The sequence below is a fragment of the Pyxidicoccus caerfyrddinensis genome, assembly GCF_010894405.1.
In the GTDB taxonomy this organism is placed as follows: domain Bacteria; phylum Myxococcota; class Myxococcia; order Myxococcales; family Myxococcaceae; genus Myxococcus; species Myxococcus caerfyrddinensis.
This window is the reverse complement of sequence record NZ_JAAIYA010000013.1, coordinates 1-115343: the sequence shown is the minus strand read 5'-3', so window position 1 is coordinate 115343 and position 115343 is coordinate 1. Positions and strand designations below refer to the sequence as shown.

Here is a 115343-nt window from a genome sequence, read left to right as displayed (position 1 = left end):
AGTAGGGCGCGAGCGCGTCGCGGTAGATGGCCACGTAGCTGTCGAGCAGCTCCCGGTGGAAGGCCTCCATCTCCTCATCGCCTCGCATCGCCGCCGCGATGGCGTGCCACTCCGGACCGGCCGCCGTGTAGCAGTGCATATAGGCGGTGCTCATCACCCGGGCGACGTCCTCCAGCTTCCGCCGCGTGCGCTCGAGCGCCTCCAGCAGCGCGCTGACCTGCCGGGCGTCGATCTGCGCGTAGAGCGCGATCAACAACCCCGACCGCGTCTTGAAGTGCTCGTAGGCAATGGGCTTGCTCACGCCGGCACGCTCGGCCAGGTAGCCGAGCGTCAGCGCGTCGGTCCCCTCTTCCCGGACGATGGTCTGCGCGATGTCGAGCAACTGCTCGCGTCGCTGCGCCTTCGGCAGCTTCCTGGCTTGGGGCTCACTCATGGCTCGTGGCGTTTCGTAATGCCCCTTCGCGGCCTCCTCCAAGAAAACGTGGCGAACCTACCATTGGTAACTTACCAATTGTAGGGAATTTCGAATCCACATCCGCCCTGCCCCACCCGGCAGAGGAGCGCAGCCGTCATGTCCGCGAACACGCAGAGACCCGTCCTCATCGTTGGAGGCTCCGGCATCGTTGGTTCCCAGGCCGCGAAGATGATTCGCCGGCTCCATCCCACGCTGCCCATCACGATTGGCGGGCGAGACCTGACCCGGGCGGATGCCGTCGCGAAGGAGGTCGGCGGCGCGGATTCGGTGCGGGTCGACCTGGAGCGACGTGACCTGGGCCAGTCCGAAGGGAGGGCCTACGGCGCCGTCGTCATGTTCCTGAAGGACGACACGCTCAACTCCATGAAGTACGCGCAGGACAAGGGGCTGCCCTACGTGAGCATCTCCACGGGCGTGTTCGAGGTGGGCCCCGAGGTGGGGCACTACGTCCACAGGCCCACGAGCGCGCCCATCCTCATGGACAGCAACTGGCTGGCGGGAGCGGCGACGCTGCCGGCGCTCCACTTCGCTCGTGAGTTCCAGACCCTGGACTCCATCGAGCTCGCGGCCGTCCTCGACGAGCAGGACCTGGGCGGCCCGGCGGCGTATGCCGACTTCGAGCGCCTGACGAAGGCGGCGCCCAGCGTGCTGCTCCTCCAGGACGGGAAGTGGCGCTGGGTCAGCGGTGAGGAAGCAACGCGCACCTTCATCGGCGTGGACGGAAGCAAGCTCCAGGGCCAGGCCTACTCGCCGCTCGACGTGCTGAGCCTCTCGGCCGCGACCGATGCGCGCTCCATCCGGTTCGACCTCGTGGTCGGTGAGTCGGCGGCACGCCGGCGTGGTGAGCCGTTCTCGACGGAAATCATCATCGAGCTGAGCGGACGGAAGCACGACGGGACGCAGGGGCGCGTCCGTCACGAAATCGTCCATCCCTCGGGCCAGGCACCGGTGACGGCGCTGGGCGTCGCCGTCGCCGTCGAGCGGCTGCTCGGCCTCGCGGGCGGCCCACCCGTGGCGCCGGGGCTGTACCTGCCTCACGTCCTCATCGATCCGGCGTACATGGTCCGGCGCCTGGAGGAGTTCGGCGCCCGGATTCGCCGCGCGTAGCCCGCGGCAGGCGGCATCGACGTCTGTCATTGCCGCCGCCCTGACTTCCTACCGTCACCTCCCCACCGCAGAGACAACCCTGGTCCAGGGGACCAGAGGAGCGTAACCGTCATGTCCTCGAACACGCAGAAACCCGTCCTCATCATTGGAGGCTCCGGCGTCGTCGGCAGCCGGGCCGCGAAGACGCTTCGCCGACTCCAACCGGAGCTGCCCATCACCCTGGGCGTGCGAGACGTGGGCAAGGCCCAGTCCCTCGCCAGGGAGTTGGGTGGCGCGGAGGCGATGACCATCAACCTGGAGCGCCAGGACCTGGGCCTCCCCGAGTCGGCGGCCTTCAGCGCGGTGGTCGTGCTGCTGAAGGACGACTCGCTCAACTCCATGAAGTATGCGCAGGCGAAGGGCGTGCCCTACGTCTCCTTCTCGGACTTCGTGTTCGACATCGGGCCGGCGGTGGCGCGCTACATCCAGCACCCCACCCGCTCGCCCGTGCTCCTGCTGGGCCACTTCCTGGGCGGGACGGTGACGCTGGCGACGCTTCACTTCGCCAGGGAGTTCCGCCGCGTCGAGGCCATTGAAATCAGCGCGGTCTTCGACGAGGACGACGTGGGCGGACCGGCGGCGCGTGGCGACACGGAGCGCGTGACGAAGGCCGTGCCGAATCCCCTGCTGCTCCAGGATGGGAAGTTCCGCTGGGCGCAGGGAGACGACGCGACACGTGAATTCGTGGGCGTGGACGGGACGAAGTGGCGGGGTCGGGCCTATCCGCTGCTCGACGTGGTGAGCCTCGCCGCGGCGACGGACGCGCGGACGGTCCGGCTCGACTTCGCGGTGCGGGAAGCGGCGAGCAGCCCCAGCGGCCAGGGCGTGTCCCACGAGGTCATCATCGAGCTCACGGGCGAGCGTGAGGACGGGACGACGGGGCGCGTGCGCCACGAAATCACTGACGCGGACGTGCACTCGGGCCTGAGCGCGCGGGGCGTGGCGCTCGCGGTGGAGCGACTGCTCGGCCTCGCGGGCGGCCCTCCCGTGGCGCCGGGACTCCATCACCCCGAGGGGCTGCTCAGTCCCGCCTACGTGGTCGAGCGCCTGAAGGACTTCGGCGCCCGGATTCGCCGCGCGTCACCTCAACTGGAGGGGTGAGCGTCCATCACCGGCATGGGAATGCAGTCGTCGATGCGCGGGTCACCGGGCCCGCGCATCATGACGGCCGAAACGCTACAGGACGCCGGAGTAGACCAGGAGCAGCGGCATGCCGTTCTGGTTGAAGGGGTTGAAGCTGTTGAGGGGAGCGACCCAGCCGCAGCCGCCGTAGGCCGACAGGCCCACCACCTGGTTCCCCGCGCCGTATGCGTGCGACGAGCCGCCGGTCGAGAGGCCGCCAATCATGAACTGGCCGGCGGCCACCGCGAACGGCGTGCCCCGCAGGTCCACATTGCCCACGCCCCACTTGCTGCAACCCATGGCCGCGGCATACGGCATGGAGGTCACCGGCTCATCGCCGCCGTGCTGGAGCGCCCCGGTAGAGGTGGAGAACGTCTGGTCCGCCGTGTTCACCCGCAGGGTGACGGGGTCGAGGCGCAGCCGCGTATACGTGGTCCGCACGTCGGTGCCCGGGGAGTTCCCGCCCGCCGTGTACTGGGAGTAGTTGGACGTGCCCGTTTGGACCAGCAGGAGGTACTCGGAGGGCGTGCCGGCCATGTTCTGGCACCACGCGCTCCAGGGCTTGAGGGGGTCCTGGTCGACGTGGAGCGTGTACTCGCCATCCACCGCCTGCGGGTTGGCGGCCTTGATGTCCTGGCAGGTCGCGGGCCGATTGGCGGCGCGGTACTGGAGCTGGAGCTGCGCGCCGCTCTGGTTGAAGGGGTTGAAGCTGCCCGTGGGAGCCTCCCAGCCGCAGGAGCCGCCTCCAGACAGGCTGACCACCTGGTTGGATGCGGAGTACACGGCGCTGCCCCTGGCGCTCGAGCCACCGACGGAGAACTGGCCGGGGGCCACCGCGAACGGCGTGCCCCGCAGGTCGAGGTTCGCCGGCGCCAGCCCGGTGTTGCTGCACATCATGGCCACGCCATAGGGCATGGCCGTCACCCGCGTGGACCCGTGATTGACGGCGCCGACGGAGGTGGAGAACGCCTGGTCCGCCGTGTTCACCCGCAGCGTGGTGGGGTCGATGCGCAGCCGCGTATACGTGGTCCGCGCGGTGGTGCCCGACGAGTAGCCTCCCGCGGTGTACTGGGCGAAGTTGGTATCGGAGCCGGTCCGCGCCAGTGCGAGGTACTCGGAGGGCGTGCCGGCCATGTTCTGGCACCACGCGGTCCACGGCATGGCGACATCCCCGCCCACGTACAGCGTGGCGAAGCCATCCGGAGTCTGCGGGTTGGCCGCCTTGACGTCCTGGCACGTCGCGGGCAGTGAGCTGAGCGACTGTGACGCACCCTTCACGGGCGACTCCGCGGCGTCACCTGCTCCACAAGCGGTGGCAAGCGCGGCGAGGCTCAACGCCAGCGCACGGTGGCGAATCGCGAAGGGAAGAACAGCAAGGGAGACACGCGGACGCTTCAGGTTGCTCATGGGATGGGGCTCCTTGGGTGATGGACGCCTCCCATCGCAAGCAAGGTGCCACACCCTCCCGGAGCCCACCGCGGCCCGGGTTTCACGCCTTTACGCGCCAGCGCGCTCCCCGAAGCCCCGGAGCCTGAAGCCGAACGTGCCAGTCCTGGCACGCACGAACGCCCCGCCCTGGAGACAGGCATGTCAGGGCACCTCGGGCCCGCTGCTCCCACTCCCGCGCATCATGCAGGGCGCGGTTTCCGGACGCGTCGACCTCGAGCTCCATGAGGGGCTGGCGCGTGGCCCACGCACGCAGGTTCTCCATCCACTGTTCATCCTCGATGACGCAGACCAGGAGCTGCAGCTGGTGGAGCGTGCCCGCGTCGTCCAGGTTTTCCTTCAGGACCGCGGTGAGGCTGGTTCTGTCGTTCCGAGTGCGTTCGAGCGATTGTTCAAGGTCGGTGGCCTTGCGGATCCCGAACTCGCGCAGGCTTTCGAGCAGCCGGGACGACATCTGGGATTTCGGACGCCTCGCACCACGCCGGCTGGAACGGGGTGGACAGGCCCGGCACAACCTACCCTTGGCGCCCTGCAGCCGGTCGACGTTGGCATGGAGGTGGAGAATGGCCTGGTCGACCCAGTCCAGGAGCCGGGGGGCCGGAATGCGGGTCTGCAACAGCAGCTCGATCACATCATGGTGTGCGAGCCCCTCGACGTTGGTGACGCCTTCGTCTTCCAGGCGGGCGCGGTCATAGAGGTCAATCCCCTCCAGGTTGGTGAGCGGCTCATGCGGATCAACGACCTTGCTGCTCGAGCCGGGAAGGAGTCGCTTCGCCTTCCGGAATGTGGTGCGCATGAGCTCGGTGATGAAGACCAGTCCCGTCTCGGGGATGATGCCCGTCACGAAGGCGAGCGTGTGCAGAGCTGCCCGCGGGTGGAGCCGCGTCTCTTGGGGGAGCATCTCTGGAGGGATCATCGCCCAGCTCTCATCGAGTACCCAGGCCAGGACCATGACAGTGAGGACGCGGGTCGCGATGTGGCTGTACGTCTTGGGTTGGAGGTCCCGGCGCGCGTAGCTTCGGAAGAGCGTGAGCAGCGTATAGAAGTACGCGCCCAGGAAGCCGAAGGCGAACGTGGTGTGCTGGGGCTGGATGAGTGACAGCACATCAGGCAGTCCCTGGGGATGGGGAGGGTTGTCGAGATTGAGCAGCGTGAGCGTCCAGCCGAGGCTGAGCACCAGCGAGGCCACGATCAGCGGTGAGCGCCGCGCAGGGAGGATGCCCGCGGAGCTCAGGTGTCGCTCGGGCCCGAAGGCCTCGTCCATGCGGGTGCCATACCGCGCCATCACGTCCTGCCGGGTCTGGACCGACGGGTCGAACCGGAGGATGTGGAAGATGAAACGGTCCCGAAGCGTTGCCTGGTGCTCCCGGTCGAAGGCGTAGAAGAGCATCGCGGGCAGCAGTGACAGCACGGCGACGAAGATGAGCTGCAGGGTGCGACCTGCCACGACGGACAGGTCAGGGCCAGGCTCATTGAAGGCCTTGGGCACGTCGCGTAGATGGGTCATGAAGTCCGTCGACGCGAAGATGACGAGGAGCGGTATTCCGAGCCCGACCGCGAAGAGCAGACACGTGTCGCGTTTCTGCCGGATCCAATTTCGTTGCTCCTGCCCAGCGCTCTTTTCTCGCAACAAGAGCGACAGCACCAGCACCACCACCAGCACCGCCGGGGCGATGTACAACAGCTTTATCGAGGAGATGACGGACTGCGGCACCAGCTTGAACCCCAAGATCAAGATGGGGACCCCGACGAGCAGGAGCGTAGCCATCAGGATCGTAGCCATCCGCAGCGCGAGTGTTCGGAGGAAGAGGCGCCAGCACATCCACCGGCCTGGCTCGGCTTGGAGGAGGACCAGACCCGCCTGCGCATGCTTCTCCAGCTCCAAATGCTCCAGCCTCGCGAGATCGACGGGCTTGTCCCGCTCCAGGGGGGAGAGGAGCAGCAGGGCTCCGTCGTGGCCGTGGATCTTCAAGCGGTGATGCGTCTGGTTCGTGACCCGCCAGCATTCGGCTTTGTGTGCGTCGGGCGCATCGCTGCGGCGCGAACCATTCATGTCACTCCCCCTTCGGCGGGCCCCGTAGCGAGGTGCCTTCAGAAGAGGGAGTCCGCGAGCGGCGCGTGTGACACGTGCTCGCAAGAGCGCATCCAAGTCGTGTCCGCCTGCCCGTCGTGCGGACGGCCCCGGGGGCATGGGTCTATGTCTGGAACCCCCTGCACGCTCCGCCCCGCGAGCCGCTTTCCGCATTCATTCCCGTGGGCAGTATGGCGGCCGGAGCTCGGCGTCTTCGCGCTCCCAGGAGAAGGTCCATGCGCCCGGTTCACCGGCTCTGCGCCGTCATCGCACTCATCTGTGCGCTCCCGGCCGTCGCTCGCACCCGCGTCGTCCATCCCGGTGAGTCCATCCAGGAGGCGGTGGACCGGTCCAGGCCCGGCGACACCGTGCTCGTGCTTCCCGGCCTCTACCGTGAGCCCGGCCGCCCCTGTCCCACCAACGCGGCCCGGACGTGCGCGGTCGTCATCTCCAAGGACGACATCCGGCTGATAGGGAAGCCCCGGCCGGGCGCGCCGGTCGTGCTGGAGAACGCGGGCGGACAGCACACCGGCATCGCCGTGGCCCGCGTCGGCGCTACGGGTGCCGAGTGCTTGAGCCAGCGCCGCCAGCGCATCGACGGGTCGCTCGTGGAGGGCTTCACCATCAGGGGCTTCGACAGGAACGGCATCTTCATGTTGTGCGTGGACCACTGGCTCATTGACTCGGTCGCCGCGCACGACAACGCGGCCTATGGCCTCTTTCCCTCGCATTGTGGCACCGGCCGGGTGGTCCGGAGCGTGGCGACCGGCGCGAACGACACCGGCATCTACGTGGGCCAGTCCCATGACGTGCGGATGGACCACAACCTGGCCTACGACAACGTCAATGGCTTCGAGGTGGAGAGCAGCATCCGCGTGCAGGTCGAGCACAACGTCGCGTTCCAGAACACCGCCGGGCTGGTGATGTTCATCGAGCCGGGCGCGGACATCCTCGTCAGCCAGGACAACCGCATCGCGCACAACGTGATGTATGACAACAACCGGCCCAACACGTGCGAGCCCGGTGACGAGGTCTGCATCATTCCTCCCGGCGTCGGCATCCTTTCCGTGGGCGGGGAGCGCAACCGCATCGAGAACAACTGGGTCTGGAACAATGACACCGTGGGCATCGCGCTCGTGGACTCGTGCAGCGCCATCGGGCTGGAGCCCGGTTCACCCGAGTGTGACGCGCTCGGCTTCAATCCCTTCCCGAGGGACACGCGCATCCAGCGCAACGTGGCCCTGGGCAACGGCACCGCGCCCGCGCAGCCGCCCGGCGCCGACCTGCTGTGGAATGGCACCGGCACCGGGAACTGCTGGCGGGACAACCTGGCCGTGCTGCTCGTGCCGCCAGTGCTTCCCCGCTGTGACTGAGCCTACCACCACGCTTCCAGCTGGGAGCCCACCGTCCAGCCCCAGGTGCCATTGCCATACGGAGCACCATCCGGCGTGACGCCGATGAGCCCGCGGAACGCGCTGCTCCACCAGGCGCCCGTCGCGAACAGCCGCAGCACCGGCCGGGTGAAGTAGCCCCGGCCCCGGGAGAGCTGGAGCAGCGCGGTGGCCTTGGTGAGTCCACCGCTCCTGGCGAGCGGTTCGTTGTCCACGTGGTCGTAGCCAAGCTCGAAGCCCACGTGCACGAAGTCAGTCACGTAGTACAGCGGCCGCACGCCCGTGCTGAACCAGCGCACCGTGTCGTCCTCGCCCAGCCCGCGGTCCTCCCAGCGCAGCACCAGCCCCCATTGAAGGGACCACGAGGTCCGCGGCTCCAGCAGAAGGCTGTTGTTGATTTCCCAGGCGCGCGCTCGCTCCAGGCCATAGCCCTGGTCCTCCCGGACGGGGCGGGCGTTGGTGGGGCCCTGGGTCAGCGCGGCGCCGTGCCGGTACAGCACTGCCACCGTGTCCTTGACCTTGTCGAGTCCGAACACCCGGTCCTGGTCATGCCAGAACCCGAGGCCAAAGCCGTTGCGCTCCGGGAATGACGCAGAGGTATTCCGGTGCCGGAGGGCGTACTGCCCCCAGAGAGTGAGGACGCCACTCGAGTTCGTTCGGAGCCCCGCGAGGCGCAGGTCCAGCGTGGTGCTGTTGAGCACTCCGCCCTCCGGCGCCTCCGAGTCCTCCAGCCGGAACACCACGGCCTTCAGCTCGCTGCCTCCCTTCAGACGCCTGTCCAGCCCGAGGCCGGCGTGCGCGCCCTGTCCGGGGTTGAGCCAGAAGTAGTCATTCAGGTGGATGTCCTTGCGTTCGTAGTAGCGCCGCCCGAGCCACACCCGGAACCCCGGCCAGAAGTTGTCGAACGCGAAGTACGCCTGAACGATGTCATTTATCCCCAGCTCGAAGCTCCGCCCCATGGGCGCGTAGCCTGCGGTCAGGAAGTAGCCCTGGATGGTGGGTGTGTCCGGGGTGTCACCGAGGCGGTAGCGCCCATCCGCGCCCAGCTCGAAGTACGTCTCCGGCTCGTTGCCGAGCCGGTACTTGGCCCGGGCCCCTGGCGCCGCGAAGGCGGCCTGCGTCGCCCCGCTCCGGCTGGTGCCGAGCCCGGCGCGGATGTAGCCGTCCAGGCGAAGCTCGAACCGCCTCCACTGGAGGTCGGGCACGTCCTCGTCCGCGCCGGCCGGCCCCGCCAGCAGGACCGTGAGCAATGCGAGCCCAACGAGTTGGTTCGCGCCCATGACCGTCCTCCCCTCCAGCACCGAGAGGATGCGCTGCCGGCCCGTTCCCAGGTGAGAGGTCCGTGTGCGTCATGGACGGATTCGCTCACCCAATGACATACGCTGCGCGCATGACCGCCAGCGCCACCCGCTTCGACATGGACGCGCCCGACTTCGAGGGGGCTTCGCGCTACTTCGAGCGTCGCGCCGTGCAGGGGCTCATGGACGGCTACACCTGGACGGGCGCCGTCACGCCCCTCACCGATGAGCACGGCGCGACCTGGGGCGCCCGCACGACCACCCGTGACTCCGAGGGGACCCTCCGCCAGTCCGTCTACGTGCTGGCTCCCCACCGGGGTCGGGGGCACCTTTCCCGCTACCTCGCGGCGACCGACCTCCCCTTCGTCACGGCCCCCGACTGCAACCTGGAGGCGTACTTCACCAAGCGAGGAGTGCCCTACGTCGTCTCGGGACGCTTCACGACGACGCGGGAGTACCGCGCCATCGAGCGCCACTACGGCTCCCGCAGGGCGGCGCGCAGCGGCGTCGACTACATGAGCCACATCGACGAGGGGCTCGGCGTGCTGCGGCACTTCGAGGCCAGCGACGCCGCGAGACGCGCGTGGTGCCTCCACCCGCTCGTGCAGAGCGACGAGGACCTCGCGGAGAGCTTCCCCCGCCTCCACGAGGTCACCGACTCGCCCCAGGTGCTCGCGCTCGCCATGGAGTACCGCAACATCGCCAACGCGTATCTGTCCCACCGCGAGGTGGCTTCGACCGACGAAATCGCGCTCGGACCGCTGCCGGACGTGGCCGACATGCTGCGCGCGGACAAGGTGCAGAACTACAAGGACTTCCTGCTGCACCACGAGCGGACGCATCCCCGGCGCGAGGCGCTCGACCGGTACTTCCGCCTCTGGCTCGAACGCCTGAATGTCTCCCGTGAGACCTTCGCCAAGCTCTTCGAGCGGCTCCAGGTATGGCCCGAGAAGGTCCGCCTCGGCGGTTGAGCCCCACACGCGCCACCGGGTCTCCGCGATAGGACCCGCGGTCCGAGACACCCGTCAGGTTGCTGGCAGAAGCCAGACACGAAGCCGCCACGCCGCTCCGCCGTGCGCTTGCAAAGCTAGACTGGCTTCATGGCCACAAGGCACCGCGTCTACCTTGTCCCCGGCTTCTTCGGCTTCACCCAGTTGGGCGACGCGGAAGCGGAGCGAATCGCCTACTTCCAGCACGTCCCCGAGTTGCTCCAGCAGCGGTTCAAGGCCCGCAACCTCGACGCGGAGGTCCATGCGCTGGCCTCGTCGCCCACTTCCGGGCTCGAAGCGCGTGCCCGCACCGTGCTCCAGGAGATGGCGAAGACGGAGACGGAGGACGGCGCGGACATCCACCTCGTGGGGCACTCCACGGGCGGGCTGGACGCGAGAGGCGTCGTCTCGCTCCGCATGGCCTCGGAGGCGCCTGCCTTCGTGAAGCGCGTGCGCTCGGTGCTGACGATTTCCACCCCGCATCACGGCACCCCGCTGGCGAGCTTCTTCCACCAGGGCGACGTGGGGAAGACGCTGCTGCGCTACCTGTGGCTCTTCACCTTCCTCGCCCTGCACCGCAAGGCGATGCCCCTCAGGACCGCCGTGCTCCAGGCGCTCTACCGGCTCGTCCGTCTGGGCGAACAGGCCGGCGTCCCGCCCAACCTCTTCAATGAGATTGCCAGGCTGCTGGCGGACCTCTCCGAGGGTGAGCGCGAAGGGCTCCTGCGGTACTTCGACCAGATTGGAGAGAACCAGGCGCTCATCTACGACCTCACGCCGGGCCGGGTGCGGACGTTCAACCAGGACACGCCAGACAGGGAGGGCATCCGCTACGGCTCCATCATCACCGGGGCACCGCCGCCTACCCTGCTGCGCCGGCTGTCGCCCCGCATGCTGTTGCCTCCGGACTCGCTCATCTACGGCATCTTCTCCGCCCTGTATCGAATGAGCACGCCACTGTCTCCAGAGCTGCACATTCCCGAGCGCACGGAGGAGCAGACCCGGGCGCTGCGGGAGGCCTTCGGCAGGAAGTTCGAGGCCTGGAGCGACGGCATCGTCCCGAGCCGCTCACAGGTCTGGGGACGGCTCATCCACGTCGTGGCCTCCGACCATCTCGACGTGATGGGCCACTTCGACCAGCCCGAGCAATACATCAGCTGGTTCAAGTCCGGCTCCCACTTCCGGGAGGAGCAGTTCCACGAAGTGTGGGAGCGGGTGCTCGACTTCATGGTGGGCACGCCACATGCCTGACGCCGCACTCCTGGCCGAGGCTCACTCCGTGCCGCGGGGCAGGCGGACGCGGAACGTCGTGCCCACCCCTTCCGTGGACACCACCTCCACGCTGCCTGCGTGGGCGCGGACAATCTGGTCCACGATGTAGAGCCCCAGGCCGATGCTGCGGCGCTCGCCGCCCTCCCGGGAGCCTCGGGTCATCGGCTCGAACAGGCCCGGCAGCACCTGCGCGGGAATGGGCGGGCCCTCGTTGCACACGGAGAGGACGACCTTGCCGCCCTGCCCTTCCGTCTTCACCCGGATGGGCGTCCCGGCAGGGCTGTACTGCAAGGCATTGGTGAGCAGGTTCGTGAGGACCTGGGCGATGCGGTCCGGGTCCCACGTGCCGCGCGCATCACCCTCGCACACCACGTCCAGCCGGCGCCCGGGCGTGGCCAACCCCACCTCGTCCACCACCTGCTGCGTCAGGGCATGGAGGTCCACGGACTGGGGGTTCACGGGAAGCGGCTTGCCCATGCGGGCCTGGGTGAAGTCGAGCAGGTCGCGGATGAGCCGGTTGGCCCGGTCCGCGGACTCCAGGATGCGGCTGAGGCCGCGGCGCGCCCGGTCATCCAGGTCCGTGCGGCGAATCAGCGTGGCGGCAGTCAGGGTGATGGCGTTGAGCGGGTTGCGCAGGTCATGGCTCACGATGCCAATGAGCTGCTCACGAAGCTGCGCGGCCTCGTGCGCGCCGAGGAGCTGGGCATCCCTCCGCCCCAGCTCGTCCTCCTGCTCGAGCTGATGGCCGACCAGGTCCCCGAGGTGACGGAAGACCTCCAGCTTGTCCTCGGACAGGTTGGCCGGGAGCGGGTCCAGCGCGCACAGCACGCCAAAGAATGAACCGTCCTTCCGGTGCAGCGGCACGGCGATATAGCTCTCGACGCCGTAGAGCTTCGGCGCCGGATGGGTCGTGAACCGGGGGTCCGTGCTCGCCTGCCTGATGAGGAGCGGCGCGACCGCGCCGCGAACGGTGCTTCAAAATGTCGTGGCGACTTCCAGCGTGTCACCGGGGTGCAGCCCGAAGTTCACCTCGTCCAGCACCGCGCAGCAGGTCCAGGAGTCGGCCGTGACACGCGCCACCACCCCCAGCCGGAGCCCCGTGGTCTCCAGGAGCAGCCGAAGCACTGTCTTCACCGCGTCGATGCGGCCGATCGCGGCAACGTCCGCCGCGATGGAGGTGTCAAGCGAAGGGCTGCTCGGAGAGGTGGGCTTCCGCGAGTCGGACATGGCAGCCTGAACTCTAACGGCCACCCGCGCTTCTCCAGGGGAAGCCGCATGAAAACCATGCCGGTGGGTCGCATACCGAACGGCCGACCCCGGACGGCGCCCCGTCCCCGCGCGCGGCGTTGCATGACACCGTGAGGCCACGGCGATAGCGTGGCCGGCTTCATGCGCCGCGCCCTCCTCGTCCCGCTGCTGCTGGCCTCCCTCTCGCTCGTCGGGTGCTTCCGCGCGAAGCGTCCGGAGGGGCCCACCTTCCCATCGCTCGCGCAGTCCCTGTTCGGCACCCTGGAGGACGAGGGCGCCCTGGCGAGCGCCTACGTGGTGGACGCGCAGACGGGTGAGCCCCTCTTCCACCACCGCGAGCACATGCGCCTGCTGCCCGCGTCCACCATGAAGGTGGTCTCCACCGCGTCCGTGCTGTCCGCCCTGGGCCCCGACTTCCGCTACCAGACACCCGTGTCCCTGGAGGGCAGCCAGGTGGACGGCCTCTTCCTGGGAGACGTCGTGGTGGAGGCGTCGGGAGACCCATCGCTGGGCTCGTGGCGCTTCCCGGAGACGGCGCTGGCGTGTGAGCAGGTGGCGGACGCCATGCAGGCGCGCGGCATCCGCCAGTGGCGCGGGCAGGTGCGCGTGCGCGGCACCGACGACGCGGACCTCCCCTTCGGCCCGGGCTGGGCCTGGGACGACGCCGCGTACGCGTACAGCGCCGCGCCCACCGCCTTCGTCTTCCGGGAGAACGTGGTGGACCTGTCGCTGTCGCGCGCGGACGGCGCGGACTGCGCGCAGCCGCCCACTGTGCAGCTCACACCCGCCTTCGCGTCGCTGCCCGCTGTCGTCAGCGTGGACATGAACGCCGAGCGCGCCAACCTCTCCTGCGTGCGCCAGCGCGGCGGCCCGGGCGTGCGCTGCGTGTGGCGCTCTCCCGCCAACCAGTGCCCGCGCACCGCCACCGTGAAGCTCGCGGTGGACGAGCCGCAGGTCCTCTTCTCCGCGTGCGTGGAGGAGGCCCTGCTCCAGCGCGGCGTGCCGCGGCTGCCGATGACGCTGGAGGCCCCCGCCCCGCTGCGCCCGCCCGTGCCCGAGCCGCTCGTCACCCTCGTCAGCCCGCCCCTGTCGGAGCTGGTGAAGGCCACCAACAAGGAGTCCCTCAACCTCTACGCGGAGCGGCTGGGCCTGCGCTTCACCCGCGAGCGCACCGGCGCGGAGTCGTATACCGCCCTGCGCTCCGCCATGGCCGACGAGCTCACCCGCCGAGGCATCCCCCTGCGCGACTTGCGCCCGGTGGATGGCAGCGGGCTGTCCCGCTACAACATGGCCACCGCGCGCGGCATGGTGCGCGTCCTCTTCACCAGCCTGCGCGAGCCGTATGGAAGTGCACTGGTGGACAGTCTGCCCGTGGCGGGCCAGGACGGCACGCTCGCCACCCGCCCCGTCACGCCGCGCACCGCCGGCCACATCCGCGCGAAGACGGGCACCCTCTCCGGACAGCGCTGCTTCGTGGGCGTGGTGGACCGCCCCGGTGACTCCCAGCACCCGCGCGTCGTCTTCGCGCTGATGCTGGGCAACATGGACGAGGGCACCGCCCTGCCCTCCAGCGAGGCCTTCGACCGCTTCGCGGCGGCGCTCGTGGAGCTGCCCCTGCACTGAGTCACCCGGACCTCCGGTGCACCGGGATTCACGGGGTGACGCGCCGCATTCCCTTCGCCTGGACGCTCGGGGCGCACCCGAACATCCGGGCGGCGGCGGCATTCCCATGACGGGGAAGGTGCACCCGGGCGTGGAGGACGTGGCAGGCTGCGCGCGACTTCCCCACCCACGAGGTGAACCGTGAAACTGAAGAGCGCATTGACGGCGGCGGCGCTGATGCTGCCACTGGCCGTCTCCGCTGCCCCCAAGGGCGCCGCGAAGACCCCCGCGACGGCGAAGCAGGAGAAGGTGGACACCTACCACGGCACGGAGGTGAAGGACGCCTACCAGTGGCTGGAGGCCTCGTCCGAAGCGAGCGTGAAGCAGTGGACCGACGCGCAGAACGCGTACACGCGCGGCATGCTGGACAAGCTCCCCGGGCGCGAGGGTCTGCGCCAGCGCGTCACCGAGCTGCTCTCCTGGAAGTCCCCGGGCTACGGCGGGCTCCAGGAGGAGGGTGGCACCCTCTTCGCCTTCAAGTCGCAGCCGCCAAAGCAGCAGGGCTTCCTGGTGGTGCTGGGCTCGGTGGATGACACGTCCAAGGAGCGCGTGCTCGTGGACCCCATGGTGGTGGACCCGTCCGGCCACACCACCATCGACTGGTTCGTCCCCACGCGGGACGGCAAGAAGGTGGCCGTCTCCATGTCGAAGGGCGGCACCGAGAGCGGTGACGTCACCATCTACGACGTGGCCACCGGCAAGGCGATGCCCAACGAGCTGGTGCCGCACGTGAATGGCGGCACCGCGGGCGGCAGCCTCGCGTGGAACGCGGACGGCACGGGCTACTTCTACACGCGCTACCCGCGCGGCGAGGAGCGCCCCGCGGCGGACCGCGACTTCTTCCAGCAGGTCTACTTCCACCAGCTCGGCACGCCGACGGAGAAGGACACCTACGCGCTGGGCAAGGACTTCCCGCGCATCGCGATGACGGAGCTGGAGACGTCCGAGGACGGCAAGCACACGGTCGCCGTGGTCGCCAACGGCGACGGTGGCGAGTTCATGGTGTACCTGCGCGGCCCGTCCGGTCAGTGGGCGCAGGTGTCGAAGTTCGAGGACAAGGTCATCCGCGCCGTCTTCGGCCATGACGACGCGCTGTACCTCGTCAGCCGCAAGGACGCGCCGCGCGGCAAGGTGCTGCGGCTGCCGCTGGCCACGCCCACGCTGGACAAGGCGACGGTGCTCGTCCCCGAGGGCGAGGCCAGCATCCAGGGCATCTTCCCGGCGAAGTCCCGGCTGTATGTGAATGAGCAGCTCGGCGGCCCCTCGCAGGTGCGCATGGTGGACCTGAAGGGCCAGTCGCTGGGCCTGGTGCCCACGCTGCCGGTGTCGTCGGTGGGCGGGCTGGTGGCCGCGGGCGACGGGGACGACGTGCTGTTCGTCAACGTCAGCTTCGTGCAGCCCATGGCCTGGTACCGGTACTCGGCCAAGGACAACAAGGTGACGAAGACGGCGCTGGCGCGCACCTCGCCCATGGACCTGAGCGACGTGGAGGTGGTGCGCACCGAGGCCACGTCCAAGGACGGCACCAAGGTGCCGCTCACCATCCTGAAGAAGAAGGGCACGAAGCTGACCGGGAAGAACCCGGCGCTGCTCACGGGCTACGGCGGCTTCAACATCTCCATCAGCCCGGGCTACAGCGTGCTGACGGGCCTGTGGCTGGAGCAGGGCGGCGTGTATGCGATTGCGAACCTGCGCGGCGGCTCGGAGTTCGGCGAGAAGTGGCACGCGGAAGGCTCGCTGACGCACAAGCAGAACGTCTTCGACGACTTCTATGCCTGCGCGAAGCTGCTGGTGGACCAGAAGTACACGCAGCCGAAGAAGCTGGCCATCCAGGGCGGCAGCAACGGCGGCCTGCTGATGGGCGCGGCCGTGACGCAGCACCCGGAGATGTACGGCGCCGTCGTGGCCCGCGTGGGCATCTACGACATGCTGCGGGTGGAGCTCACGCCCAACGGCCAGTTCAACATCACCGAGTACGGCACGGTGAAGGACCCGGAGCAGTTCAAGGCGCTGCGCGCGTACTCGCCGCTGCACAACGTGAAGGACGGGACGAAGTACCCGTCGGTGATCTTCACCTCCGGCGCCAATGACCCGCGCGTGGACCCGTTCCACTCGCGGAAGATGGTGGCCCGGATGCAGGAGGCCAATGGCGCCAAGACGCCCATCCTCCTGCGCGCCAACGCGGAGACGGGCCACGGCTCCGGCACCCCGCTCAACGCCCGCATCGAGGAGGAGGTGGACGTCTACTCCTTCGTCTTCAACGAGCTGGGCATGAAGTACCAGCCGCCCGCGAAGAAGGTGTCCGCCCCCGCGCCGCAGTGACGCGCGACTGAGCTGACGCGGGCCCAGGGCCCGCCGTGGACACGGCCCTCTTCCGTGTTCGCGGCGGGCCTTCGTATTGAACGGACCCCGCCGCGCCAGGTCGCACGGCCTCCAGAAATCGTTGCGCTGCGGGGTGTATCTCCGCACCCGTTACAACACGGTTGCATATATGTTTGAGCATCGGGTTATGTTGCTGCCCCAGCGGAAGCCGTGAGCACGCAGGGCCGGCCGGCACCGCCAGGTGAGCATCCCGACAATGAAGTCTGGAACGCAGTGGCTGAAGTGGGGCCTCGTGGCCCTCTCGGTGTCGCCCTCCGCCTGGGCGAAGAACCCGTACGAGGAACAGGACACCACCCCCGGGCCGGTGGCCCTCACCCGCCGGGGCGAGTCGGACGACGTGCCCCACGCGCAGGGTGAGCGGCAGCGGCAGCTGCGGGCAGAGGCCCTCAAGGACAAGGTGGAGGGCCGCGCGAAGGGCCGCGTCCACGAGGTGTCGAAGGGCCGCTACGTGGAGCTGGAGCTGGAGCGCACGGACCGCATCTTCGTCGTCCTCGCCGAGTTCGGTGACCAGGTCCACCCCGTCTACGGCAACCCGCAGACCAACCCCGGCGGTGACGTTCCGGGGCCGCTCCACAACCAGCTGGTGCAGCCGGACCGCGCCGTCGACAACACCACCATCTGGCAGGCGGACTACGACCGCGCGCACTACGAGCAGCTCTACTTCGCCACGGGCCCGGGCGTGGACTCGGTGGCCACCTACTACCGGACCCAGTCTTCCGGCCGGTACACGGTGAACGGCACCGTGCACGACTGGGTGCGCGTCCCGTACAACAGCGCGCGCTACGGCCACAACCTGTGCGGCCGCAACATCTGCACCAGCACCGGCCTCTGGTACCTCGTCAGTGACGCCGTCAACGCCTGGACGGACAGCCAGCTCGCCGCGGGGAAGACGCCGGAGCAGATCAAGGCGTACCTGGACACCTTCGACACGTGGGACCGGTACGACTACGACCACGACGGCAACTTCGACGAGCCGGATGGGTACATCGACCACTTCCAGATCGTCCACGCCGGCGAGGGCGAGGAGACGGGCGGCGGCGCGCAGGGGCAGAACGCCGTCTGGAGCCACCGCGCCTTCGCCTTCTCCACGGGCGACGGCACGGGTGGCAGCGGCCCCGCGTACAACCCCAACGGCGGCACCCGCTTCGGCCCCGTGGACAAGTGGGTGGGCGACTACACGATGCAGCCGGAGAATGGCGGGCTGGGCGTGTTCGCCCACGAGTTCGGCCATGACCTCGGGCTGCCGGACCACTACGACACCGCCTCGGGCTACGGGACGGATGCGGCCTTCTGGAGCATCATGGCCCACGGCTCGTATCTGGGACGGGGAACGGAGGACACCGGCACGCGCCCGGGTGACTTGTGGGCGTGGGACAAGCTGCAGCTCGGCTGGCTGAACTATGACGACGCGAAGGCCGGCGAGCGCTCCAGCCACAAGCTGGGCCCCGCGGAGTTCAACACCCAGGACGCGCAGGCGCTGCTCGTCACCCTGCCGCCCCAGGTGGACGACCACCCGACGACGCCGCCGTACGCGGGCCAGCACACCTGGTACAGCGGCGACGGTGACAACCTGGACCGCTCCATGGTGCGCACGGTGCGCCTGCCGTCCGCCCGCACCATCTCGCTCCAGTTCCAGACGTGGTTCGACATCGAGCAGGACTGGGACTACGCCTACGTCTCCGTCTCCACGGACGGCGAGCGCTTCGAGAACCTCCCCAGCACCATCACCACCAACACCGACCCCAACGCCCAGAACTTCGGCAACGGCATCACCGGCGCGTCCGGCGGCTGGATTCCCGTCACCTTCGACCTGACGCCGTACGCGGGCCGCACCATCCAGCTCCGCCTGCGCTACTGGACGGACGGCGCCGAAATCCGCCCGGGCTTCCAGGTGGACGCGCTGACCATCACCGCGAATGGGCGCACGGTGTTCTCCGACGGCGCGGAGAAGACGCCCAACGGCTGGACGCTCTCCGGCTTCCAGCAGCACGACGGCCAGCACATCTACATCGACCACTACTACCTGGCCGAGTACCGGCAGTACCGCCTCTACGACGAGGGCCTGGAGACGGGCCCCTACCAGTACCCGTATGGGGACCTCGGGCTCTACAACTACGTCGAGCACTACCCCTACGAGCCGGGCCTGCTCATCACGTACTGGAACACCCGGTTCAAGAACAACCAGACCAGCGTGCACCCGGGCCAGGGCCGCATCCTGCCGGTGGACGCGCGTCCGGTGCCGCGGCTCGACGGTGACGGCTGGTACTGGGACACCTTCATCCAGGTGCGCGACGCGACGTTCGGCCTGAGCCCCACGCAGCCCCTGTCGCTCAAGACGCCGTGGGGCCCGCGCGTGGACGTACCGTCGCTGCCGGCCGAGCCCGTCTTCAATGACCTGAACCCGTACTGGTTCGAAGAGACGTACTGGCTGGGCGTGCAGGTGCCGCCCACGGGCACCATCATCGAGGTCGTCAAGGAGAAGGAAGACGGCCGCTACATGCGCGTGAAGGTCCGCAAGGCGCGCTGACGCCGTGAAGGCCGTGCGAGGTGGCGGGCAATCCGTGCCGCCACCTCGCTGCGCCTGGCTACAGCTCCACCTGGGCGCCCAGTTCCACCACGCGGTTGGGCGGAATGCGGAAGAAGGCGGTGGCCGAGCGGGCGTTGCGGCTCATCCAGACGAAGACCGCCTCGCGCCAGCGCGCCATGCCCGGGTTCCTGCTGACGATGAGCGTCTCGCGGCCGAGGAAGAAGCTGGTGCTCATCACGTTGAAGGGCAGGCCCGCCTCGCGGCAGCGCTTGAGGATGTCTGGAATGGACGGGTCATCCATGAAGCCGTAGCGCGCGGTGATGCGGCGCATCCCCATGGGCAGGTTCTCCACCGTCACCCGCTCCGCGGACGGGACGTGCGGCACGTCCTCGGTGGAGATGGTGAGCAGCAGCGTCTGCTCGTGAAGCACCTTGTTGTGCTTCAGGTTGTGCAGCATCGCGCTGGGGGCAATCTCCGGGTTGCCCGTCATGAAGATGGCCGTGCCCGGCACCCGGTGGGGCGCGTTGTCGCCGAAGCTCTCCAGCAAGTCCCTCAGCCCGAGCGACGACGCGCGCAGCTTCTGCCCCAGCAGCTCGCGGCCGCGCTTCCACGTCGTCATCAGGGTGAAGAGGATGACGCCCATCGTCAGCGGCAGCCAGCCACCGTGGGCCACCTTGATGAAGTTGGCGCCGAAGAAGGCCAGGTCCACCGCGAGGAAGACGCTCGCCAGCGGCACCAGGACGGAGCGCCGCATGCCCCAGCGCTCGCGCGCGACGACGTAGGCGAGACACGTGGTGACGGCCATGGTGGCCGTCACGGCGATACCGTACGCGGCCGTGAGGGCGGTGGAGGAGCGGAAGCCCAGCACCACCAGCATCACGCCCAGCAGCAGCGCGATGTTCACGCCCGGCAGGTAGATCTGCCCCTGCTCCTCGGCGGAGGTGTGCACCACCTCGAGCCGGGGCCAGTAGCCGAGCTGGATGGCCTGCCGCGTGAGGCTGAAGACGCCGGAGATGAGCGCCTGGGAGGCGATGACGGTGGCGGCCGTGGCCAGCGCCACCAGCGGGTAGAGGGCCCAGTCCGGGGCCAGGTGGAAGAAGGGGTTGGTCGCGGCGGACGGGTCCCTGAGCAGCAGCGCGCCCTGTCCGAAGTAGTTGAGCAGCAGCGCCGGCAGCACCAGCGCGAACCACGCCAGGCGGATGGGCCGGTAGCCGAAGTGGCCCATGTCCGCGTACAGCGCCTCGCCACCGGTGACGACGAGGAACACCGCGCCCAGCACCAGGAAGCCGTGCCAGCCGTTGTGCACGAAGAAGCGAACCGCGTGCGTGGGCAGCACGGCCTGCAGCACCGAGAGGTTGCCCGACATCTCGTGGAGGCCCAGCACCGCGATGATGGTGAACCACACCACCATCAGCGGGCCGAACACGCGGCCGATGCCGCCCGTGCCCTTGCGCTGCACGAGGAAGAGCGCGAGCAGGATGACCAGGGCGATGGGCACCACGTACGGCGTGAAGAGCGGCGTGGCCACGCTCAGTCCCTCCACGGCGGAGAGCACGGAGACGGCCGGGGTGATGACGCCGTCGCCGTAGAGCAGCGCGGCGCCGAAGAGGCCGAGCGTCAGCAGCACCATGCGCCGGGCTCCGCTGCCCTCGCGCCCTCCGCGCTGCACCACCAGCGCCAGCAGGGCGAGGATGCCGCCCTCGCCGCGGTTGTCGGCCCGCATCACGAAGCCGAGGTACTTCACGGAGATGACGATGATGAGGCTCCAGAAGACCAGGCTGAGCACGCCCAGCACGTTCGCCGGAGTCGGAGTGATGCCGTGCTCGCCGCTGAAGCAGTCGCGTAGCGCGTACAGCGGGCTGGTGCCGATATCGCCGTAGACGATGCCGAGCGCGCCCAGGGCCAGTGGGGCCAACCGGGCGAGCGGCTCGGGGCCCGCGCCATGAGCACGGTGTCCAGGGGAAGACGGAGGAGAAACTGGAGCGGCCGAGCCCGCGGACGTTGGCGAGCCCGGCCCGTGACTGCTGGGGTCGGAAGACATCGTGTTCACCTCGACGCCTGCGGGGTTAGCTGACGGACTCGGGCTGAGGAACCTGCCCTACGCTCGCTTGCGAGCGACTCGCCCCAACGAACCTGGGTCCCCCGCTCCCGCTGACGGCGGGACTCGGCGTTTCGCGGCATAACTAGCCCCGACCCTGACAGGCCGCAATGGTCTCGAGGGAATGCTCAACAATCCCGGACACATGGCCCGAGGCCCGCCGGCCAGTCAGGCGAAACGGACCTCGAACGCCCGGGCCTCTGGTTCGACGAAGCGGAGCAGTCCCTCCCCCTCCCCGGTCAGCGCGTCTCGCGTCTTCTTCGTCAGCGGCTCGAAGGGCTCGACGAGGAGGGCCGCGGTGGTCTTCTTGCGCTCCACCTTCCACGTGCCGGTGACGAAGCCGTCCACCAGGAACGTGGCGGGAATGCGCAGGTTCTTCGTGATGAGCCGCGGGCGATGCGCATCCGCCACCAGTCGCGCGCGGTCGTCATGGCCGAGCACGAGGCTGTCGAACTCGGGAAGGAAGCGCGGGGGCGCGGGGGTGTCCTCCGGCGGGCGGGGCGCCTTGGGCAGGTCGAACAGCTCGCGGCCCTTCTCGTCGCGGAAGGTGCGCAGCTTCGGCTTCAGCGACGCCAGCACGTCCTTCAGCCCCTTGAGGCCCGTCCACGTCTGCACGTCGCCCACGGTGGCGGGGCCGAAGGCAGACAGGTAGCGCAGCACGAGCGTGTCCAGCGCCGCGCCGTTGCCCAGCGGCTCGCCCAGCCAGGACTCCGCGAGCGCGAAGTCCGTCGCGGGCGGGAAGCCCCACTCCGCATCCGTGGGGACCTGGACGAGTGGCAGGTACATGCGCACGAGGAAGCCCATGGCCCGCTCGTCTGCCTTCGGGTAGCGCTCCAGCAGGTGGTCTCTCACCTCCTCGAAGGTGCGGGGCTCCTCCTCCAGGTACTCGCGCGCGGCGAGGACGAGGGGCTCGATGTCCAGGCCCTTCGCGCGCTCGCGGAGCACCGAGTGCACCGAGGCCTCCAGCAGCGGGCTGAAGGCGACACGCAGCTTCAGGTAGTCCTTCGCGCTCGCGAGGTGCAGCGTGCCGCGCATCAGCGTGGCGCGGACGACGTCGCGCTTCTGGAGGAGCCGCGTCAGGTCGTCTCGCCGGAAGCCCTCGACGCGGGACCAGAGGCCGACGAAGGGCGGCTTCGCCTGCTGGGCCTGGAGCGCCACCAGTCGCTCCACAGCGCGAAGGACGGGAAGCTGCTCCCGCTCCAACAGCAACTGGCGCGCGAGCGTGGCGCGGTTGAGCTCTCGGGTCGTCAGCGTCGGGGAGGCGGTCGCGGTGGGCATGGGACCTCGGGGCCGGGAAGCCCGTGTGTAGCACTCCGCTGCATAGCAGGGCGCGCCCACCGCCCCCCTGGAGCCGAGTCGTGCGGGATGCCACCATGCGGTGCATGGACGCCAACTCGCTGGACTCGCTCGTCACCCCCGCCGCCCTCGTGGACCTGGACCGCGTGGAGGCCAACCTGAAGCGTGTGGCCGCGTACGCGCGCGAGCACGGCCTGCGCTGGCGTCCCCACACGAAGACGCACAAGACGGCGGAGCTCACCGCCCTCCAGCTGCGGGCCGGTGCGATTGGCGCCACCGTGGCCACGCCCCGCGAGGCCGAGGTCATGGCCAACGTCGCGGCCGACGTGCTGCTGGCCTACCCGCCCGTGGGCGCCGGACGGCTCGCGCGCCTCATGGCCCTGCCCCAGTACGTGAAGCTGTCGGTGGCGCTCGACTCGCGCGAGGTCCTGGAGGGACTCGGCCGCGCCGCCGACGCGGCGGGCCGCACCGTGGGCGTGCTGGTGGAGCTGGACATGGGCATGCGCCGCGTGGGTGTGCAGACGCCCGAGGACGCCGTCACCCTCGCGCGCGCCGTGGCGTCCACGCGCGGCGTGGAGTACCGCGGCGTCATCTTCTATCCGGGCCATGTGCGCGCGCCGCAGGCCGAGCTGGGCCCCGTGCTGCACGAGCAGTCCTCGCGCCTGGGCGGCTTCGTGGACGCGCTGTCCGCCGCGGGGTTGAAGCCTGGCATCGTCAGTGGCGGCTCCACGCCCACCCTCTGGCGCTCGCACGAGGTGGCCGGGCTCACGGAGATACGCCCCGGCATCAACGTGCTCAATGACCGCAACTCCGCCACCGTGGGCGCGTGTGACTGGAGCGAGTGCGCGTACTTCGTGCTCGCCACCGTGGTGAGCACCGCCGTGCCCGGCCAGGCCGTCATCGACGCGGGCTCCAAGGCGCTGGCGAAGGAGGAGGGCTTCGCGCCCCAGGGCGGCTACGGCGCCCTGCTGGACAGGCCGGAGGTGCTGGTGCGCGGGCTGTCCGAGGAGCACGGCCTGCTGGACCTGTCCGGAACCCCGTGGCGCCCGCGCGTGGGAGAGCGCGTGCGCGTGGTGCCCAACCACGTCTGCGCCTCCGTCAACCTGCACGAGCGGCTGCATGTGCTGCGCGGTGGCGTGCCGCACGCCACGTGGGCCGTCGCGGCGCGCGGCTGGTAGACGCGGCCTTCAGCCGAGCCGCTCCAGCTCGCGCGCCAGCAACGTCTCCAGCTCGCGGATGCTGCGGTAGATGATGCAGCGGTACGAGGCGACGTCGAACCGCAGCTCCTTCAAGTCGCGCACCAGCATGATGGTGGGCCGCCCCTTCCCCCACGCGTAGCCGACCTCCAGGTACACGTTGGGGTTGGCCATGGACAGGTCGGCGATGACGACCTTCGCCGTGTCGATGCGCTCCTTGATGCGCTGGATGATGGGGCCGTCGAACACCGCCTGGTCCACGCGCTCGCACAGCAGGCCCGCGGCCTTCACCGGCCCCTGGATGCCGTAGTGGTAGGTGTCCTCCAGTTCCGGCGCGAAGGGCATGGCCACGAAGGCGTGCGGCTTCGCCATGGACACCGTGCCCGCCGAGGCCATGGGCGGCGCCTGGACGAAGGCGCTCATCCGCTCCACACGGAAGCCTCCGCCCGGCAGCGCCGTCACGCCCTGCGTGCCGCTCAGGCCCCGCTCCATCGCCTTGCGCAGCCGGTTCGCCCGTCGCGCGTCCACCTCCACCACCGTGAAGCGCTCCAGCCCCTGCGGCCCGGTGCCGCGCTGGAAGGCCTCGACGAGGCCACCGACGAAGGCGAGCACCGCCTCGTCCTCGTCCAGCCCGTAGTTGGGCCCGTGCACCGTGCCCGCCACGTGCTTCAGCCCCGAGTGCGCCTCCAGCGCCTTCAGCGCGCGCGCCGTGAACTGGCGGATTTCGTGGTAGCCGAAGTCCCCCAGCCGCACCGTGCCCACGAAGAGCGCCAGCGGCGAGGCCAGGCTCCCGCGCGTCTCCACGAAGCGGTACTCCCCCGGCTTCACCTCCAGCTGGGACGGTGGCACGCCGGCAAGCTCCAGCCGCTGCGCAGCCGCGCCCGCCGCGCCGTAGAGCCGCTGTGCGTACTTGAAGACCACCGCGTCCGCGGACGTGTCCGCGAGGTCGCCCACTTCCAGCACCACGTCGAGGAACACGCTCATCACCCCCGACTGTAGGCGCTCCCGCCACGTCTCCCCAACCCGGCTCCAGCACGTCCGCACGGGAGGAAATTCGAAGCACTCCGCGAATTCTCAACGAATGAGTGCGACCAATTTGTAAGTCTCCATTCGTATTGTGCTAACTAGCCCGCGTTCCCGGGAAGCCGGGTACCCCATGTCCCCTGGGGGGGGTCCATCCCGACATAGCCACGACGGCATGCGGGACGCGGAGGAGAGACATATGGCGAGCATCGGCATCGTTGGCGCCGGCACGGCCGGTTTGCACCTCGGACTGAAGCTGCTGTCCCACGGCATCTCCGTGACGATGTACGCGGAGCAGGACCCCGCGAAGCTGCGCGCGGGCCGGCTGCCGAACACGGTGGCGCACCACGCGCCCACGCGAGCCCGGGAGCGGGAGCTGGGCGTGGACCACTGGGGCGGGCCGCAAGCGGACATGTACCAGGTGGGCATCCATGTGAATGGGCCGCAGTCCTTCGGGCTGAAGGGCCGGCTGGAGCACCCCACCATCTTCGTGGACTACCGGCTGTACCAGCCGAAGCTGGCCGAGGACTTCGTGGCGCGCGGGGGCCTGCTGGAGGTGCGCTCCGTGGACGCCGCGGCGCTGGAGGGACTCTCCACCCGGCATGACCTGGTGGTGGTGGCCACCGGCCGCAACGGACTGACGGCGCTCTTCCCGCGCATCCCCGAGCTGTCGCCGCACACGAAGCCGGCGCGCCTGCTGTTCGCCGCGCTGCTCAAGGGCGTGCGGATGCAGGACTCCATTGGCATGGAAGCGCACCTGGTGCCCGGCCAGGGCGAAATCTTCGAGGCGCAGGTCATCTCCCGCCAGGGCCGCGTTCCGAGCATCCTCATCGAGGCGCTGCCCGAGGGTGAGCTGGCGGTGCTGAGCACCCAGCGGTACGACGAGGACCCGCGCGCCTTCGAGGCATTGCTGTTGGACCGGCTGCGCCGCTTCGCGCCCGCCACGTACGAGCGGGTGAACCCCGCGGAGTTCGGCGTGCTGGGCCCCATGGACTGGCTGCAGGGTTCCTTCACGCCGATGGTACGCCGGGGCTGGGCGCCGCTGGCGAACGGCCGCTTCGTGGTGGCCGTGGGCGACACGCACGTGACGAACGACCCCGTCGCGGGCCAGGGCGCCAACGCGGCGTCGGCCTCCGCATTTGCAATGGCGGAGAGCATCGTGGCGGCGCTGGGCTCGGAGCGTCCGTTCGACGAGGCCTTCTGTCGCGCCACCGAGGAGAAGACGTGGGCCGCAGCTGCTCCGGCAACGCACTGGACCAATGCGCTGCTGCAGCCGCCCCCACCGCATGTGGTGGAGGTGCTGGTCGCCGGCAGCCAGGAGCCGCGCGTCGCGGACGCCATCGCCAATGCGTTCATGATTCCGGAGCACATCCTCGGCGCGTGCGAGAGCCCCGAGAGCGCCGCCGCGTTCCTCGCGAAGAACCGCCCCGCTCCGGCCCGCGAGCCGCAGCCCGTGGTGCCCGAGGCGCTCGCGTGGCATCCCCTTCCCGACGAGGTGGTGGCACCCGTGGTCGAGGTGCGCTGACCCCGGCCGCACAGGGAGCGGGACTCGCTGTGCGCTCCACGGCATGAGCCCCGCCCCCGTGGCTGGATAGCCGAATCGTCCCTGCCGTGAGAGGAGCGCGCCGTTATGGTGCGCGCCATGCGATTCGCCATCGTCGGTTCGGGTGGAGTGGGCGGCTACTACGGCGCCCGGCTGGTGCGCGCCGGCCAGGACGTGACGTTCCTTGCCCGGGGCGCGCACCTGCGCGCCATGCGCGAGCGGGGGCTGAGCATCCGGAGCGCGGAGGGGGACTTCACAGTCCCCGTGCGCGCCGAGGAGGACGCCGCGCGCGTGGGCCCCGTGGACGTCATCGTCCTCGCGGTGAAGAACTACGACGTGCCCTCGGTGTTGCCCCTGGTGAAGGTGCTGGCCGCCGCATCGGACAGGCCCACTCTCGGCGGCTCGACCGCCGCCGTCCTCACGCTGCAGAACGGCGTGGACAGCCCTGGGGAAGTCGCCGCCGCCGTGGGCGAGGCACCCGTCATCGGCGGCACCACGTACATCTCCACCGCCATCGCCGAGCCGGGCGTCATCTCGCAGACGGGCACGCTCCACCGCATCATCCTTGGCGAAGTGTTCGGCGATACGTCCCGAGTGTCGGCGCGTGCCCAGACACTGCGCGACACGCTGGCCGCCGCCGGGCTCAACGTGGAGGTGGTGGCGGACGCGCGTGCGCCACTCTGGGAGAAGCTCGCGTTCCTGGCGCCCATGTCCGGCTTCTGCACCGCGGCCCGCCTGCCGCTGGGTCCGCTTCGCGACGCGGGGCCCGTGTTCCGGGAGCAGTTCCAGGAGGCCGCGGCCGAGGTGCTGCGCGTCGCCAACGCCGAGGGCGTGGCCACCACCACCCGCGCCGAGGACGTCGTCGCCTTCATGGACGGCCTGCAGGACAACATGCGCCCGTCGATGATGGTGGACCTGGAGGCCGGCAAGCCGCTGGAGGTGGAGTACCTCCAGGGCACGGTGTCGCGGCGAGGCCGGGCCCGAGGCGTGCCCACCCCGGTGATGAGCACGCTCTATTCACTGCTGCTGCCGCATGCGCGCGGGCCGCGGAAGGGCTGAACGTCCTGCATCCAGCAAGCGGCCCGGGGTCCGGCCGGACAGGCGCGAGCCGCCGCGCAATGGAAGGCCGGGATTGGCATATGAACAGGGCATGACCGAGCCGAAGTCGCGCCCTGCCTCGAAGAACGACCTGCCGCCGCTGGCGGGCCGCGTGGCCTTTCTCGCCGTCGCCTCCGGCCTGACGCCGCTCATCCCCGTGCCCTTCCTGGACGACTACGCCCTCGGCCAGGTGCGCGAGGGCATGGTCCGGCAGATTCTCGGGGAGCACGGCCTGCCCACCCCGGACAAGGCGGTGGCGGTGCTCGCCGGCTCGCACGTGAGCACCTCCCTGGCAGGCCACGTGAAGAACTTCCTCAAGGGCGCGCTGCTGTTCCCCGTGCAGTGGCTCTTCCGGAAGGTCTTCTTCGTGCTGTGGGTGAAGGACTGCGTGGACATGGCCTCCACGTCCCTGCACCACGGCTTCCTGCTCACCCACGCGGTGGAGCGCGGGGACCTGGACGCGAAGGCCCTGGAGGGGGACATGCCACGCAAGGTCTACGACGCCATGGTCGCCGCGTGCGCGGAGGTGGACGCGCGCCCCATCAATCAAATCCTGCGCAGGCTCTTCGCCAGCAGTCGCGTGCTGATGGCCGAGGCCACCCGCGCCTTCTTCAACCCGAAGAACCACGGCCCCCGCACGCCCGACGCGGCGGAGAGCGCCGAGGTGAAGTCCCTGACGGACCGCCTCCTCGCGGAGCTGTGGGAGGAGCGCGGCTATTTCGTCACGCTCCAGCAGCACTACGACAAGCACCTGAAGGCCGGCCCGGCCGCGAGCGGCTCAGGGCGCTGAGACGGCGCTTGCCTGCGACTCGCGGATGCGCCGCGAGAAGTCCGGCAGGCCGTTGGCCGCCATCGCCTTCGCGTTGATGCGGTGCCGGGCGCGGACCACCTCCAGCGGCGCGTCCTTCTCGATGAGGCCCAGCTCGTACGCCAGCGCATCCGAGTACGCCGGCAGCAGCGTCCGGTGGTCATACGGCACGTCCACCGCGCTCACCTTCTCCACGTGGCGCACGAGGTTGGTGGTGCAGTTGCTGGAGAGCGTGTCGTAGAACTCCGGCCGCGCGTGCAGCGCGTTCATCCGCGCCACCATGTCCAGGAAGAAGGAGGCGATGCGCTCCTTCGACGCGTCCACCGGGTACAGGTACACGTCGTCCTTGCGGTGGTTGGAGCGGAGCTGGACCAGGTCCCGCTCGTCGCCCACCACGTAGATGAGCTCGAACTGGCGGAACAGGCCGCCCAGCGCGGAGAACGTCTCGCCCTTCTCGCGCCGCACCTCCACGGAGAAGACGACGTAGCGCCCGTCCGCGAAGCCGAAGCTCACCATGGTGTGCGCCGCGCCCCAGACGCCGGAGAACGGCTCCACGATGAACCACGCCCCCGTCAGCTCGCGCGTGTCATACGTGGCCGTGTACCAGCTGGCGTCCCAGTCGGAGGTGCTCCGGTAGCGGAAGTCGCGCACGTCGTGAATCGTCACGCGGGTGCCGTCCACGTCCGCCCGGGCCGCGCGCGCCAGGTCCGGCGCCCAGTCACGCTGGTCCGACGGAGACACCGTCCGCACCCAGCCCCAGGTCGCCGCGCAGCCCACCGCCACCACGGCCACCGCCGCCCACCGCGAGCTCCGGCGCCACACCGCCACGGCCACCCCGGCCAGCACCAGCGCCAGCAGCGCCCTCACGACGTGCGCCCCTTCCGGCCCCGCGCCCGTCAGGGCCAGGGCGAGCGCGGCCCACGCGGTGCCCAGCAGGAGCACGAGGGCGGTGATGATCCAGGAGAACAGGCGCATGCCGCGAGTATCCGCGTCCGTGTGCGGGCTGTCACCGGCCGCCACCACCGGCCTTCCGGTCTCCCCGCCTGTTCACTCTCCGTCTGTGCCCATGCCGTCCAGACCGATTGGCCTCGCAGGAGGAGCCGGGCAGCGTGCCCTCCCCTGCGTCCGGGGCCCGTGCCGGGCCTCGCCGGGACGTGGAGACTGGAGCGTCACGATGCGGAAGGGAATGCTGACACGTCTCGCGGTACCGGGCCTGGTGGCCTGCGCCCTGTGGCTCACCGGCTGCGGCAGCACGGAGGCGGAGGCCACGCTCTCGGGTGCGCAGGAGGTGCCACCCACCACGACGCAGGCGGCGGGGACCGCCACCGCGGAGCTGGACGGTGATGAGCTGACGGTCGTCGGCAGCTTCACCGGCCTGAGCAGCGACCTGTTCCCCGTCTCCGGCAGCGCCGCCCACGTCCACAACGCGCCCGCGGGACAGAACGGGCCCATCCTCTTCAACCTGGAGATCACCACCACCGACAACCGCACGGGTGTCTTCACCGGCTCCAAGACGCTGAACGACGAGGAGAAGGATGCCTTCGAGGACGGCAACCTCTACGTCAACATCCACAGCGTCACCTTCAACGGGGGAGAGATTCGCGGCCAGCTCGAGCCCTGAGCCCGAAGCTCCCGCTCGTCGAAGCGAGCCCTCCGCGCGGCGGTGGCGTGTGACGGCACCCGGAAGCCGCTGAGCCGGCTTCCGGGGCGCCGGGGACGCGCGCTGCGCGCACAGATGTTCCAGACGCTCGACGCGCCGCGGCCCTTCGCGGCACGGCCAGGGCTGTCCGCGGAGACTGCTATTGCTGTCTCCGTGTTGCATGTGTACGCCCCGCCAGGAATTCCAGTAAAAGCAGATCGGGCACGGAAGGCGCGTCTGGGACGTGAATTCACGCGACAGAAACTTCCTCGTGGCCTCTCGCGTCATGAGATGCTGGTGAGCCCTCCCCTCTCAAGTGCCCGAGACTTCTAGGTTTTGGGCGCAAGGGTCGGATTCTCAGCTTCAAATTTTCCAACCTGAATACACGAAGCTCACGTCAGAGCCGTGATTCATGCTAGGGATGTATCACTGCATCCAGTGGCAGATAGTGCCGCCGTCCCTGAAGGCAATGGACGGCCACGCCAACAGGATTGGAGCCTCGAGTGGATTTCACGAGCGTGGATCATGTGGAGCTGTACGTTGGGGACTCGATGCTGTCGGCGTACTTCTTCTGCCACGCGCTGGGCTTCCGCATGGTGGCCCATGCGGCGCCGGAGAGTGGCCTGGAGGGGCGGCGGTCCATCGTCCTGAAGCAGGGCAGCTCGCGGGTGGTCGTCACCTCCGCGCTCGGCTCGGTGGGGCCGGTGGCGGACTTCGTGCGGCAGCACGGCGACGGCGTGAAGGACGTGGCCTTCGCCACGCCGGACGCGGCCGAGGCCTTCGAGGCGGCGGTGCGCCGTGGCGCGCGACCGGTGATGGAGCCCACCACGTTCGAGGGCGCGGGCGGCCGCGTGGTGAAGGCGACCATCGCCGGCCCCGGTGACCTGGTGCACTCGTTCATCCAGCGCGACACCGCGGCGAGCGGCTTCCTGCCGGACGTGTACCTGCCGCTGGAGACGGCGCCGGCCGTCGGCGAGGACCTGTTCACCGGGCTGGACCACGTGGCGCTGTGCCTGGAGCGCGGCACGCTGCTGGACACCGCGGCCTTCTACGGGGACGTGCTGGGCTTCGAGCAGACGCACGAGGAGAACGTGCGCACGGAGTACAGCGGGATGAACTCGCGGGTGATGCAGACCGCCGGCGGGCGCATCTGCTTCCCGATGCAGGAGCCGTACACCGGCGTGCGTCGCGGACAGCTCGAGGACTTCCTCGCGGCGCACGGCGGCACGGGCGTGCAGCACCTGGCCTTCCTGGCCCCGGACATCTCCCGGGCGGTGGACGTGCTGAGGCGGGGCGGCATGAAGATTCTCGACGCGCCGCCGGGCTACTACGAGTCGCTGGAGACGCGCCTGGGCGACCTGGGCGGCTTCCGCCGCGAGACGCTGCAGGAGCGCAACATCCTGATGGACCGCGACGCGTGGGGCCACCTGCTCCAGGTCTTCACCCGCACGCAGCATGCGCGCCGCACGCTCTTCTTCGAGGTCATCCAGCGTCAGGAGGCGCGCGGCTTCGGCGGCGCCAACATCCAGGCGCTCTACGAGGCCAAGGAGCGGGAGACGCTGCGCGCCACCCGCTGAGCGGCACCCAGGCAGCACACCTCCCCACCCATGCCCGCCAGGCGACCTGCCGTCGCCTCGGGCCTACGCTGGGAGGAGCAGGGTTCCCGCTCGGTGCGGCGCTGGAACTGGGGTGCCAACCCACCTACCCTGCTTGACGCCTTTTTCAGGGATGTGAGCAGAATGCACCCACTCCCAGGAGTCGAACACAATGGCGGATGAGCGCGAAGATACGACCATCTACAAGGTCGTCGTGAACCACGAAGAGCAGTACTCCATCTGGCCGGCGGACCGCGAGAACGCGCTCGGCTGGAAGGACGCGGGCAAGCAGGGCCCGAAGGCCGAGTGCCTCGAGTACATCAAGCAGGTCTGGACGGACATGCGTCCCCTGAGCCTCCGCAAGAAGATGGAGGAGCAGGCGCAGCTGAAGAACTGAAGCAACCGGGACCACGCCCCCGGAAGCCCGGCCTCAACGCCTGGGCTCGGGGGCGTGCTTCCCTTCGCCGCACCGCCATCACCGCGCGGGCCGCCGACAAGGGTAGGCCGCCGTGAGACGGCCCCCCTGGATACCGCTGTGAATCAACGACGCCCTCTCCCCGCGGAGCGTGGAGAAGGTGGGCCGGCCTCGCTCAGAGGTCCGGCGGCGGGCGGACGCCCAGGTGGCACGCGCGCAGCGCCAGCTGCGTGCGGTTCTCCGCCCCCAGCTTCCGGTAGAGCTGGGTGACGTGGGACTTCACGGTGCGCTCGGCAATCTGAAGATGTGCGGCGATCTTCAGGTTGTCCGCGCCTCCGGCCACGTACGCCAGCACCTCGCGCTCCCGCTGCGTGAGCGCCAGCAGCACGCTCGCGGTGGGCGAAGTGACGGGCGGGTGCTCGAAGTCGTTCCGCAGCAGCTGCACCGGGAACAACCGCTCGCCTCGCACCAGGGATTGGATGGCCGAGGCCACGGCCGTGGTGCCGAGCCCCGCGCGGAAGAGGTAGCCGGAGGCTCCCTCGTCGAAGCACTGCGAGATGATCTCCGGCTGACTCACCGCGGAGAGCAGCAGCATCCGGACCTCCAGGCGGCGCTTGCGCGCCTCCCGCAGGAGGTTGATGCCCTCCGTGACGGAACAGCCAACAGCCGCCTCGCTGTCGCCTTCCACGTCCATCACCGCCACCTGCGGCGGATCGGTTCCCAGGCCATCGAGGAAGAGGCGCACGTCCCTCGTCACCGAGGACACCTGCACGCCTTCCCCGCGGAGACCATCGGCAAGGCCCTGCCAGGCCGCCCACGGTCCCTCGAGAATAGATACACGAATCGCTGCTTGATTGGATGTTGCCATGCGAAGGCCCCCCAGCCGCCATGGCGAAAGCTTCTGGAACTACCTGTTGACCACAGCCGACTCCGAAACTCCGGTGCCAGCGGGGAGAGACCTTTGAAGAACGAGCACGTCCGCTGAATCACTTCGGGGTCGGTCTACCGATACAAGACTCGACTCCTGACTGCTTTCGACTTTCGACTACGTCCAGCGTCCTTCCGGGCCACCTCCAAACGGCCCACTTCATCGTCCTACGGCATGAAACCCTAACACCGGGAAAGCGCAGACGCGAATCAGCCCGGGCGCGAGTGTCTGGTGCGCATGAATTGGAGAGGGATCCAGGGGCTTCCGACGTTGGTTCGTCATCGCTGTCCGGCCCCTGACATGCCCTGGCGTTCAGTATGAGATAGCAACGCCCTCCGGTACCGGCCCCGCCGTTCAACGGCTCACACCCTACAGCAACCGGGAATTCCTGTAAATCACCACGTAACGCGGGGAGTCGGGTTCCGCGAGGCCGCAGCCGTGGGCGTGTATGCTGGGGATGACCACATGCGCACCGCCCCGTCTCCCCACCTCGATGTCGCCACGCCCGAGCGCGTGGCGCTCACCCTGCCCGTGGCCGGCATCGGCTACCGGTGCCTCGCGTGGCTGGTGGACGCGGGCCTGCTGTTCTTCTTCTGGATTGTCACCTACTTCGTCTTCACGCTGCTGGTGTCGGACGTGCTGGGTGTGCTCCAGGCGCTGTCGGGGCTGGCGCGCACGCTGCTGGTGGTGGGGCTCTTCGCCACGCAATGGCTGTACTGGACGGTGGGCGAGGTCTTCTTCCATGGACAGACGGTGGGCAAGCGGGTGCTGGGCATCCGCGTGGTGAGGATGGACGGCTCACCGGTGGGCCTCTTCGAGAGCGCGGTGCGCAACCTCTGCCGCGCGGTGGACTTCCTGCCCATGCTGTACGCCGCCGGCTGCATCTCCATGCTGCTCACCCGCCAGCACCGGCGCCTGGGCGATCTGCTCGCCGGCACGCTGCTGGTGCGTGAGGAGCGCATCGACCTGGACAAGTACACCGCCACGTCCGCCACCACCGCCGAGCCCCTGCAGGGCGCCACGCGCGCGCTGACGCCGGGCGAGGTGGAGCTGGTGCTGGCCTTCCTCGCGCGCGCCGGAGGGCTCGCGCCACAGGTGCGGCAGCGGATGGGCGAGAAGCTGGTGGACCGGGTGGGCGGGCTGTCCGGCGACGAGCGCGCGGCGGTGCTCGCCTCGCCCGAGCGCACCGAGGCCTTCCTGCGCGCCCGCGCGCGGGCGGAGGGCTGACGTGGCCCTTCCCCTGCCCGCCTTCGTGGCGAAGCGCCGCCCGGACTGGGACGCGCTCCAGGCGCTGCTGGGCCGCCAGAAGGCCGGAGCCCTGAAGCTGGAGGAGCTGCGCACGCTGGACTCGCTGTACCGGCGCGCGGCGTCGGACCTGGCCCACACGCAGACGTTCTACCCGGGCACGGACGCGCACCGCTTCCTCAACCAGTTGTGCGGGCAGGCCTACGCCGCCATCTACCAGCCGCCGCGCGAGCGCTGGCCGGCGGTGCGCGACTTCTTCCGGAAGGACTTCCCCGTCACCCTGCGCCGCGAGCTGCGCTTCGTGGGCGCCAGCGCGGCGCTGTTCTGCCTGGGGCTCCTGCTGGGCGCGCTGGTGGTGCTGTGGGAGCCCCGGGGCGCGGAGCTGCTGGTGCCGCCCGGCATGCGCCAGTACGTGGCCCAGGGCCGCATGTGGACGGACGACATCCTGTCGGTGGCGCCGCCCAACTCGGTGGCGTCCGGCATCGCCACCAACAACCTCACCGTCACCATCGTCACCTTCGCCCTGGGCATGCTGGGCGGCCTGGGCACCATCTACATGCTGGTGAACAACGGCGTGCACATCGGCGCCATCAGCGCGCTGTGCATCCGCGAGGGCATGACGCGAGGCTTCCTGGACTTCATCGCCGCGCACGGCCCGGTGGAGCTGTCCATCATCGTCATCGCCGGGGGCGCGGGCCTCATGGTGGGCCAGGCGCTCATCGACCCGGGCGAGTTGCCGCGCGGTCAGGCCCTGTCGCTGCGGGGGCGCGAGGCCGTGAAGCTGGTGCTCGGCTGCGCGCCCTTCCTGGCCCTCATCGGCGTGGTGGAGGGCTACGTGTCGCCGGGCAGCCTCTTCCCCACCTGGGTGAAGGCGGGGCTGGGGCTGTCGCTGGGCGTCCTCTTCTGGGGCTACCTGCTGCGGGCGGGCAGCTCCGAGGCGGTGCGCACCGGGGCGCCGGCGGACAGCGCCTCCTGACGCTTGCGCGCGCGGTGCCGGAGGATCTTCTCGTAGGCGGCGTTCAGCTCGCGCATCTTCTCCGTCGAGCCGCCGCGGTCCGGGTGACTCTCCATGGCCAGCGCGTGGTAGCGCGCGCGCACCGTCTCCTCGGAGTCCAGCGGGGACACGCCCAGCAGCCGGTACGGGTCCTGGTCCTCCAGCGCGTTGAGCCAGCGGTCCAGGCGGCCCTTCACCTCGAGGAACTGCTCGTCCTGGGCGCCGGTGTCCTTCACCGGGTGCGTGCGCACCTTCGCGTCCGCGCGAAACACCTCCGAGTAGGTGCTGGACACCCAGCGGTGGCACCCGGAGCACCGGTAGTACCGCACCCGGTTCCCGGGCTGCAGGGTCATCCGGATGCCGCAGTGGGTACACTCCACCTCGACGTTCTCCAGCGTCTGCCAGTTCGCGACCGCCGCGCTCATCAGCCCTTGCTCCCTCTTGCAACACGCCTGTAGCGCCGCCAAGGTCCCACGATCAGCGATCGCGTCAAGAAAAACTCCCGCGCCGCGTCAGGCCCGCCCCTCCCGGAACGGGGGTTTCGGGGTAGAACAGGGCCCATGCGTCCCCTGCTCGTTGCCGGACTCCTGCTCGCCGCCGCCGCGCGGGCCCAGGCTCCGGCCCGCCCCCGTCCCGCTGCCCCGGCCCGGCCCGCCCCGGCGAAGGAGCAGCCCGCGCGCGCCACCCCCACCGAGGCGCCTCCGCCGCCCTCCGCGCCGCCCCCGCCGCCCGCCGAGCCCGCCGCCACCGGGCCGGACGACACCGCGCTCCTGCGCGGCCTGCTGTGGGCCGTGAAGCCGGCGCCGGAGGAGGTCCGCGCCATCGCGATTGAGGACGTGGCGCTGCTGGGCGACGCACGCGCGCTGGACTCGCTGGCCGCGCTGCTGTGGGACTCCAATCCCCGCATCCAGCAGGCGGCGCTCCGCGCGGTGGCGTTGTTCCAGGAGCCGCGCGCCGAGGAAATCCTCGGCAACGTGGTGCGCCACCCGCGCATGCCGGACGCGCTGAAAATCCAGGCGCTCAACGGGCTCGTCTTCCAGCGCACGGCCACCGCGCGGCGCACCGTGCAGGACGCGGCGCTGGACGCGCGGCTCACCGCCCCGGTGCAGAACGCCGCGCGCACCGTCGCCGCCCAGTGGGAGGCCTCACGCTGACGCCCGCCTGCCCTCCTGACGGGCAGGCGTGTGTGCACCACCGAACGTGCCCGTCGCCCGCGGTGGCGGGGCCGTTTCCTGGAGAAGTCACTGCCCTGCGCTAGAATGCGGGGCCATGAAGATCACCCCGCTCGACATCCGGCAGAAGCGGTTCGAAACGGCCCTGCGCGGCTTCTCGCGCCGCGAGGTGGAGGCCCACCTCGAGCTGATCGCCGGCGAGTTCGAGGAGGTGGTGAAGGAGAACATCGCGCTCAAGGAGGAGCTGAAGCGCACGCAGCTCAAGCTCGAGCAGCACCAGGAGCGCGAGCGCACCCTCCAGGAGACGATGGTCACCGCGCAGCGCATCAGCGAGGACCTGAAGGCCGCCGCGAAGAAGGAAGCGGAAATCATCATCGCGGACGCCGAGCACCAGGCGGAGAAGATCGTCCACGGCGCCCACCAGCGGCTGGTGCAGGTGGTGGAGGACATCAACGAGCTGAAGCGCCAGCGCACCCAGTTCGAGTCCCAGGTGCGCTCCGTGCTGGACGCGCACCAGAAGCTGCTGGAGACCTTCAAGGGCCCCTCCTTCGCGGACCGCGACTACGCGCGCGTGGAGGACAACGTGGCCTACCTCTCCCAGAAGAAGGCCAACCTGGGCGAATAGCCCGTGGCCCCACCCTGGCTGAAGGCCGTCCCCGACGGCGTGGAGCTGGCGGTGCTCGTCCAGCCGCGCGCCTCACGCACCCGCGTGGTGGGCGAGCACGACGGCCTCCTGAAGGTGCAGCTCGCCGCGCCCCCCGTGGACGGCGAGGCCAACGCCGCCCTGCTGGAGTTCCTCGCGAAGCACCTCGGCGTCCCGCGCCGGCAGGTGACGCTCACGTCCGGTGACGCGTCGCGCCGCAAGCGGGTGAAGGTGGTGGGGGTTGATGCGGCGCGGGCCGAGGCTGTTATGTCTGGGCAAACGTGAGGCCGCCGCACATGCGCCACCTGCTCCTCCTGCTTCCGCTGCTGCTGGCCGCACCCAGAGCCCTGGCCCAGGAGCCGGGGGACACGCATGGCTCCCATGCGCACGAGGTGGTGGTGGATGACGCCGCGCTCGTGCCCCACGAGCGCCCGTCCCGCGTCACCGGGGAGGTGGCGACGAAGCGCTTCCGCATCCTCCACACCGCGGCGGCCACCGTGGCCGCGAAGGAGCTGGCGGGACAGATCGAGGGCATCCGCGACGGCTTCGGCGCCATCCTCGGGAGGGACTGGCCCGGCGTCACGGAGATCCGCCTGGGCGTGGGCCGCGCGGAGTTCGAGGCGCTGGCGCTGCCCGGAGGCCGGCCTCCCGGCTGGGCGGTGGCGCTGGCCTACCCGGCGCATCAAATCATCCTGCTGGACGCGCTGAGCCTCTACGAGCCGGACGGCCAGCAGACGCTGCGGCACGAGCTGGCGCACGTGGCGCTGGGCCAGTTGGCGAAGGACTGGCCCCGCTGGTTCCAGGAAGGCGTGGCCCAGAATGTCACCGGCGAGCGCTACTCCCTCACGCACTACTCCGCCCTCTTCCGCGCGGTGACGCAGGAGCGCGTCTTCCACTTCGAGGACCTGGAGGACTCCTGGCCGGACCACCCGTCGGACGTGGAGATTGCCTACGCGCAGAGCGCCGCCTTCGTGGCGCACCTGTCCGGCAAGTTCGGCCCCCAGGCCATGGGCGTGCTGGTGGACGGCGTGCGCGACGGCGAGCCCTTCGAGCAGGCCTTCGGCAAGGCCTTCCGCACGTCGCTGCTGGTGGAGGAGACGGACTGGCGCGAGGGCCTGGCGGCGCGCTACGGCTGGCTGCCCCTCACCACCAGCTCCGCGCTGCTGTGGCTGGCCGCCTCCGGCCTGTGCGTCGCCGCGTACGTCCGCCGGCGCCAGCAGAAGGAAGCCCGCCTGGCGGAGATGGCCGCCCAGGACGCCGCGGAGGACGCCGCGCTGCGGGTGCTGGCCGCGCGCGCCGCCGCCCTGCCGGGCGCCCTCCCCGGCCCGGACGCCGCCGGCCCCGCCCCGGCCCTGACGTGGCCCGAGTGGCCCGCCGGCGCCGCCTCCAGCGAGTCGGACACCCTCGAGTCGCGCGACACGCAGGAGGCCGTCAGCGGCCCCCACGAGATGCCCCCGTCCGCCAGCGAAGCGCCGGGGGAGGTTCCTGAAGAACCCCCGGAGGAGACGTCCGGCGAGTCCGTGGCGGACCTTCCGGCGGGGCCCCGCCCCCCGAAGCCCACCCTGCACTGACGAGGTGCCCTCCCCACCAGGGGACCCCAGTGCTTTCGGACACCCCTACAGTCAGCCCCCCGGAAGAAATTACCTGCTGCATGCTCCTCTGCCTGCTCTGAGGGTGAGCCCAAGCGGCTGATTTTCCTGGGAATGAGCCTCTCCAGGGCGTTGGCAGCCGAATTGCTATGCCTCCCGTCGCGATGCGGAAGGCACTGGACATGAACGAGCGGGGACGTAAGGCGGCGGTGCTGGCGCGGTTCTTCCGCCAGCAGCCGGATCGCATCGCGGCGCTGTGGCGCCGGATGCGGCTGGCCGCGCACGAAGCGGACGGTTCAACGGCTTCGCTCGGACAGCTGGACGGACTGGTGGAGCCCTTCATCCGCGAGGTGGGGCGGACGCTGGAGGGCGAGGAGACGAGCCCCTGGAGCCGCACGCGGGCGGTGCTGCGCCTGTCGCCGGAGCGCGGCGCGCGCGCCCTCTACGAGGAATTCGCGGCGCTGCGGCGCTGCCTGGTGGACGCCGCGGAGGTGCTGGGCGGCGGGGATTGGGAGCGCGAGCGCATCAACCGCGCGGTGGATGAGGCGGTGGACTCGGCGGTGGCCCTGCTGCAGCGGCTCAAGGATCCGCGCGCGGACGGCCCCCGGGTGGCTTTTGGAGGTCTGGTCGTCGAGTACTTCGAGCGGCCGTCACGAGTGAAGCGCACGACGCCGGACGCGAAGGACGGGCGTCCAGCGATGCACTGAGAAGGGGTTGGTCGGGTTTGCCGACCCGTCCGGCTTGATGCTCCCGTCTTGGGGAGCGTCCGAGGCCGGCGGGAGGGAGCGCGCCGTGGGTGGGGGCCCGTGGCGTGCCTTTGGGGAGCGTGTTCCCACTGGGGAGTGGTGAGCGCGCCTCGTGAGCTGCTGGCAAGACGCGCGGATGGGGGTCCGCGCGAATCGCCGGTCGGACGGGTCGGCACTTTTTTGTCGTGGGGCTGGGGAGCCCGGGTTGGGGAGCAGGGACACGGGAGGGGCGCCTACGGGGGTGGGCGCTCCTCCCGTACTTTTTTTGGGGCGCTCCGTCAGTGCGCGTCCGCCCAGCTCCGGCCCGCGCCCACGTCCACCTTGAGCGGCACCTTCAGCTGCGCCACCGAGGACATGCCCTTCATCGCCAGGGCCTTCACCCGCTCCACCTCGGCGTCCGGCGCTTCGAAGAGAAGTTCGTCGTGCACCTGCAACAGCATGACGGTGCGCAGCCCCTCTTCGCGGAGCGCCGCGTCCACCACGAGCATCGCCTTCTTGATGAGGTCGGCGGCGGTGCCTTGAATCGGCATGTTGATGGCGGCGCGCTCGGCGGCCTGCGCCACGCCGCGGTTCTTCGAGTTCAGGTCCGGCATGTACCGGCGGCGCCCGTAGAGCGTCTCCACGTAGCCCGTCTTGCGCGCGGTATCCACGGTCTCCCGCAGGTAGCGGTGGATGCCCGCGTAGCGCGTGAAGTAGCGCTCGATGATGTCGCGCGCCTCCTCCTGCGGAATCCCCAGCCGCGCGGACAGGCCATGCGGTGACAGGCCGTAGGCGATGCCGAAGTTCACCATCTTCGCCCTGCGGCGCTGCTCGCGGTCCACCTGCTCCGGGGGCACGCCGAAGACCTCCGCCGCGGTGCGGGTGTGGATGTCCTGGTCGTTGAGGAAGGCGTCGATGAGGACCGGGTCCTCCGCGATGTGCGCCAGCAGCCGCAGCTCCACCTGGCTGTAGTCCGCGCTGACCAGCTGGTGGCCTTCCGCCGCCACGAAGGCGCGGCGGATTTCGCGGCCCAGCTCGGTGCGCACGGGGATGTTCTGGAGGTTCGGGTCGGTGGACGACAGGCGCCCCGTCGCGGTGGCCGCCTGGTGGTAGGTGGTGTGGATGCGCCCGTCGGCCGCCACCAGCGTGGGCAGCGTGTCCAGGTAGGTGCTCTTCAGCTTGGTGAGGCTGCGGTACTCGATGATGGCGGCCGGCAGCGGGTGCTCCTCGGAGAGCTTCTCCAGCACCTCCATGTCCGCGGACGGGCCCGTCTTGCCCTTCTTGATGATGGGCAGCCCCAGGCCCTCGGGCTGGGGCGAGAAGAGCACCTCCACCAGCTGCGGGTTGGAGCCGATGTTGAACTCGCGGCCGGCGTGTTTGTAGACCTCCTTCACCTGCGCCTCGACGGCGGCGTCCACCTTCACGGAGATGCGGGCCAGCTCGGTGGTGTCCAGCTTCACGCCTCGCTGCTCCATCCGCGCGAGAATCGGCAGCAGCGGCAGCTCCATGTCTCGTGCCAGCTCCGCCAGGCTCGCCGCCTGAAGCTCCTTCCACAGCTCCGGCGCCAGCCGCCGCGCCGCCTCCGCGCGGATGGCGAAGCCGGCGGCCACCTCCTCCACCGTGTGGTCCGCCAGCGCCTTGTCCTTCTTGCCCCGCTTGCCCTCGGCCGCGGGTGGCAGCGCGGGCAGCTCCGTCTGCAGGCGCTCACGCGCCAGGTCCGCCAGCGCGTGCTCGCGGCGGGACGGGTTGAGCAGGTAGCTGAGCAGCTCCACGTCGTCGTGCCCGCCGCGCAGGGTGATGCCCTCGTTGGCCAGCACCAGGGTGAGCGCCTTGAGGTCGTGCCCGCCCTTCTTCACGCCCGCGTCCTCCAGCACCGCCTTGAGCGCGGCCGTGAAGGACTCCGGCTTCACCTGCGTGACGCCGAGCACACCGTGGCGCAGCGGCACGTAGTACGTGCTCGCGTCCGGCAGCGCGGCGCCCAGGCCCACGAGCTTCGTGGCGAAGGGCATGCCCTCGTACGCGGGGATGAGGCTGACGGTGCCCGCTGTGCGCATCGCGTCCGCCAGCGCCTTCAGCTCCTCCTCGGTGCCCACCAGCTTGTGCTCGGCGGCCAGCGGCGCGGGCTTCTCCTTCGGCGCGGCCTCCGGCAGCCCCTGCTGCGGCAGGTCCTTGATGAGCGCGTAGAACTCCAGCTCCGTGAAGAGCTCGCGGGCCTTCGCCGAGTCCACCGCCTTGCGGGCCAGGTCCGCCATCTTCACGTCCAGCGGCAGGTCCGTCTTGAAGGTGACGAGCTGCTTGGCGCGCAACAGGCTCTCGCGGTGCGAGGCGATGGCGTCGCGAATCTTCGGCTTCTTCACCTCGTCCAGCTTGGAGAGCAGCGTCTCCACGTCGCCGAACTGCTGGATGAGCTCCGTGGCCGTCTTCGGGCCGATGCCCGGCACCTTGGCGACGTTGTCCACCGCGTCGCCGATGAGGGCCAGGTAGTCGCGCATCTGCCGGGGCTCGATTCCCAGCTTCGCCTTCACCTCGTCAGGCCCGGTGTGCGTCTCCTTCATCGGGTCGAACAGGCGCACGTCCGGCTCGACAATCTGCACGAAGTCCTTGTCGCCGGTGACGACCTGGACGCAGAAGCCCTCGGCCTTCGCCTTCACCGCCAGCGTGCCGATGACGTCGTCCGCCTCCCAGCCGGCCATCTCCAGCACGGGCAGGTTGAGCGCCTCCACCACCCGGCGGATGAGCGCGAACTGCGGCACCAGGTCCTCGGGCGGGCCCTCGCGGTTGGCCTTGTAGTTGGGGTCTATCTTCTGCCGCTCCGTGCGGCTCTCCTTGTCGAAGGCGAGCGCTACGTGCGTGGGGTTCAGCTCCCGCAGCCCCTTGAGCACCATGCGGGTGAAGCCCAGCACGGCGTTGGTGGGTACGCCCTTGCTCGTCGTGAGGGGCGGAATCGCGTGGTAGGCGCGGAAGATGAAGCCGGACGCGTCGATGAGGACCAGGGTGGGCGCGGAGCGCGAGGGGCTGGTGTCGGCCATGGCCCCGTGCCTAGCGCGCCCGTCCGCCCCTGTCCATGTCGCGTCAGGGGCAGCTCCACTCCTTCTTCTTCTCGTCCACCTTCTCCGCCACCCCGTCACCCTTGACGGCGAAGTCGAGCACCGCGGCGAGGTCCGGGCAGCCGCCCGCGTCTCGCAGCGCGTCCGACGCGAGGCTCGAGCAGAAGGCCGCCGCCTTGTTCAGGTCCGGGTTGCCCGCGTAGAAGCCGAAGCCCAGCTTCCACACGCGGCACGCACGGCGCCGGTCCTGCCGGTCCGCCCATTCCCTACCCCGCTGGTAGGACTTCTCCGCCATGTCCTGGAGGATGTTGCGCCGGTAGAAGGACGGCTTGGACTCGGCCAGGTCCAGCATCAGCTCCTTGTCCACCTGCAGCGCTTCACGGAAGGGCTCGGCGGCCTTCTCCGGGTCGTCCCCGGCGAGGAACGTCTCACCATTCTTGAAGAGCTGATCCACCGTGGACATGATGCGCACCAGCTCGTCCGACTGGGCGTGGAACGCGGCGGCTTCGTAGTTGCCGCGCAGCTTCTGCAGGGTGGCCAGCGCCTCGCTGCCGCGGCCGGCCCAGTAGTCCATCATCGCCGCCTGGAGCAGCTTGTGGTTGAAGCGCTTCTTCACCGCCGCGTCCACCACGGAGCGCGGGTCGGTGGTCGCCTCGTCCGGACCGATGATCTCCGTCACCGGGCACACCCACGGCGCCGCGTTCGGGTCCAACCTGAACCGCGCGACGAGGAAGCGCACGTAGAGCGAGTCCTTGGGCCGCCACTCGTTGCGGCGCAGCCGGCCCTCCAGCTTCATCGTGTAGCCCAGCGGCGGCTGCAGGTCTTCGCGCGGCTGCCCCTGGCACCAGACGGCCATGTACTGCTCGCAGCGCGGCACCGCGGCGCTCAACTGGGAGTTGCCCAGGTAGCGCTTGCAGTCGTCCAGCGCCCGCTTCGTGACCTGCTCGGCCGCCTCGCGCGCCTTGCTCTTGCCGCGACGGAAGTACTCGCTCTCCTTCGGAATCTTGCTGAAGGCCTCGAGCGCCTCATCCGGCTTGAGGCGCTGGAGCGCCTTCTCGCCCGTCGAGTAGTGCTCGAAGGACTCCTTCTCCAGCTTGATGCGCCGGATCAGGGTGTTGGCCTCCGGGTGGATGGGGTCCAGGTCCAACGCCTTGGTGCAGCTCTCCTCCGCGCGAGCCCAGTTGGGGGATGAGCCCAGCTCGTTGGACGCGTAGGAGCGGCACTCGCTGAGCAGCGCTTGAATCTGCTCCGCCGGGTCCGCCACCGGGCCCGCCGGGTCCACCACCGCGTCGACGGGCCCGTGGGCCGGCATGGCCACCTTCACCACCGCCGCCACCACCAGCAGGCCCACCACGCCGCCGGCCACCATCATCAGCTTCTTGCGGTTCGGGGGCGCCGCTTCCTCTTCCGACGGCGCCGCCGCGGCCCCACCGCGCCGCGTGGGGATGGGACCCGAGCCACGCCGCACCGGAGCGGCCAGCGCCACCTCCTCGGCTTCGAAGGACAGCTCCACCACGCCGAACTGGAGCTGGTCGCCCGGCTGCAACTCCACCGGCTCCGGCCCCAGCGGCTCGCCGTTGAGCAGCGTGCCGTTGGCGCTGCCCAGGTCCTTCACCGTCACGCCGGACGCCGTCGCCTCCAGCTCCGCGTGCCGCCGGCTGACCGAGTCATCCTCCAGTATCACCAGGGCCGGAGGCTGCCGCCCCACCAGCACCTTGCCCTTGAGCGGATACGTCCGGCCGGCCCACGGGCCCACCAGGCCCTTGAGCATGGGGCCCGCGCCACCACCCGCCGCGCCGCCACCCGCCGCGCCACCCTCCGACGCGGCACCGGCTGGCTTCGCGGGCCTCGCGGGACGCTTCGGCGGAGGCGCGCCCGCGGGCGGCCTCGGCTTCATGCTCGGCAGGGCCCGTGTGGCGCGCGCGCCGCTGCCTTCCGCGCCCACCGGCATCTCCTCGACGGGGGGAGGCGCGGACTTCGCCGCCTTGCGCGGACCGGAGCGCGAGGGCGCCGCCGCGGCCTTGAGCCGCAGCGTGTAGTCCCCCAGCACCACCTCCGACTGCGGGGTGAGCGGCGTGGGTTCCGCGATGCGCTCACCGTCCACGAAGGTGCCGTTGGCGCTGCCCAGGTCCTCGATGAAGACGGTGCCGCCGTCCTCGAAGACCCTCGCGTGGTTGCGAGACACCCCGCCCTCGGTGAGGAGCAGGTCATTGCCCGCCTGACGGCCCAGCTTCAGCTCGCCAGTGACTTCGTGTTCGTTCTCGGAGCCGTCGGGGAGACGGACGACCAGGGTGGGCATGACGCGTCAATCCTCCCGGAAGATGCTCATGTTGACGGGGATGCCCTTGCGCTGCAGCTCGTCGTAGAACTTCGGTACGAAACCGGACGCGACGAAGCGGCCCCGGACCTTGTGGTCCTCCGTGAAGCCATCCTGCTTGAAATAGAAGATGTCCTGGAGGGTGACGATGTCCACCTCCATGCCCGACACCTCGGTGACGTAGTTGATCTTCCGCGTGCCGTCGGAGAAGCGCGTCTGCTGCACGATCATGTGCACCGCGCTCGCAATCTGCTCGCGGATGGCCTTCACCGGCAGCTCCATGCCGGACATCAGCACCATGGTCTCCAGCCGGGCGATGGCGTCTCGCGGCGTGTTGGCGTGCAGCGTGGTGAGCGAGCCGTCATGGCCCGTGTTCATCGCCTGCAGCATGTCCAGCGTCTCGCCGGAGCGGCACTCGCCCACGACGATGCGGTCCGGACGCATGCGCAGGCAGTTCTTCACCAGGTCACGGATGGTGATGGAGCCCTTGCCTTCGAGGTTGGCCGGACGGCTCTCCAGCTGCACCCAGTGGTCCTGCGGCAGCTGCAGCTCGGCGGCGTCCTCCACGGTGATGATGCGCTCACCGTCGGGGATGAAGGAGCTGATGATGTTCAGCGTCGTCGTCTTCCCGGAGCCGGTGCCGCCGGAGATGACGATGTTGCGCTTGGCCTTCACGCACATCTCCAGGAACTCGGCCATCTGCGCGGTGAGCGTCTTGTACTTCACCAGGTCCTGGATCTTCAGCGAGTCCTTCTTGAACTTGCGGATGGTGATGCACGGACCCTTGAGCGCCAGCGGGGGGATGATGGCGTTGACGCGGCTGCCGTCCTTGAGGCGCGCGTCCACCAGCGGGCTGGACTCGTCGATGCGCCGGCCGATGGGCGCCACGATTCGCTCGATGACGCCGAGCACCGCCTGGTTGGAGGAGAAGGTCTTCTCCGCCAGCGTCAGCTTGCCCTTGCGCTCGATGTAGATCTGGTTGGCGTGGTTCACCATGATCTCGCTGATCTCATCCGACGCGAGGAACGCCTCGAGGGGCCCCAGGCCCAGCGCCTCGTTGATGACGTCGGTGAGCAACTCCTCCCGGTCCACGTCCTCCGGGAGCTCTCCGTCCGCCTCCATCTGGTCGATGATGTCGCGGATGGCCTTCTCGGTGCGGCGCCACAGCTCGTCGTCCCCGAGCCGGTCCATGTCCATGCGGCGCAAGTCGAGGTACTCGATGAGCCGGTCGTGGATCTCCTTCTGGAGCCGGGTGTAGCGCTCGATGCGCGGGTCGACCTTCTTCTTGTTCTTCGCCATGGCGGACGCCATGGACGCCGGCATGCGGCCGGCCACGGGCGCCGGAGCGGGCGCCTCCTCCTCCTCGTACGGCTCCTCCTCCTCGGCGTACTGCTCTTCTTCCTCGGGGTAGGGCTCCTCCTCGCCCTCGTCGTAGCCCTCTTCTTCCGGGGCCCCGGCGCGCGTCATCGCCGGGCCCTCTTCCAGGGGCTCGACGTTGAGGATGTAGTCGCCAATGGAGACCTGGTCCGTCGGCTTGAGTACCTGAGGCGCGGCAATCTTCTTGCCGTTCACGAAGGTGCCGTTCGTGGACTTCATGTCCACGACGATGAACTTCCCGTCCTTGGCGACGATCCGCGAGTGGTACTTGGAGACGTTTCCCTTCGCGAGGATGATGTCGTTGCCGGGCAGGCGGCCGATCGTGACTTCGTTCTTGTGGTACTCGCGCTGCTCGGTCCCGCCGCCCTTTTCCGCGAGGGTGATGAGAAACATGGTGGGGGCGGATGCTAGCAAGCGCGTCTTCGTCCTCAAAGCTCCAGGCGTCGCCGTATGCCTGCCCGCAAGGCGACGGGCCGGCACCCACCCCTGAAGCTGGGGAGGACACCGGCCCGTAAGGAGCCAGGAACAGGGGCCTTGGAGCCCCCGGACCTCAGTCGAAGATGTTGAAGTTCACCTCGGACCGGGCCTGCTTGTAGCGGCTCTTCACGTCCTCGATGATGGTCCGGACCTTGTCCGAGTCCGGGTTGACGATGCGCGGGGTGACGAAGATGACCAGCTCGCGCTTGGTCGAGTCGAACCCGCGGCTCTTGAAGAGCTCGCCCACAATCGGGATGTGACCCAGGCCCGGAATCTTGGACACCGACTTCTGCTCGTCGTGGCTGAACACGCCGGACAGGACGATGGTCTCTCCGTGGCGCACGGTGACGTTGGTCTTCACCCGGCGGGTGCGGAAGCCGGGGATGGCGGACGAGCCACCGAAGGACACCGACACCGACGCGTCGATTTCCGACGCCTCCGCCTCGATTTCCGTCTGGATGTTGCCGTTGCGGTCCGCGGTGGGGCGCAGGTTCAGGATGACGCCGTACTTCTTGTACTCCACCGAGAACTGGTTGTTGGTGATGAGGGGGATGGGCACCTCGCCACCGGCCAGGAATTCGGCCTTCTCACCGCTGGCGCACACCAGCTTGGGCTGGGCGAGCAGGCGGCCGTAGCCGTCGTTGCCCTGGAAGCCGATGGAGAAGTCCGCGCCCGCGTTGAGGCCGAGGCCGGCCACGCCCTCGCCGAAGGTGCCGGGGAACAGCTGCTGCGAGATATTGGCGGTGGCGGCCACCGTGCCGGAGATGTCCGTGGGGTATTTGATGCCGTAGCGGTCCCGGCTGTTGCGGCGGATCTCCACGAACTGCACCTCGGAGAGGATCATCCGCTTGATGCCGACGACGAGCAGGTTCTCCACCTTCTCACCGATGGCCTTGGTGATGAGCTCCGCCTTCTGGAGGTCCTGCTGGCTCTCCACGGAGCCCTCCAGGAAGATGGTGGCGCCCACCACATTGGCCTGGACATTCTTGAGGCCGGCCTTCTGGAAGGCCGCGTTGAGGTTCTGCGCCACCAGCTTCTTGGCGTTGGGGGCAATCTTCACGAACGACTTCACGTTCGGATAGAGGCTCACCACCTCGTTGATGCGGTCCGCGTCCTGCGTGGTGTAGGCCTGACCGTCCAGGTAGATGCGGTCACCCACCATGCGGACGGAGACGCCTTCGATTTCTCCCAGCAGGCGCTTGATTTCGGAGATGACCTCGTTGGGGTCCTGCTTGCGGACGGCGACGAGGTAGCTGACGCGCTGACCGGAGGTCTTCCAGACGAGGAGCGTCGTCTTGCCCTCGCCGAGGCCGGTGATGAGCAGCTGGCCGGAGCCGAGCGTCTTGACCTCGGCGATGGTCGGGTCGCCGAGCGCGACGCGGCTCAGGCCGGGAATGGTGAGCACCTTCTGGGAGCCGACGCCGAGGCTGACGGTGCTGCCCTCTTGCGCCAGGGCGCTGCCGCCGGCCACCAGGGCGACCAGGGCGCTCAGCGCCGCGGCATGCGTGAAGCGTGTGAACATCGTCCGTGTCCCCTTCCAGTGTCCAAGCGAACCCAAGCTTCAGCTTCCGTGTTGCCACCACAGCGCCCAGAAAGTACCGAGCGCGATGGCCACCCCGTAGGGGATGTGGCGCTGTGTCGTTGGCTGCGCGTCCGCGCTCGCCAGCCGCACCCGCGCCGCCCACCGCCGCACCACCGCCGCCAGCGTGTCCCAAACCGCGCCCTGCCAGAGCAGCGTCACCACCGCCTGCAGCGCGCCCACCAGTGAGATGAAGGCCGCTGCCGCCAGCACCGCTGGAAATCCCAGCACGGCCCCCACCCCGCCCATCAACTTCACGTCACCCCACCCCATCCGCCCGCGCAGCGCCGCCGGTAGCAGCAGCACCGCCAACCCCGCCCCCGACACCAACCCGCTGAGCACCCCGTGCTCCAGGTCCCCGAAGCCCTCCGTGGCGAAGCGCACGCCCAGCGCCACCGCCATCAGCGGATAGGTGACGGCATCCAGGATTTCCCGGCGCAACACATCCGTCACCACCGAGATCACCAGGGCCACTCCAAGGACCGTCCACAGCGCGATCTGAACAGGCGTCATCCATCGCCTGTCCCATCCGTGGCAGGCCGTCCGGTATCAAACCAGTGAGGCCGGAGCCCGTCAATTGTCGAACAGCCGGAAGCCCTGGAGGGAGGTGCGGCGGTCAGCTCACCATGAGGCGAATCTTCTCGCTGCAGATGAAGTACTCGTCGCCGTCTTCGATCTTCCGGCGCTTGATGCGCTGCTTGTTGTACCAGGTGCCGTTGGAGGACCCGAGGTCCTCGATGATCCAGTCATTCCCCTCGTGGACGATGACGGCGTGCTCGCGGGACACCTTGCCGGAGTTGATGACGAAGTCGCAGTGCTTGCCGCGGCCGATGACGAAGCGGTCCTTGACGATGCGCTCCTGGTCTCCGGCCTCGGTGACGAGGTACAGCGCGCCGGGCTCCTCCTCCTCGGCCACCTCGTCCGCGGGCTCCTCCTCGGCCTCCTCGGCGGGCTCGTCCTCCATCGCCGGGTCCTCGGGCTCGGGAAGCGGCTCCTCCTCGTCCTCGATGATGTCGTCGTTGGGAGGAGGCGGCTCGTTCTTGCCCTTGATGAGGCGCTCGAGCTCCGCGGCCGTCTCCAGCACGCGCTCGGCGACCTCGCGGCGCACCGGATCATTGTCCAGGCCGTTGGAGGACGAGCCGCGGTCCTCGACGGGCGCGGCGCCGCGGCCGGCGGGACGCGCCGGCTGGGGGGTGGACTCGGGCTTGGGCGCGGGGGCCAGCACCGGGGGCGCGCCCCGGGCCGGGGCCGGCGCGGCGGCCACCGGAGCCGGCCGCGCGGACGCCGCCATGGGGGCGGCCGCCACGGGGGCTTCACCCCGGGCCTTCACCTCGATGAAGCCGTTGAGGCGCGCGAACATGAAAAGCGCCTGGTTGATCAGCGCATCGCGATCCGAGCCCATCTGCTGGGCCATCTCTTCGTACGTCTCCCACAGATGGTCGGCGATGCCGACCTTGCGGGCGGGGCGGGAGTTCTGATCGATCATCGGTCTTGACTCGGGTGATTCAGGATGTCCCGGACGATAGCAGAGCCCCCCGGGGGAGCCCAGTTACTCGAAGCGGTCGAGCTGGATGCCGTTCAGCGCATTGTCCACCACCGCCCCCAGGTTCACCTGGAGGATGCCGTCCGCGGACGGGTAGGCGATGTAGGCGAGGTCGGAGCCCGGGGCGGCGACCACGGGGCCCGGCAGCGTGTAGAGCGTCAGGCCGAAGTCCGGATCCTTGGTATTCACACCGAAGGTGTGGGTCCGGATGCCGGAGTCCAGCGTCACCACGAAGCGGTCTCCGCGTGTGAGCCGCCCGGCGACCGAGGGCACGGCCACCCGGATGACGATGTCCGGCGGAGTCTCCGGGAAGGCCGGCACCGTCCAGGCCGGGGGAGGCACGTTGGGCACGTCGTCCACTTCGACGGTCGCGGTGCGCAGGCCCGCCGGGTGGAAGTAGTAGCTCGTGGGAATCCGGTACTCGGCGGTGGCACCGGTGATGTCACGGGCCAGCAGCGTGCCGGCGTTGTCGATGAGGATGAAGGGCTGATCCCCCCCGGCCCGCACGCTGAAGCGCGGCAGGGCGGCGCACGTCTCGGGGATGGCGGTGGTCACCAGGCGGACGCGGCCGGCGGTGTTGGGGGGCTGCACGTCCGTCACCACGAGGTCCGTGCCACACACCACGTCGTCGCCCTGCAGCTCGATGATGTCGCCAATCGCCGCCCTCTGGCGGGGGTCCGTGGGCTGCTCCACCTCGAAGAGGTCGGGGGCCGCGAGGTCGCGGTCCAGCGAGGCCATCGTCGGGAAGAAGCCCTGGTAGACGATGCGGTAGGTGCTGCTGATGACCGAGCCCTCGAAGAGCGTCTTGCGCACGGCCCGGCGCGAGGGGTCCGTGGGGTTCACGTACTCCACGGTCTGCTCCACGTTCACCACGGAGTTGATGTCGGTGACGCCGCGGTCCACGACCTGCTCCGCCACGTTGCGGACCTCCACGGCGGCGCTGGCGCCGTCCGGGTTCAGGTCGAACATGCGCCGGTCGCTGGCGTTGAACAGGGTGATGGTGCCGGTGGACGACGGCAGGATGCCCAGCAGCGGCACGGTGGCAACGCCGCCGGTGCCATTGGTGAGCACCAGCCGCACCTGGCCCTCGGGGACGATGGCCAGCCCCGTGGGCAGACCCGGCACGGTGATGGGCAGCATCGGCGCGCCGCTGAGGTCCTTGGCGTGCGCGCCGGTGGCGGACTCCACCGCCAGCACGCCCGAGCACAGCGGGCCCGCGCCGCATGCGGCCTCGTCGCGCACGCCGTAGATGAACTGGCCGGCGGTGAGGATCTCCGTCTCGTCCACGCCCGTCGTCGCCGGGTCGTCGGCGACGCGCGTCACCCGCGGGTGCGTGGCGAGCAGGCGCACCGGGGAGCCGTCGAAGCCGGCGGACAGGTCCATCGTGACGCTCGCGAGCCCGCCCCCCGCCGGCTCGGTGAGCAGCAGCGTGCGTCCGGGGAGCGCGGGAGGCAGGTTGGTGGTGTTGCGCGTGGCCAGCACGAGCTGGCCCGCCTGCGGCATCACCAGCAGCGCCGCCGCCGACTCGCGCGGGTTGAGGCAGAACACCGGCGTGGCGGCCGGGCGCGTGGCCTCCGTGAGCACGTCCGGGCCGGGCAGCTCCTGGCGCATGACGACGGCCGCCGTGCAGGTGACTCCGGCGGGCGGCGTCTGCAGCGCGTAGTAGAGCACGCTGGGGGCGCCCTCCCCCGCCGGCGCGCGCGCGGCGAAGGCCGTGACGAGGCCGCCCGTCGGCAGGCGGTCCACCTCCACGAGGCGGGTGCGCTCCGCGGCCACCACGGAGATCTCCTGGGAGCCGGAGCTGCGCGCGTAGACATACGGGCCCGACACGTCGGCGCCGTCGACGTAGGCCACGTCGCGGGTGAGCGCGTCCGGCCGCTCCAGCACGGGGACGGACAGCGCCTGCAGCGGGTTGGGCGCGGGGACGAAGTCGCGCGGGTCCGCCTTCAGGTCCAGCACCCGCAGGTCGTCGTCGTCCGAGGACGTCACGAAGATCAGGTCATTGGAGAGGACCAGGTCATACGTGCCCGACAGGCCGGCGACGCCGGTGGTGACGGCGGAGTCGGAGCAGGCTCCGGACAGGCCGGCGCAGGCGAGGAGTGCGGCGAGGGTGCCGCGGGGGAAGAGAGCGCTGCGCTTCAAGGGGAGGTCTCCTGGCACACGCTGGTGCCCTGGCGCGGGTCGCGCAGCTGGCGCGGGCCGAGCCGTGCCACCATGCGCGCGTCCTGCGGCCGGTCGAGGTCGGGAATGTCGATGACGGCGACGCGGCCGTCGCCGAAGGTGCTCGCGAAGAGGCGCGCCGAGTTGCCGCGCACGTCCGCCGCCAGGCCGAAGGGCTGGGCGGGCTGGCTCGGGTCCTGCTCTCCCACCAGCACCTGGGCGACGAGCTGGCCCACCTCCTCGTCGAAGAGGGCGACGGCCTCGTCACCGCTGCCCGTCACCGCGACGATGTTGCCGCGGCCCACGGTGCGGGGAATGACCTCCACCTCGGAGGAGCCCTCGGGGAGCGGCACCGCGGTGACGACGCGAATCGTCGGGAGGTCCTGGAGCGCGTTCTCCACGTCCATCACCAGCAGGGTGTCCGGCCCGCGCGCCAGCAGGTAGATGCGCTCGCGGTTCGGGTCCAGCACCGTCGGGTCGGCCACGGAGGGGCGCTGCACCACCGCCACACCGCGCGCCTCGCGCACGGAGTAGACGAACTCCACGTCGCTCTCCAGCACCCGGTCGGGCGTGTTCCGGTCCACCAGCCGCAGGATGAAGCGCGCGGGCAGCGCTCCGAGCTGGGTGGACGAGGAGTTGCGGCCGGAGACGTACACGTACCGGCCGCCGAGGGCCGCGGCGTGCGCGGCGCCGGCCAGCCGGCCGTTGGTGCCCAGCGGCGCGAAGCTGCCCACGCCCAGGGCGTCCTGGGTAGGGTCCGCCGCGGGGAGGCTGACGAGGTACGACTGGAACTCGGCCTCCCGGATCGACTCCGCAGGCCCCGCCAGCTCCGTGTGGGTCACCCAGACGCGGGAGTCCGGGTTGGTGCGCTCCACGGTGACGCCCACCGGGCCCGGCGCCGACGGGATTCCGTCCTCCGTGGCGCCCGGCACGTCGAGGAGCGACAGCGCGCCGGGGCGGCAGTCGCGCCCGGGGCCCTGCACGCACGTCAGGCTGAGGCCGTCCGCCCCCACGTCGATGGCGTGCAGGAGGCTGGCCTCGGCGCGGGCCGGGACGAACAGGCGCGGGGTGCGGCCGGGCGGGGCCCAGAGGGCCATCTCGCCCGCGAAGCTCTGGATCTGCACGTACGACTGCGTGCCGACGCCCAGCTCCACGAGGAGCGTCGCGCGGTCCTCTTCGACCGAGCGGGTGAAGGGCGCGCCGAACGGGCGGACCCCCAGCGCATCCAGGTCCAGCGCGGCCACCGCGCCGGAGTCGTAGCACTTGTCGAAGTTGGCGCTCGCCACGTAGAGGTAGCCGTTGGTGGACGGTCCTCCCTCGGGGCGCCAGAAGGCGAGGCCACTCGGGTAGACGAGGCGGGTGGACGGCGGAGGCCGCGGCTCGGGCGTGGTATCGCACGACACGAGCAGCAGCGCGGCGGTGAGGAGATGGGCGCGCATCAGAGGGGGGCGGAGTGTAGGAAGGGGCCTCCCCCCGGGCAACCGGAAACGGGGCCCGTCATTCCCGGGCGCCCGGCAGCGGACGTCGCCGCGCCCCCGGGGGCGCGACGCCGCCCCTGGAATTCGCGCACACCCCTCCCCTCCGGAGGCCTGCTTCATCCCCCGGAGGGCAGCCAGCCGTGGGCGGTGGAGCTCAGGCCGCCGCGGACGCCTCGGCCTGGATCTTCGAGAAGTCGGCCACCTGGTTGAACAGGGCGCCAATCTCCGTGAGGAGCCGGATGCGGTTCTCGCGCAGCTCCTTGTCCTCGGCCATCACCATCACCTTGTCGAAGAAGGTGTCCACGGCGGGCTTGAGGCCGGTGATTTCGCGCAGGGCGCCGGCGAAGTCGTCCGCCTGCACGAGCCCCGTCACCGTGTTGCGGGCCTGGGTGAAGGCGGTGTGCAGGTGGCGCTCCGGCTCGTCCACCAGCTTCTGCGGGTTGATCTGCCCGCCCTTCACGTCCTTGCCCTGCTTCTCCACGATGTTGGCCACGCGCTTGAAGGCCACGGCCAGGGGCTGGAAGTCCGCGCGGCCGACGATGAGGCTCAGCGCCTCCAGCCGCTTCTGCGCGGCCACCAGGTCGTCGAAGCCCGCGGCCAGCACCGCCTCCACCACGTCCGTGCGGTACTGGTCCGCCCACAGCGCCTTGAGGCGGCCGCGGAAGAACTCCAGCACCTGCTCGCGCGGGGCGGGCTCGCCGGCCTTGCGCTTGACGTTGGTGAGCTTGGGGGCGAGCAGCCGCAGCGCCTCGTCCACGGCGGCGGCGAGGCTGAAGCGGTAGCCGCGGCCCAGCACCAGCCGGATGATGGCGATGCACGCGCGCCGCAGGGCGAACGGGTCCGCCGCGCCAGTGGGCGCCTTGCCGATGGCGAAGATGCCCGTCAGCGAGTCGAGCCGGTCCGCGATGCCGATGAGCGCGCCCGCGTCCTGCGTGGGCAGCGCGTCCTCGGCGCCGCGCGGCAGGTAGTGCTCGTAGATGGCCAGCGCCACCGCCTCCGGCTCGCCGCTGGCGCGCGCGTACTCGCGGCCCATGACGCCCTGGAGCTCGGGGAACTCGCCCACCATGCCGGTGACGAGGTCCGCCTTGGCCAGCGTGGCGGCGCGTTCAATCGTCGCGCTCTCCCCCGCCCTGCCGGTGTTCTGCGCCAGCCACATGCCGAGCGAACGGAAGCGCTCCACCTTCTCCAGATAGGTGCCGAGCTGGTTCTGCCACACCACGCGGCCCAGCTTCTCCACGCGGTCCAGCAGCGGCGTCTTCCGGTCCTCGTCGAAGAAGAAGCGGCCGTCCGCCAGGCGCGAGGCCAGCACGCGCTGGTAGCCGCGCAGGCTGAGCTGCTCGTCGCGCACCGGCGTATTGGACACGGCGATGAACTTCGGCAGCAGCTTGCCGCTCGCGTCCACCAGCGAGAAGTAGCGCTGGTGGCTCTTCATCTCCTGCACCAGTACCTCGGGGGGCAGGTCCAGGTGACGCGGCTCGAAGCTGCCCACCACGGGGTTGGGCTGCTCCACCAGGTTCGTCACCTGGTCCACGAGCGACGCGTCCTCCAGCAGCCGGCCGCCGGCCTTCTTCGCCGCCGCGCCGAGCTTCTCCACCAGCTGCGCGCGGCGCTTCGCCACGTCCGCCACCACGTGCGCCTTCTCCAGCGCCGCCTCGTAGTCCGCGGGCGCCTTCAGCTCGATGGGGCCACCCGAGAGGAAGCGGTGGCCGTACGTGGTGCGACCGCTCTTCACGTCGCCGAAGACGACGGGGAGCACGTCGCCGCCCAGCAGCGCCACCAGCCACTGCACCGGGCGCGCGAAGGACATGTCCACGTCACCCCAGCGCATGGACTTCTTGAAGTTGATGGAGTGCACCGCCGTGTGCAGCGCCTCCTGGAGGATGTCCGCCGCGGAGCGGCCCTTCTCCTCCACGCGCGCGGACACGTACTCGCCCTTGGGCGTCGTGGCGCGGCCCAGCTTGTCCACCGACAGCTTGAGGCTCTCGGCGAACTTCTCCGCCGCCTTGGTGGGCTTGCCCTCCGCGTCGAAGGCCGCCTTGGCGCTGGGCCCCAGCACCTCCTTCACGATGTCCTCGCCCGAGTCCGCCACGCCCTTCACCCACACCGCCAGGCGCCGCGGGGTGCCGAAGACGCGGACCTCGCCGTGCTTCAGCCGGGCCTCGGCCATGCGCTCGGTGAGCACCCGCTGGAGGTCCTCCAATGCCGGACCGATGAACGACGCCGGAATCTCCTCGGCGCCCACTTCCAGCAGCAGGTCACGCGCCACGGGCCACCTCCGCCTTCTCCTTCTTCTCCACGGGCTTGTTGAGCTGCACCGTCTTCCAGTAGTCGCTGGCCGGCTTGCCCTCGAGCACCGGGGGCTGCTCACCCACCGTCCACGGCGTCTTCAAGAGCGGGTAGCCCAGCCGCTCGCGCATCTGGAGGTAGCCCTCCGCGCACAGGCGCGCGTTGTCGCGCACGCGCTTGATGAAGTTGGCGCGCTCGGTGACGGAGATGGCGCCGCGCGCGTCCAGCAGGTTGAAGGAGTGCGAGCACTTCAGCGCGTAGTCATACGCGGGCAGCGGGAGCTGGCGCTCGATGAGCCGCTTGCACTCCTTCTCGTACGCGTCGAACAGCGCGAAGAGCATCTGCGGGTCCGACTCGTGGAGCGCGTACTTGCTCATCTCCACCTCGTTGGGGTGGAAGACCTCGCGGTACTTCACGCCCTTGACCCACTCGAGGTCGAAGACGTTCTCCACGCTCTGCAGGTACGTGCAGAGCCGCTCCAGGCCGTACGTCAGCTCCGCGGCCACGGGCTTGCAGTCGAAGCCGCCGCACTGCTGGAAGTAGGTGAACTGGGTGACTTCCTGCCCGTCACACCAGACCTCCCAGCCCAGCCCCCAGGCGCCGAGCGTGGGCGACTCCCAGTCGTCCTCCACGAAGCGCAGGTCGTGCTCCATCGGGTCGATGCCAATCTTGCGCAGCGACTCCAGGTAGAGCGCCTGCACGTTCTTGGGCGCGGGCTTGAGGATGACCTGGAACTGGTGGTGCTGGAACAGGCGGTTGGGATTTTCACCGAAGCGGCCGTCCGCGGGACGGCGGGAGGGCTGCACATAGGCCACGTTCCAGGGCTCCGGACCGAGCGCGCGGAGGAAGGTGGTGGGGGCCATGGTGCCCGCGCCGACCTCGAGGTCATAGGGCTGGGCGATGATGCAGCCCTGGTCGGCCCAGTGCTTCTGCAGCGTCAGGATGAGGTCTTGAAAATACATGACTGGCGGATCCTTCTCGCAGTGCGTCGAAGGAGAAACGCGCGGACCCTAGTGAGGGGGGTCCAGAGCGTCAAGGACGCGGTCACTCCTTGTACAGAGGGAGGTCCGCCAGTCGAATCTGAATCTTCGTCACCTCGCCCGGCTTGACGGGCGCGGACAGGAGCCTGCTCGCCGCCTCCGCGTCCGTGGGGTCGACCACGCGCAGGCGGTAGGTGCCCACCGGCAGCGGCATCTTCTGCAACGGCGTGGTGCCCAGCTGGGTGGCCCCGTCGAACACCGCGGCGCGAGGCACCGTCTGGAGGGTGAGCCACCCGAGCCCCGCCTTCGCTGCCCCCTTGGGCGTGCTGGTGTCCAGCACCTCACCCACGTCATCCGGGTTCTGCGTCACCGTGGTGACGGGCTCGGCGGCCGCCTCCTCCGCCGGGGTGCGAGCGCGCTTCGTCGTCCTGCCCGTGTCGGAGCCCGAGGGCTCTCGCGAAGCGGTGGCTCCGTCCTTCGCCTTGCGGCCGGGCGAGGACCGCGTCCCCTTGGATTCAGTGCGGGTCCCCTGCCCTTCCTCACTGGGGGCGGGGGCCTCGGTGTCCGCGGCCACGGCGGCGACGGCGGGCTCGGCGGCCGGCGGCGGGGCCTCCTCCACGCCGCGTGGGAAGCCCGGCGGAGGACCGGCCTTCTGGGGCGGAGGCCAGGCCGCGCTGGCGGCGGGGTCCACCGGAGGCGCGGGGTCCAGCTCCGCCTTCACCCAGGCCCTCGCGGACTCGTAGGCGGGGACGAACTGCGCGCGGACCATGGGCAGCGTCGCGAGCCAGCCCAGGCCGCCCAGCAGCGCGAGCAGGAACAGGCGGCCCACCCAGCGCGACGCCGGGCGCGCGGCCGACGTCTCCACGGGCGTGTCGGCGCGAGGGGCCGCACGTGCCGCCGGGCGTGCACCGGGGCGCGGAGGCCGCGTGCGGAAGCGTTGCGTCGCCAGGTCGCTGGGCTCGTCGAATGTCTCGGCGGCCTCGACCTCGGGCTCTTCCTGGCGGGGCGCGGGGCGGGGCCGGGGCGTGCGCGTGGCGGGCGCCGCGTCCTGCGCGGGCCGGGGCGTGCGCGCGGCGGCCTCCGTCGGGCGGCGCTGGGGCACCGGCTTGGGGCCACTGCCACTGCTGGCGGGGGCGACGCGCGTGGCGGCGGCTTCCGGGGGGCGCCGCTGGGGCACCGGCTTGGGCCCGCTGCCGGCGCGGGTGGGGGTGCTGCTCTCGGTGGGGACGGCGGGTGCGAGGCGCGCCCGCTTCGCCGGCACCTGCGCGGTGGGAGCGCTGTCTCCCCCGCCGTCGTCCTGCTGGAGGGCGCCGGCCACCTCGCTGACGCGCGCGTCCTCCGCGCTGCTGGCGAGCTCCAGGAGCGTGCGCGTCTTCTGCCGCTTGTCCGCGAACAGGTCACCCATCACCGCGGTGATGCCGTCCTCGTCGAACAGCTCCGGGCCGAGCGCCGCCTCGATGGCGCGCGACATCTCCCGGCCGCTGGTGAAGCGCTGGGACGCGTCGCGCGCCAGGGCGCGCAGCGCGACGGCCTCCAGGGCCTCGGGCACGTCCGGGTTGATGGAGCGCGGGGCCGGGATGTCGCCCTCGACGATCTGGAGCATCACCGCGGCTTCGTGCGGGCCGCTGAACAGCCGCTGGCCGCAGAGCATCTCGTGCAGCATGACGCCCACGGAGAACAGGTCGCTGCGGCCGTCCAGGGGCGCGCCGCGCACCTGCTCCGGGGACATGTAGCCGCTGGTCCCCTTCACCATGCCCACCTGCGTGCGGCCCAGCCGCCCGCGCGCCTTGGCGATGCCGAAGTCGATCACCTTCACGACGCCGTCGTAGGTGAGCATCACGTTCTTCGGGGACACGTCGCGGTGCACCACCACCGCGGGCCGGCCCGACGGGTCCGTGAAGTGGTGCGCGTAGTGCAGGCCCAGGCAGGAATCCCGGATGACGCGCCCGATGAAGCCCATGGGCAGCGCGTAGCCCTGCCGCGTGGAGGCCTTCACCACCTGCTCGAGGTTCTGCCCCGGCAGGAACTCCATGGCGAGGTACAGCTCACCACCCTCCTCGCCCAGGTCGAACACCTGCCCGATGTTCGCGTGCGAGAAGGCCGCGGTGATGCGCGCCTCGTCGAGGAACATCTTGACGAACTGCTCGTCCTTCTTGATGTCCGGGAGGATCTGCTTCACCGCGACGAACTTGCGGAAGCCGCCGGGGCCCGAGGTGAACGCGAGGAAGAGCTCCGCCATGCCGCCCATCGAGAGGCGGGTGAGGATCTCGTACTTTCCGATGCGCCTCCCCCGGTCGGGATCATCTGCGGCGCCACCCTGCATGGCCATTTCGCGCGGGCATGTTAGCCCCCGGCGTCGCGCACGCCAATGATCCGCGCCTGGAAAGCGCCCTCCGCGGGGGGACCGCATCCAAGCCCACCAGGGCGGGCCGGTGAGGAGACCGCCCGCCCGGCTGCACTTCCAGGGACCCGAGCAGGGAGCCGTGAGGACCGCTGGGGAACGCAGTCGGTGAAGGAGGTCTGTGAACGTCCCCGGCGTCCTCCTGCTCGACCCGGCTTCGACCACGACGACACCGAGCCAAAGACAGACGTGGAAGACGTCGACCAGGACGGCATCCCGGAGCCTGCAACCCTGAAGGACGAGCCCACATCGCCCGCCATGCCCTGAAGGGCTGCGACCCACGGGATGGACAGTTGTCGAAGCGCTGTGGGATATTTGACAGCCGCTGAGTTTTCCGTCCGGCTCAATCTGTGTGGTTGAACCACCCGAGTCATGTCGCTTCGGCCCGAGCCTCCACATGCTCCTCCATCAACGCCTGAGAGAAGGGCAACGCGAGTACCTCCTGCTCGCGTTGCATGACCCACTCCCCCAAGGCTGCAAGCCCGTGGATGCCGGCCGAGGGTGGACGCTGGAGCGCCGGCTGCGGCAGCTCGCGCAGGACGAGTCCAACCTGAGGACGCTGAGCACGCTGGTACAGGCGCACGGGCCCCTGGGCCGGCATGCGACGCGCACTCCCGAGGACGTGGTGAAGCAGGCCGCCACCCTGCTCTCCTTCGGCCACCTGCGGCTGGTCCTGGCCCCGCCGCCCGAGCGCTATGGCGCGCCCGCCTTCCCCGAGGAGGTCCCGAAGCAGGAGCCGCCCGTCACGCCCGAGGAGGACGTGACGCTGCGCCTGCAGGTGGTGGATGACGCCTCGGACGGCCCCATCTCCGGCATCAAGCTGCGCATCCTGTTCGCGGACAAGACGGAGAAGGAAGTCACCACGGACGCCGACGGCAACGTCAACCTGGAGAAGGTGCCCAGGGGCAGCTTCGACGTGCTGTCCCTCATCGACGGCGCGACGCTGAGCAACAGCGTGGCGATGGTGCGCACCGGCGGCCCGTGGTCCGGCCAGAAGCCCTCGAAGGCGGGGACGAAGTCCAAGGCCACGTCGGAGCGCGTTCTGGTGAAGGTGACCGAGCACCGCGTCATCGACGGCGAGACGATGGACAGCGTCGCGGAGATGTACGACCTCACCGCGGATGACGTCGCCCAGTTCAACTGGGAGACGACGGACCCGGCCGAGGTCCAGCAGCGACTGGAAATCTCGGTGGGCTGCACGATGAAGGACGAGGGCGGCAAGTTCGTGTTCAGCCGCGACGACGACCCGGGCATCCTCTACGTCCCCCGCCCCGTGGCGCTGAGCGGGTTGGCGGTGGACCAGAGCCACATCCTCCGCGTGAAGCGTGCGCGCAGGCCGCAGCCCTTCAGCTTCTCGGTCTGAACCCGAACGGCCCCAGGTGACTCGCATGGGGATGCTGACGCACAGGACACGGAGGGCAGCGGGAGGCACCCGCGAGCCCGCGTCTTGCTCGCGGTGGCTCCGCGCCTGGGTGCTGGTCCTCGTGGGGATGCTGCCCTTCACGGCGGCCCGGGCAGAGGAGCCCTCCGCGAGCCCGGCGCAATGCTCGAAGCCGGAGCTCGCGAAGAGCCGCCGGAGCGCCGAGCAGCTCTATCGCGACGGCCGGTACACGGACGCAGTGGAGTCGTTGCGGCGGACGAAGGAGTCCTGCTGGAGCGTACTGGACGCCACGGACCGGGGCTGGCTGGTGTCCGACCTGGGCCTGGCCGCGCTGCGCGCCGGTCAGCCCGAGCTGTGCCGACAGGTGCTCGACGAGGCCCCCGCGGAGCTCGACGCGCAGTCCCGCGTGGCGAAGGCCATCGCCCACAACCGGGGGCTGTGCCAGGGCGACGGCGGCTTCCCGGTGCAGGTCTTCTTCTCGGGGCTCCTCATCTCCTCGCCCACGGAGGCGCCCGAGGCGCTGGCCCGGGAATGGAGCCATGTCCTGGAGCTGCGCGACGGGCGGCTCCCCCAGCGGAGCGACCGCGAAATCGAACGCTGCACCGAGGCGGAGGGCGTGGCGCTGGAAGACCTCGACGTCACGGCCACGATTGAACTCCAGCCCGCCCGGGCCCGCCTCCTCCGCTGCCGCGCGCTGAAGAAGGTGACGCAAGCCCGGCCCTCGCGGGTGAGCCATGTCCGGGACCTCTTCTCCACGAAGGCGCTCGGCAATGTCCTCCCGGCGGACCTCGCCCCTACCTTCGCCCCCGGAGAGGACGAGGAGCGCTCGCGGGCCGGCCGCGAGGGACGCACCTGGAGCAGCGTCGACCGCAAGGTGCGCTTCGAGGCGGACCCCGACCGCAAAGAGACCCTCCGAGTCCAGGGCAACGGCGTGTCGGGCATCCTGGCGCTGTGGGCGCTGGGAGACTTCAACGGTGACGGCATCGAGGATGCCGTCGTGGATCGCAGCATGAGCCCCGAGGGCGGCAGCGCGGTCGACATGACCACCTTCCTGTTGACGCGCACCCGCCCCGGCGGCGTGCTGACCGTCCTCGAGCGAATGGAATAGCCGAACATGAGCGGGACAAACCCCATGAGCGCAGGCAGTGCATCCCTCCGGTCCGCCGGGTTCCCACGCCCCGCGTGGCCGGCCATCCTCACCCTGCTGACGCTGGCGTGTGTGACGCCCCCCACCCCGGCGGACGCCTCGCAGCCTCCGGCGGCCTCTGGCGCGGCGGCCTGCGATGGCGGCAACTGCGGCGCGCAGAAGCCTCCGCAAGCCCAGGCGGCCTCCCCAACCACGACACCGGCCTCCACGCCCGCGGCACCTCCGGCAACGCCCGCGGCGACGCCTCCCGCGCCCGCGACGACGCCTCCGAGCAGCCCCGCGGCGGCGACTCCCGCGCCTTCGAGCAGCCCCGCGACGGCGCACGCCGAGTCGCCCTGCGACACCGACTGGGTGGATGGCCAGGCGCTCATCATCGTGCAGGGCGAGCGGCAGGATGACGGCACGCCGCTCACGCCCTTCAGGCCCTCCGACCCCATGTATCCCTACGATCTCCGCGGAGGTCGCTTCCTCTTCGGCGGGCAGGGCACCGTCTTCACGGCGGTGGGCAGGTTCGAGGACCCGGAGGAAGCCGAAGCGGCGTTGAAGCGGATGGAGCGAGAGATGCCCAGCACCCGCTCCGTCCTGACGACCCTGGGGCCGTACCTGGTGCCCGAGTCACCCAAGTGCCGGCCAAGCCGGGTGGCCCGCGGGAAGAACCCCGTCATCGATGCCGCCTCGTGGATTGTCGAGAAGGAAGGCGTGCTCCTGGCCGGCTCCCAGACGCAGTGCAAGAACGGCAAGCTGACCAAGAAGGTCACCGTCATGTCCTGCGACGGGATGAAGAACCTGATGACCGACACCTCGGAGCACGTGTGCGACCGCACCCGGCACGTCGACACCTGCGTCTACGCCATGGAGCCGGGCATCGTCTTCCTCAAGCACGCCTATACGCTGAACGGAGTGAACTCCATCCAGGGGCGCGCCCTGGACGTGCGCAAGAAGAAGGTGGTCTTCAAACAGGACATCACCAACGGCAGCGGGCTGCCGGGCGGAGACCCGGAGAACACACCCCGGACGGACTTCGAGGACGTCGACCAGGACGGCGTCCCCGAGCTCGTGGTGAGCGTGCCGGACAAGGGCGAGCGCACCTCGGTGCGCAGGTGGCGTCAGGGCAAGTTCGTCGACACGAGGTCGCCATGACCTATCCCCTGCAGGAACCGTCGCACAAGTGCCTCAGCAAGCCGGCGGTCCGGGCCCTCTACGGAGACCCGGCCTTCGAGCGCGAGCTCTACAGCACGGATGGGAACAAGAAGTTCGCCAACACGACGCGGCTGCTGGGCAATCCGCTCGTCGACGGCTTCGAGGCGAACAACATCGTCAGCGTGCCCGTGGTGGGCTTCGGCCCCGACAAGAGCCGGTCCATCAACGTGCGGGTCAACCGCAAGCTCGCACCGCTCATCCAGACGGCCTTCGAGAAGATCAAGGCGGCCCGGCTGCCCTACGTGTTGCACGAGGTGGGCGGCTACTTCTTCCGGTACATGCTCAACGACAGCGTCCACGCCGCCCTCAAGGGCCGCGGCGAGTACGCCGGTGTCGGTGGCGCCTGGAACATCGAGTTCGCGAAGCGCGACCTGAAGAATCAGGCCTTCGACGAGCTCGTCAACTACGGCAAGGGGAAGACGGCCAAGAAGAACCTGCTCTCCAACCACGCCTTCGGCAGCGCCATCGACATCAACTGGGGAACGAACGACTACGACGAAGCGAAGCCGTTCGATATGCCGCAGAAGGTCGTGAAGATCTTCGAGAGCCTGGGCTTCTACTGGGGCGGCTACTACCACGACTACATGCACTTCGAGTACGAGCGCTCCAGCATCGTCGGCATCTCCGACGAGGCGCCGCCGCTGGTGCTCTACCCGTTCGGCGCGGACATGCAGCGCCGCGAGTCGCCGCTCAAGTACTACTTCTTCAACGAGGGCGGGGCCGGCGGCTACTTCCCGCTGGGCAAGCAGCAGAACATCCACGCGGGCCTCCACCTGGAGCCAGACTCGCGAGAGGAGCTGGTGCCCGTCAAGGCGGCCATGCCCGGCTATGTCGTGGCCGCGCGGCTGCTGACGCCGGGGAAGGAAGGCGACGACCCGTTCCTCCTGGAGGCCACCGAGGGCCGGCCGCTGGGCTTCGTCCTCGTCAAGCACGAGCTTTCTGCGCTGGAAAACGGCCAGCCCTCCGCAGAGGTCCACCCACTCTACAGCCTCTACATGCACCTGGCCCCGCCCGGGTGGGGCGGCGGGCCGGAGCAGGACAAGGAGTTCCAGAAGGCCCCCTGGCTCGCCGCGTTCCTCCAGCTGCAGCACGGCGCGGTGGTCAACCTGGACCCGACCACCGAGGACGTTGGCAAGACGTTCTGGTCCCAGGAGCCGCTCAATCCCGAGGCGGAGACCTTCAAGGTGAAGGACCGCGCCGACCCGCTGACGGGCAAGAAGAACGGGCAGAGTCTCGCGCTGACGAAACCCAGCCCCGAGGACGTCCAGAAGGCCATCGAGTCCCTCAAGAAGGGCTCCGTCGTCACCTTCGACCGTCCCCTCTTCCCGGTGGCCGCGGGGGACATCGTCGGCTTCGTCTCCAAGGGGCGCACCGTTCCCCAGCCGGCGGGCGCCACCACGAACCGCGCGCCGCTGCCTCCGCCCCGGTACCTGCACTGGGAGCTGTTCTCCCTGAGTGGCGACGACGGCGGCTTCCACTTCCTCACCCAGCAGGACCCGGCGCTCAAGCAGCTGCTCCTCGAGGTCAAGGAACAGCGCCCGGACAACTTCCTGCAGATGCCCTCGGACGGGGCGCCGAGCGCCGACAACGAGGTCAACACCATCCTCGGCTCCACCGGCGTGGAGGTCGTCAAGGCGCTGAAGCGGGCGCAGTACGGCCGAACGCTCCAGGAGTACTTCAACGACGGCACGAAGTTCTTCTCGGCGGACGCAGCCCGCGAGAAGGCGTTCACCTGGCCCCTCCCGCTCACGCTCGACAACAAGCACAAGTTCGCGGGGACACCGGGCCGGCAGTGCACCCTGGAGGTCCTCTACAAGAAGGCGGGGAAGCCGCTCTCGAAGGAGGTCATCCCCCTCAATCCGAAGAACCAGTCCAAGCTGGACGTGACGCTGAACGTGCCCGCGGACGCGGACGCACTGGCGCTCTGGTCCGCGGACTTCTTCGCCGACACTGTGGAGGTGGCGCCGGAGGTGCTCCGCGAGAAGCGGCTGGAGAGCCGCACGAAGCTCTTCCAGAAGGCCGCGGGCCACCGCTGGCGCAACCTGGTGCTGGACCACCTCAACGAGTGGACGCCCAAGGGCCTGGGCGAGCAGCTCGCCGCGCGCGACGAGGCAATGCTCTTCGAGCACCTCAAGGACGACCCCGACTTCAGCGTCGAGCGCCTGAAGAAGCAGTTGCTGCCGCTGTGCTGGTGGGCACGCCCGGCGACGCGGGAGGACCCATTCGGCGAGGTCCCCGTGCTGGGGGCCGAGCAGAAGAGCCTCTTCGGGGCGGACGCGGGGCGGCTTCCCGAAGATGCGTCCATCGTCAACATGCACCCCGTCACGGCGCTGTGGCTGGTGGACCTGCTCCTGGAGAAGGAGCGCATCGCCCTCAAGAAGGAGTGGCCTCCGGCCACGCTCAAGCGCGACGAGAGCAACGAGAAGCCGCTCTACCTGGGACTGCTCTCCAGGCAAGCGACGGCGCTGTCTGGCCTGGAGGTGCTGGCCGTCCTGGTGCAACACGGCTACGGCACCACGGAGGGGACGGAGGGTGCCCACGTCACCTTCTGGCTGGCGCCGAAGGGCGAAGGAGCCGCGGGGCCGCCGCGCATCCTGTGCAAGGCCCCCTACGACGAGGGTGTCGCTCGGGCGCGCATCCGCATCCCCTCGTGGGGACAGTGGGAGGTGTATGCGACGGGCGCGGACGACAAGCGCTTCGTCCCCGCACAGACGCAGGCGACGACGTTCGAGGTGCCCAGGCCCGTGCTCACCGGGCAGCCCTTCCTGCTCGGCACGAAGCAGGTCAAGGCCGCCTCGAAGCAGGGACCGTTCCGCCCGCTCACCACCGGCAGCTTCGTCGTGAGCGACCACTGGCCCGTTGCGCTCGCGGGCTACGTCGTCTTCGAGTACTGGAAGGTGCCCCCGAAGGGCCAGCCTCCGGCCGACGTGCCGCCGCTTCCCGCCACCCTGGCGGTGCCCGTCGTCGCGCAGCGCCCCCCGGAGGAGTCGACGGCCGGCGGGCTCAAGTACAAGAACGACTTCATCGTGGGCGTGGAGAAGAAGGGGACCAACCCGAAGGTCACCCCGAACTTCTCCTTCAACGAGTTCCTGAAGCACCCCACCCGAGGGATGATTTTCGACGGTAACGAGGCGAAGTTCCAGCTCTCCGTCCCCCTGGCCCTGCGGCTCCAGCAACTGCGTGACAAGTGCAAGCCGACGACGCCCGGGGGGAAGGACCTCCAGCTCAGGGTGCAGTATCTGTCGGCTCTCGGCACCTCGCTCCTCGTCGGCCCCTCCCTGGGCACTCCCGCCGCGCTCGACACGCTCATGCAGAAGGTGGCCCTGCTGCCACCCTCGGACCCGCCCGGGCTGTTCACCATCACCCGCGACGACACCGAGGTGGCCATCCGCATCACCTACCACCCGCCGACCCAGGCCACCGGCGTGCTCCAGCTCGAGTTCGACCCGGCCCCCGCGCTGGGACGGCTGGCCGCGGAGGCCCTCAACGGCGAGACGGCCGGAGAGACGCTCCACGTTCGCCCCCGCTTCATCGTCCCGAACACCGGGCACGCGCTCCACCAGTCCGGGACACTCACCCCCGTGGAAGGTGTGCCGGACGTGTTCACCGCGTCGGCGGCGCAACTGAAGGCCGCGTGTGGCAACGACTTCCTCGAGGTCGTCGCGGACAAGGCCCTGCCCCCGGTGGCCCGGTTCGAGTTCGGCGACATCCAGTTCAAGATGGGTGGCAACAAGCTGCGCACCGAGGTGCCGCTCCACGGAGACGCCAACCAGTGGAAGGCGGGCGAACCCCTCTTCAAGCTCGCGGGCGCGTCGCAGAGCAAGCGCGTGGGCACAGTGCTCCAGGCGGACTGGCCCCTCGTCGACGGGCAGGGCGCGCGCATCCCCGCCATGTGGGGCGGGCCGCTCAAGTTCACCGCCGAGGTGTCCCAGGCCGGCAAGGTGCTGACGCCGCCCCCGCCGGTGACGTTGGAGGTCAAGGTCGAGCCGCGCCTGGAAGCGCTCACCCACGAGGTCCGCGCCAAGGACCTGGCCTTCACCGGCAAGGGGCACTTCATTCCCACCGACGCGGACTTCCGCATCCTCTGCGAGAAGCTGGATGCGACGACGGGCCAGTGGGTGGAGGACACCACCGTCAACAGCGCCATCCGCTACAAGACGCCGGGCGACCCCGCCTACGGGCGCTGCACGGAGCTGGGAGTGTTCGAGGCGTCCGTCCCCAAGGTGGCGCTGAAGAAGGCCGGTGGCCCCTTCCGCTTCACGTGGCGCCGCCGGCCGGACCGGGCGGGCGCGCCCCGGCCGGTGCTGGGCGTCGTGCTCGACGAGCCGACCACGCCGCAAATCACGATTGAAGAACTGGGCCTCTAGCCACGGCGCACAGCCGCTCCCGAACCATGCCCCCACAGAACTCCCAGCAGAACGGTGCGGCGCCCACGTGGACCGCGCCCCAGGAGACCGAGGCCACCCACGTGAGCGCGGGCTACCGGGACGCGCTGTCGTTCGTGCTCGTGCCGCGCACGTCCCTCCAGTTCGACCCGCCGGACCCCGCCGCCGTGCGGCAGCTCAACAACCCGAGCGAGCTGCTCATCGAGGTGCCCATCCGCGGAAAGGCGGTGAACTTCGAGCCCGGCGTGACGCTGCCATGCGAGCTGTCCTGGCTGGTACAGCACGGGACGGGCTCGCCGCTGGGAGTGCCCGTGGGCAACGCGCAGCTGAAGGTCGACGCCAACGGCCGCTTCCAGGTCCTGGTCGACAACAAGACGCCCTTCGTCGACCTGGTGGCGCACAAGCTCATCAACCAGGGGCTGCTGGGCTACTCCGTCACGCCTCGCTTCCCCCACGCGGAGGCGTCCGAGCTCGCCCCCGCCATCCGCTTCAACAACCCCTGCGCCATCAAGCCGAAGAAGCCCGCGGGCACGAACATCCGCATCGGTGAGCTGGTGACGTTCGTTCCCCAGTTCGCATCCGTGCTGAACAAGGCGGACCTGGAGCTGCGCGTCGTCGAGCTGGACGAGGGCTCCGGCGAGGTGCCGTCCGCCGCGGGCCGGTATGCCTTCACGCACCGGTGGGCGCCCGCCGCCTTCTACGTGTTCCGCAGCAACAGCAGCGTGGACTGGGCCATCGGCTTCACGGATGACACCTGCGAGCGCTTCGCGGACGTGGGCGACGAGGAGGAAGGCAGCTACGAGTTCGGCTGGGAGCTCTGGGGCCGCAGCCGCCCGGACGGCCCGCAGACGCTGCTGCTGGAGGACAAGGAGTTCCTCAAGCTGCCCAAGCCGCAGCTGGAAGAGCTGCGCGTCGAGTACGACCAGTCCTGGGATGGCACCTGGGAGGTCCACGGGAAGATTGTCGGCGTGGCCCCGCGCGCGCACCTCCTGCTGGAGGTGGCGGTGGTGGAGCCCGCCGCGCCCCCGCCGGGGACGGCCACGCCGCTGCTGACGCCGTCGCCGCTGATGACACCGGCCACACCCTTCTCTCCGCTGATGCCCACGGCCCAGGCCGGCGCGGCGACTCCCCACGCGGAGGACAAGCGCACCGCCACCGTCCGGGTGCAGCTCGGGGCGGACGGAATCTTCGAGGCCCACCTGGGCGAGCGGCACTGGGGCATCAACCTGGCGCAGAGCTCCACCGTCGCGAAGCCGAGGGGCTACGCCATCGTCACGCTGGTGGCGGCGACGCGCGAGGGCAAGCCGGGCCCCGTGCAGCCCTACCTCGACTTCGACGAGAACAAGTACTCCCCCTTCAAGGACGACAAGCTGTCCTGGGACGTGGACGCGCAGTGGGTCTGCTCGGAGGAGGCCACCACGCTGGCGACGCGGCCCCCCAAGCCGACGCGGCGCAAGCGGGGCGTCTCCGTCGCTCCGGCGCCCGGCCCCGAGGTGGGCGACCCGAAGACGCCCATCACCTTCGACGACATGTGGCTGGACATCATCGCCTGGGAGGGCGTGGTGCCGTACATGTACCTGGACACGGAGGGCTGGGTGACGGTGGGCGCGGGCAACCTGCTCAAGCACATCGAGCCCAAGTCCGTCGGCGACAAGATTGCCGCCAAGACGCACCCCTTCCAGAACCTGGACGCGGGCCGGGCCGCCACGGCCGCCGAAATCACCGAGGCCTTCAACAAGGTGAAGGCCATGCCCGCGAAGCTCTTCTACACGGAGTACGCGCAGCGGCCGAAGATTGCCCTCACCGACGCGTACATCAAGCAACTGGCGAAGGAGCGCTACGAGAAGGAGTTCCTGCCCGCCGTGAAGAGCGGCTTCCCCGACTTCGAGACGTATCCCCGGGCCGCGCGTCGCGGGATTCTCGACGTGACGTACAACGTCGGCACGTCCGTGCCCACCAAGTGGACGAACCTCATCGCGGCGGTGAAGGCCCGCAACTGGACGAAGGCCTCCATCGAGTGCCGGACCAAGCCCCAGAACAAGGAGGACACTCGCAACGAGTGGCGCAAGGCGCTCTTCCTGTACGCCGCGAAGACGGACTGGAAGAAGCCGGGCGCGTGAGGTGGGGGGGCGCTACTTCACCCGCTCGATGCGGGCCTTGCGCCCCTTGATGCGTCCCTCGCTCAGTCTCTGGAACGCGACCTTCGCGACGCGCTTCGCGACGGCGACGTACGACAGGCGGTCCTGGATTTCGATCTTCCCCACGTCGGAGGCACTCAGCCCTCCGGCCTCGCCCGTCAGCGCCCCGAGGATGTCTCCGGGGCGCATCTTGTCCTTGCGCCCCGCGGAGATGCACAGCGTCTCCCACGTGGAATCCAGCTTCACCGCGTTGCGAGGATCGGCTGATGGCAGCGCCTCCAGGTCTCCGCGCTCCAGCTTCACGCCGGTGGCGTGCTCGATGTCCTCCAGCTTGCGCGTGTCGCGCGGGGTGACGAGCGCAATCGCCAGGCCCGCCCTGCCCGCCCGCCCCGTGCGACCGATGCGGTGCACGTAGGGCTCCGGCTGCTGGGGCAGATCAAAGTTGATGACCGCGTCCAGCGCCTCCACGTCGATGCCGCGCCCCGCGACGTCCGTGGCGATGAGCACCCGCGTGCTCCCGTTGCGGAACTTCGCCATGACCCGGTCGCGCTCGAACTGCTCCAAGTCACCCTGGAGACCGTCCGCGCTCACGCCCGCCTCGGTGAGCGACTGCTTCACGTTCGTGACTTCAATCTTGTGATTGCAGAACACGATGGCGGAGCCCGGCTGGTACTGCCGGAGGATGCGCACCAGGAACTCCGGCTTCTCCTCCACCGCGCAGTCGTAGCGCAGCTGCCGGATGTCCGGCGCCGAGCCAGCCGCCGCCTCCACCGTCACGCGCACGGGCTTCTTCTGGAAGGTGCGGCTGAGCGCCTCGATGTCCGGGGGGAAGGTGGCGGAGAAGAGCACCGTCTGCCGCGACGCCGGGGTGACGGAGAGGATGCGCTCCATGTCCTCGCGGAAGCCCATGTCGAGCATCCGGTCCGCCTCGTCCAGCACCACCGTGGCGAGCGTGCGCGGGTCCAGCACCTCCCGGTCCAACAGGTCCAGGATGCGGCCCGGCGTGCCGACGCCGATGTGAGCGCCCTTCTCCAGCGCGTCCACCTGGGGGCGGATGGGCTGCCCACCCGAGAGCACGAGCACCTGGAGGCCCGGCAGCCTGCGGGCCAGGCGGCGAATCTCCCCGGCCACCTGGGCGCACAGCTCGCGCGTGGGGCAGAGCACCAGCGCCTGGAGCCGGCGGTTCGGCAGGCGCACCCGCTGGAGGATGGGCAGTGCGAAGGCCGCCGTCTTGCCGCTTCCCGTCTGGGCCTGGCCCACGAGGTCCAGCCCCTGCAGGAGCACGGGGATGCTCTGCTCCTGGATGGGCGTGGCGGTCTTGAACTCCAGCTCCTCCAGGACCTGGAGCAGGGGCGGTGCGAGCGGGAGCGCGGCGATGTCCATCTCTGCCTCGAATGAAGAAAGGGAGCCTGGAGTATCACGACGGCGTGCCCGCAGGCCGCCTCAGGTGCTCAGGGCGCGGACGCGCGCGGCGAGGTTCTGCGTGAAGAGCCGGTAGATGCGCAGCGCGGCCGCTTCGTGGGTGTCCAGGTAGTGCTCGAAGTCGGAGCGGCTGATGCGCAGCGCCCGCACGGACGTCCGGGCGCGGACGTGCGCCGAGATGGACGCGTCCTGCACCAGGGAAATCTCCCCGAGGTACTCGCCGGGCCCCAGCGTGTTGAGGTGCCGGGCATCGTCATCGGGGCTGGTGAAGACGTCCACCATGCCGTCCAGGAGCACGAAGAGGCCCGTGCCCGGAGTGCCCTTCTCCAGGAGCACCGTGCCGGGGGCGATGACCACCTGACGGGCGAGCCGGTAGAGGTCCTTCATGTCCTCCAGCGACAGCTCGCCGAAGATGGGGATGGCCTTGAGGAAGCGGTAGCCATTGGCCGCAGGGGCGGACGCGCCCGCCGAGCGGCGCAGCAGCATGGCCTCGGCTTCCGCCTCCATGCCCATGCGGCGCAACAGCCGCGCCTTCTCCGTCACCAGGGTCGGGTCGGCGCGCGCCTCCTCCGAGCTGCTCAGCGCGTCCGCCAGCACGGCGAGCGCGCGGTGGGTGAAGCCCTCCGCGTCCAGCAGCGTGCTGATACGCAGCACGGCCTCCACGTACCGCGAGTCCTCCGCCTTCACTCCACCCAGCGCCTCCACCTCCGCGTGGGCCTGGCCCAGCTCGCGGTAGAGGTCCGCCGCCTCGAAGGGCCGGCCCAGCCGCACCAGGCACTGCGCCATGGACTCGCGCGCGCCCAGGCCCCGGTACACGTCGAGCGCACGCTCCAGCGCCCCGGCGCGCTCGAAGGCGGCGGCGGCGCGCTCCGACTCATTGGCGCGCAGGTAGGCCTCGGCGGCCTCCAGGTACTGTCCGCTCTGGACGTAGAGGTCCGCGACGGTGGCGTCCTCGCCGTCTCCGTCCATGAGCCGGGCCGCGCCGAGGAAGTCCCTCGCGCGCCGCAGCACCTCCACGAGGCCGCGCCGCTCCTTGACGGGCCGCTGGGCGGCCTCGCGCCTCAGGCGCTCGCGCTGCGCGGCGCCCAGCTCTTCGTAGAGCTGTGTAGCGCGGTCCGTCTCCTGCAATTCCACCAGCGACCGCACCGCCCGCAAGGCCCCCTCGGCGGGCGTGTTGATGCGCCCGTTGCCTTCACCCTGGCCACCTGCCGCTCCAGCCATGTCCTGCCTCCCCGTTCGGTCAGACCGGCCAGCATACGCCGGCCCTCGCGCTTTCTCGCGTCGTTATCACGTGTCGGGCGCGGAGGTCCTCCGAACGTGAAGGGAAGTGGGGTGTTGGCGTGGAGACAGCCGCGCGCCCGGGCGCGTCATCCAGGTTGCTTCGCCCGCGCCTCCAGATGCTGCTTGGAGGCGGCCTTGCGCCAGGCCTCCTCGACGAGCTTCGCGAGCAGCTCGCGGCGGACCTTCGACAAGCGGACGAGCAGGTACTCGGGGTAGCCGGCGTAATGTTCGGTGATGAAGAACGTCTCCGGCTCGGCGCGGGTGAGCACCTCGCGGGCCTCCGGGTCCACCTTGAGGACGAGGGACTCCCCGTCCGGATGGAGCCGCGCGATGAACTTCTTGCGCACCTTGAAGGAGGGCGTGCCGTAGGACGTGCCCTCCTCCATGCCGGGCAGCGCCAGGGCCAGCTCGCGCACCGCATCGAACGTCAGTCCCGGCTTGCTGGCCTTGCGTGTCGTGCTCCGCGTGCCCCGTGTCGCCATGGTTCCGTGCCTCCTCGCAAGCCACAGGCAAGCATGGCCGCCGCGCCGCGAGCTTGGAAATTCGCTACCCTGCCAGGCATGCGGAGTGCTCCCGTTCCCACCGTGACCCTCTGGCGCCCGCCCCTGCTGCCGGACGTGCAGGTGGTGCGCGTGGAGGAAGACACGCGGCTGTGGTCCGGCCACTCCGTCCAGTACGGCATCACCGTGACGCACGCGGGCGCCTTCGACTTCTGGTACCGCAAGCGCGTGTGGACGCATGGCCCCGGCAGGCAGCTCAAGCTCAAGGAGCCGGGCGAGGTCCACCGCGATGTCCGCGTGCACGCGCCCGTCACGGCGCAGTCCGTGGCCTTCGCGCCCCGGCTGGTGGGCGAGGCCGCGAGGCTGCTCTGCCTCCCCGCGTCGCCCCACCTGAGCACCGCGCTGAGCCGGGGCACGGGGCGGTGCGAGTCCGCTGCACTGGCCCTGCACGCGGCACTCTCACGCCGCTCATCCAACCGCCTGGAGTGCGAGTCGCTGCTGGCGGAGACACTCGACGCGCTGCTCACGGAGTACGCGGAGCGCTCCCCTTCCTCGGACTGTCCCGAGCACCGGCCCGCGGCGCTGCGCGCGCGGGACTTCCTGCGCGCGAGCGTCACGGAGAACGTGGGCCTGGACGCGCTCGCGAGCAGCGTGGGCCTGAATCGCTTCCACCTGCTGCGCGTGTTCCGCGCGGAGTTCGGCCTGCCGCCCCATGACTACGTCACGCACCTGCGCGTGGCGCGGGCCCGGACGCTGCTGTCCCAGGGCATGGCGGCCGGAGACGTCGCCGCCGAGGTGGGCCTCTACGACCAGAGCCAACTCAACCGCCACTTCAAGCGCATCGTCGGACTCACGCCAGGACAATATGCCCGGGCCGTGCGGCAGTAGAGCGACCGGAATGGATGCGGAGGAGGCACCGTGTCGATGTCGCCAGCGGTGAAGGGGGCCGTGTTGGGCCTGGGCGCGGCGACGCTCTTCGGGCTCAGTGCGCCCGTGGCCAAGCTGCTGCTGCCCTCCAGCACCCCGCTGGTGCTGGCCTCGCTCCTCTACCTGGGCGGCGGCCTGGGGCTCTCCGTCGTCGGGGCGGCGCGCCGGCTGCGTCGGGCCTCCGGTTCCGCGCGGGAGGCCCGCCTCGGGCGCAAGGACGTACCGCTGCTGCTGGGCGTCATCCTCTGCGGAGGCGTGCTGGGCCCGGTGCTGATGCTGGTGGGCCTGCAGCGGCTGTCGGGCGTCGCCGCCTCGCTGCTGCTCAACCTCGAAGGGCCGTTCACCATCCTCCTGGCGCTGCTCGTCTTCGGTGAACACCTGGGCCGTGCCGGTGCGCTGGCGGCCGGCTTCGTCATGGCGGGCGCCGCGGTGCTGGGCATCCAAGAGGGAGACCTGCACGGAGACGCGCTGGGCGTGCTGTCACTGGCCGGAGCGTGTCTGGCCTGGGCCGTGGACAACAACCTCACCCAACGGCTGTCGCTGAAGGACCCTGTCGCCCTCGTGCGAACCAAAGCCCTCGGCGCTGGTGCGTGCACGCTCGTGCTCGCGTGGCTCACCGGGCAACCCTTCCCCGCCGCCTTCGTGCTGGGCGCGGCGCTGCTGCTCGGCTCCGCCAGCTATGGACTGTCCATCGTCCTCGACGCATATGCCCTGCGACTGCTGGGCGCGGCGCGTGAGGCCGCGTACTTCGCCACGGCGCCCTTCGTCGGTGCCCTGGTGGCCGTGCCCCTCCTCGGCGAGCGGCCGCGTCCCCTGGACCTGCTGGCCGGCGTGCTGATGGCCGCGGGGGTTGTCCTGCTGCTGCGCGAGCGACACAGCCACACGCACACGCATCAGCCGCTGGAACACGAGCACGTGCACGTCCACGACGAGCACCATCAGCACCCGCACCCACCGGGCACCGACCCGACGAAGCCCCACAGCCACCCGCATCAGCACGAGCCCGTCACCCACGAGCATCCGCACGTGTCAGACCTTCACCACCGTCACAAGCACTGAGCCAGGAGCGACCGATGTCCGCCATCAAGCTCGTCAACAACGTCCCCGCGTCCAATGTCCCCACCGTGGAGTTCCGCCTGTCCCAGGGCAGCAACCAGATTGCCCGCATCGGCGTCCACGCCGGTGGGCAGGCCTCCATTCCCACGACGACGAACTACCAGGTGCAGGCCTCCACCTCGATGGGCGACTTCTCGCTCACGTCCAACACGCTCTCCTTCAACGCCACGTCCGCTACGCTGACAGCGCAGGTGCTGACGGAGCACGGCTTCTACGACTTCCAGCTCGTGCAGGCCCCCGGCACCAGGCCCTCCGCGCTGGTGTGCGAGAACACCTGGCGCAACCCGGTGCAGTTCACGATCACCCAGCCAGGTACGCCGGTGCAGATCGTCACCGTGGTGGACGAACACAACAACACCGTGGTGAGCACGGCGCAGCAGTGGCAGTGCTACGCCATCGCCAACGGCATCACCACGCAGACGGTAACCCTCGCCAACCCGAACGGGAGCATCACCATCACCCCGGACAACAACGACAAGAACTTCATCCTCACGGTGAGCTGAGCGCAGTCAATAACGCCCAAGCGCGCCCCGCTCCCGCCCCTCTATTCCTCCCGTCCAGGACCTCGCCGTGCGCCGTGGATGCGCGCGGCCTTCTTCGACGTGGAGTAACGATGCGTGGCATCCCTGTTCTCGATTCCCTGCTCCTGGCCGCATGCCTGCTGGCGGCCCCCGTCTTCGCGCAGGCGCCCAAGCCCGCGGACGGCGGCACCCAGGCACGGGCTTCCGGTGGCCCTCGGCTGACATGGCTCGGACACGCGGCCTTCGAGGTCGTCTCCCCCGGAGGCACGCGCCTCCTCCTCGACCCGTGGCTCTCGGACAACCCGAAGACTCCCGCCGCGTGGAAGGAACTGGCCCGCTTTGGCCGGGACGGTGACAAGCCCGCGGCCATCCTGGTGACCCACGCGCACGGAGACCACGCGCCCGACGTGCCCGAGCTGGCCCGCATCAGCGGCGCGCTCGTCGTCAGCACCGGCGAGCACCTGCGCGCCATGAAGATTCCCGAGGCCCAGCAGCACAGCGTCAACGTGGGCGGCTCGTTCCGCCTCGGTGACGTCACGGTGCACACGGTGCCGGCGATGCACTCGACGGAGCCCGGAGGCCGGCCGCTCGGCTACGTGGTGACGTTCGCCGACGGGCGCTCGCTGTACCACACCGGTGACACGTGGCTCTTCGGGGACATGTCCCTCATCCAGGAGCTGTACCACCCGGACATCATCCTGCTCACCACCGGCGGCGGCCGCTGGGGGTTGGATCCGAAGACGGCGGCGCTCGCCGTGAAGAAGTACTTCCGCCCGTCCCTCATCATCCCCATGCACTTCGGCACCTTCGAGCCGCTCGCGGAGGAGCCCGAGGTCCGCGCCGCCTTCGCCGGTGACAAGCGCGTGCGCATCCTCACGCCCGGGCAGCCCACCACGCTCTGAGAGTCAGCGGGAGCGCGGCTTGCGCGAAGCCCCCCGGCGCGGTGCGGGCACCTTCCCCCGCCGCGCCTGCCCCTTCGTCTTGCGCGCCGGGGGCTTCTTTCCCGCTGTAATCCCCTGGCTCTCCAGGACGATGCGGCTCAAGAGCGCGTAGACAGGCGCGGGGTCGAAGTGCTCGTCCAGCAGGTGGTGCAGCGACAGCCCGTCCACACACGCCTTGATGATGGCGGCGTAGTGGTAGTCCAGCGGCTCGGGCTTCGCGCCCTCGCCATGGCGGACGGCCGCCACGGTGAGCGCCACCTCGTCGCCCACGCATTGCAGCATCTCCGCCACCGCGGGCTTCAGCTCCTTGTTGTGCAGCCCCATGGCGAACAGCTCGTAGCGCACGCGGAACTGCTCCGGCGTCTCCTTCAGCAGCTTCTCGCCCCACGCGAAGCTCGCGGCGGCGAGCTGCTCGTGCGGCGTCTCCTGGCGCAGCCGCTTCAGCTCGTCGAGGTACTGCTGACGGGCCTCCTTCGCGACGGCCAGCAGCAGCGCGTCCTTGCTGCCGAAGTAGTAGTGCACCAGGCCCTGATTGACTCCGGCCTCGCGCGCCACCTCCTTCACCGTCGCCGCGTCGTACCCGCGCTCGGAGAGCACGCGGTACCCCGCGGTGATGAGCCGCTCCCGGGCGTCGGGTTCCGGCGAGGAGGCAGGCGTCTTCGAGCCGCTGCGTGGACGGGCCATGCCATTCCCATAGGTCAGACGATGTAGGCCCGCAAGGGACACGCCCTCCAGACAGGCCGTCTTGACAACACGCGTCAGCGGCCTTAGTTAGTCGTGTAGCTAATTTAGTCGAACGACTAAAGCCTGGAGGAAAGCCATGAGCGTCTCGTCCCTGAATGTCGTGAAGGTGTCCAAGGCCGTCCTGATGATGGTTCCCCTGCTGGCGGCGCCCGCGTTCGCGGACGACTCCGGCGAGCAGATTCCCGGCCGGGAGCGCGAGCGCCGGGGCGCGGTCCTCCTGGAGGTGTCGCCGCCCGCGCTGGACGGGTCCATGTACGGCGTGCGCCTGGACATCGCGCCCTCCATGTCGGGGCCGTTCTCCTTCGGCCTGATGGGGCGCGCCGGCCAGTGGGGCAACTCACTGGGGACGAAGACGCGCTTCGACGGCGTGGGCGCCAGCGAGGTGAAGCTGAACTACGCGGTGGGCATGGACGGCCGCTACACGGTGGGCGCCTTCGCCAACGGCACGCTGAAGCCCTTCGTGGGGCTGACGCTGGGCATGGAGGAGTTCGTGGGCCGCTCCGGCAAGGGCCCCTCGGAGAGCGCCACCACGACGGCGTTCGTGGAGCCCGCGGCGGGCATGATGTGGCAGCCGGGCTCGGGCCGCATCGGCCTGTCGGCGCGCGTGGGTCCGGGCTTCACCTTCACGGACGTGCGTGAGCTGGACGTGCGCTCCGGCAACCTGGAGCTGCGCAAGGTCTACCCCACGGCCTCGCTGGGCCTGCTCGTCGTCCTCTGAGCCGAGCATCTCGCCTCGCCTGGCACCCGGCCTCGCGCCGGGAGGCCAGGCGGCGGGCGGTGACTGCACCCGCATCTCCGGAGTCCGCCCCATGTGGAAGAAGTCCCAGGCCGCCGCCCTCGCGGCCGTGAGTGTCGCGCTGTTCGCCTGTGGCCGCACGCCGCCTCCGCCCCAGCCGGCCACGGCGGTGAAGGTGGCCACCGTCGGCACGGCGGAGGCCCGCTCGGATGCGCGTTTCTCCGCGGAGATCCAACCCGCGACGCGCGTGGAGCTCGCGTTCAAGGTCGGAGGCTACGTGGACTCCATCGCCCGGGTCCGCGACGCGGACGGCGCGTGGCGACTGGTGCAGGAGGGCGACGCCGTCAAGGAAGGCATGGAGCTGGCGGCGCTCCGCAAGACGGACTTCGCGCAGAAGCTGGCGGAGGCGCAGGCGGCGCTGGCTCAGGCCCGCGCCGCCGAGGAACAGGCGCAGCTCAACTTCGACCGCACCAGCAAGCTGGTGGCCGCGCAGGTGGCCACCCCCGCGCAGCTCGACACCGCGCGCACCCAGCGAGACAGCGCCGCCGGTGCCAGCGCCGCGACCCGGGCCCGCGTCGACGAGGCGCGCACGGCCATGGCCGACGCGACGATTCGCTCGCCGCTGGAGGGCATCGTCCTCAAGCGCGCAGTCGAGGTGGGCGCCCTCGCCGCGCCCGGCACCGTCGCCCTCTCCGTCGCGGAGACGCGCAGCGTCCGGGTGGTGTTCGGCGTCCCCGACACGCTGCTGCCGAGCGTGCGGCTGGGCGCGCTCCAGACGGTGACCACCCAGGCCTTCCCGGGTGAGTCGTTCGAGGGGCGCATCTCCCGCATCGCTCCCTCCGCGGACCCGAAGGGCCGCGTCTTCGCGGTGGAGGTCTCCATCCCCAACCCGGGCCTGCGCCTGAAGCCCGGCATGGTGGCGGCGCTCGCCCTGCACCACGACGGCACGCCTCCGCCCGCGCAGCTCCTCATCCCCCTGTCCGCGGTGGTGCGCTCTCCGAAGAACCCGCAGGGGTTCGCGGTCTTCATCCTCGACGACGCGGGCGGCAGGCCCGTGGCCCACACCCGCGAGGTGGAGCCAGGCGAGTACCTGGGCTCCATCATCCCCGTGAAGCAGGGCCTGAAGGCCGGTGAGCGCATCGTCGTCACCGGCGCCAGCCTCCTGTCGGACGGTGAGGCGGTCGAGGTGATTCCGTGAGCGCCCCTTCCGCAGAGGGCGGCGGCTCACATGAGGAACGGGAGCGCGCCCGAGACGAGGAGCGGGTCCGGAGCACGCACAACACGGCGCGCTACTTCACCGAGCAGCGCCAGGTGGCGTGGGTGTTCCTCGCCTTCACCCTCGTGTGGGGCGTCTACGGCTACCTGAAGATGCCGAAGGCGAAGGACCCCGTCATCGCGGTGCGCGTGGCCGTGGCCATGTGCGTGTGGCCCGGCGCCGAGGCGGAGAAGATTGAACAGCTCGTCACCCGGCGCATCGAGCAGAAGATTGCCGAGAACGCCAGCGTCGAGAAGGTGGAGTCCATCAGTCGCACCAGCCTGTCCGTCGTCTACGTCACGCTGAAGGACGACGTGACGGACCGGGCCCGCGAGTTCGATGACATCCAGGGCCGCCTCAACAGCCTCCGGGATTTGCCGAGCGGCACCGGCCCGGTGCAGTTCCTCAAGGACTTCGGCGACACGGCCACGCTGATGCTCACCGTGGCCAGCCCCCGGGTCAACGACGTGGAGCTGGAGCTGCGCTCGCGCTCCCTCTCCCGGGCCATCGAAGCGGTGCGCGCCTCCGCGCCTTCCTCCGGACCGCGCGCCACGGTGGTGGTCAGCTTCCCGCCGGACATCAACGCCACGTCCATGCAGCGCCTGGGCGACGAGGCGCGCCGCTACTTCGAGGGCCTGTCCGACTCGCGCGACGCCCGGCTCATCCAGAGCCCCGGCTTCATCGGCGTCGACGTGGCGACGTCCCTCACCGACGAGGCGCTGCTGGCGAGCCTGCGGGGCTTCGCGCAGGAGCACCTGAGCCTCTCGGAGCTACACCCCGACGTCTGGCGCCCCGTCGTCGTGCGCGCGCCCGGCGACGCCAGGGCCCGCCTGGAGGAGAGCGCGGGAGACCGCTACAGCCACCGCCAGCTCGACGACTTCACCGACACGCTCCAGCGCCACCTCCAGCGGCTGCCCATCGTCTCCAAGGTGGCGCGCACGGGCGTGCTGCCGGAGAAGGTGTTCCTGGAGTACTCGCAGGAGCGGCTCGCGTCCTACGGCCTGCAGCAGTCCGGGCTCGCGAACCTCATCTCCGCGCGCAACATCACCGCGCCCGGCGGCATCGTGGAGGTCGGCGGGAAGTCCGTCACCATCGACCCGTCGGGCGAGCTGGGCAACGAGTCCCAGCTGGGCGACATCGTAGCCACCACCAGCGCCAGCGGGGCGCCGGTGTACCTGAGAGATTTGGTGGACGTCCGGCGCGACTACCAGAGCCCCGCGCGCTTCCTCAACTACCTGCACGTGCGCGACGCACAGGGCCACTTCGTCCGCTCGCGCGCCATCACCCTCGCCATCAACATGCGGCCGGGGGCGCAGATCTCGGAGTTCGGCACCGCCGTGGACGCGGAGCTGGCGCAGGTCCAGAAGCTCCTTCCCGAGGACCTGGTCATCCGCCGCACGTCGGACCAGCCCCTTCAGGTCAGGGAGAACGTCAGCCTCTTCATGTCGTCCCTCTACGAGGCCATCATCCTGGTGGTGCTCGTCGCGCTGGTGGGCTTCTGGGAGTGGCGCACCGCGCTGCTGCTGGCCCTGTCGATTCCCATCACCCTGGCGATGACGTTCGGGCTGATGCACGTGTTCGGCGTGGACCTCCAGCAGATCTCCATCGCGTCGCTCATCATCGCCCTGGGGTTGCTGGTGGACGACCCGGTGGTGGCCAGTGACGCCATCAAGCACTCGCTCACCCAGGGGTGGAAGCCGCGCGTGGCCGCGTGGCTGGGCCCGACGAAGCTGGCCACCGCCATCCTCTTCGCCACCATCACCAACATCGCCGCCTACCTGCCCTTCCTGTCGCTGCCGGGCGACACGGGCCGCTTCATCCGCACGCTGCCCATCGTCCTCACGCTGTCGCTCGTCGCGTCGCGCATCGTGTCGATGACGTTCATCCCCCTGCTGGGCTCCGCCATCCTCCGCGCGCCGGACTTCAAGGAACCCACCGTGGAGGAGCGGCGCTCGCGCGGCTTCGCGCGCCGCTACTACCAGGTCGTCGGGTGGGCCATCGACCACCGGCTCGCCGTGCTCGCCGTGTCGCTCGTGCTCCTGGTCCTCGGTGGCGCAGTGGGGAGCAGGGTCCGCTCCGCCTTCTTCCCGAAGGACCTCTCCTACCTGTCCTACGTGGACGTGTGGCTGCCCGAGGACGCCACCCTGTCGGCCACGCGGGACACGGCGCGCGAGGCAGTCCAGGTCATCCAGGAGACCTCTGCCGAGTTCGGCCGCACGCACGCGGGCGAGGACGGCAAGCCCGAGGAGGTGCTCGACTCGGTGACGGAGTTCGTCGGCGGCGGTGGCCCGCGCTTCTGGTTCTCCGTGGCGCCTGAGCAGCAGCAGCTCAACTACGCGCAGCTCGTCATCCAGGTCCGCAACAAGGAGCACACGCGCGAGCTGGTGCCCCTTCTTCAAGAAAGCCTGTCCCGCACCATCCCCGGGGCGCGCATCGACGTGCGTGAATTGGAGACGGGCAAGCCGGTGGGCATCCCCGTGTCGCTGCGCATCTCCGGAGAGGACATCGGCCAGTTGCGCGCCATCGCGGACAAGGCCAAGGCCATCCTCCGGGCCACCCCGGGCGCGGCCCGCACCCGGGACGACTGGGGCAATGACACGTTCTCCGTGAAGCTGGAGGTGGACCCTGACCGGGCCAACCTCGCGGGCGTCACCAACCTCGACGTGGCCACGTCATCCGCCATCGCCATGAATGGCGTCACCGTGGGCCAGCTCCGCGAGGGCACGCACCAAATCGACATCGTCGCCCGCCTGCGCTCCGACGAGCGGGCACGGCTGGGCGACATCGAGAACCTCTACGTCAGCTCGCGCACCGGTCCGCAGAAGGTGCCCCTGCGCCAGGTGTCGCGGGTGGCGTACTCGCTCCAGACGGAGAAGATCCGCCGGCGCAACCAGTTCCGCACCATCACCGTGGCCACCTTCCCGCAGCACGGCGTGCTCGCGTCCGAGGTCATGAAGGCCGCGAAGCCCGAGCTGGAGGCCCTGGGCCAGAGCCTGCCCCCGGGCTACACGCTGGAGGTGGGCGGCGAGGCGGAAGAGCAGAAGAAGAGCTTCGCGAGCATGGCCGTGGTGCTCGTCATGCTCATCGTCGCCATCTACGTGGCGCTGGTCGTCCAGTTCAAGAACGCCCTCAAGCCGCTGGTGGTCTTCGCCGCCCTGCCCTTCGGCGCCGTGGCCGCGCTGGTGTCACTGGCCGTCATGGGCGCGCCGTTCAGCTTCATGGCCTTCCTCGGCGTCATCAGCCTGATGGGCGTCATCGTCAGCCACATCATCGTGCTGTTCGACTACATCGAGGAGGCACACGAGCGCGGCGAGCCCCTTCGCGAGGCCCTGCTCGACGCGGGGCTGATGCGGCTGCGGCCCGTGCTCGTCACGGTGGGCGCCACCGTGCTGGGCCTGATTCCGCTCGCCATGCACGGCGGGCCGCTGTGGCAGCCGCTCTGCTATGCGCAGATTGGCGGGCTCACCGTGGCCACCGTGCTGACGTTGCTGCTGGTGCCCGTCCTCTACACCGTGTTCGTGCGCGACTTGCGGTGGATTCAGTGGAAGCCACCGGCCGCGTGAGGACGGGCACCCGGGACGCCGTCACCTCACCAGAAGTGCTCCTGCTCGAGGACCAGCACCTTGCGTGACTCCGGGAACAGGATGACGAAGAGGTTGAAGTCCGAGCCCTGCACCGGGCTGGCGTAGGACGCCACCTGCACGTTCTCCGTCCCGTTGCCGTACGTGGCGAGCATCTGCTCCGGCACGTCGTACGTGGAGAAGATGGGGAGCAGCCTCGGCTCCAGGTCCGCGTACGGGAAGGTGCCGGTGGCCTGGTAGCCGTAGGTCTGGAAGTGCGCCTGCTGCTCGACGGTGCGCGTGGCCATGGCCAGCGTGGGCGGGTCCGTGTACGGCCACGCGAAGTGGTACGCCGTCAGCCAGCCGTTGCACGCGCCCTCGCAGCCCCAGTAGACGTCCTCGTTCATCGTCTCCTCGAGCGCGGGCGTCAGGGACTCCTGCTGGAGCTGCAGCGCATAGCCAGACGGCGCCGGCGCCGAGACACACCCGCCGGCGAGGCAGTCCATCTGGAGGCGGAACTGCTTGCCCACGCCGGAGCCGCTGCTCACGACGACGAGGTACTCGCCCCCCGCGAGATTGACGGAGGAGATGCGGCTGAGCTCGCCGTAGCCGGAGTCGTCATCCTGGGCCAGCAGCGTGGTGCCGAAGCTGCCGTTGGCCTGGCGCGGCCCGTACAGGAACAGGCCCGTGTCCAGGTACATGCTGCTGCCCAGGTGCGTCACCTCCAGCTTCACGGTGGAGCTGGGGCGCACCTGGAAGCTGATGCCGAAGTACTGCGGCGAAGTGGTGTACTGCGCCTGGATGGAGCCGGGGACGTTGACCCGGCCCATGTACGTGGTGCTGTCCAGGATGTTGCCGCTGGCCGGCGCGGCCGGCGGATAGAGCACGGCCTGCGTGCTCTCGCCCACCGGGGACGTCGGGGACACGTCGGGTTCGGTGACGCCACCACATGCGGCGGACACGGCCATCAGCATCGCGAGACAGGACTTCAGGAGCGGCGAGCGCATCGGTCTTCCTCTTGGGGTGTGCGGGGAGGGAAAGCGGAAGTGAAGCAGATCCTCTCGATGCCACGCGAGCAGGTGACAGCCGCGTCACGAACATGCCGCGCCGCGTTTTCGTGCACGTGACGGTGACACAACGCGCGAGCCGCGGTGTTCCGTGCGCGTCCGAGAGAGCCGGCGGCCCCGCCGCCAGGAAGAGGAAGCATGCGTACGTGGGTGTCGAGGCGTCATCACATCGAGGGACCCGGCGTCGCGCTCGCGCTGGCGTGGAGCCTGCTGGCCGGCACGGGCTGCGACGGAGACGACACGAAGCCTCCCGATGATTCGCCCTCCCTCCCGACGCACACCCGGGTCGACAACGCGGCCCTCGACGTGCTCCCAGGCGTGTATCCCAATGCCCTCGACGTGTCGGGCACGGGGAACCTCGAGGTGGCGGTGCTCGGCGCCGAGGGGCTCGACGTGAGCGACCTGGAGCCGGCGGAGGCGACGCTCTGGGACGCGAAGGAGGAGTCGAAGGTCCAGGCGCTGGGAGCCGCGACCGTGCGCGACGTGGACGGAGATGGCCGTCTCGACGCCGTGCTGACGTTCTCCGTTCCCGCGTTGAAGAAGGCGGGCGTGCTGACCCCGGAGACCCACCGGGTCGTCTTCCGCGGGAAGACGCGGAGCGGTGCCGAGCTCTCCGCACAGGACGCGGTGCACGACGTCCAGCACGTCGTGGTGCGGCTTCCCGCGCCGACGGGCCCCCACGCGGTGGGCACACTCGAATATGCCTGGACCGACACCTCGCGCGAGGAGTCGCTGACGCCAGAGCCGGGTGACTGGCGCGAGCTGAAGGTGCGCCTCTGGTATCCGGCCGTGGCGCGGCCCCAGGCGCAGCCCGCGCCGTACTTCCTCCAGCCGCTCGAAGGCGAGCTGTTCGCCACGCTGGGGGGACTGCCTCCCCAGGTCCTCGGCTTCGTCCTCGCAAACGCGGTGCGCGGCTCCTCCCTGCCCGAGGGCTCGGAGCGCTTCCCCGTGCTGCTGTTGTCACACGGCTACGGCTCGGCGAGCGCGCTCAGCTCGCGTGTCGCGGAGGACCTGGCCAGCCACGGGTACGTGGTGGCGGCCATCTCCCATACGCGGAGCAGCAGCCCGCTCGTCTTCCCAGATGGCCGCGTGGTGGGTGACGTCGTCGAAATCTCTCCGGCGGACCCCGCGCTGAACCGGCGCGTGCAGGACCTCTGGACGGGGGATGCCCGGTTCGTGCTCGACCAGTTGGTGCGGCTCGACGAGGGCGATGCGCAGGGGCGCTTCACCGGACGGCTCGACCTGTCGCGGGTGGGGATGTTCGGCCACTCGTTCGGCGGCTCGACGGCGGGCGAGGCGTGCCGCACGGATGCGCGCGTCGGGGCGGGGCTCAACCTGGATGGGACGTTCTTCGGCGACCTGGAGGGCGAGGTCCGCGTCCCCTTCCTGGTGATGAACAGCGAGGAGGCCGCCGCCGACCCCAGCCGCGCTCGCTTCTTCGAGCACCTCCGCGCCACCGGCTATGACGTGAGCCTCCAGGGTGCCGGGCACTTCTCCTTCACCGACCTGGGGCTGTTCCTGCCGCTCCTGCGGCACTACCTGCCGAACACGAAGGCCGAGGCCTACCAGCTGGGGACGCTCGACGGAGCGCGCGCATCCTCCCTCACCAATGCCTACGTGCTCGCCTTCTTCGACAAGCACCTGCGCGGGCGCTCCGCCCCGCTGCTTGACGGCCCCTCCGCGCAGAACCCGGAGGTGGAGCTCGTCGTTCACGCGCCCTGATGCAACGCTGTAACATCTGGTGTCACAACCCGAGGCTCCGTTGTGGCGCCTTCCGTTACGCGGCGTGAGCGCGTCCCTCTGGGTGGCTCGCGGCACGCGTGCTGCAACCAGAATCCATCATCACGGCTTGTCCCGAGGGGGGACGCGGAGCCTGGCCGGCTGGACACCGCCGTGCCGGGCTCCGCATGCAGTTCCGAAGCGGGCGGCCTTGCGGGTCAGGGGCCGTGATATCTTGAATTTCATGTCAGCACTGGACCGCCCCCGGGGCCCCTCCACCTCGCCGGACGCGAAGGGCGAGCCCCCCTGGACGCAGGAGGCCGAGGAGGGCGGAGACGAAGCGCTCCACGTGACGTTGCCGTACGAGCATGCCCGCCGGGCCTATGACGCCTCCACCGTGCGCCGCTTCCGGCTCACCGTGGCGGAGGGCCCCGGCGCGGGGACGATGTGGGAATCCACCGCGGACACGTGCTCGGTGGGCTCGCACCCGCTCAACGACTTCACGCTGGATGACCCCACCGTGTCGCGCTTCCACTGCGAGGTGCGCATCGGTCCGCGCGGGCCGCAGGTGAAGGACCTGGACAGCCTCAACGGCGTCATCGTGGACGGCGTGCAGGTGGTGGAAGGAGTGCTGCGCAGCGGCAGCCTGCTGCGGCTGGGACGCGTGGTGCTGCGCTTCGACTTCAGCGCGGAGAGCAACCGGCTGCCCCTCTCGGAGAACACGCGCTTCGGCACGCTGGTGGGCGCGTCGGTGGCCATGCGCGGGTGCTTCGCGATGATGGAGCGCGCGGCGGCCCGCGACGTGACGGTGCTGCTGGAGGGCGAGACAGGCACGGGCAAGAGCCAGGCTGCCATGGCGATTCACCAGGCCAGCCGCCGGCGCGACGCGCCCTTCCTCGTGGTGGACTGCGGCGCCATCCCCGCGCACCTCCTGGAGAGCGAGCTGTTCGGCCACGAGAAGGGCGCCTTCACCGGCGCGCTGCACCGCCGCGTGGGTGCCTTCGAGGAGGCCGTGGGCGGCACGGTGTTCCTGGACGAGATTGGCGAGCTGCCCGCGGAGCTGCAGCCGAAGCTGTTGCGCGTGCTGGAGAACCGGGAGATTCGCCGCGTGGGCAGCAACACGCACCAACCGGTGGACGTGCGCCTCATCGCCGCCACGCACCGCGACGTGCGCGCGGAGGTGAATGCGGGACGGTTCCGCTCGGATTTGTTCTTCCGGCTGGCGGTGCTGCGCATCTCCCTGCCGCCCCTGCGCCAGCGGCCGGAGGACCTGCCCATGCTGGTGGAGGGCATCCTCGACTTGCTGGGAGCGGACCGGGAGCGGACCCCCGCGCTGCGCACGCCGGACTTCATCGCGCGGCTGCGGCACGCGGCGTGGCCGGGCAACGTGCGCGAGCTGCGCAACTACCTGGAGCGCTGCCTCGTGTTCGAGGAGGCGGTGGACCTCTCCGAGGAAGAGGCGCTGCACGGTGGCCCGCCGGAGGTGGACCCCTCGCAGCCGTACGCGGACCAGCGCCGTCGCATGGTGGACGACTTCGAGCGGCGCTACCTGCGTGCCCTGCTGGAGAAGCACCAGGGCAAGGTGGCCCAGGCCGCCGTCACCGCCGGCATGGACCGCGTCCACCTGTACCGGCTGCTGCGCAGGCACGGCATCAAGCCGTGAGGCCCGGCGGCGCACGGTGATGCGTGCGTCAGTGCCGGCCGACGACGCGTGAGCGCCCTACTCCGGCTCCGGGCTCCGTGAGGAAGCCCGGCTCCAGGTCCTTCAGCGCCGCCTCGGTGGCCACGAGGCCCGTGCCCGGCGACTCCGCCACCCAGCCCGGCAGGTGCAGCAGTCCCGCGTTGGCCACATGGACGGTGACGGCCAGCGCCACTCTGCCCGCCGCACCCGGGTTGCCCGCGTCCGTCACCAGCGCCAGCGCTGAAGCCATCACCCGTTCGCGCAGGGCCCGCTCGCGGGCCTCGTCCTCCGGCAGGGCGGCCAGGGCCAGCACGCAGCCGCTTCCCTCCACCTTCACGTCCAGCCCCGCCTCCCGCGCCGCCTTCCCGGCCCGCTCCAGCAGCGCGTCCAGCCGCTCCAGCGCCGCCGCGTCCGGTGCGCCCGTGAGCCGGGCCTCCGCGTACAGCGCCACCGCGGCGCCTGCCTTCGCCGGAGTCCGCCCGCCGCGCACCGCGACGCGCAGCTCTTCCAGCAACGAGTCCACGTCCGGGTAGCGGTCCTCGCGCCGCTTGCCGAGACACCGCAGCACCACCGCATCCAGCGCGGCGGGCACGGGGGCACGCTCACCGGGACGCGGCGGTGGCGCATGGAGATGCTGCTCCTCCACCTCGTGCCGTGTGGCGCCCTGGAACGGCGGCTGTCCCGTGACGAGCTGGAACAGGAGCACGCCCACCGCGTACAGGTCCGTGCGCGCATCGGGGGGCTCGCCGCGAATCTGCTCGGGCGCCATGGACAGCGGCGTGCCCAGCGCCACGCCGGTATGCGTGAGCGTGGACGCGCCGGGTGCGTCGGGCGTCAGCCCCTTGGCCACGCCGAAGTCCACCAGCTTCACGTGGAGCGCCTCGCCTCTCGCGGAGAGGCGCACCACGTTCTGCGCCTTCAAGTCGCGGTGCACCACGCCCGCCCCATGCGCGGCCCGCAGCGCGGCGCCCACCTGCTCCAGCACCTCCAGCGCCTCGTCCGCGGACAGCGGGCCTCTCGCGGCCAGCTCCGCCGCGAGGTCCCTGCCCTCCAGCCACTCCATGGCGATGAAGGCCCGTCCGTCCGGCAGCTCTCCGTGCCCGAGCACCTCGACGATGTGCGGGTGGCTCAACCGCTGGAGCGTGGCCGCTTCGCGGCGGAAGCGGCGCAGCGCGGTGGTGGCGGTGGCCGACTGCGGGTGCAGGACCTTGAGAGCCGCGGGCGCGCCGGTGCGCACGTCCTTCGCGCGGTAGAGCGTGGAGACGGGCCCGCGGTAGTGGACGCGCTCCACCACCCAGTGCCCCACCAGGGCACCGGCGCCCAGCTCCTCACCGTAGAGTGGCTCTTCTCCGCCTGGCACCATGCGCTCCCGGAACGTGCCTCGTTACTTCCGCCCGCACGAGCGCGTGCCCGTGGCCGACTGCACCGTGTCACACGCGGAGTTCAGCCAGGTGGTCACCGGCTCTCGCCAGACGTTGCCCAGGGTGTCCTTGCACTTCTCGAAGTCTCCATCGCCCGAGACGTCGGGCCCATCCTGAATGGCGCACATCCCCGGGGAGGAGTTCGAGTTCCAGCACGGGCCCGTCACCGTGGCGGCGCAGTTCTCGCCGGACGACGGCAGCGCGCAGACGCGGTTGCTCGAGTACGCCGCCCCCGACGACCAACTCGGGTCGTAGCAGGAGAACATCTTCCGGTAGATGGACCCCTGGACGTGCACGTTGTCGCCCACCACCGTGTAGGTATCTCCCTCGCGGGCGACGTACACGTTGACCTGCGGGTGCAGCGCCACCGGGTCGAACAGGTTGCCGTAGAAGGCGCCTTCGCGCATGCCGTACACCTGCTGCTCGGACAGGTTGTACTGCGCACCGGCGCTCGAGCTCACCGCCACCGTCGCCGAGGACGTCGTGTCCAGCGAGCTCCACGGCGCGGTCATCACGCTGAACCAGGCAGTGGTGGGGTTGCCCTGGTAGGGACAGGTGAAGGACGTCACCGGCGCGGACCCGGCGCAGCTCCCGACGGCCTCGGTGACGAAGCGGCCCCCCAGGTGGTCACACCCGACGATGCCGTCGCAGACGCGCAGCACCATCTGCCCGCCCGTGCTGGAGCCCAGCCCCGGCCCGGGGCAGGAGGTGGGGCCACCCGCGCCCACCCACACCTGCGAGCCCGGCGTGCAGGAGCCGATGGCGTCCGCCTTCCAGCCGCAGTCGCGCGCCGCCCCGGTCTGCGTTCCGGCGCAGGGCGTGAAGCTGTTCAGCGCCACCAGCGGGTTCGGGTCCTGCTCCGCCGGACGCGTCACCGGCTCCATCGTGAAGACGCCCGGGCCCGTCCAGTGCTCGCCCCGGATGGACAACTCCACGCGCCGACCCAGCGCGTTGTTGCGCGCGAGGATGCACGCGGACACCAGACGCTTGCATTCTCCGGTGGGCGCGCTGGTGGCCCAGTCGGGGCACAGGCCCGCCTTGCCGTACCACTTCCTGGGACCGGCCGACGCCGCCCGCGGGTCATACCACTCCAGGATGTCTCCCGCGGGCAGCGCGCAGCCCACCAGGTACTCCATGAACTTCTGCGCGTCCGGGTCCTGGAGCTGCAGGCGGATGTGAGCGGGGCCCGAGATGGCCGTCGGACCGAAGAGCGACGTGAGCGCGTTGGACGCCAGCAGCCCGTTGGACGTCGGGTTGGCGGAGAGGGCGTTGAGGACCAGCGCGTCCGTGGTCAGCGAGTTGGCGATGCGGATTTCCGCGACCTGCGAGGAGGGCTCCGGGGACCCGTCCGCATCGTGAAGCCCGGTGCCACAGCCAGCGAGGGCAAGGACCAGCAGACAGAGGGTGACCGGCAGCGGGCGACACGGACGGATGGCCATGGAGCTTTCCTCCAGTTGCAACGGGGGAGATGACGGGATGCACCGCAGCAAGCACAGGACGAGCCAGCCTCCGGAATACCCCGGCTCACCAGGAGAACCACGATGAGCCCCGGCCGTCTGTAGCGAGGAACGTCACATCCCCGGGGCGTTGTGACGTTTCGCGCTACACGGCCCACAGGGAGGCCCTCAGTGACTCCAGGCGGGGGCGCCACAACGGAGCACCCTCCACGGCGCGCTCGGCCCGCTCCAGCCAGTCGCGGGCCTCCCGGGTCCGTCCGGACTGGAGCGCGCCCCGGGCGGCCTGGAGGAGGATTTCGGCCTTCTCGTCGGCCGACGCGTACGTGTCCGCGTCCTCCGCCAGCGCCTGCCAGGCTTGGGCATCCGGGGCCGCGCTTCCGGGAGCGGCCTCGCGCACCTGCAATTCCACCAGCCGGCGCATGACGGCGGTGGGCGGCAGGGACTCCGGAGGGCAGTGCGCCTCAATCCAGCGCAGCTGCCGCGCGGCCTCTGTCAGGTCTCCGAGCGCCGCGCCGATGCGCGCCAGGAGCAGCGCGTCCACCGGCACCGGGTGCTCGCGGAAGAAGCGCACGCCCAGCTCGTGGACGCGGCGGGCCAGCGGCAGCGCTTCCTCCAGGCGACCCTGCATGTAGAGCACCTCCGCGAGGTTGAAGGTGGACCAGCGCTCCACCTGCGCATGGCCCAGCTCGCGGCCCAGGGCCATGGCGCGCCGCAGGTCCTGCTCCATCCGTCCCACGTCGCCCAAGCGAAGCCAGAGCAACACGCGGTTGATGAGGGTGGCGGCGAGGTGGAGCGCGTCGCCGGTGTCCTCGCAGCGGATGAGCGCCTCGTCGAAGCGCGTGGCGGCTTCCTCCGTGCGGTCGAGGAAGGTCAGCGCCGAGCCCAGCAGCGCGCCGGCCACCACCAGCGTCTCGTGGTCTCTCGCGCGCTCTGCGCCCTCCACGGCAGAGGTGAGCACGCGGGCCGCGGCGCCCCACTCGCCCTGGCGCACGTGCAGCCGGCCCCGGGCCAGGGTGCAGCGCAAGGACAGGCGCGGGTCGTCGAGCTGTTCAATCCGCTCCAGCGCCTCGCGCGTGCAGGCGGAGGAGCCGTCGGCGTCCTCCATCCAGTCGCGCGCGGTGGCTTCCTCCAGCAGCAGGTCCACCTGGAGCGCCACGTCCTTGCGCGCCTCGGCCAGCACGCGCGCGGCGGCCAGGTCCGCGAGTCCCTCACGGAAGCGCTGGAGCCGGTGCCGCACACGTCCACGACCCGCCAGCGCGCGGGCGCGGCGCTCTCCGTCCGCCTCCGGCAACAGCGCGAGCGCGCGGGTGTAGTACTGCTCGGCCTCCACGGAGAGGTGGGCGCGGCGCGCATCTTCAGCCAGTGCGAGGAAGGTGGCGGTGGCCTCCGCGTGGGCGCCACAGGCCGCGGCGTGGTGCGCGCGGCGGCGGCGCTCGGCCAGGCCCTCGGTGGGCGTGGCGCGCAGCGCGGCAGCGTGAAGGGCGCGGCGAGTCGGTGGAGGAAGCAGGGCCTCCAGGGCCTCGCGCAGCAGCGGGTGTCGGAAGGCGAAGCGTCCCGGGCCGGAGGGGCGCAGCAGTCCCGTGCGCGCCAGCCGCTGCAGCCCGGCGCCCGCGTCCAGCGAGGCCACGCGCTCGGTCTCCTCGTTGAGGTCGAGCTGCCGCAGCGCCGCGTCCACGCGCGCCACCTCCACCTCCGTGCCGAGCACCGCGCACAGGCGCGCGAGCACCCGGTGGGCCTCGGGAAGTCCGGCCAGCGAGCGCGCGGCGAGCCGCTCGAAGAGCGGGGTGATGGAGACGTCCAGCAGCGCGTCCGGGGCGACGTACCAGCCGCCGCCGGGAGACGTGCGCAGCGCCCCCGCGGCCCGGAGCGCTCCGGCCAGTTCCACGAGGGAGAGGGGCACGCCTTGCGCGAGCTGCTCCAGTCGCGCGAGCACGGGCTCGGGAATGTGCTCGGCGGGGCGGAGCAGGCGCAGGAGGAGCGCGCGGCTGGCCTCGGGTGACAGCGGGGGCAGCGCGTGGTGCGAGACGCGGGCACTGCGCTCGCCCAGGTGCGGGCGCAGGCCCAGCAGCGCAGGCCGCGCGGCGATGCACACCCAGAGCGGCGCGCGAGTCCCGGCGAGGGTGGCCACCTCCAGCGCATCGAGGCTGGTGGGGTCCGCGAGGTGACCATCGTCCACCAGCAGCACCAGGGGTGCCTGCCGAGCATGATGGCGAAGCTCCTCGGCGAGGGCGCGCGCGGTGGCGTGGCGTACGTCGGCGAGAGGCGGTGAGCCCTTCTGGCGGAGCAGCAAGGGCGTGGCCTCGCGGCCAACGAGGTTCGCGGTGCGCTCGGCCTGGAGCTGTGTCGAACGTGCCGGGGGCTCACCCGACGCAGGCTCGGCTCCGTGCGGTTGCGGCCCGCTGCTGACAGAGGGTGCACGCGAGAGGGCGACCATCAGCGCGTCATGCAGTGGCTCCTGCGTGACGGCATCTGGCGAGGCCGCGCGCAGGCGCACCACCCGGGCGCGCCCTTCCCCTTCGAGGCGCGCGGCCAGCGTCTCCATGACCCGGGACTTGCCATGGCCCACCTCGCCCGTGAGGACACAGAACCCGGGGACACCATCGCCGAGGCACAGCGCCGCCTCTCCCATCAGCACGGCCACCACGGCCTCACGGCCCGACAGCGGAGGCGCCTCGGACGAAGACGTGGAGGCGCCGCCGTCATGGAGCCGCAGACGCAAGCTCTCGTCCCTCGGACGCGAAGCCTCCGTGGCCGCGGGCTCCGTCGCGCCGTGCCCGAGGCGCGCGGCGGCCGCGGGCGTGACGCTGGCCTCGCCCACCGCGAGGTCCTCGGGCCACCAGTCCGCGAGCGCTTCGAGTGCGGCGCCGGCAACGCGCGTGGTGGTGGCGCCCGGGTACACGTGCAGCTCCGCGAGGTGGAGGACCGCGCCGGCCCTTCCCTCCTCCGCCAGCCGCCTCGCGACGAGCGCCCCCGCCCGCAGGTTCGCCTCGGCCGAGTGCGACTCGGAGAAGGCGACGACATAGCCATGCGACCGGACGCGCGCGAGCGTGCCCCCATGCGGCTCGACGGCGGCGAGCAGCGCATCCACGGTCAGCTCCGCATGGACACCGAGCAGCGCCACGGGCCGCAGCCCCGTCCCCGACGTCGGGAGTACCGCCACGGGAGCCGCGACGGACGGAGAAGGCCCTGCTGCCGAAGCCTCCTCACGACAGGCGACATCGAAGGCGGAGAGCACCTCGGAGGCCCGCGCGTAGCGCTCCGTGGGTGACTTGGCGAGGCAGCGGCGCAGCACCTCATCGAGCGCGGCCGGCACGCTCGCGCGCTCCGAGACACGCGGCGGACGAAGGCTCACGTGCCCGTGGCGGATTTCCTCGGAGCCACCGGTGAAGGGCGGTGAGCCCGTAAGCAATTCGAACAGGAGGACGCCGAGCGCGTAGATGTCCGCGGCCGCGCCTGCCTCGCGTGCGTCCAGGCACTGCTCGGGCGACATGTAGATGGGCGTGCCCAGGCGCTGGCCCACGGGGGTGAAGCCCTGCGCCTCCGCGTCCGGTGCGACGCCCTCTCCGGGCTCATCGAGAAAGCGCGCGAGGCCGAGGTCGAGCAGGCTGAGCGCGCCGCCCTCGCGCAGGAAGATGTTCTCCGGCTTGAGGTCGCGGTGCGCGAGCCCCGCGGCATGGACGCGCTCCACGGCGGCGCACAGGCCGCTGAGCAGCTCCCGCACACGTGGCACGGACGCGGCGCCCGTCCCGGGCAGCGCGGCCATCCACGCGGCGAGCGTCTGTCCGTGCAGGTGCTCCAGCACCAGGAAGGGGCGGCCGCGCGTGGTGCCGTGCTGGAGCAATTCGGGGGCGGTGGGCGGACCCAGGCGCCGGAGCGCGGCGGCCTCGCGGGCGAAGCGCTCGTGGTGGGGACCCAGGCCCAGCTTGAGGGCCACCTCGCGCCCGTCCTCTTCGCGGTACGCGGTGAAGACGTGGGAGAAGCCTCCCTTGCCCAACAGGGCGGCACTCGTCAGCCCGGGCACGTCCGGGAGCGGCAGCGGCTCGGCGGGAAGGCCCGGCGAGGGTCGCTGGCCGTGCACGGGACACGCCGCGCCGATGGTAAGGCGGCGGTGGCAGACCGGACAACGCATGGGCGGGGGCCCACGTTACCAGAGCGCTCGGACCAGGACGATGCCGACCCCCACGAGTCCCTCCCCCGCGATGAGGCCCGCGGCGAGCGTCACCACTCCCCCCTCGGCGGTAGGACGCATGCGCCGCGTCACGGCCGCGCCCAGGGCCCCCAGGAAGAAGCCCAGCGAGGTGGAGGCCGGCACCAGGCAGGCCAGGCCCATGCCCAGGGGGGACGGCACCCACCGTTGCGCCCGCTCGGGCAGCAGGCGCTCGGCCAGGGTGAGGACGGCGGCGAGCAGCGCGGCCCACAGCATGGCCACCCGCGTGGTGTGCTCCAGGCCACTCAGTCCCGTGGACAGCACCTGCGCCATGCCCGCTGTCATCGCGGCGACGGGTGCGGGAAAGCGCTCACTCCCCAAGACGGAGCGGTCCGGCACGAGCAGGAAGAAGAGCGGGACCACGGCGGCGGCGCCCACGACACAGCCGAACAGCTGCGCGAGGAACAGCCGTCGCGGGTGGGCCCCCAGCAGGTGTCCCGTCTTGAGGTCGCTGAGCAGGTCCGCGGCAGACGACGCCGCGTTGACGGTGATGCCAGCGGTGGCGAGGTTGGCCTCGACATTGCGCGGCAGCAGCACGCCGAAGGTGAGCTGCGTCACCTGCTGGAGCGGACCCACCGGGGTGGCATCCGTCTCGCCCGTGACGCGACAGGCGATGAGGCACAGCACGAAGGAGAGCGCCACCGCGAGCGCCGCGTGCGGCAGCGGTACGCCGAAAGCGAAGTGGGCCAGGGCGAGGATGGCCGGTGTGAGCACGGCCACGCCCCCCAGCACCCACCGCCCCGGGACTTGGAGAGCATCCACCGGATGGGGCGCCGCGCGGCGGCCGGAGAACAGCCCTCGCAGCGCGCGGCCCAGCACCCGCCCATCCAGCGCGAAGTGCAGCAGCGACGCGGTGGTCAGCGCGGCGGCGCCAGGCCAGAGACTCCACCCGAGGAACTCTCCGTCCGCCGGAAGGAGCCCCGCGGCGAATACGCGCGGAGCGACGATGCCGTGGATGAGCAGCGCGCCCAGCAGCCACGAAGCGGTGAGGCGCAGGCCGAGCAGCGCGCCCCCGCCGATGGCAAGGAGGCTCGTCTCCAGCCCGAAGCCCAGGCGCTCCAGCGGCATTCCACCGAGTGAGCCCGCGAAGGGGATGACGTACGGGATGCGCCCGAGCCCTTCTCGGACCGCGGTGACGAGGCCCGCCACCAGGCCGCCCACGCCGAGCATGCGCAGTCCCGGCCGGGCCTCGGTGCCCGTCGTGTGCAGGGCGCGGATGGTGACAGCGGCGGCGGTGCCGGTGGCGAAGGGAAGCTGCTCATGGTCCACGAGCCGGCGCTTGAGGGGCACGGCGAAGAAGACGCCCAGGGCCGACAGGAGGAAGGTCCACGAGAGCAGCGCCCAGCCCGGAGGGTGACTCCCGGTGGTGATGAGCCACGCGCCCTGCACGGAGATGAGCGCCCCACCGGTGGCGTAACCGGCGGAGGACGCCACCGCCTGCGCGCAGCATGTCTCCAGCGGGGACAGCGGGGCCCCCGAGACGCCGGGCGCGAGGCGGCGCAGGGCCCCATGCGACGCATGCGCGAGCAGCGCGGCGGTGATGGCGACGGGAAAGGCGACGGCCAGCTTGAGGCCCGCGTAGAGATTGGTGGCGCAGGTGACGGCACCGATGGCGCTCCCCAGCAGCACGGCGCGCAGGGTGAGTTGGGGGACGCGGTCTCCCTGGTACACCTCGCGCAGCCAGTACGTGTCCGCGTCCTCGGGCGTGCCGCCGGGGATGCTCAGCAGCGACAGGGAGGCGGGCGTCGGAGCCTCATCTTCGGGTGCGGGGCGTGGAGCGGGCTGGGCGGCCATGAGCCCCCATCCTTCCACCCCTGGGGCCCCGGGCACGAGCCCCCTCGCTCGCCTGCCCGCTAGACTGGGCACATGGCCTCTTCCGACGACGCGATGACCTCCGGGTCCATCAACCTCGGGTTGATACAGAAGTTGATGAAGGACGACTCCGTCGCCCCGCTCATCCACGTCCTCTTCCGACTCACCGTGGAGGTGGAGGCGCTGCGAGAGGCCCTGTCGAGCCCCGACACGCCCGAGTCGGTGCGCCAGAGCTATCGACAGGCGTACGCGCGCGTCGCGGTCCTGTCACACAACGCGGCGGGGCTCGGCGGTGGGACGGAGAAGGTCCTCAGTACGTACTTCCCCAGGGCACGCGAAACGTCGACCGCTCCGTACGCGACGGAGCGGATGATGATGCAGCGGCTCGGCGCGACGGAGGAGGAAATCGAGAAGCTGTGCCGGAAGATGGACGAGGTCAGCATGTACACGTGAGGTGCATGCGCCAGACGGCCATCCCTCGCGCGCAGGGAAGCGCAGCACGCGCGGCCCCCGAGTCGTCGCGGGACTCGAAGCCCGCCTGCCTCTTCAGGGAGCCGCGGACGGGCGCGAGGGCATCACCGCCGTCAGCTCTTCCGCGCGCGGCAAGCCCTCCACCGCGCCGAAGCGCTGCACCACCCGAGCGCCCACGTCGCAGGCGAAGGTGGTCAGCGCCGTCAGCTCCTCGCGCGAGGCGCCCGACAGCGCCCGCGCGTCGCCGTACCACCGCACCAGTCCGTGCAACAGCGCCGCCACGAAGCCATCCCCTGCGCCCGTGGTGTCCAGCACCGTCACGCGTGGCGCGGGCACGTGGATGCGCTCGCCCTTCCACAGCAGCACCGCGCCCCGCTCGCCCAGCGTCACCACGGGCAGCAGCACCCCGAGGGCGGCCAGCCGCACCAGCGCCTCGTCCGGCACGTCCGTTCCGGTGGCGAAGCCAATCTCCTCCTCGGAGAGCTTCACCACGGTGCACAGCGGCAGCATGCGCGCCAGCTGCCCCTTCAGCTCACTCGGGTCCGCCCAGGCGTGGAGGCGCAGGTTGGGGTCGCAGCTCACGATGCGGCCCGCGCCGCGCGCCAGCTCCATCATGCGCACCGTGGCCTCGCGGGCCTCCTGATGGTGCAGCGAGTTGGAGCCGCAGTGCACCGCCTTCGCCCGCAGCAGGAAGTCCGGGTCCACGTCCGCCGCGCCCAGCAGGAACTCCGCCGAGCGCGTCCGGAAGTACGTGAAGCTGCGCTCCCCGCGCGCGTCCAGCGAGATGAAGACCAGCCCGGTGCGGGCCTCGTCCGTCTGCCGCAGGTGGCTGACGTCCACGCCCTCGGAGGCGAGGCGCTCGCGCAGGAAGTGACCGAACTCGTCCGAGCCCACCACGCCCAGCATGGCCGGCCGCATGCCCAGCCGGGCCAGCCCCACCGCGACATTGGCCGGAGAGCCGCCCGTGCACGGATGCCACGCGGGCACGTCGCGCACGCGCTGGCCCGGGGCCGACGGGAGGAAGTCCACCAGCGTCTCGCCGAAGCACACCACGTCCAGCGGTGGCACCGTCCCCTCGCTCATCACGCCTCCGAGCGCGCCGTCAGTCCAGGCCCACCTGGGCCATGAAGTCCACGCTCTTCAGGCGCCGGCCGAGGTGGTGCGAGATGAACACGTTGAGCAGGCTGCGCGCCCGCGCCCGCAGGTCCGCGGGCAGCGGCGTGCGCTGGCCCTCCTGCAGCGCGCGCAGGCCCGACAGCAGGGCCACCGGCACCGCCACCGACTCGCGGGCGCGGCCGCCGCACGGCTCGCACACCGCGCCGCCGTGAGCCTGGTCGAAGCGGGGGCGCTCGCCGGGCTCACCGCCGCACAGCGAGCACGTGTCGAAGCGCGGCATCAGCCCCGCGTGCGCCAGCGCGGACAGCTCGAAGGCGAGCAGCGACGTGGGGCCCGCCTCCTTCGCGTCCAGCCGCACGAGGTACTCCTCCAGGAGGAGGAACAGCTCCGGCTGCGGCTCATGGTCTCTCGTCAGCTCGCGGCACAACTCCACCGAGTACAGCGCACGGGCGATGAGGGACAGGTCCTCGCGCGCCGCGTAGTAGCCCGACACGATGTCCGTCGAGTCCAGCCGCACGGTGCTGCCGCGCGTCTCGACGATGTGCACGCGCAGCCGCATGAACGGCTCCAGCGCGCCCGCGAAGCGCCGCTTGCTCTTGCGGGCTCCGGCGGCGAAGGCCGTCAGCTTTCCGTGCTCCCGCGTCAGCAGGGTGACGAGCCGGTCTGCCTCGCCATAGTCCATGGTGGACAGCACGAGCGCGTCGTCGTCGTAGCGCTCCATAGGGTGGATTCAACGCGTGAGCGGGGAGGGAAGCTTCCCGCTCAGCACGAGGAACAGGTACACGCCCAGCAGCAGGGCCACCACCAGCACCGACAACCCCACGTACGCCCGCTTGCGCCGCTCCTGCTCGAGCTGCACCGGCGAAGGCGCCGGCACCGACTTGTCCACCTCCTCGTAGCGGAGCACCGCCTCCTCGGGGGACATGCCGATGACGCTCGCGTACGCCTTGATGTAGTTCACCACGAAGATGCGCGAGGGCAGCCGCTCCACCTGGCCGGCCTCCAGGGCCGCGATGAGGGTGGGAGGAATCTTCGTCTCCCGCGCGACGTCATCGCGCGAGAGTCCCCGAAGCTCCCTCTGCTGGCTGAGGTACTTGCCGAATTCGACGTGGTCCACGGGCACCCAGATAGCCAACCGGCTAGAGCTTTTCCAGCAACCTCCGGCAGTCATCCTTCAGCTGTTGTTCAGCGGGCTTTGCCTTGGCCTCGCAGCCGGCGAAGGCCTGCTTCGCCGCGTCCACCTGGCCCTGCTTCGCCTGACACACGCCGTCGCGCAGGTACGCGTCCGCCACGTCCGGGCAGCTCTCCCGGTAGCGGGAGAACTGCCGGCACGCCTCGTCCGTGCGCCCCGTCTCGTCGTAGATGAGCCCCAGGTTCCTGTAGCCCAGGCAGAAGGCGGGGTTGGTCGTCACCGCCGCCTTGATGCTCTCCAGCGCACGGGCCGTGTCACCCTTCTTGTACCAGGCCCAGCCCAGGTTGCCCTGGGCGATGTAGGGCGTCGGGTAGAGCATGTCGTTGAGGACCTGCTCGTAGAGCTTGATGGCCTCGTCATAGCGGCCCTGGTCCAGGTGCACGTTGGCCAGGTTGGTGCGCGCCTCGGAGAAGGTCGGCCGCACCTTCAGGGCGCGCTCGTAGTGGGCCACGGCCTCCTCCGGCCGCCGGAACGACAGGTGCAGCAGGATGCCCATCGCGTTGTTGGCTTCCGGGTAGTCCGGGTCGTTCTCCAGCGACAGCTTCAGCTCGCGCACGGCCTCCTGCATGTTGCCCTGCTGCTGCGCCTGGAGGGCCAGGTCGTAGTGGATCTCCGCGCTCCGGCGCTCCTTCTCCGTGGGAGTGTGAGCACAGCCGACGGACACCAGCAGGAGCGCGAGCGAGCAGGACGCGAGGGCGAGGCGGGACATGGGGCGTTGGACTCTCTCGGGGGAGGAAGGAAGCGAAGGGACTTCAGAAGGCGGCGAGGAAGCGACCCAGGGTGGTGGTGACGTTCTTCTTCTCCTCGGCGCGCGCCACCACGGCGGGCACGAGCTTCGGTTCCTTGAAGAACACGGGCAGCGTCTTGAGCCACTCGTCCTGCTGCGCGGGCGGCGCGGCACGCCAGTTGGCGTCGTCCATCATGAAGCCGAGCGACTCCACGAAGGCCAGCGCGTCGCCCTCGTCCTCGCGGTACTCGTCGCCCGTCGTGTTGCGCCGGCCGGACAGGTACACGGCGCAGTCGGCGGCCTCGGCCAGGTAGAGGTACACGAAGACGGCGGCGGCGCCCTGCCCTCCCCGGATGCCCACGACGAACGCCTGCGCCGGCCCGGCCTGCTTGCCCGGAATCGCCACGGCAGGCGTGTTGAGGGAGATGTGCAGCGCGAGGACCTGCTCCCGCGTGGCGGGCAGGCCCCGGTAGCGCTCGTCGAGGTTGAACACGGTGGTGTCTCCGTTGCCCTTGTGCCCGCGGCCTTCAGCGCGTGGTGAGGGTGAACTCTTTCGTGACGTCCTGGGAGTCCGCGGCCGTCGTCTGGAAGCGGATGAGGGGGTTGTCGATCATCACGTTCCCTCCGCCCTCGTTCCCCTCGCCAATGATGACCCGGAACACATGGTTGGGCGAATTGCTTCGCCGACTTCCGGAGCCGACCTTCCGGGCAATCAGCGTCACGTTGTTCGTCCCGGGCTCGAGGCTGCGGGTGATGTCGCTCACCACCTGGTCCTCGTTGCCGCGCAGCTTCCGCAGCCACTTGGAGTTGACGTACACGTCGATGTCGTACTCCGTCATCCCCGGCACCGTCTGCTCCGTCACCAGGTAGTAGCGCTGGGTGATGCGCCCCGGCACCACGGGCGCGGGAGCCGGAGCGCTCGGGGCCACCGGAGCGCCCGCGACGGGAGCCGCCGGAGCGCCGGGAACCGGAGCCGCCGCGGAAGCCGGAGGCTGCGTCGTGGGAGCCGCCGCCTGGGGCGCGGGGGCCACGGGCGCCGTCGGCGCGGGCGGAGTCACCGTCGTCACCCGGGCGGCGTAGCCGGGCGCGTCGATGTAGATGTTGCCGGCCTCGTCGATGCGGACGGTGGCCTTCTCGAACTTCGTGTTGGTGACGCCGTCAATCTTCACGCCGTTGAGGAAGACGGAACCGGCGAGGGCCCCCATGGGGGCCAGGGCCAGCACGGCGGCGAGAGCGGCGCTCGGAAGCAGGCGATTCATGTGGGTCACTCCTGGGAATCTCCAACAGTCCCGGGCACTTGCAACGCTTAGCGCACCCCGGGGGACGGGACAAGGCGCGCGTGCACCCGGATTGGAGCGGCCCAGACGCCCGGAGATTCACCCGCCCGTCAGGGGGCCGGCTGCACCGGCTCCGCGGGCAGCTCCCGCTGCGCCAGGGACCAGTCGCCGCCCAGGCCGTGGCCCTCGCGGAAGCGCCGGAAGTCCCGCCGCACCAGCCGGGGATAGCGCCGGAAGCGGTCCAGCTCGCCCTCCTTGATGGCGGTGCGGATGCGGGTGGGCCCGGCGTTGTAGGCCATGAGGGCCAGGTCCAGGTCCCCGCCGAAGCGCTCCTGGAGCGAGCGCAGGTAGCGGATGCCCAGCCGCACACAGAGGGCGGGGTCCGCCGTCACCTCCTCGCGCGACAGGCGCAGGCCCTCCTTCTCCGCCAGGAAGTGCAGCGTGCTGGGCTTGATCTGCATCAGCCCCTTCGCGCCCTTCTCGGAGATGGCCTCCTCCTCGAAGTCGGACTCCACGTCGATGAGGGCCAGGATGAGCAGCGGGTCATACCCCGTGCTCTTCGCCTCCTCGGCGATGGCCTGCCCGAGCTGCCGGCGCAGGGTGAGCCCCAGGTCCGGGGCCCGCCGCGCCAGCACCGCGTCGATGAGGCCTCCCTCGGGAGGCGTGGCTTCCGCCGCCACCGCCTCCGGCACCACCGGCTGCACGGGCCGCTGATCCAACAGCGGCACCAGCCGCGCGGACACGACGAGCGCCAACCCCGCCAGCAGCGGGAGCCGGGAACAGCCAGAGCTGAGGGCGTGGAGATGCTCGAAGAGCCGCGTACCGAAAGACCTCCCGCCCGAGAGGGCGGGGGCTTTCACTTGCGCTGCTCCAGTTCCTGGATGCGCTCGGCGAGCCTGTCCAACCGCGAGCCGAACGACGCCAGCTCCTCCCGGCGGGGCAGCTTCAGCCGGGTGAGCGCCAGGCGCACACGTTCTTCGACGTTGTGCTCCAGGTCCTTCCGGTGTCCCGCCAGCCGGTCGGTGAATTCACGGGCCTGACGCTTCACTTCTTCCTGGCTCCAGCCGGCCACCGCCGCCACGCGCTGCACGGCGCGGGAGGCTTCCTCCTCCGCCGTATTCACCGCCAGCAGGGCCTGGCTCCAGAGCTTCTCGAAGGTCTCCGCGACAGGGTTCTTCTCTCGGGTGGCCTCGGGCTTGTTGTCCATGGGTCTCTCCGGGAGTGGGTCCACCGGGCCGCCTGGCCCTGAGGGGTCGAGGAACGGCCGAAGTAAGCACACCCCCGATGTGAAGGGAACGACGGCGAGCCCCCGCCCCCTTCCAGAGTCCACTCATGGAAAAGGGAGGTGGTACCCACCGTCACAGGTCAGACGGTTTTCAGGCGCGCGGGGACGACGAAGCGCCGTTGGCGGCCTTGGAGGCCACCCGGCGCACCGGCTTGAGCAGCGCGTCCACCTTGCGCGACAGCTTCGCCAGCTCCTTGTTGAGGTCCTTGAGCTGGGCCTGGCTGGCCACGCCCACCGCCTCCACCACCTTCGTCTGGAGGCCGTCCAGCCGCTTGCGCAGCTCGGTGCCCGCCCCTTCCACCTTCTTGCCCAGCTCCTTCACGCGCGGGTCCGCCAGCAGCTCACCGGCCTGCAGCTTCGCCCACAGCACCTGGGCCTCCTTCGCCGCCTCCTGGCCGCGGCTCTCCAGCGTCTTCACGGCCTTCTGGGCCTCGCCCTCCAGCGTCTTCACCGCCTTCTGGGCCTCACCCTCCAGCTCGCCGAAGCGCTTCTGCGCCACCGCCAGCTGCGTCTTCAGGAACGTCTCCACGTTCTGCGCGATGCCGCTCTTCGCGGCCTCGGCGGCGGGCGTCGTCTCGGCCTGGGTCTCGGTCGTCTCTTGCTTCGCGGTCATACCGTCCTCCCCTTTGTTTTCCCGGTCGAACCGGGCGGTAGCCAACTGCGTCAATCAGCTCTGCGCCCTGACTTAACGCAGCGCGCCATAGCCGTCAAGTCAACTCGCGAAGAAAACGAGAAAGCTCGGACAAAAAGAAAACCGCCGCCCCGGTATGGAAACCGGAGCGGCGGCGGGAGTTCAGCGGGACGCCCTCAGAGGCGGCCGGGCGGGCTTCAGGCCGCGCCGGTCGTCTGGGTGCCCTCCGGGCGGGAGGGCGGCGGCGACAGGGGGCCGTCGCCGTGCGTGGCGGCGAGTGCGGCCTCCATCTCGTTGACCTCGTCGGTCGGGCTCTCCACCTCGATGTCGAGGTGCTTGTAGTTCGGCAGGCCCGTGCCGGCGGGGATGAGCCGGCCCATGATGACGTTCTCCTTGAGGCCGCGCAGGTAGTCCACCTTGCCGTTGATGGCGGCCTCGGTGAGCACCTTGGTGGTCTCCTGGAAGGAGGACGCCGAGATGAACGACTCGGTGGAGAGCGAGGCCTTGGTGATGCCGAGCAGCAGCGGCTCACCGACGGCGGGGCGCTTGCCCTCGGCCATGACCTTCTCGTTCTCCTCCTCGAACACCCACTTCTCGACCTGCTCGTCGACGAGGAAGTTGGTGTCGCCCACGTCGGTGACGCGCACGCGGCGCAGCATCTGCCGGACGATCGTCTCGATGTGCTTGTCGTTGATCTTCACGCCCTGGAGTCGGTAGACCTCCTGCACTTCGTCCACCAGGTAGCGCGCCAGCTCCTTCTCTCCGAGCACCTTGAGGATGTCGTGCGGGTTGGCCGCGCCGTCCATCATCGCCTCGCCGGCCTTCACGCGGTCGCCGGAGTGGACGCTGATGTTCTTGCCCTTGGAGATGAGGTACTCCTTGGCCAGGTCGGTGCGCTGCTCGCCATTCACCTCGGGGGTGATGATGAGCTTGCGCTTGCCCTTGGTGTCCTTGCCGAACGACACCACGCCGTCGATTTCGGCAATCGCCGCCGCGTCCTTCGGCTTGCGCGCCTCGAAGAGCTCGGCCACGCGGGGCAGACCGCCCGTGATGTCCTTGGTCTTCGTCGTCTCGCGCGGCACCTTGGCGATGACTTCGCCCGGGTGGATTTCATCGCTGTCGTTGACGGTGATGATGGAGCCCTGCGGCAGGAAGTAGCTCGCCGGGTTGCGGGAGCTGGGCAGGTCCTTCACGTTGCCGTTGGCGTCGCGGATGGTGACGCGCGGGCGCGCCTCCGGGTCCTTGGACTCGATGATGGTCTTCCGGGACAGGCCGGTGACCTCGTCGAGCGTCTCGGACATCGTCACGCCTTCGATGATGTCCTCGTACCGGACGACACCACCGACCTCGGTGAGCAGCGGAATGGCGAACGGGTCCCACTCTGCCAGGAGCGTGCCCGCTTCGATGCGCTGCCCTTCCTTCACGAGGATGCGGGCGCCGTAGATGACCTGGTAGCGCTCGCGCTCGCGGCCCGAGTCGTCCACCACGACGAGCTCGCCGTTGCGGTTCATGGCCACCAGCGTGCCGTCCATCTTCTGCACGGTGCTGAGGGCCGCGAACTTCACGGTACCCGTGTAGCGGTTCTCCAGGCTGGACTGCTCCGCGCGCCGCGTCGCCGCACCACCGATGTGGAAGGTGCGCATCGTGAGCTGGGTACCCGGCTCGCCGATGGACTGCGCCGCGATGACGCCGACCGCCTCACCCACGGACACCTTGCGGCCGCGGGCCAGGTCACGGCCGTAGCACTCCACGCAGATGCCGCGCTTGGCCTGGCACGTGAGCACCGAGCGGATCTTCACCTTGTCCAGGCCGCTGTTCTCGATGCGGCGGACGCGCTCCTCGTCGATCTCCTCGTTGGCGCGCACCAGCACCTCGCCCGTCACGGGGTCGAGGATGTCGTCCAGGGCCACGCGGCCCAGGATGCGCTCGCCGAGCGGCTCGATGATCTCGCCGCCCTCCACCAGGGCGCCGATGAACAGGCCGTCCATGGTGCCGCAGTCGTACTCGTTGATGATGGCGTCCTGCGCCACGTCGACGAGACGGCGGGTGAGGTAGCCGGAGTTGGCCGTCTTGAGCGCCGTGTCCGCCAGGCCCTTGCGGGCGCCGTGCGTGGAGATGAAGTACTGGAGCACGGAGAGGCCTTCACGGAAGTTGGCCGTGATGGGCGTCTCGATGATTTCGCCGGACGGCTTCGCCATCAGGCCGCGCATACCCGCCAGCTGGCGGATCTGCTGGGCGCTACCACGCGCGCCCGAGTCGGCCATGATGTAGATGGGGTTGAAGGACGGCTGCTTGCGCGTCTCCTTCTTGCCGTCGCGCTCGCCCGTCGTCTCCTCGCCGGAGATCTGCTGCATCATCTCCTGGGCGACCTTCTCCGTCACCTCGGCCCAGATATCGATGACCTTGTTGTAGCGCTCACCGTCGGTGATGAGGCCCTCGAGGTACTGGTTCTCGATCTCCGACACTTCATTGCGCGCGTAGTCCAGGAACTCCTGCTTCTTCGCAGGGATGATCATGTCCTTGAGCGCGATGGAGATGCCTGCGCGGGTGGCGTTGTAGTAGCCGAGGCTGCGGATGCGGTCGGCCAGCAGCACCGTCTCCTTCTCGCCGGTGAGGCGGTAGCAGAGGTCGATGAGGCCGCCGAGCGACTTCTTGTCGAGCACCTTGTTGATGGCGTCGAAGCCCACGCGGCGCGGCACCACTTCCCACAGGAGGACGCGGCCGACGGTGGTCTCCTTGCGCTTGCCGTCGATGCGGCAGACGACCTTGGCCTGGAGGTGCACCTCGCCGTGGTCGTACGCGGCACGCACCTCGTCCGGGGACGCGAAGATGCGGCCCTCGCCGTTGGCGAACTCACGGGCGCGGGTCATGTAGTAGATGCCGAGCACCATGTCCTGCGTCGGGACGATGATGGGCTTGCCGTTCGCGGGGCTGAGGATGTTGTTGGTGGACATCATCAGCACGCGGGCCTCCATCTGAGCCTCGATGGAGAGCGGCACGTGCACGGCCATCTGGTCGCCGTCGAAGTCCGCGTTGAAGGCGGCGCACACCAGCGGGTGCAGCTGGATGGCCTTGCCCTCAATCAGGACGGGCTCGAAGGCCTGCATGCCCAGGCGGTGCAGCGTGGGCGCGCGGTTGAGGAGCACCGGGTGCTCGCGGATGACGTCCTCGAGGATGTCCCAGACCTCGGGACGCTCCTTCTCCACCATCTTCTTCGCGGACTTGATGGTGGTGACGTAGCCCTTCTCTTCGAGCTTGTTGTAGATGAACGGCTTGAACAGCTCGAGGGCCATGATCTTCGGCAGGCCGCACTGGTGCAGGCGCAGCTCGGGGCCCACCACGATGACGGAGCGGCCCGAGTAGTCCACGCGCTTGCCGAGCAGGTTCTGGCGGAACCGGCCCTGCTTGCCCTTGAGCATGTCCGACAGCGACTTCAGCGGCCGCTTGTTGGGGCCGGTGATGGTCTTCCCGCGGCGGCCGTTGTCGAACAGCGCGTCCACGGCCTCCTGCAGCATCCGCTTCTCGTTGCGGATGATGATGTCCGGAGCGTTGAGCTCCTGGAGGCGCTTGAGGCGGTTGTTGCGGTTGATGACGCGGCGGTACAGGTCGTTCAGGTCGGAGGTCGCGAAGCGGCCGCCGTCGAGGGGAACGAGCGGGCGCAGGTCCGGCGGAATCACCGGAATCACGTCCAGCATCATCCACTCGGGCTTGTTGCCGGAGACGCGGAACGCCTCGGCCACCTTCAGGCGCTTGGCGTACTTCTTCCGCTTCGCCTCGCTGGAGGTCTCCCGCATGTCCTTGCGGAGCTCCTCGGAGAGCTTCTCCACGTCCAGCGACTTGAGCATCTCGCGGACGGCCTCGCCGCCCATGCCCGTGGTGAAGGAGTCCTCACCGTGCTCCTGGAAGAGCCGGTGCATCTTCTCCTCGCTGATGAGCTCGCCCTTCTGCAGGGGCGTCGCCTTCGGGTCGAGGACGATGTAGCTCTCGCAGTAGAGGACCTTCTCCAGCTCCTTCAGGGTGATGTCGAGCAGGTTGCCGATGCGGCTCGGCAGCGACTTGAGGAACCAGATGTGGGCCACGGGCGTGGCCAGGGTGATGTGGCCCAGGCGCTCACGGCGCACCTTGGACTGGATGACCTCCACGCCGCACTTCTCGCACACCACGCCACGGTGCTTCATGCGCTTGTACTTGCCGCAGTTGCACTCGTAGTCCTTCACCGGCCCGAAGATGCGGGCGCAGAAGAGGCCGTCACGCTCGGGCTTGAACGTGCGGTAGTTGATCGTCTCGGGCTTCTTCACCTCGCCATGGGACCACTGGCGGATCTTGTCGGGCGACGCCAGCGCGATGCGGATGGCGTTGAACGACAGCGGGTCCTTGGGCTTCTCGAAGAAGTTGAAAATGTCCTTCACGTTGCCTCCGAAATCTCGTGGGGCGGCCCCCCATGGGGGCTGCCAGCTGATTCGGGCCCCCGCCCCGACCCGGCCGCGCCCTCCCCTCTTCGGGGAGGCGGGCGGCCGGTCAGGCGGGCGCTCCGGCTAAATCAGGCCTCGGTCCCCGTCTTGCTGCCGCGCTCCTCGCCGTCACCGCCGCCGAGGAAGTCGCCGCCGAAGCTGCGCTGCCGCTCCGGGGGGGCATGCTCCAGCAGCTCCACGTCGAGCGCGAGAGACTGGAGCTCCTTGAGGAGCACGTTGAACGACTCGGGCAGGCCGCTCTCGAGGACGTTGTCGCCCTTGACGATGGCCTCGTACATGCGCGTGCGGCCCACCACGTCGTCGGACTTGACGGTGAGGAACTCCTGCAGCGTGTACGCCGCGCCGTAGGCCTCCATCGCCCAGACTTCCATCTCTCCCAGGCGCTGGCCGCCGAACTGGGCCTTGCCGCCCAGGGGCTGCTGCGTGACGAGCGAGTAGGGTCCAATCGACCGGGCGTGGATCTTCTCGTCCACCAGGTGGTGCAGCTTCAGGATGTACATGACGCCCACGGTGACGTTCTGGTCGAACGGCTCACCGGTGCGCCCGTCGAAGAGCACCATCTGGCCCGTGCGCGGCAGGTGGCCCTCGTCCAGCAGCTTGTGGATCTCCAGCTCGTGGGCGCCGTCGAACACCGGCGTGGCCACGTGGATGCCGCGCTTGGAGCGGCGGCACAGCTGGACGATCTCCTCGTCGCTGAGGGAGTCGAGGAACTCGCCGAACTTCGGGTCGTCGTAGATGACCTTGAGCCGCTCCTTGATGGCCGCGGAGCTCCAGTTGGCCTCCACGTACTGCTGGAGCGCCTCACCGGTGCCCTTGGCCGCCCAGCCCAGGTGCGTCTCGAGGATCTGCCCGATGTTCATGCGGCTGGGAACGCCGAGCGGGTTGAGGACGATGTCCACCGGACGCCCGTCCTCGAGGTACGGCATGTCCTCCTCGGGGAGGATGCGGGACACGACGCCCTTGTTTCCGTGGCGGCCGGCCATCTTGTCGCCCACGGCCAGCTTGCGCTTGATGGCGACGTACACCTTCACCATCTTGATGACGCCCGGCGGCAGCTCGTCGCCCTTCTTGATGCGGGCAATCTTCTCGCCGAAGGCCAGCTTCACGGCCTCCTTCGTCTCCTCCAGGTTGCGGAGGATGTCACGCAGGCGGGAGTCGAGCGGGTCGCCCACGGAGATCTCGCCCCAGTACTTGTAGGGCACCGTGGTGAGCAGCTCGTCGTTGAGGATGTCCCCCTTCTTCAGGAGGATCTTCCCCTTGTCGTCCACGAGCTTGCCCTGGACCTCCTTGCCGCGCACCAGCGCGCGGATGCGGCCGAAGGCGCTGTCCTGGAGGACCTTGATCTCGTCGTTCTGGTCCTTGAGGAGCTTCGCCTCCTCCATCGACTCGATCTGCTTGGCGCGCTCGTCCTTCTCCACGCCCTTGCGGCTGAACACCTTGGCGTTGATGACGGTGCCCACCACGCCCGGAGGCACGCGCAGGGAGCTGTCGCGCACGTCGCCGGCCTTCTCACCGAAGATGGCGCGCAGCAGCTTCTCTTCGGGGGACAGCTGCGTCTCGCCCTTCGGGGTGATCTTGCCCACCAGCACGTCGCCGGGCTTCACCTCGGCGCCGATGCGGATGATGCCGCTCTCGTCGAGGTCCTTGAGGGCCTCCTCACCCACGTTCGGGATGTCGCGGGTGATCTCCTCCTTGCCCAGCTTGGTGTCGCGCGCGATGCACTCGAACTCCTCGATGTGGATCGACGTGAAGACGTCGTCCTTGAGGATGCGCTCGCTGATGAGGATGGAGTCCTCGAAGTTGTAGCCCTGCCACGGCATGAACGCGACGACCACGTTCTGCCCCAGCGCCAGCTCACCCGTCTCGGTGGCCGGGCCGTCGGCGATGACGTCACCCTTGCGCACCCGGTCGCCCTTGCTGACGATGGGCTTCTGGTTGAGGCAGGTGTTCTGGTTGGAGCGCTGGTACTTGAGCAGGTTGTAGATGTCGACCTCGCTCGTCACGTCGCTCAGCGAGGCCGGCACGTCCGCCTTCACCACGATGCGGCCGGCGTCCACGCTCTCCACGACACCGTCGCGGCGCGCCACGCACGTCACGCCTGAGTCGCGCGCGACGATGGCCTCGATGCCCGTGCCCACCAGCGGGGCCGCGGTGCGCAGCAGGGGCACCGCCTGGCGCTGCATGTTGGAGCCCATGAGCGCGCGGTTCGCGTCGTCGTTCTCCAGGAACGGGATGAGCGACGCGGCCACCGACACCAGCTGGTTCGGGGACACGTCCATCAGGTCCACGTCCTCGGCGCGAGCCTGGACGAACTCACCACCGCGGCGGCTGGACACCAGCGCGTTGGCGAACTTGCCCTTCTTGTCCGTCTCGGCGTTCGCCTGGGCGATGGTGTGCTTCTCCTCCTCGAGCGCGGAGTAGAAGGCCACGTCCGTCGTCACGATGCCGGCTTCCACCTTGCGGTACGGCGTCTCGACGAAGCCGAACTCGTTGACGCGAGCGTAGGTGGACAGCGACGCGATGAGGCCGATGTTCGGGCCTTCCGGCGTCTCGATGGGGCAGATGCGGCCGTAGTGCGTCGGGTGCACGTCGCGCACCTCGAAGCCCGCGCGCTCGCGGGTGAGGCCGCCGGGCCCGAGGGCGGACAGACGACGCTTGTGCGTCACCTCGGACAGGGGGTTCGTCTGGTCCATGAACTGCGACAGCTGGCTGGACCCGAAGAACTCCTTGATGACCGCCGTGACGGGCTTGGCGTTGATGAGGTCGTGCGGCATGAGCGTCTCGATCTCCTGGAGGCTCATGCGCTCCTTGATCGCCCGCTCCATGCGCACCAGGCCGATGCGGTACTGGTTCTCCAGCAGCTCGCCCACCGCGCGGACGCGGCGGTTGCCCAGGTGGTCGATGTCGTCGATGGTCCCCTTGCCGTTCTTCAGGTCGATCAGGTAGCGGATCACCTCGAGGATGTCCCGCTTGGTCAGGATCTGCCCGTCGAGCGGCTCCTCGAGGCCGAACTTGAAGTTCAGCTTGAGGCGGCCGACCTTGGAGAGGTCGTAGCGCTCGGGGTTGAAGAACAGGTTGGTGAACAGGTTGATGGCCGTTTCGGGCGTCGGCGGATCGCCAGGGCGCAGGCGGCGGTAGATCTCCATGATGGACTGCTCGGGCGTCTCGAGCTTGTCCAGCATCAACGTCTCACGCAGGTACGGACCCACGTTGAGGTTGTCGATGAAGAGGACCTTGAACTCCTTGATGTTGCGCTTGAGGAGCTCGTCGACCTTGTCCTGCGAGACTTCCTCATTGCACTCGAGGATGACCTCGCCGGTGTTCTCGTCCACCACGTCGTAGGCGGACACCTTGGTGAAGAGCTCGTCCGCGTCGATGGGGAGCGTCTTCATCTTCGCCGCTTCGAGCTTCTTGATGGCGGCGCGGGTGAACTTGCGGTTCTTCTTGACGATGAGCTCGCCCGTCTTCGTCTTGATGTCGCGCGTGGCGCGCTGACCGGGGAGCAGCTCGAGCTCGACGCTCTTCTCGAAGTCCTGCGCGCTCTGGAGGTAGATGGTCTCCGTGGCGTAGTAGTAGTTGAGGATCTCCTCGGTGGAGCCCTTGAACTCCAGCGGGTTCTTCTTCGCGGTGTCGCTGACGGCGCCCAGGGCGCGGATGAGCACGGTGGCCGGCAGCTTGCGGCGCCGGTCGATGCGCACGTACAGCAGGTCCTTGTGGTCGAACTCGAAGTCGATCCACGAACCGCGGTAGGGGATGATGCGGGCGTTGTAGAGCAGCTTGCCAGACGAGTGGCTCTTGCCCTTGTCGTGGTCGAAGAAGGCACCCGGGCTGCGGTGCAGCTGGCTCACCACCACACGCTCGGTACCGTTGATGATGAAGGTGCCGTTCTGGGTCATCAACGGGATTTCCCCGAAGTAGACCTCCTGCTCCTTCACGTCACGGATGGACTGGGCGCCAGTCTCCTCGTCCTTGTCCCACACGACCAGGCGGACGACGACCTTGATGGGCGCCGAATAGGTCATGCCACGCTGGTGGCATTCATCGACGTCGTACTTCGGCTTCTCCAGGTGATAGCTGACGAACTCCAGCGAGGAGGTCTCGTTGAAGTCGCGGATCGGAAAGACGGACTTGAAGACACCCTGAAGTCCGATGTCCTCACGCTTCTCCGGCGCGATGTCCGCCTGGAGGAACTTCTCGTAGGACTGCTTCTGGATGTTGATAAGATTGGGAATGTCGATGATCTTCGCGATCTTCGCGAAGGTCTTCCGCACGCGGAAATTGTTCTGGATCTGCGTCGGCATTCTGGCTCCGGGGACGACTGCTCGGGCGGGCAAACATCAGTAACGCGCGGCGGCGCCGGGAAATTTGTAACTGTCAAATGGGCAAAGCCGGCACCCCCTTGCTGGGAGCGCCGGCCTGCTCATCCGGTCAGGAGGCTGCCTGAAAATTCCCGGAAAACCGGGCAGCCCCTGTAAGCGTTACTTGACTTCGACGGTCGCGCCAGCCGCGGTGAGCTGGTCCTTGATCTTCTTGGCGTCGTCCTTGTTGACGCCTTCCTTGACCGTCTTGGGCGCGCCCTCGACCAGGTCCTTGGCCTCCTTCAGGCCCAGGCCGGTGATGGCGCGGATCTCCTTGATGACGTTGATCTTGTTGGCGCCGGCGTTGGCCAGCACCACCGTGAACTCCGTCTTCTCCTCGGCGGGAGCGGCGGCAGCGGCGGCCGGGCCGGCGGCCACGGCAACAGCGGCGGCGGAGACGCCCCACTTGGACTCGAGCTGCTTCACCAGCTCCGCCGCCTCCATGACGGTCAGCGAGGAGAGCTGGTCAACGATCGCATTCAGGTCAGCCATTGAACTGTGTCCTTCTGGTTTCGACTAACGGCCTGCTCCCCCGTAGGAGAGGTACGGCCGTTGAGGTTTGGGTAGAAATACTTCTCGGATGGATGAGGGAAACTAACCCTGAGCCTTGTCCGCGTGGGCCTGCATGACCCGCGCGAGCTGGGAACCGGGGGCCGCGATGGTCCGGACCAGCTTGCCTGCAGGCTGGTTCAGCATGCCCAGCAGCTGGGCGCGCAGCTCCGGCAGACCCGGCAGCTTCGCCAGGGCCTTCACGCCGTTGACGTCGACCTTGCGGCCTTCGACGACGGCGACGCGGATCTTGATCTTGTCCTCGAGGTCCTTCGTGAACTCGGTCAGGATCTTCGCCGGGGCAACCACATCGCCGTAGCTGATGCACAGGGCCACGGGGCCCGTGAAGTCATCGGCGATGACCGACACGGACGTGCCCTGCGCCGCACGGCGCGCCAGCGTGTTCTTGATGACCTTGTACTCGACGCCGCCCTCGCGGAACTTCTTGCGGAGCTTCGTCACCGTCTCCACGTCCACCTTGGAGAACTCGGCGACGACGGCCGACTTGGTCCGCGAGAACTTCTCGTGGAGCTCCTTGATCATCTCTTCCTTCTCGCTCTTCAGCACTTTGACTCACCTCCTTACTGGCCCGCCCTTTCAGGACGGGCGTGATGCCTGGGCCAAAGTGGCAGAGCGAGAGGGGCCTCCGAGAGGCACCACACCGCACCCTCAGTCTCGGCAGGGCTGACCTTACGGTCGTTTGAACCCCGGGTAGAGAGAACAGCCCGACCGGTTGCCCGGTTCCCAACGGGACACGTCGTCTCTTCCCTGGGTCCCTGCTGTCATGAACCAGGTCGGAATGCCGCGTCTCGCGACGTGGCGCTCCAATTGCAAAAGCCGGGGGCCTATACCCCCGGCTTCAGCAAAGATCCAGAACTTTCGAACCTGTGACGTCAGGCAAGGAAAGGGCCTGACAGCCCCTTCAGGGGCGTGACCCTTCCCTGCCCTCCAGGGCGCCTAGCGGTGGCGCGCCAGGATTTCCGTGGTGTCGAGCTTGATGCCCGGCCCCATCGTCGTGGAGATGGCGATACCCTTCAGGTAGACGCCCTTGGCGGTGGCCGGCTTGAGCTTCATCACCAGGTCCACCAGCGCGTTGAAGTTGGCCTCGAGCTTATCCTGCGCGAAGGAGGACTTGCCCATCTTCGCGTGGACGATACCGGCCTTCTCGGCGCGGAAGTCGACCTTACCGCCCTTGGCGTCGCGAACGGCCTTGGCGACGTCCATGGTGACGGTGCCCACCTTCGGGTTGGGCATGAGGCCACGGGGGCCGAGCACCTTACCGAGGCGACCGACGACACCCATCATGTCCGGGGTGGCGATGACGGTGTCGAAGTCGAGGAAGCCCTCCTCGATGCGCTTCTGGAGGTCCTCGGCGCCGACGATGTCCGCGCCAGCGTTGCCGGCCTCCGTCGCGCGCTCGCCCTTGGCGAACACGGCCACGCGCACGGTGGCGCCGGTGCCGTGCGGGAGCACCACGGCGCCACGGACCATCTGGTCCGCGTGCTTCGGGTCCACGCCCAGGTTGATGGCGACATCCACCGTCTGGTCGTACTTGGAGGCACGCGCGTCCACGGTCTTCTTCAGGAGCGCGAAGCCCTCGGAGATCGGATAGCGCTTCTCACGGTCCACCATCGCGGCGGCCGCACGGAACTTCTTCCCATTCTGAGCCATGACAGAAATCCTTGTCGTGAAGGGGGTGGGCGGCGGCCTAGCCGACGACTTCAATACCCATGGAGCGCGCGGTGCCGGCAATGGTGTTCATGCAGGCTTCGAGCGACGCGGCGGTGGTGTCCTGGATCTTCTTCTTGGCGATCTCCTCGAGCTGCGCCCGGGTGATCTGCCCCACCTTCTCCTTGCCCGGCTTCTTCGCGCCCGAGCCCTTCTTCTTCTCGGTGTGCAGGCCCGCCGCCTTCTTGATGAGGATGGCCGCGGGAGGCGTCTTCAGGATGAAGGTGAAGGAGCGGTCCTGATACACGGTGATGATCACCGGGATGATCAGTCCCTCCTTGGCCTCGGCCTGCGTCTTCGCGTTGAACTGCTTGCAGAACTCCATGATGTTCACGCCCTGCTGACCGAGCGCGGGGCCGATCGGCGGAGCGGGGTTCGCCTTGCCGGCGGGAATCTGCAGCTTGACCTGTCCTGTGACCTTCTTCATCGGCTGACGACTGCCTTTCGAGGGGGTGGTTCCAACGGGCCGCCAGACGGGGAGGCCCTCCCACCCATGGGTCCGCGCCTTCACAGGCGCGGAATACGAGCGCGGCGTGTCCTACTGAAAGGACACGCCGCGAGCAACACCTGAGCTAGCCGGTGGTCTTCTCCACCTGCATGAAGTCCAGCTCCACGGGGGTGGCGCGACCGAAGATGCTCACGAGCACCTTCACCCGGCCCTTCTCCGCGTTGACCTCCTCCACGGTGCCGTTGAAGTTGGCGAACGGGCCGTCGATGACGCGCACCGTGTCACCCTCGTCGAACTGCACCTTGGGCTTCGGCTTGAGCGTGCCCTCGGAGATCTGCGACGTGAGCCGGGCCACCTCCTGGTCGGAGATGGGCAGCGGATTCTGGTTCTGCGCGGTGCCGGGGAAGCCGGTGATCTTCGGCGTGTTCTTCACCAGGTGGAGCGTCCGGTCGTTCAGCTCCATCTGCACGAAGATGTAGCCGGGGAAGAACTTGCGGCGAGACGTCTTCTTCTCGCCCTTCACCATCTCGACGACCTGCTCCATCGGAATCAGGATTTCGCCGAACTGGTCCTGGAGCCCCTCGAGGCGCACCTTCTCCTCCAGGCTCTTCTTCGCCTGGTTCTCGAAGTTCGAGTAGGTGTGGACCACGTACCATTTCATCGCCATTACAGCGTCCCCCACAATGCGGGCAGCCACTCCACCATCAACTTGTACGCGACGGTGTCGATGAAGGAGAGGAGCACCGCGGCGACGAGCGAGGCGACGACCACGGCCATGGTCGACGTCCGGGTCTCCGACCAGGTCGGCCAGGTGACCTTCATCAGCTCGGACGCCACGTCGATGGAGAGCGCGTGGGTGCGTGGGTGGAAGTAGGCGCCGACGGCAATCCCCACGGCCAGCAGGTAGCCAATCAGCGTGGACACCTTCCAGTCCATGCCTTCGACGAGGATGGGGTCGCCCCAGCCAAACCGCGCCCACAACAACCCGAAGACGCGCTCCAGGAAGAGGGCCAGGATGATGCCGGCGAGGAGATAGAAGATGACCACGAGCCGCTTCGGGTCCATCGCCGAGCGGTTAGCCTGCTGGCTGGCCTCTGATGCCGTCGCCATGGTGCCTCACGGGGGTACTAAGGATGCGAAAACGTGGGACTGCGAAAACACAGGAACCCCCGGTACCTCCAGGTACCGGGGGCCCCGCTCCCACTGAGAGTTGGCAGGCCAGGAGGGATTCGAACCCCCAACACGCGGATTTGGAGACCGCTGCTCTACCGTTGGAGCTACTGGCCTAGAACCTTCCCTGGAACTACCGACCTAGACCTTACCTTCCTTGTGGTCTTGATGCTTGCGGCACCGAGGGCAGAACTTGCTCAGCTCGAGCTTGTCCTGGCTCTTCCGCTTGTTCTTCGTGGTCGTGTAGTTCCGCTCTTTGCACACAGTGCACTCGAGCGAAATGATGGAACGATTGCCCTTCGGCATGACCTACCTCACCAGATACGAGAGGGGAAGGCTACCACGAAGGAGCCCTCCCCTCGGAATCGGGAATGTTGAGCCCGGCAACCCGAAGGCCGCCCAGGCAAGTTACTCGATGATCTCGGCCACGACGCCGGCGCCCACCGTACGGCCACCCTCGCGGACGGCGAACCGGAGCTCCTTCTCCATGGCGACCGGGGTGATGAGCTCCACCTCGATGGCGATGTTGTCGCCCGGCATCACCATTTCCACGTTGTCCGGCAGCTTCACCGTGCCCGTCACGTCCGTGGTGCGGAAGTAGAACTGGGGACGGTAGCCCT

General features: G+C 69.8%; 88 protein-coding genes, 1 tRNA gene and 1 riboswitch (1 of these 90 running past the window's edge). Of the genes, 37 read left to right on the top strand and 52 right to left on the bottom strand.

The annotated features are described in order from the left end of the window. Nucleotides 1-433, bottom strand: partial view of a TetR/AcrR family transcriptional regulator gene (locus G4D86_RS29650; RefSeq protein WP_163997432.1) — the 5' portion only. The gene continues 149 nt to the left of window position 1, outside the view; 433 of the gene's 582 nt are visible here — the first part of the coding sequence; its start codon is at nucleotides 431-433; its stop codon lies beyond the left edge, outside the window. Between the two features lie 138 nt (nucleotides 434-571). Here G4D86_RS29650 and G4D86_RS29645 point away from each other — a divergent pair, with 138 nt between their 5' ends. Together G4D86_RS29645 and G4D86_RS29640 are read left to right on the top strand one after the other, a co-directional pair. Further along, a complete protein-coding gene (locus G4D86_RS29645; RefSeq protein WP_163997431.1) occupies nucleotides 572-1582 on the top strand; it encodes a Rossmann-fold NAD(P)-binding domain-containing protein in 1011 nt (336 codons plus the stop codon). 111 nt (nucleotides 1583-1693) lie between these two features. Further along, nucleotides 1694-2722 carry a Rossmann-fold NAD(P)-binding domain-containing protein gene (locus G4D86_RS29640; protein ID WP_163997430.1) on the top strand — a complete coding sequence of 343 codons (1029 nt, stop codon included), beginning with the start codon at nucleotides 1694-1696 and terminating at the stop codon, nucleotides 2720-2722. Nucleotides 2723-2797: 75 nt separating this feature from the next. On the opposite strand, the gene G4D86_RS29635 is transcribed toward G4D86_RS29640, so the two are convergent. Next, the gene (locus G4D86_RS29635) at nucleotides 2798-4150 is read right to left on the bottom strand and encodes a GON domain-containing protein (RefSeq protein WP_163997429.1); all 1353 of its coding nucleotides are present in this window, start codon (nucleotides 4148-4150) and stop codon (nucleotides 2798-2800) included. An 82-nt stretch (nucleotides 4151-4232) separates the two neighbouring features. After that, entirely contained in the window at nucleotides 4233-6242 is a 2010-nt protein-coding gene (locus tag G4D86_RS29630) for a hypothetical protein (protein ID WP_163997428.1), read from the bottom strand. Nucleotides 6243-6496: 254 nt separating this feature from the next. Here G4D86_RS29630 and G4D86_RS29625 point away from each other — a divergent pair, with 254 nt between their 5' ends. Next, a complete protein-coding gene (locus G4D86_RS29625; RefSeq protein WP_163997427.1) occupies nucleotides 6497-7633 on the top strand; it encodes a parallel beta-helix domain-containing protein in 1137 nt (378 codons plus the stop codon). 2 nt (nucleotides 7634-7635) lie between these two features. On the opposite strand, the gene G4D86_RS29620 is transcribed toward G4D86_RS29625, so the two are convergent. Beyond that, nucleotides 7636-8931 carry a carbohydrate porin gene (locus tag G4D86_RS29620; RefSeq protein WP_163997426.1) on the bottom strand — a complete coding sequence of 432 codons (1296 nt, stop codon included), beginning with the start codon at nucleotides 8929-8931 and terminating at the stop codon, nucleotides 7636-7638. A gap of 92 nt (nucleotides 8932-9023) precedes the next feature. Here G4D86_RS29620 and G4D86_RS29615 point away from each other — a divergent pair, with 92 nt between their 5' ends. Together G4D86_RS29615 and G4D86_RS29610 are read left to right on the top strand one after the other, a co-directional pair. Next, nucleotides 9024-9920: a hypothetical protein gene (locus G4D86_RS29615; RefSeq protein ID WP_163997425.1), complete on the top strand. Its 897-nt coding sequence runs from the start codon at nucleotides 9024-9026 to the stop codon at nucleotides 9918-9920. Between the two features lie 129 nt (nucleotides 9921-10049). Next, on the top strand, nucleotides 10050-11189 hold the full coding sequence (locus G4D86_RS29610) for an esterase/lipase family protein (protein ID WP_163997424.1): 1140 nt from the start codon (nucleotides 10050-10052) through the stop codon (nucleotides 11187-11189). Between the two features lie 21 nt (nucleotides 11190-11210). Here G4D86_RS29610 and G4D86_RS29605 read toward each other — a convergent pair whose 3' ends face one another. Together G4D86_RS29605 and G4D86_RS53150 are read right to left on the bottom strand one after the other, a co-directional pair. Then, complete coding sequence (locus G4D86_RS29605; RefSeq protein WP_240360548.1) at nucleotides 11211-12152, bottom strand: GAF domain-containing sensor histidine kinase; 942 nt, start codon at nucleotides 12150-12152, stop codon at nucleotides 11211-11213. Nucleotides 12153-12185: 33 nt separating this feature from the next. Next, nucleotides 12186-12437, bottom strand: coding sequence for a hypothetical protein (locus G4D86_RS53150; RefSeq protein WP_240360536.1), 252 nt, complete (start codon nucleotides 12435-12437; stop codon nucleotides 12186-12188). A 162-nt stretch (nucleotides 12438-12599) separates the two neighbouring features. Between G4D86_RS53150 and dacB the strand changes: the two genes are divergently transcribed. From dacB to G4D86_RS29590, 3 genes are all read left to right on the top strand, one after another. Then, complete coding sequence (gene dacB / locus G4D86_RS29600; protein WP_163997423.1) at nucleotides 12600-14081, top strand: D-alanyl-D-alanine carboxypeptidase/D-alanyl-D-alanine endopeptidase; 1482 nt, start codon at nucleotides 12600-12602, stop codon at nucleotides 14079-14081. Nucleotides 14082-14261: 180 nt separating this feature from the next. Next, nucleotides 14262-16442 (top strand): prolyl oligopeptidase family serine peptidase, encoded by a 2181-nt coding sequence (locus G4D86_RS29595; RefSeq protein ID WP_163997422.1) that lies wholly within the window; start codon nucleotides 14262-14264, stop codon nucleotides 16440-16442. Nucleotides 16443-16698: 256 nt separating this feature from the next. Further along, entirely contained in the window at nucleotides 16699-19029 is a 2331-nt protein-coding gene (locus G4D86_RS29590; protein WP_163997421.1) for an immune inhibitor A domain-containing protein, read from the top strand. Between the two features lie 58 nt (nucleotides 19030-19087). On the opposite strand, the gene G4D86_RS29585 is transcribed toward G4D86_RS29590, so the two are convergent. Both G4D86_RS29585 and G4D86_RS29580 read right to left on the bottom strand, forming a co-directional pair. Then, nucleotides 19088-21070: a potassium transporter Kup gene (locus G4D86_RS29585; protein ID WP_163997420.1), complete on the bottom strand. Its 1983-nt coding sequence runs from the start codon at nucleotides 21068-21070 to the stop codon at nucleotides 19088-19090. Then, nucleotides 21070-21209: riboswitch (cyclic di-AMP (ydaO/yuaA leader) on the bottom strand. It overlaps the preceding gene by 1 nt. An 86-nt stretch (nucleotides 21210-21295) precedes the next feature. Next, the gene (locus tag G4D86_RS29580; protein WP_163997419.1) at nucleotides 21296-22405 is read right to left on the bottom strand and encodes a winged helix DNA-binding domain-containing protein; all 1110 of its coding nucleotides are present in this window, start codon (nucleotides 22403-22405) and stop codon (nucleotides 21296-21298) included. 95 nt (nucleotides 22406-22500) lie between these two features. Here G4D86_RS29580 and G4D86_RS29575 point away from each other — a divergent pair, with 95 nt between their 5' ends. After that, nucleotides 22501-23601, top strand: a complete 1101-nt coding sequence (locus G4D86_RS29575) for a D-TA family PLP-dependent enzyme (protein WP_240360535.1) — start codon at nucleotides 22501-22503, stop codon at nucleotides 23599-23601. 9 nt (nucleotides 23602-23610) lie between these two features. Here G4D86_RS29575 and G4D86_RS29570 read toward each other — a convergent pair whose 3' ends face one another. After that, a complete protein-coding gene (locus tag G4D86_RS29570; RefSeq protein WP_163997418.1) occupies nucleotides 23611-24603 on the bottom strand; it encodes a TIR domain-containing protein in 993 nt (330 codons plus the stop codon). A 238-nt stretch (nucleotides 24604-24841) separates the two neighbouring features. Here G4D86_RS29570 and G4D86_RS29565 point away from each other — a divergent pair, with 238 nt between their 5' ends. The 3 genes from G4D86_RS29565 to G4D86_RS29555 all read left to right on the top strand — a co-directional run bounded on the left by G4D86_RS29565 (nucleotide 24842) and on the right by G4D86_RS29555 (nucleotide 28073). Then, nucleotides 24842-26167 (top strand): styrene monooxygenase/indole monooxygenase family protein, encoded by a 1326-nt coding sequence (locus G4D86_RS29565; RefSeq protein ID WP_163997417.1) that lies wholly within the window; start codon nucleotides 24842-24844, stop codon nucleotides 26165-26167. A 117-nt stretch (nucleotides 26168-26284) separates the two neighbouring features. Beyond that, complete coding sequence (locus G4D86_RS29560) at nucleotides 26285-27244, top strand: ketopantoate reductase family protein (protein WP_163997416.1); 960 nt, start codon at nucleotides 26285-26287, stop codon at nucleotides 27242-27244. A gap of 91 nt (nucleotides 27245-27335) precedes the next feature. Beyond that, nucleotides 27336-28073 (top strand): hypothetical protein, encoded by a 738-nt coding sequence (locus G4D86_RS29555; RefSeq protein WP_163997415.1) that lies wholly within the window; start codon nucleotides 27336-27338, stop codon nucleotides 28071-28073. Here the strand turns inward: G4D86_RS29555 and G4D86_RS29550 are convergent. Beyond that, nucleotides 28062-29066 carry an Lnb N-terminal periplasmic domain-containing protein gene (locus G4D86_RS29550; protein ID WP_163997414.1) on the bottom strand — a complete coding sequence of 335 codons (1005 nt, stop codon included), beginning with the start codon at nucleotides 29064-29066 and terminating at the stop codon, nucleotides 28062-28064. The two genes, G4D86_RS29555 and G4D86_RS29550, sit on opposite strands and share 12 nt — an antisense overlap. Before the next feature lie 211 nt (nucleotides 29067-29277). Between G4D86_RS29550 and G4D86_RS29545 the strand changes: the two genes are divergently transcribed. From G4D86_RS29545 to G4D86_RS29535, 3 genes are all read left to right on the top strand, one after another. Then, nucleotides 29278-29712, top strand: a complete 435-nt coding sequence (locus G4D86_RS29545; protein ID WP_163997413.1) for a CHRD domain-containing protein — start codon at nucleotides 29278-29280, stop codon at nucleotides 29710-29712. Nucleotides 29713-30233: 521 nt separating this feature from the next. Further along, a complete protein-coding gene (gene hppD, locus G4D86_RS29540; protein WP_163997412.1) occupies nucleotides 30234-31307 on the top strand; it encodes a 4-hydroxyphenylpyruvate dioxygenase in 1074 nt (357 codons plus the stop codon). A gap of 190 nt (nucleotides 31308-31497) precedes the next feature. Continuing rightward, the gene (locus G4D86_RS29535) at nucleotides 31498-31722 is read left to right on the top strand and encodes an MbtH family protein (protein ID WP_163997411.1); all 225 of its coding nucleotides are present in this window, start codon (nucleotides 31498-31500) and stop codon (nucleotides 31720-31722) included. Between the two features lie 193 nt (nucleotides 31723-31915). Here G4D86_RS29535 and fruA read toward each other — a convergent pair whose 3' ends face one another. Then, nucleotides 31916-32608, bottom strand: coding sequence for a response regulator transcription factor FruA (fruA, locus tag G4D86_RS29530; protein WP_163997410.1), 693 nt, complete (start codon nucleotides 32606-32608; stop codon nucleotides 31916-31918). 525 nt (nucleotides 32609-33133) lie between these two features. Between fruA and G4D86_RS29525 the strand changes: the two genes are divergently transcribed. Both G4D86_RS29525 and G4D86_RS29520 read left to right on the top strand, forming a co-directional pair. Next, nucleotides 33134-33895 (top strand): RDD family protein, encoded by a 762-nt coding sequence (locus G4D86_RS29525; RefSeq protein ID WP_163997409.1) that lies wholly within the window; start codon nucleotides 33134-33136, stop codon nucleotides 33893-33895. 1 nt (nucleotide 33896) lies between these two features. Then, nucleotides 33897-34889, top strand: a complete 993-nt coding sequence (locus tag G4D86_RS29520) for a stage II sporulation protein M (RefSeq protein ID WP_163997408.1) — start codon at nucleotides 33897-33899, stop codon at nucleotides 34887-34889. On the opposite strand, the gene G4D86_RS29515 is transcribed toward G4D86_RS29520, so the two are convergent. Next, complete coding sequence (locus G4D86_RS29515) at nucleotides 34823-35332, bottom strand: DnaJ domain-containing protein (RefSeq protein ID WP_163997407.1); 510 nt, start codon at nucleotides 35330-35332, stop codon at nucleotides 34823-34825. The genes G4D86_RS29520 and G4D86_RS29515 overlap by 67 nt on opposite strands. Nucleotides 35333-35467: 135 nt before the next feature. Between G4D86_RS29515 and G4D86_RS29510 the strand changes: the two genes are divergently transcribed. The 5 genes from G4D86_RS29510 (at nucleotide 35468) to G4D86_RS29490 (ending at nucleotide 39018) form a co-directional block, all read left to right on the top strand. Further along, nucleotides 35468-36061, top strand: coding sequence for a HEAT repeat domain-containing protein (locus G4D86_RS29510; protein ID WP_163997406.1), 594 nt, complete (start codon nucleotides 35468-35470; stop codon nucleotides 36059-36061). Between the two features lie 115 nt (nucleotides 36062-36176). Next, nucleotides 36177-36704: a DivIVA domain-containing protein gene (locus G4D86_RS29505; protein ID WP_163997405.1), complete on the top strand. Its 528-nt coding sequence runs from the start codon at nucleotides 36177-36179 to the stop codon at nucleotides 36702-36704. A 3-nt stretch (nucleotides 36705-36707) separates the two neighbouring features. Then, nucleotides 36708-37007, top strand: a complete 300-nt coding sequence (locus G4D86_RS29500) for a DUF167 domain-containing protein (protein ID WP_163997404.1) — start codon at nucleotides 36708-36710, stop codon at nucleotides 37005-37007. Between the two features lie 11 nt (nucleotides 37008-37018). Further along, nucleotides 37019-38293, top strand: a complete 1275-nt coding sequence (locus tag G4D86_RS29495) for a peptidase MA family metallohydrolase (RefSeq protein ID WP_163997403.1) — start codon at nucleotides 37019-37021, stop codon at nucleotides 38291-38293. A gap of 182 nt (nucleotides 38294-38475) precedes the next feature. Next, nucleotides 38476-39018, top strand: coding sequence for a hypothetical protein (locus G4D86_RS29490; RefSeq protein WP_205519843.1), 543 nt, complete (start codon nucleotides 38476-38478; stop codon nucleotides 39016-39018). 317 nt (nucleotides 39019-39335) lie between these two features. Here the strand turns inward: G4D86_RS29490 and polA are convergent, their stop codons facing one another. The 11 genes from polA to G4D86_RS29435 form a co-directional block, all read right to left on the bottom strand. Next, nucleotides 39336-42065 carry a DNA polymerase I gene (gene polA / locus G4D86_RS29485; protein WP_163997401.1) on the bottom strand — a complete coding sequence of 910 codons (2730 nt, stop codon included), beginning with the start codon at nucleotides 42063-42065 and terminating at the stop codon, nucleotides 39336-39338. A 43-nt stretch (nucleotides 42066-42108) separates the two neighbouring features. Beyond that, nucleotides 42109-44382, bottom strand: a complete 2274-nt coding sequence (locus G4D86_RS29480) for an FHA domain-containing protein (RefSeq protein ID WP_163997400.1) — start codon at nucleotides 44380-44382, stop codon at nucleotides 42109-42111. Nucleotides 44383-44388: 6 nt separating this feature from the next. Next, nucleotides 44389-46170, bottom strand: coding sequence for a TadA family conjugal transfer-associated ATPase (locus G4D86_RS29475; protein WP_163997399.1), 1782 nt, complete (start codon nucleotides 46168-46170; stop codon nucleotides 44389-44391). Nucleotides 46171-46327: 157 nt separating this feature from the next. Next, entirely contained in the window at nucleotides 46328-47776 is a 1449-nt protein-coding gene (locus G4D86_RS29470; RefSeq protein WP_163997398.1) for a type II and III secretion system protein family protein, read from the bottom strand. Nucleotides 47777-47815: 39 nt separating this feature from the next. Further along, nucleotides 47816-48346: an A24 family peptidase gene (locus tag G4D86_RS29465; RefSeq protein WP_163997397.1), complete on the bottom strand. Its 531-nt coding sequence runs from the start codon at nucleotides 48344-48346 to the stop codon at nucleotides 47816-47818. Between the two features lie 103 nt (nucleotides 48347-48449). Beyond that, nucleotides 48450-49319, bottom strand: coding sequence for an FHA domain-containing protein (locus G4D86_RS29460; protein WP_163997396.1), 870 nt, complete (start codon nucleotides 49317-49319; stop codon nucleotides 48450-48452). Between the two features lie 63 nt (nucleotides 49320-49382). After that, a complete protein-coding gene (locus G4D86_RS29455; protein WP_240360534.1) occupies nucleotides 49383-51518 on the bottom strand; it encodes a hypothetical protein in 2136 nt (711 codons plus the stop codon). Further along, nucleotides 51515-52975 carry a YncE family protein gene (locus G4D86_RS29450; protein ID WP_205519816.1) on the bottom strand — a complete coding sequence of 487 codons (1461 nt, stop codon included), beginning with the start codon at nucleotides 52973-52975 and terminating at the stop codon, nucleotides 51515-51517. Before G4D86_RS29450 ends, G4D86_RS29455 begins: the two co-directional genes overlap by 4 nt. 193 nt (nucleotides 52976-53168) lie before the next feature. Continuing rightward, entirely contained in the window at nucleotides 53169-55280 is a 2112-nt protein-coding gene (gene glyS / locus G4D86_RS29445; protein ID WP_163997393.1) for a glycine--tRNA ligase subunit beta, read from the bottom strand. Continuing rightward, the gene (gene glyQ, locus G4D86_RS29440; protein ID WP_163997392.1) at nucleotides 55270-56262 is read right to left on the bottom strand and encodes a glycine--tRNA ligase subunit alpha; all 993 of its coding nucleotides are present in this window, start codon (nucleotides 56260-56262) and stop codon (nucleotides 55270-55272) included. Before glyQ ends, glyS begins: the two co-directional genes overlap by 11 nt. Nucleotides 56263-56344: 82 nt before the next feature. After that, nucleotides 56345-58609, bottom strand: a complete 2265-nt coding sequence (locus G4D86_RS29435; RefSeq protein WP_163997391.1) for a serine/threonine-protein kinase — start codon at nucleotides 58607-58609, stop codon at nucleotides 56345-56347. A gap of 469 nt (nucleotides 58610-59078) precedes the next feature. Here G4D86_RS29435 and G4D86_RS29430 point away from each other — a divergent pair, with 469 nt between their 5' ends. The 5 genes from G4D86_RS29430 to G4D86_RS29410 are packed head-to-tail and all read left to right on the top strand — an operon-like array spanning nucleotide 59079 to nucleotide 68914. Continuing rightward, nucleotides 59079-60044, top strand: a complete 966-nt coding sequence (locus G4D86_RS29430; RefSeq protein ID WP_163997390.1) for a LysM domain-containing protein — start codon at nucleotides 59079-59081, stop codon at nucleotides 60042-60044. 31 nt (nucleotides 60045-60075) lie between these two features. Further along, the gene (locus G4D86_RS29425; protein WP_163997389.1) at nucleotides 60076-61170 is read left to right on the top strand and encodes a hypothetical protein; all 1095 of its coding nucleotides are present in this window, start codon (nucleotides 60076-60078) and stop codon (nucleotides 61168-61170) included. A 24-nt stretch (nucleotides 61171-61194) separates the two neighbouring features. Continuing rightward, nucleotides 61195-62349: a hypothetical protein gene (locus tag G4D86_RS29420; RefSeq protein WP_163997388.1), complete on the top strand. Its 1155-nt coding sequence runs from the start codon at nucleotides 61195-61197 to the stop codon at nucleotides 62347-62349. Continuing rightward, the gene (locus G4D86_RS29415) at nucleotides 62346-66776 is read left to right on the top strand and encodes a M15 family metallopeptidase (protein ID WP_163997387.1); all 4431 of its coding nucleotides are present in this window, start codon (nucleotides 62346-62348) and stop codon (nucleotides 66774-66776) included. Before G4D86_RS29420 ends, G4D86_RS29415 begins: the two co-directional genes overlap by 4 nt. 26 nt (nucleotides 66777-66802) lie before the next feature. Further along, the gene (locus tag G4D86_RS29410; protein WP_163997386.1) at nucleotides 66803-68914 is read left to right on the top strand and encodes a hypothetical protein; all 2112 of its coding nucleotides are present in this window, start codon (nucleotides 66803-66805) and stop codon (nucleotides 68912-68914) included. A gap of 12 nt (nucleotides 68915-68926) precedes the next feature. Here G4D86_RS29410 and dbpA read toward each other — a convergent pair whose 3' ends face one another. The 3 genes from dbpA to G4D86_RS29395 form a co-directional block, all read right to left on the bottom strand. Continuing rightward, complete coding sequence (dbpA, locus tag G4D86_RS29405; protein ID WP_163997385.1) at nucleotides 68927-70315, bottom strand: ATP-dependent RNA helicase DbpA; 1389 nt, start codon at nucleotides 70313-70315, stop codon at nucleotides 68927-68929. A gap of 60 nt (nucleotides 70316-70375) precedes the next feature. Further along, complete coding sequence (locus tag G4D86_RS29400) at nucleotides 70376-71575, bottom strand: cyclic nucleotide-binding domain-containing protein (protein ID WP_163997384.1); 1200 nt, start codon at nucleotides 71573-71575, stop codon at nucleotides 70376-70378. 146 nt (nucleotides 71576-71721) lie between these two features. After that, complete coding sequence (locus G4D86_RS29395; RefSeq protein ID WP_163997383.1) at nucleotides 71722-72117, bottom strand: MmcQ/YjbR family DNA-binding protein; 396 nt, start codon at nucleotides 72115-72117, stop codon at nucleotides 71722-71724. A gap of 102 nt (nucleotides 72118-72219) precedes the next feature. On the opposite strand from G4D86_RS29395, the gene G4D86_RS29390 reads away from it, so the two are divergent. The 4 genes from G4D86_RS29390 to G4D86_RS29375 all read left to right on the top strand — a co-directional run bounded on the left by G4D86_RS29390 (nucleotide 72220) and on the right by G4D86_RS29375 (nucleotide 75601). Beyond that, entirely contained in the window at nucleotides 72220-73023 is an 804-nt protein-coding gene (locus G4D86_RS29390; RefSeq protein WP_163997382.1) for a helix-turn-helix domain-containing protein, read from the top strand. A 36-nt stretch (nucleotides 73024-73059) separates the two neighbouring features. Continuing rightward, on the top strand, nucleotides 73060-74121 hold the full coding sequence (locus G4D86_RS29385; protein WP_163997582.1) for a DMT family transporter: 1062 nt from the start codon (nucleotides 73060-73062) through the stop codon (nucleotides 74119-74121). Between the two features lie 14 nt (nucleotides 74122-74135). Further along, nucleotides 74136-74681 (top strand): hypothetical protein, encoded by a 546-nt coding sequence (locus G4D86_RS29380; RefSeq protein ID WP_163997381.1) that lies wholly within the window; start codon nucleotides 74136-74138, stop codon nucleotides 74679-74681. Nucleotides 74682-74791: 110 nt separating this feature from the next. Further along, nucleotides 74792-75601, top strand: a complete 810-nt coding sequence (locus tag G4D86_RS29375) for a metal-dependent hydrolase (protein WP_163997380.1) — start codon at nucleotides 74792-74794, stop codon at nucleotides 75599-75601. 3 nt (nucleotides 75602-75604) lie between these two features. On the opposite strand, the gene G4D86_RS29370 is transcribed toward G4D86_RS29375, so the two are convergent. Continuing rightward, entirely contained in the window at nucleotides 75605-76324 is a 720-nt protein-coding gene (locus tag G4D86_RS29370) for a TetR/AcrR family transcriptional regulator (protein ID WP_163997379.1), read from the bottom strand. A 136-nt stretch (nucleotides 76325-76460) separates the two neighbouring features. Here G4D86_RS29370 and G4D86_RS29365 point away from each other — a divergent pair, with 136 nt between their 5' ends. From G4D86_RS29365 to G4D86_RS29355, 3 genes are all read left to right on the top strand, one after another. After that, nucleotides 76461-77102, top strand: coding sequence for a hypothetical protein (locus G4D86_RS29365; RefSeq protein ID WP_163997378.1), 642 nt, complete (start codon nucleotides 76461-76463; stop codon nucleotides 77100-77102). Nucleotides 77103-77193: 91 nt separating this feature from the next. Further along, nucleotides 77194-78318 (top strand): efflux RND transporter periplasmic adaptor subunit, encoded by a 1125-nt coding sequence (locus G4D86_RS29360; RefSeq protein ID WP_163997377.1) that lies wholly within the window; start codon nucleotides 77194-77196, stop codon nucleotides 78316-78318. After that, complete coding sequence (locus tag G4D86_RS29355; RefSeq protein WP_163997376.1) at nucleotides 78315-81938, top strand: efflux RND transporter permease subunit; 3624 nt, start codon at nucleotides 78315-78317, stop codon at nucleotides 81936-81938. The genes G4D86_RS29360 and G4D86_RS29355 overlap by 4 nt, the downstream gene beginning before the upstream one ends. A 26-nt stretch (nucleotides 81939-81964) precedes the next feature. Here G4D86_RS29355 and G4D86_RS29350 read toward each other — a convergent pair whose 3' ends face one another. Continuing rightward, nucleotides 81965-82942, bottom strand: a complete 978-nt coding sequence (locus G4D86_RS29350) for a hypothetical protein (RefSeq protein WP_163997375.1) — start codon at nucleotides 82940-82942, stop codon at nucleotides 81965-81967. A 198-nt stretch (nucleotides 82943-83140) separates the two neighbouring features. Between G4D86_RS29350 and G4D86_RS29345 the strand changes: the two genes are divergently transcribed. After that, nucleotides 83141-84724 carry an alpha/beta hydrolase family protein gene (locus G4D86_RS29345; protein ID WP_163997374.1) on the top strand — a complete coding sequence of 528 codons (1584 nt, stop codon included), beginning with the start codon at nucleotides 83141-83143 and terminating at the stop codon, nucleotides 84722-84724. Nucleotides 84725-84965: 241 nt separating this feature from the next. Further along, entirely contained in the window at nucleotides 84966-86384 is a 1419-nt protein-coding gene (locus G4D86_RS29340; RefSeq protein ID WP_163997373.1) for a sigma 54-interacting transcriptional regulator, read from the top strand. Nucleotides 86385-86412: 28 nt separating this feature from the next. Here G4D86_RS29340 and G4D86_RS29335 read toward each other — a convergent pair whose 3' ends face one another. From G4D86_RS29335 to G4D86_RS29320, 4 genes are all read right to left on the bottom strand, one after another. Beyond that, nucleotides 86413-87765, bottom strand: a complete 1353-nt coding sequence (locus G4D86_RS29335; protein WP_163997372.1) for a serine/threonine-protein kinase — start codon at nucleotides 87763-87765, stop codon at nucleotides 86413-86415. 21 nt (nucleotides 87766-87786) lie between these two features. Continuing rightward, a complete protein-coding gene (locus G4D86_RS29330; protein ID WP_163997371.1) occupies nucleotides 87787-89262 on the bottom strand; it encodes a hypothetical protein in 1476 nt (491 codons plus the stop codon). Between the two features lie 163 nt (nucleotides 89263-89425). Continuing rightward, nucleotides 89426-93409: a serine/threonine-protein kinase gene (locus G4D86_RS29325; protein WP_163997370.1), complete on the bottom strand. Its 3984-nt coding sequence runs from the start codon at nucleotides 93407-93409 to the stop codon at nucleotides 89426-89428. A 15-nt stretch (nucleotides 93410-93424) separates the two neighbouring features. Further along, the gene (locus G4D86_RS29320) at nucleotides 93425-95281 is read right to left on the bottom strand and encodes an OPT family oligopeptide transporter (protein ID WP_163997369.1); all 1857 of its coding nucleotides are present in this window, start codon (nucleotides 95279-95281) and stop codon (nucleotides 93425-93427) included. Between the two features lie 72 nt (nucleotides 95282-95353). Between G4D86_RS29320 and G4D86_RS29315 the strand changes: the two genes are divergently transcribed. After that, entirely contained in the window at nucleotides 95354-95752 is a 399-nt protein-coding gene (locus G4D86_RS29315; RefSeq protein WP_163997368.1) for a hypothetical protein, read from the top strand. Between the two features lie 93 nt (nucleotides 95753-95845). Here the strand turns inward: G4D86_RS29315 and G4D86_RS29310 are convergent, their stop codons facing one another. The 20 genes from G4D86_RS29310 to G4D86_RS29215 form a co-directional block, all read right to left on the bottom strand. Next, the gene (locus G4D86_RS29310; RefSeq protein ID WP_163997367.1) at nucleotides 95846-96853 is read right to left on the bottom strand and encodes a carbohydrate kinase family protein; all 1008 of its coding nucleotides are present in this window, start codon (nucleotides 96851-96853) and stop codon (nucleotides 95846-95848) included. A 19-nt stretch (nucleotides 96854-96872) separates the two neighbouring features. Beyond that, nucleotides 96873-97607, bottom strand: a complete 735-nt coding sequence (gene recO / locus G4D86_RS29305; RefSeq protein WP_163997366.1) for a DNA repair protein RecO — start codon at nucleotides 97605-97607, stop codon at nucleotides 96873-96875. A gap of 9 nt (nucleotides 97608-97616) precedes the next feature. Then, on the bottom strand, nucleotides 97617-98003 hold the full coding sequence (locus G4D86_RS29300) for a helix-turn-helix domain-containing protein (RefSeq protein ID WP_163997581.1): 387 nt from the start codon (nucleotides 98001-98003) through the stop codon (nucleotides 97617-97619). A gap of 22 nt (nucleotides 98004-98025) precedes the next feature. Next, nucleotides 98026-98787, bottom strand: a complete 762-nt coding sequence (gene tgl, locus G4D86_RS29295) for a social motility TPR repeat lipoprotein Tgl (protein WP_163997365.1) — start codon at nucleotides 98785-98787, stop codon at nucleotides 98026-98028. A gap of 43 nt (nucleotides 98788-98830) precedes the next feature. Further along, nucleotides 98831-99298: a social motility and stimulation tgl protein gene (locus G4D86_RS29290; RefSeq protein WP_163997364.1), complete on the bottom strand. Its 468-nt coding sequence runs from the start codon at nucleotides 99296-99298 to the stop codon at nucleotides 98831-98833. 34 nt (nucleotides 99299-99332) lie between these two features. Then, nucleotides 99333-100064 carry a hypothetical protein gene (locus tag G4D86_RS29285; protein WP_163997363.1) on the bottom strand — a complete coding sequence of 244 codons (732 nt, stop codon included), beginning with the start codon at nucleotides 100062-100064 and terminating at the stop codon, nucleotides 99333-99335. Between the two features lie 128 nt (nucleotides 100065-100192). Further along, the gene (locus G4D86_RS29280; protein WP_163997362.1) at nucleotides 100193-100942 is read right to left on the bottom strand and encodes a lytic transglycosylase domain-containing protein; all 750 of its coding nucleotides are present in this window, start codon (nucleotides 100940-100942) and stop codon (nucleotides 100193-100195) included. Then, nucleotides 100939-101289 carry a phasin family protein gene (locus G4D86_RS29275; RefSeq protein ID WP_163997361.1) on the bottom strand — a complete coding sequence of 117 codons (351 nt, stop codon included), beginning with the start codon at nucleotides 101287-101289 and terminating at the stop codon, nucleotides 100939-100941. The genes G4D86_RS29280 and G4D86_RS29275 overlap by 4 nt, the downstream gene beginning before the upstream one ends. Before the next feature lie 169 nt (nucleotides 101290-101458). Beyond that, nucleotides 101459-101980 (bottom strand): hypothetical protein, encoded by a 522-nt coding sequence (locus G4D86_RS29270; RefSeq protein WP_163997360.1) that lies wholly within the window; start codon nucleotides 101978-101980, stop codon nucleotides 101459-101461. A gap of 215 nt (nucleotides 101981-102195) precedes the next feature. Next, a complete protein-coding gene (rpoC, locus tag G4D86_RS29265) occupies nucleotides 102196-106407 on the bottom strand; it encodes a DNA-directed RNA polymerase subunit beta' (RefSeq protein ID WP_163997359.1) in 4212 nt (1403 codons plus the stop codon). 131 nt (nucleotides 106408-106538) lie between these two features. Next, nucleotides 106539-110771, bottom strand: a complete 4233-nt coding sequence (gene rpoB / locus G4D86_RS29260) for a DNA-directed RNA polymerase subunit beta (protein WP_163997358.1) — start codon at nucleotides 110769-110771, stop codon at nucleotides 106539-106541. Between the two features lie 177 nt (nucleotides 110772-110948). After that, nucleotides 110949-111320: a 50S ribosomal protein L7/L12 gene (gene rplL, locus G4D86_RS29255; RefSeq protein ID WP_163997357.1), complete on the bottom strand. Its 372-nt coding sequence runs from the start codon at nucleotides 111318-111320 to the stop codon at nucleotides 110949-110951. Between the two features lie 102 nt (nucleotides 111321-111422). Continuing rightward, the gene (rplJ, locus tag G4D86_RS29250; protein WP_163997356.1) at nucleotides 111423-111944 is read right to left on the bottom strand and encodes a 50S ribosomal protein L10; all 522 of its coding nucleotides are present in this window, start codon (nucleotides 111942-111944) and stop codon (nucleotides 111423-111425) included. A 390-nt stretch (nucleotides 111945-112334) separates the two neighbouring features. Next, on the bottom strand, nucleotides 112335-113048 hold the full coding sequence (rplA, locus tag G4D86_RS29245) for a 50S ribosomal protein L1 (protein WP_163997355.1): 714 nt from the start codon (nucleotides 113046-113048) through the stop codon (nucleotides 112335-112337). 37 nt (nucleotides 113049-113085) lie between these two features. After that, on the bottom strand, nucleotides 113086-113532 hold the full coding sequence (rplK, locus tag G4D86_RS29240) for a 50S ribosomal protein L11 (RefSeq protein WP_163997354.1): 447 nt from the start codon (nucleotides 113530-113532) through the stop codon (nucleotides 113086-113088). 145 nt (nucleotides 113533-113677) lie between these two features. Beyond that, the gene (nusG, locus tag G4D86_RS29235) at nucleotides 113678-114220 is read right to left on the bottom strand and encodes a transcription termination/antitermination protein NusG (RefSeq protein ID WP_163997353.1); all 543 of its coding nucleotides are present in this window, start codon (nucleotides 114218-114220) and stop codon (nucleotides 113678-113680) included. Next, nucleotides 114220-114663, bottom strand: a complete 444-nt coding sequence (secE, locus tag G4D86_RS29230; protein WP_163997352.1) for a preprotein translocase subunit SecE — start codon at nucleotides 114661-114663, stop codon at nucleotides 114220-114222. The genes nusG and secE overlap by 1 nt, the downstream gene beginning before the upstream one ends. Before the next feature lie 101 nt (nucleotides 114664-114764). Beyond that, nucleotides 114765-114840 (bottom strand) — tRNA-Trp (locus tag G4D86_RS29225). A gap of 24 nt (nucleotides 114841-114864) precedes the next feature. Beyond that, the gene (rpmG, locus tag G4D86_RS29220; RefSeq protein WP_011553120.1) at nucleotides 114865-115029 is read right to left on the bottom strand and encodes a 50S ribosomal protein L33; all 165 of its coding nucleotides are present in this window, start codon (nucleotides 115027-115029) and stop codon (nucleotides 114865-114867) included. Between the two features lie 102 nt (nucleotides 115030-115131). Beyond that, nucleotides 115132-115343, bottom strand: a 212-nt coding sequence (locus G4D86_RS29215; RefSeq protein ID WP_476705407.1) for an EF-Tu C-terminal domain-related protein, incomplete at its 5' end; no start/stop codon positions are given.

Bases quoted from the DNA above. Each gene is read 5' to 3' on its own strand.
- G4D86_RS29460 (WP_163997396.1), bottom strand. From the start codon at position 49,319: ATGATCGATCAGAACTCCCGCCCCGCCCGCAAGGTCGGCATCGCCGAC.
- G4D86_RS29345 (WP_163997374.1), top strand. From the start codon at position 83,141: ATGCGTACGTGGGTGTCGAGGCGTCATCACATCGAGGGACCCGGCGTC.
- G4D86_RS29365 (WP_163997378.1), top strand. From the start codon at position 76,461: ATGAGCGTCTCGTCCCTGAATGTCGTGAAGGTGTCCAAGGCCGTCCTG.
- G4D86_RS29270 (WP_163997360.1), bottom strand. From the start codon at position 101,980: ATGACCGCGAAGCAAGAGACGACCGAGACCCAGGCCGAGACGACGCCC.
- G4D86_RS29645 (WP_163997431.1), top strand. From the start codon at position 572: ATGTCCGCGAACACGCAGAGACCCGTCCTCATCGTTGGAGGCTCCGGC.
- G4D86_RS29535 (WP_163997411.1), top strand. From the start codon at position 31,498: ATGGCGGATGAGCGCGAAGATACGACCATCTACAAGGTCGTCGTGAAC.
- G4D86_RS29525 (WP_163997409.1), top strand. From the start codon at position 33,134: ATGCGCACCGCCCCGTCTCCCCACCTCGATGTCGCCACGCCCGAGCGC.
- tgl (WP_163997365.1), bottom strand. From the start codon at position 98,787: ATGTCCCGCCTCGCCCTCGCGTCCTGCTCGCTCGCGCTCCTGCTGGTG.
- G4D86_RS29635 (WP_163997429.1), bottom strand. From the start codon at position 4,150: ATGAGCAACCTGAAGCGTCCGCGTGTCTCCCTTGCTGTTCTTCCCTTC.
- G4D86_RS53150 (WP_240360536.1), bottom strand. From the start codon at position 12,437: ATGTCCGACTCGCGGAAGCCCACCTCTCCGAGCAGCCCTTCGCTTGAC.
- G4D86_RS29490 (WP_205519843.1), top strand. From the start codon at position 38,476: ATGCGGAAGGCACTGGACATGAACGAGCGGGGACGTAAGGCGGCGGTG.
- G4D86_RS29545 (WP_163997413.1), top strand. From the start codon at position 29,278: ATGCTGACACGTCTCGCGGTACCGGGCCTGGTGGCCTGCGCCCTGTGG.
- G4D86_RS29425 (WP_163997389.1), top strand. From the start codon at position 60,076: ATGCTGACGCACAGGACACGGAGGGCAGCGGGAGGCACCCGCGAGCCC.
- G4D86_RS29340 (WP_163997373.1), top strand. From the start codon at position 84,966: ATGTCAGCACTGGACCGCCCCCGGGGCCCCTCCACCTCGCCGGACGCG.
- nusG (WP_163997353.1), bottom strand. From the start codon at position 114,220: ATGGCGATGAAATGGTACGTGGTCCACACCTACTCGAACTTCGAGAAC.
- recO (WP_163997366.1), bottom strand. From the start codon at position 97,607: ATGGAGCGCTACGACGACGACGCGCTCGTGCTGTCCACCATGGACTAT.
- rpoB (WP_163997358.1), bottom strand. From the start codon at position 110,771: ATGCCGACGCAGATCCAGAACAATTTCCGCGTGCGGAAGACCTTCGCG.
- rplK (WP_163997354.1), bottom strand. From the start codon at position 113,532: ATGAAGAAGGTCACAGGACAGGTCAAGCTGCAGATTCCCGCCGGCAAG.
- G4D86_RS29310 (WP_163997367.1), bottom strand. From the start codon at position 96,853: ATGAGCGAGGGGACGGTGCCACCGCTGGACGTGGTGTGCTTCGGCGAG.
- G4D86_RS29475 (WP_163997399.1), bottom strand. From the start codon at position 46,170: ATGTTTCTCATCACCCTCGCGGAAAAGGGCGGCGGGACCGAGCAGCGC.
- G4D86_RS29615 (WP_163997425.1), top strand. From the start codon at position 9,024: ATGACATACGCTGCGCGCATGACCGCCAGCGCCACCCGCTTCGACATG.
- G4D86_RS29275 (WP_163997361.1), bottom strand. From the start codon at position 101,289: ATGGACAACAAGCCCGAGGCCACCCGAGAGAAGAACCCTGTCGCGGAG.
- G4D86_RS29375 (WP_163997380.1), top strand. From the start codon at position 74,792: ATGCGTGGCATCCCTGTTCTCGATTCCCTGCTCCTGGCCGCATGCCTG.
- G4D86_RS29435 (WP_163997391.1), bottom strand. From the start codon at position 58,609: ATGGCCATGCAGGGTGGCGCCGCAGATGATCCCGACCGGGGGAGGCGC.
- G4D86_RS29640 (WP_163997430.1), top strand. From the start codon at position 1,694: ATGTCCTCGAACACGCAGAAACCCGTCCTCATCATTGGAGGCTCCGGC.
- G4D86_RS29570 (WP_163997418.1), bottom strand. From the start codon at position 24,603: ATGAGCGTGTTCCTCGACGTGGTGCTGGAAGTGGGCGACCTCGCGGAC.
- G4D86_RS29330 (WP_163997371.1), bottom strand. From the start codon at position 89,262: ATGGCCATCCGTCCGTGTCGCCCGCTGCCGGTCACCCTCTGTCTGCTG.
- G4D86_RS29630 (WP_163997428.1), bottom strand. From the start codon at position 6,242: ATGAATGGTTCGCGCCGCAGCGATGCGCCCGACGCACACAAAGCCGAA.
- G4D86_RS29515 (WP_163997407.1), bottom strand. From the start codon at position 35,332: ATGAGCGCGGCGGTCGCGAACTGGCAGACGCTGGAGAACGTCGAGGTG.
- G4D86_RS29335 (WP_163997372.1), bottom strand. From the start codon at position 87,765: ATGGTGCCAGGCGGAGAAGAGCCACTCTACGGTGAGGAGCTGGGCGCC.
- G4D86_RS29380 (WP_163997381.1), top strand. From the start codon at position 74,136: ATGTCCGCCATCAAGCTCGTCAACAACGTCCCCGCGTCCAATGTCCCC.
- G4D86_RS29625 (WP_163997427.1), top strand. From the start codon at position 6,497: ATGCGCCCGGTTCACCGGCTCTGCGCCGTCATCGCACTCATCTGTGCG.
- G4D86_RS29400 (WP_163997384.1), bottom strand. From the start codon at position 71,575: ATGGCTGGAGCGGCAGGTGGCCAGGGTGAAGGCAACGGGCGCATCAAC.
- G4D86_RS29565 (WP_163997417.1), top strand. From the start codon at position 24,842: ATGGCGAGCATCGGCATCGTTGGCGCCGGCACGGCCGGTTTGCACCTC.
- G4D86_RS29420 (WP_163997388.1), top strand. From the start codon at position 61,195: ATGAGCGCAGGCAGTGCATCCCTCCGGTCCGCCGGGTTCCCACGCCCC.
- G4D86_RS29495 (WP_163997403.1), top strand. From the start codon at position 37,019: ATGCGCCACCTGCTCCTCCTGCTTCCGCTGCTGCTGGCCGCACCCAGA.
- G4D86_RS29285 (WP_163997363.1), bottom strand. From the start codon at position 100,064: ATGAATCGCCTGCTTCCGAGCGCCGCTCTCGCCGCCGTGCTGGCCCTG.
- rplA (WP_163997355.1), bottom strand. From the start codon at position 113,048: ATGGCTCAGAATGGGAAGAAGTTCCGTGCGGCCGCCGCGATGGTGGAC.
- G4D86_RS29585 (WP_163997420.1), bottom strand. From the start codon at position 21,070: ATGTCTTCCGACCCCAGCAGTCACGGGCCGGGCTCGCCAACGTCCGCG.
- G4D86_RS29315 (WP_163997368.1), top strand. From the start codon at position 95,354: ATGGCCTCTTCCGACGACGCGATGACCTCCGGGTCCATCAACCTCGGG.
- G4D86_RS29510 (WP_163997406.1), top strand. From the start codon at position 35,468: ATGCGTCCCCTGCTCGTTGCCGGACTCCTGCTCGCCGCCGCCGCGCGG.
- G4D86_RS29395 (WP_163997383.1), bottom strand. From the start codon at position 72,117: ATGGCGACACGGGGCACGCGGAGCACGACACGCAAGGCCAGCAAGCCG.
- G4D86_RS29620 (WP_163997426.1), bottom strand. From the start codon at position 8,931: ATGGGCGCGAACCAACTCGTTGGGCTCGCATTGCTCACGGTCCTGCTG.
- G4D86_RS29370 (WP_163997379.1), bottom strand. From the start codon at position 76,324: ATGGCCCGTCCACGCAGCGGCTCGAAGACGCCTGCCTCCTCGCCGGAA.
- G4D86_RS29430 (WP_163997390.1), top strand. From the start codon at position 59,079: ATGCTCCTCCATCAACGCCTGAGAGAAGGGCAACGCGAGTACCTCCTG.
- G4D86_RS29415 (WP_163997387.1), top strand. From the start codon at position 62,346: ATGACCTATCCCCTGCAGGAACCGTCGCACAAGTGCCTCAGCAAGCCG.
- G4D86_RS29410 (WP_163997386.1), top strand. From the start codon at position 66,803: ATGCCCCCACAGAACTCCCAGCAGAACGGTGCGGCGCCCACGTGGACC.
- polA (WP_163997401.1), bottom strand. From the start codon at position 42,065: ATGGCCGACACCAGCCCCTCGCGCTCCGCGCCCACCCTGGTCCTCATC.
- G4D86_RS29505 (WP_163997405.1), top strand. From the start codon at position 36,177: ATGAAGATCACCCCGCTCGACATCCGGCAGAAGCGGTTCGAAACGGCC.
- G4D86_RS29610 (WP_163997424.1), top strand. From the start codon at position 10,050: ATGGCCACAAGGCACCGCGTCTACCTTGTCCCCGGCTTCTTCGGCTTC.
- rplL (WP_163997357.1), bottom strand. From the start codon at position 111,320: ATGGCTGACCTGAATGCGATCGTTGACCAGCTCTCCTCGCTGACCGTC.
- G4D86_RS29360 (WP_163997377.1), top strand. From the start codon at position 77,194: ATGTGGAAGAAGTCCCAGGCCGCCGCCCTCGCGGCCGTGAGTGTCGCG.
- G4D86_RS29550 (WP_163997414.1), bottom strand. From the start codon at position 29,066: ATGCGCCTGTTCTCCTGGATCATCACCGCCCTCGTGCTCCTGCTGGGC.
- G4D86_RS29320 (WP_163997369.1), bottom strand. From the start codon at position 95,281: ATGGCCGCCCAGCCCGCTCCACGCCCCGCACCCGAAGATGAGGCTCCG.
- G4D86_RS29590 (WP_163997421.1), top strand. From the start codon at position 16,699: ATGAAGTCTGGAACGCAGTGGCTGAAGTGGGGCCTCGTGGCCCTCTCG.
- secE (WP_163997352.1), bottom strand. From the start codon at position 114,663: ATGGCGACGGCATCAGAGGCCAGCCAGCAGGCTAACCGCTCGGCGATG.
- G4D86_RS29350 (WP_163997375.1), bottom strand. From the start codon at position 82,942: ATGCGCTCGCCGCTCCTGAAGTCCTGTCTCGCGATGCTGATGGCCGTG.
- glyQ (WP_163997392.1), bottom strand. From the start codon at position 56,262: ATGTATTTTCAAGACCTCATCCTGACGCTGCAGAAGCACTGGGCCGAC.
- rpmG (WP_011553120.1), bottom strand. From the start codon at position 115,029: ATGCCGAAGGGCAATCGTTCCATCATTTCGCTCGAGTGCACTGTGTGC.
- G4D86_RS29465 (WP_163997397.1), bottom strand. From the start codon at position 48,346: ATGACGCCTGTTCAGATCGCGCTGTGGACGGTCCTTGGAGTGGCCCTG.
- G4D86_RS29560 (WP_163997416.1), top strand. From the start codon at position 26,285: ATGCGATTCGCCATCGTCGGTTCGGGTGGAGTGGGCGGCTACTACGGC.
- G4D86_RS29555 (WP_163997415.1), top strand. From the start codon at position 27,336: ATGACCGAGCCGAAGTCGCGCCCTGCCTCGAAGAACGACCTGCCGCCG.
- G4D86_RS29480 (WP_163997400.1), bottom strand. From the start codon at position 44,382: ATGCCCACCCTGGTCGTCCGTCTCCCCGACGGCTCCGAGAACGAACAC.
- fruA (WP_163997410.1), bottom strand. From the start codon at position 32,608: ATGGCAACATCCAATCAAGCAGCGATTCGTGTATCTATTCTCGAGGGA.
- G4D86_RS29470 (WP_163997398.1), bottom strand. From the start codon at position 47,776: ATGTTCACACGCTTCACGCATGCCGCGGCGCTGAGCGCCCTGGTCGCC.
- G4D86_RS29580 (WP_163997419.1), bottom strand. From the start codon at position 22,405: ATGCCCACCGCGACCGCCTCCCCGACGCTGACGACCCGAGAGCTCAAC.
- G4D86_RS29575 (WP_240360535.1), top strand. From the start codon at position 22,501: ATGCGGTGCATGGACGCCAACTCGCTGGACTCGCTCGTCACCCCCGCC.
- G4D86_RS29325 (WP_163997370.1), bottom strand. From the start codon at position 93,409: ATGCGTTGTCCGGTCTGCCACCGCCGCCTTACCATCGGCGCGGCGTGT.
- G4D86_RS29450 (WP_205519816.1), bottom strand. From the start codon at position 52,975: ATGCGCGCCCATCTCCTCACCGCCGCGCTGCTGCTCGTGTCGTGCGAT.
- G4D86_RS29385 (WP_163997582.1), top strand. From the start codon at position 73,060: ATGTCGCCAGCGGTGAAGGGGGCCGTGTTGGGCCTGGGCGCGGCGACG.
- dbpA (WP_163997385.1), bottom strand. From the start codon at position 70,315: ATGGACATCGCCGCGCTCCCGCTCGCACCGCCCCTGCTCCAGGTCCTG.
- dacB (WP_163997423.1), top strand. From the start codon at position 12,600: ATGCGCCGCGCCCTCCTCGTCCCGCTGCTGCTGGCCTCCCTCTCGCTC.